This is a genomic window from Ruegeria sp. BG8, from assembly GCF_056538325.1.
In genome coordinates, this window is sequence record NZ_JBQFSZ010000006.1 from 56,593 (window position 1) to 167,013 (window position 110,421).

Genomic DNA, 110,421 nt, shown 5'->3' on the forward strand with positions numbered 1-110,421 from the left:
CGCCACCACCGGCGAGACGCGTGAGGCTATCGAAGACACGCTGAATGCGCTGGACAGCGGTTCCCTGCGTGTTGCGGAAAAGCTGGAGAGCGGTGACTGGCATGTAAACCAATGGGCTAAAAAGGCGGTTCTGCTGGGATTCCGTATCAAGGATATGGAGATTCAGGATGGCGGCCCGCAAGCTGGTGGCTGGTGGGACAAGGTCGACAGCAAATTCGCCGGTTGGGGTGAAAACCAATGGCGCGCTGCAGGCTTCCGTGCGGTGCCGAATTGTGTTGTCCGCAAGTCTGCCTATGTCGCGCCGGGCGTTGTTCTGATGCCGTCGTTTGTAAACCTTGGTGCCTATGTCGACGAAGGCACCATGGTCGATACCTGGGCGACCGTCGGCTCGTGCGCGCAGATTGGCAAGAACGTTCACTTGTCCGGTGGCGTTGGTATCGGGGGTGTGCTTGAGCCGATGCAGGCAGGCCCGACCATCATCGAAGACAACTGCTTTATCGGTGCCCGGTCCGAAGTGGTCGAAGGCTGCATCGTTCGCGAAGGGTCAGTTCTTGGAATGGGTGTGTTCATCGGCAAATCCACCAAGATCGTCGATCGGGAAACCGGTGAAGTCATGTATGGCGAAGTCCCACCTTACTCGGTCGTTGTGGCTGGCTCGATGCCGTCCAAGAACAATGTCAGCTTGTATTGCGCGGTAATCGTGAAACGCGTTGATGAAAAAACCCGCTCGAAAACCGGGATCAACGAGCTGCTGCGCGACTAAGAGAATCCTGAATGAACAAAAGGGCTGCAGCAGGACGTTGCAGCCCTTTTTTGTTGCTACGTCAGCTTTTGACCGGATAGCGATCGGGTTCTTCGAACACGTCAATCACCCGGCTGCCTGCCTTGATCTTGCCGCCATGAATGACGCCGGACGGAATGGTATAACTGTCGCCGGGACGATACGTCTTGGTCTCGTCCCCAATCGTCAGTTCAATCTCGCCTTCAATCACAGTGCCCCATTGCGCTTTGTGTGAATGCGGGGGCAGCTCGAAATCCTTTAAGAAAGTAAAAAACGCGACGAGCCCTGCGTCTGATCGAACCACCGCGCTTTGAACCACATCCTCGGGGAAGGGGACGTCCAGGCTGGGAAAATCGGTAATGAAATCAGGATAAGTCATCGCGCCGCCTTTGCTTGCTGTTGGCAGAAAATCTACGGCCAATATGGCGCGCGTCGGTTAAGCTGGCAATTGTCGGTGCGGCTTGACCGGAACCGGGTGCACGGATATGGCCCCCGCATGGAAAAGCAAAAGAAACCCTCTCGTCAGCAGGTTTATACCCTGCTTGTGCAAATCGGCCGGAAAGAGGGCGACGGCTTGCCCGAAGGCGCGACAGGCGCTGCTTTGATGTGCTTTGCCAGCGGTGTGGACGAAGCCGAGGCCGTGCGCGAAACCGTAGCGATCCTGAAACAGGCAGACACTGCGCCATTGGATGTGACAGGATATGGAACACTGGCCGAGCGCGAGGCCCAAGGCCATGACATTGATCCCGATGAACGCGCCCTGATGCAGCGCGCGCTGGACGAAAACGCGGTTATTGTCGCGCAGATGACACCGTTTTTCGGGGACGAGGGGCAGGGTTAGTTCCGAACCCCGAACCACTTGCGGTAAATTTCTTCATAGGTGCCGTCTTCACGCAGTGACAGCAGGGCCTGATTGACATCTTCAACCAGTGGTGAACCAGTCGGAAACGCGATGCCGTAATTCTCGCGCAGGAAAATCCCGCCGGTCATCGACGCAAAGCGGCGCCCGTCATGGGCGGCATAATAGGACAGGATCGGAGCATCGAATACGACAGCATCCAGGTCTTCGGCTTCGAACGCGGCCAGCATCGGCTCCAACCCGTCAAACCCCGTAAACTCGATTTCACGCCGGTTCAGAAAATTCGCCGCGGTCGAGTTAGAGATCGTGCCGACCTGCTTGCCATAGAGGTCATTAACTGAATTCACGTTGCCGCTGATGGCATCCACCGTCATGACCGAGGTTATCCGGGCGGTGAACACGGAAACGATGAATAGCGACGACACGACCAGCACAACACCCAGTATCCGTCCGAACGGGGTACGGGGCATACGTTCCTCGAAGCCGCCATTCACAACCAGGTTGAGCGCCCACCAGAAGGATGGAAACCAAGCCTCGTCCAGCTTGCGGTCGAAATAGGGTTGGGAACGGCGCTCGAATATCCACATCAGCATGCCGCCACCCAAAAGGATGGCAAAGGCAAGCCCGATTGCGATGAAGAGCTCAACTGACAGCAGCGCCTGCAGCAAAGACGGCCGCCGCACGGCGTCCGACGGAACCATGATCTGCAGGCCCGCTTCGAAAATCGGCTGGCTAAAATCCATCTGGGTTTCGCGCGATGCCGTGATTGAGATATTGGCAATGGCCAGATCGGCGGTTCCGTCCTGAACCGCAACCAGCATGTCGCCGAAGCCTTCGACGCGGTTGATGCGGTAGTCCCAGCTCAGAGACTCGGCCAATGCCGCCAGCAAGTCCATCGAAAAGCCGACATCTGCCCCGTCCTCGACATAAGAGAACGGAGGTCGCGTCACCGTGGTGACCGTCAGCGTTTGCGCCTGGCTTTGCTGTGCAAGAACGGCGAAAGTCAGGCAGATCCATACGATTAGAGCGCGTATCATCGGCGTTACCTGTTTCGCGGCCCTGTAACGCAGAAATGAACGTGGCGGCAAGGTGGCCCAAGGGTAAACCTTCATGTTTTATTGCCGTATCAGTTCGAGAGTTTGCTAAAAAAGCCGATTGAATTCGGTCTGCGGGGGTTGGCAATCCGGCCAATTCGTTGAATCTGTGCGCGAACATCCCGCGCGTAATGGAAAAGGGGCCAAAGATGACAGATCCGGTACAGTTAACGGCAGACCTGATCCGTTGCCCTTCGGTCACACCCGAAGAGGGGGGCGCTTTGGTTTTGCTCGTGCAGGTTTTGTCCGCTGCCGGGTTTGAATGCACCCGTGTCGATCGCGGTGGGATCAGTAATCTGTTTGCGCGATGGGGTGCCAAAGGCCATCCGCGTAGTTTTGGTTTCAACGGGCATACGGATGTTGTCCCCGTCGGGGATGAGGACGCATGGACAACAGCGCCCTTCGGGGCGGAAATCCGCGATGGCGTGATGTACGGCCGTGGCACGACCGATATGAAATCCGGCGTAGCGGCCTTTGCCGCGGCGGCTGTCGATTTCGTACGCGACACACCACCGGACGGCGCGGTGATCCTGACTATAACTGGTGATGAAGAGGGCGACGCGCTGGATGGCACCACAGCCCTGCTGGATTTTATGGATATATCCGGAGAGCGGATGTCTGTCTGTTTGGTGGGCGAGCCGACCTGCCCCAACACCATGGGCGAGATGATGAAGATCGGGCGCCGCGGTTCGATGAATATCTGGTTCACTGTGACAGGCGTGCAGGGGCATGCGGCCTATCCCCACCGGGCCAAGAACCCTATGCCCGCGATGGCGCGGCTAATGGATCGCTTGGCCAGCCACGACCTGGATCAGGGCACAGACCATTTTGACGCCTCGACATTGGCCGTGGTGACGATCGACACCGGCAATCCCGCAACGAATGTTATCCCGGCGCAATGCACTGGGGCGGTGAATATCCGATTCAACGACCTGCATTCCGGCGCCAGCCTAAGTGATTGGCTGCGGGCCGAGGCGGCTGCCGTGGCAGATGAGTTCGGGGTTGAGATCGACGTTCGCATCAAAATCTCTGGCGAAAGCTTTCTGACCCCGCCGGGACCCCTGTCCGCGCTGGTTGCCAAGGCGGTTGAGGCGGAAACCGGTGTGGTACCCGAGATGTCGACAACGGGCGGTACATCGGACGCGCGTTTCGTGAAAGACCACTGCCCCGTAGTCGAATTCGGGTTGGTGGGCCGCACGATGCATCAGGTGGACGAATGTGTTGAGGTGGCGCAGATCGAACAGCTCAAGGCGATCTATACGCGCATCTTGCGGGACTATTTCGCCTGATATGCGACGAACACTGGTCATCATGGTGAAAGAGCCGCGACCGGGTCGGGTGAAAACCCGACTGGGCCGGGATATCGGCATGGTGGGCGCGGCGTGGTGGTTTCGCCATCAGACCCGCAACCTGATCCGGCGGTTACGCGATCCTCGGTGGCAGATCATTTTGGCGGTATCGCCTGATCGCGAAGGGCTGACCAGTCGTATCTGGCCCGCCGATCTGCCCCGCGCGCCGCAAGGGCGCGGCGATCTTGGTGATCGGATGGGGCGTATGTTGCGGGGCATGCCTACGGGCCCGGTTTGCCTTATTGGTGCAGATATTCCGGGAATAACTCGGGGCCATATCGCTCACGCGTTCAAGGCGTTGGGTCATGCGCAGATGACGTTTGGTCCTGCGCCTGACGGCGGGTATTGGCTGGTCGGCGCGCAACGATACGGTTCTTTGCCACTAAGTCTTTTTCGTGATGTCCGCTGGTCGACCGAGCATGCGCTGGCTGACACTTTGGCCTCGGTCCCCGGTATGCGCGTTGCGATGTTGGAGCAGTTGCGCGATGTGGATACGGTGGCCGATCTGAAACCCTGATCCGTTTTTGGTCATGACGCGGTCGCACACCCGTGATAGGCCGAACTTATGAGTCGCATTCCCACCAAGCAGGAGGTCCTCGACTGGATCTCGGCGAACCCCACCCTGACCTCGAAACGCGATATCGCCAAAGCCTTTGGGATCAAAGGTGCGGCGCGGATTGATCTCAAGCGCATCCTGCGTGAGCTTGAGGCCGAGGGCCATCTGGAAAAGCGCAAGCGCAGCTATCGTGACCCGGATCGGCTGCCGCCAGTTAGCGTGTTGCAGGTGAAGGCTCCGAATTCCGATGGCGATTTATTTGCCCGCCCATTGGAATGGCATGGGGAAGGGGTCGAACCCATCGTGTTGCTGATCACCCGCGCCAGCGATCCGGCGCTGGGCGAAGGCGACCGGATTTTGGCCCGTCTGACCGTGGTGCAGGAAGCGGACCACAACTATGAGGCCCGCCTGATCCGCCGGATCGGCACCAACCCCCGCAAGATCGTCGGCATCTTCCGCAAAGGGGCCGAGGGCGGGCGGATTGTGCCCATCGACAAGACTGGCCAAAACGAATGGCTGGTGCCCGAGGGCGCGCTGCTGGGTGCCAAGGATGGGGAGTTGGTCGAGGCCGAACAAGCGGGGCCGAAAAGCCGCATGGGCCTGCCCCGCGCGCGCATCGTCGAACGGTTGGGTGATCCGACCGCGCCCAAAGCCGTCTCGCTGATCGCGATTCATCAGCACGGCATCCCCGACGACTTTCCGGACAAGGTGATTGATGAGGCCGACAAGGCCAAACCCGTCGGCCTGAAAGGTCGCGAAGATCTTCGGGACATGCCGCTGCTGACCATCGACCCTTCGGACGCGCGCGACCATGACGACGCGTGCTATGCGCATGCCGATGACGATCCCAAGAACCCCGGCGGGCATGTGATCTGGGTCGCGATTGCCGATGTGGCCGCCTATGTGCAGCCCGGAACAGCGCTGGACCGCGAGGCGCGCAAGCGCGGCAACTCCAGCTATTTCCCGGACCGCGTTGTGCCGATGTTGCCTGACCGTCTGTCGGGCGATTTGTGTTCGCTGCACGAAGGCGTCCCACGTGCCTGTATCGCAGTGCGGATGCAGATCGACGCGGACGGCAACAAGATCGGCCATCGCTTTGTGCGCGGCCTGATGCGCTCGGCCGCATCACTGCATTATGCGGAGGTGCAGGAGGCCATCGACGGCACCCCCAACGACCGCACCGGGCCGCTCTTGGAAACGGTGCTGAAACCGCTCTACGCCGCCTATGCCGCTCTGAAAAAGGCGCGGTCGGAACGGCAACCGCTTGAACTGGACCTGCCGGAACGCAAAATCGTGCTCAGCGATACTGGCGAAGTGACCAGCGTGGCCTTTCGCGACCGTTTGGACGCGCACAAGCTGATCGAAGAATTCATGATCCTCGCTAATGTAGCTGCCGCCGAAACGCTGATCGCCAAACGCCGCCCGCTGCTGTTCCGCGTTCACGAGGAACCCGCCCCTGAAAAACTGGAAAGCCTGCGCGAGACGGCTCAGGCGGCGGGCTTGAATCTGGCCAAAGGGCAGGTGCTGCAAACCCGCCACCTGAACGCGCTGTTGAACGCCGCTGCCGGGACGGAAGATGCGGAACTGATCAACCTGACCACCCTGCGGTCGATGGCGCAGGCCTATTACAACCCCGAGAACTTCGGCCATTTCGGTCTGGCGCTGCGCAACTATGCGCATTTTACCTCTCCCATCCGGCGTTATGCCGACTTGATTGTACATAGGTCACTGATTTCGGCCCATGGCTGGGGCAAGGATGGGCTGACCGAGGATGAAATTGCGCGACTTGAAGAGACGGCAACCCATATCTCGGATACCGAGCGACGCTCGATGATGGCCGAGCGCGACACAACCGATCGCTACCTTGCAGCCTATCTCAGCGAACGTGTGGGCAACGAATTCACGGGTCGTATTAGTGGAATTGCGCGTTTTGGTGCGTTTGTGAAGATGGACGAAACCGGCGCGGACGGGCTGGTGCCTGTGCGTTCACTGGGCCGCGAATTCTTCCATTTTGATCGTGAGGCGGGGACACTGATGGGATCAGACACCGGGCTGATCATCGCCATTGGTCAGCGTGTTACGGTTCGGCTAACCGAAGCGACGCCCGTGACCGGCGGGCTTGAGTTGGAGCTGCTGTCCATCGACGATCAGGCTTTGCCACGCGGGCGTGGGCCGTCCAAGCGAAGCACGCGTCGCAAAGCGGTCAGTACCAAACGCAAAAAGGATAAGATCAAGCGCAAGGTCGAGCGTAAGCGTCGTCAGAAATGATCCACTCTCATTAAAGCTTTTTCGAAACGTGATAAGTCAGGGCCCGAGCGATCAACCAACCGTGGCGGGTCGCGTCAATCTGAGATGGGTTATCAAACAAGACCGCACGGTTCCCGTCGAGCCGGTCTTCACCGAGAAAGGTCGAGGTGAAATCCCCTATCAACCGGCTTTGACAATGTACGAACAGCGCAAAGGGCGCCGCTTTGTGAGCACCCAACCGGATTGTGGATCCTTTCGGTGCCAGATAAGCGGGTTGCCCCCAGCGCAATGCCTCGTCCAGTGGGTTTGCCTGAGGTAAGGTCGCAGCTGTTTCAAAAATCAGCTCACGCAGGGCCAATGCACCGGCACGTGTCTCATCAGGTAGTGCGTCATAGGCTGCGGCGACTTTGGGATCTTTGAAGGGTGTCATCTTGGGGTCGCTTGCTGCCATTGTTCCTTGAGATTTGGACTCAGCCTATCTGGTTTTCGCCCGCAGAAAAATCGGGGTTTGTCCGGTCACAGCATTCCGCTGGCAATAGCGTTGCAGGTCACGTTAACCGCACGCTTATACAGTCGAGTTCAGTGACGACGTCGACGCGACTGGCGTAGGACCCCGGCAAATGGTCTGAATCATTTCACTGCGACATTGAAACGATGCATGGCCTTGGTGCGGAAACCGACGGTGAAGCCGGGACGCGCCCATATCGCATTCTGACGGCACTGATGATCAATGGGAAGCAAAAGACCGCGAGTCCACAACCTGAGCGCTTTGTGAAATTCCGTTTTTGAGTTATCCTGAGGTTGAGCAGTAATCAGGAAATTCGGAATGCGTAAATGCTTAAGCGGCGTCATGACCGCTGCATTATGGGCATCCATAGTGCAGGCGGAATCCATCAATTCACCCAATGGGGCGGAGACGATACAACTCGCCTCTGCCGATGTTTCGGTGTCCATTCGGCCAGTCGTCCGACCAACGGTCAAGGAGTACCGAGTGTCAACCGAAGGTAACGCGCGGTTTCAGGCGTGGTTAGGGGCGTTTCGAAGTCGGGCGCTGGAGCAAGGTATTTCGGCTACGACATTGGACCGGTCACTTGCTGGTTTGACCTACGATAAAGATGTCATCAAACGCGATCGCAACCAGGCAGAGTTTTCTAAACCGATATGGGAATATCTGGATGCCGCAGTTTCCGACCGGCGTATTGCCAACGGGCGCGAAGGGCTGCAGCGGTACAAAACCACACTGACCCGGATCGAGGCTCAGTACGGCGTCGAGAAAGAGGTTGTGACTGCGATCTGGGGGCTGGAAACCTCGTTTGGCTCATTTCGCGGCAGCGACCAGACGCTGCGATCTCTTGCGACGCTCGCCTTTGACGCGAGACGAGCGCAGTTTTTCGAAGCCCAGTTAATTGCAGCATTGCGTATCATTCAGGCTGGGGACGTTGACCCCAATGAAATGGTGGGCAGTTGGGCGGGTGCTATGGGGCATACGCAGTTCATGCCAACCTCGTACCTGGAACACGCGGTTGATTTCGACGGCGATGGACGGCGCGATATCTGGTCCGAGGATCCAACGGACGCGCTGGCATCTGCCGCGTCCTATTTGGCGCGGCACGGTTGGACCAAGGGTCAGCCCTGGGGTGTCGAAGTGCGGTTACCGGAAGGTTTCGACTACGCCTCGGCGCAGCGGGGTTATACCTTGCTGCCGTCGGAGTGGGCGGCACGTGGCGTTCTATCCCGCGATGGTAAGTCGGTGCCGGACCATGGACAGGCCGCGATCCTGTTGCCCGCTGGAGGGCAGGGCGTTGCGTTGATGATCTTTGATAATTTCCGTGTGATCGAAAAGTATAATGGAGCCGACGCCTATGTGATCGGAATAGGCCACTTATCCGACCGATTGCGCGGTCGTGGTTCATTTGAGGCCGAATGGCCACGCGCGGATCGCGTGCTGAGCTTTACCGAGAAAAAAGAACTGCAAAGCCTACTGACCGAAGCCGGGTTTGATACGCAAGGCATTGATGGGCGGACGGGCCCGAATACGACCAAAGCTGTGCGGGCCTACCAGATGGCGCAGGGATTGCTTCCGGATGGTTATGCATCCCTGCGATTGTTAGAACGGCTGCGGTAGGGGAAGGGGGCTCTGCCCCCGTCGCCTGATGGCGACTCCCCCGGGATATTTTTAGCCAGATGAAGCTGCGCGGATCAGCTTGCAGCTTTCATCAGGCCCTTTTCGATTATGTCGGTCTGTGCCTCATCCAGCGACTTGTGTATGCGCACGAACATTTCGTCGATATCGTCCGGCGTCAGGATCAGAGGCGGCGAGATGATCATTCGGTCGCCAACATGGCGCATGATCAGGTTATTGCCAAAGCAGCGGTCACGGCATACGTAGCCGACGGTTCCGGGGGCAGAGGCAAATTTGGCCCGGCTTGCCTTGTCGGGTGTCAACGCGATCGACGCCATCATCCCGACGATTTTTGCTTCGCCGACCAATGGGTGATCTGCCAGAGCCTCCCACTTTTCCTTCAGGTAGGGCGCCGCAACATTGCGCACGTGGTCGACGATGTTTTCTTCTTCCAGGATGCGCAGGTTTTCCAAGGCAACGGCTGCTGCAACCGGGTGGCCGGAATAGGTGTAGCCGTGATTGAATTCGGTTCCCCCAATCACCTCAGCAATCTCATCGTTGACGATTGAGCCACCAATCGGGGCGTAGCCTGAGCTGAGACCCTTTGCGATTGTCATGATGTGAGGTTTGATACCGACTGTCTGCGATCCGAACCAGTTACCGGTACGGCCAAATCCACAGATCACCTCATCAGCGATGAGCAGGATATCGTATTTGTCGCAGATACGCTGAATTTCCGGCCAGTACGTATCGGGGGCGACGATGACACCACCGGCCCCTTGTACAGGCTCTGCGATGAACGCAGCGACGCGGTCTTCGCCCAGTTCCTGGATTGCCTCTTCCAACTCGCGTGCGCGGGCCAATCCGAATTCTTCGGGGGTCATATCACCGCCTTCGGCCCACCAGTTCGGTTGGTTGATGTGGTGAATGTTCGGGATTGGAATGCCGCCCTGCGCATGCATACCGGCCATACCGCCGAGGGAAGCCGAACCGACGGATGACCCGTGATAGGCGTTCTTGCGAGAGATGATGATGTTTTTGTCTGGCTGGCCCTTCTCGGCCCAGTAGGTGCGCACCAGGCGGATGTTGGTATCGTTCGCTTCGGATCCGCCTGCGGCAAAGAAAACATGGTTAAGATCGCCGGGGGCCAATTCCGCCAGTTTCTTGGCCAGTGCAATAGCCGGCACATGGGTCGTTTTGAAAAACGTGTTGTAGTATGGCAGCTCTCGCATCTGGCGCGCCGCTGCGTCGGCCAGTTCGTCGCGTCCGTAACCGATGTTGACGCACCACAGACCAGCCATCGCGTCCAGAATTTGCTCGCCTTCGCTGTCGGTCAGATACACGCCACTTGCGCGGGTGATCACGCGTGCGCCTTCTTTCCCCAACGACCCGTTGGCGGAAAACGGATGCATATGGTGGGCGGCGTCCAGCGCCTGCAATTCGGCGGTGGGCATGTGATTGGTGATGATGGACATCGGAGAATCTCCTGCAAGAGCGGTTGCGAGTTACAATATGATCAAATTTTTTTCTGTCAATCGAATCGCCGTGATCTAGGCGTTGACCAAAGCCTCAGCCATCAGTTCCATGCCTTGCTCAATGTCTTGCGCTGTCGCTTTCGCGGCTTGTTCCGCGTCTTTCCGACGAAGCGCGGACAGAATGTCTTTGTGGCGATCCGGAAGGCTTTGGGTACCAAAGCGGCCGCATACCACACGTAATGACGGTCCGAACCGCAGCCACAGCCGTTCGGTCAGATCGTTGAGAATCGGGGCGTTTGCATGCGCATAAAGAGTTTCATGGAACTGATGGTTAAGGCGCAGATACCCGCCGACGTCTCCATCAACGATGGTACGGTCCAGCCGCTGGTCTATATGATCAAGCTTGTCGATGTCTGCCGGGGTGATATTCGCGGTCGCACGGCGGGAAAGCTCTGATTCTATTGACTTTCGTGCGAAAATCATCTGTTGAACATCGGTATTGCTCAGTAGAGGAACGCTGACCCGCCGATTACCTTGAAACACCAGTGCGCCATCCGAGATCAGGCGCCGAATTGCTTCACGGACAGGGGTCATTCCGACGCCGAGCGAATCGGTCAAACCCTGGATGGTCACGGGCTGCCCCGGCACCAAGTCCCCGTACATGATCTGAGACCTGAGGGTTCTATAGACCTGCTCATGCGCGGGTTGTTTCTGATCTGTCGAGTCCGCCCGAGATGCCTTATTTTTGATCAAATCCAATTGGTTTGCCCTGTTTCCCACTGTGTTTACTTGCCAGGTTCCCAGCCTCGTGAAACCATACGCCGGATCGGGGGAAAACGCAAAACTTGATCAAATCCAAAAAAACGGGAAAATACCCGCACACTTGCAGGGAGACTAAAATGACACTCAAAACGCTGACACTAACAGCGGTCGTCGCACTGGGGACTTCGGCAGCCTTTGCCGAAGAAGTGCGCGTCTACAACTGGTCCGATTACATTGATGAGGACCTTTTGACCAAATTCGAAGAAGAAACGGGCCTGACGCTCATCTATGACGTGTTCGATAGCAACGAGTTGCTGGAGACCAAGATGCTGGCTGGCGGGTCAGGCTATGATGTGGTGGTGCCGTCCGGTACGTTCCTTCAACGCCAGATTCAAGCCGGGGCATTTCAACCGCTGGATACCTCGCAGCTGTCCAACACGGGCAATCTTTGGGAAGTCATTCAGGAACGCACCGCCGGTTACGATCCTGACAATGCCTATTCCATCAATTACATGTGGGGCACCACCGGGATCGGCGTGAATGTCGGCAAGGTCAAAGAAGCGCTGGGCGATGATGTGGCGCTCAACAGCATGGAGCTGGTGCTGAATCCTGAAAACATGGAAAAGCTGGCCGGGTGCGGTGTGCATTTCCTGGATGCGCCAGCTGAAATGATCCCGATGACATTGCAGTACCTGGGCGAAGACCCGGACAGCCATGACCCGGACGTCATCAAGAAGGTCGAAGAAGTTCTGACGAGCGTTCGTCCGCATATCCAGAAGTTCCACAGCTCGGAATACATCAACGCGTTGGCAAACGGCGATATCTGCGTGGCTGTGGGTTGGTCGGGTGACATCCTGCAAGCCCGTGACCGCGCGTCAGAGGCGGATAACGGGATTGAAATCGAATACCACCCGTTCGCCGAAGGCTCGCTGATGTGGTTTGACCAGATGGCCATTCCGGCGGACGCTCCGAACCCGGAAGGCGCGCATAAGTTCTTGAACTTCATTCTGGACGCCAACAACATGGCAGCCGCGTCAAACTATGTTTACTACGCAAACGGCAACAAGGCCTCGCAAGAGTTCCTTGAGGAAGACGTGATCGGCGATCCGGCGATTTACCCGGACGAAGCAACGATGCAGAACCTCTACATCACAACGCCTTACCCGGCGAAGACTCAGCGGGTTGTGACCCGTCTGTGGACCAAGATCAAATCGGGCACCTGATCCGGTTTATCTCGGCAGGGCGGGGTTCCCGCCTTGCCCTTTTTTCCAGAATGTCGAACGGGGGCCATAGTGAACTCAGACGTCTTTGCGCCGTGGGATGACCCGCAGGCGAAACCCTTGATCCAATTCCGGAATGTCACCAAGCGGTTTGGCGACTTTACGGCCATCGACACCCTTTCTCTGGATATTTTTGAGCGCGAGTTCTTTGCCCTTCTGGGGCCGTCGGGCTGCGGTAAGACAACCATGATGCGGATGTTGGCCGGGTTCGAAACCCCGACCGAAGGCCATATCATGCTGGGCGGTCAGGATATCGCCCCGATCCCACCAAACAAACGGGCTGTGAACATGATGTTCCAGTCCTACGCGCTGTTCCCGCATCTCAGCATTTGGGACAATATCGCGTTCGGTTTGCGCCGGGACAACATGCCCAAACATGATCTGCAGGACCGTGTCGAAGAGATGTTGCGCCTCACGCGGCTGGAACAATTCGCACGTCGCAAGCCACATCAGATTTCGGGCGGTCAGCGCCAGCGCGTGGCGCTTGCCCGGTCTTTGGCAAAGGCCCCCAAACTGTTGTTGCTGGATGAGCCGTTGGGCGCGTTGGACAAGAAACTGCGGCAGGACACGCAGTTTGAACTGATGGATATTCAGGAAAAGACAGGCACCACTTTTGTAATCGTAACACACGATCAGGAAGAGGCGATGACCGTCGCCAGCCGTGTCGCTGTGATGGATCAGGGCAAACTGATGCAGGTTGCGACGCCGGACCGGATTTATGAAAGCCCGAATTCAGTCTACGTGGCTGATTTCATTGGCGACGTGAACATTATCGAAGGCCGCGCAACCAAAAACGGAGACGATACCTATCAGATCGACTGGGCCGAGGGGCAAGCGCCACTGACTGCAACGTCGAGCAACGGTTTTTCACACGGGCAAGCCTGCCACATCGCCATTCGGCCCGAAAAGGTGACGATCTCGGCAGACCGCCCTACTGATGCGATCAACGCGGTGCAGGGCAAAGTGCACGACATTGCTTATCTGGGCAACTTGTCCACTTATCATGTCGAGTTGCCTAACGGCACGATCATCAAGGCGCAGACGGCCAACACTCGCCGCATATCGCGCCGGTCGTTTACATGGGAAGACCCGGTCTGGCTGTCCTGGACAGCCACCGCCGCGGTTTTGCTGGCAAACTGATGCGCCGCGCGTTTCTGATCGCTGTTCCTTATGTCTGGCTGCTGGCGCTGTTTCTGGTGCCGTTCTTTATCGTTCTGAAGATTTCACTGTCAGATACGGCCCTGGCAATTCCGCCATACACTCCGACGCTGGATTTTTCTGCGGGCTGGGCCGGGATCAAGGAATTCTTCGGCCAGCTCGATCTCGAGAACTATGTTTGGCTGACCGAGGATGACCTTTACTGGAAGGCCTATCTGTCCAGTGTCAAAATCGCGCTTATTTCCACGTTTCTGACTCTGCTGGTGGGCTATCCCATCGCCTATGGTATGGCGCGCGCGCCGATCGAGTGGCGGCCGACGCTGATGATGTTGGTGATCCTGCCCTTTTGGACGTCGTTCCTGATCCGCGTTTACGCGTGGATTGGTATTCTTGGGACCGAAGGCTACCTCAACCAGCTTTTGTTATGGACTGGTATTATTTCAACTCCGCTCACCATTCTGAACACGCAAACGGCGGTCTATATCGGTATTGTCTATACCTATCTGCCCTTCATGATCCTACCGATTTATTCAGCCTTGGAACGGATGGACGAGTCCCTGATCGAAGCCGCCGAAGACCTTGGCTGTTCCCGCATTCAGGCGTTTTGGCTGGTGACAATCCCCTTGTCCCGCCCCGGCATCATTGCGGGCTGTTTCCTTGTCATGATCCCGGTGATAGGTGAGTTTGTGATCCCCTCGCTCCTTGGTGGCTCGGGAACTTTGATGATCGGCAAAGTGCTTTGGGAGGAGTTCTTCTCGAACCGCGATTGGCCCGTGGCCAGTGCGGTCGCCGTGGTGCTGTTGCTGATCCTCGTGATCCCGATCGTGTTGTTCCAGCGCAACCAGCAAAAACAGACGGAGGCCGAGCAATGAGCAGGCTGAGTTGGTTTAACACGGTTTCGCTGACGCTGGGATTTGCGTTCCTCTACATCCCGATGATCATCCTGATCGTCTATTCGTTCAACGAAAGTAAGCTGGTTACAGTCTGGGCCGGGTTCTCAACCAAATGGTACGGTGAGCTGGCCCAGAACGAGGCGTTCTTGGACGCTGCGTGGGTCACGATCCGGGTGGCTGTGTTTTCATCAACACTCGCCACTATTCTGGGGACAGCGGCGGCATATGTCCTGGTGCGCGGGGGGCGTTTCTTTGGGCGCACGCTGTTCTCCGGGATGATCTATGCGCCGTTGGTAATGCCCGAAGTGATCACTGGCTTGTCGCTGCTGTTGTTGTTCATCGGCATTGGGCTGGATCGGGGTATTTTGACAATCGTTCTGGCGCATACAACCTTTTCGATGTGTTTCGTATCCGTCGTTGTGTCCTCGCGCCTTGTGACCTTTGACCAGTCTCTGGAAGAGGCCGCGTTGGATCTGGGATGTTCGGCCGCGCAAGCCTTCCGCCTTGTGACCCTGCCGATTATTGCGCCCGCGGTGATCTCGGGCTGGTTGCTGGCCTTCACCTTGTCGCTGGATGATCTGGTTATTGCGTCCTTTACCTCGGGCCCTTCTGCCACAACTTTGCCGATCAAGATATTCTCAGCCGTCAGGCTGGGGGTTAGCCCCGAGATCAACGCCTTGTCCACAATCATGATCGCCGTTGTCACGCTGGGGGTCATAACGGCGTCGCTGGTGACAAAACGTGCCATGGTGCGGCAAAAGCAGGATGAAATGGCTGCGGCGCGTGCCGAATGAAACGCGTATTTCCCGCCTACACCTACGGCCCGGGCCCAAGAGAGGGCTGTTGGTGGGACGAAACAATACCCAGCCCGGATTGGCCAACGCACCAAGGCGATGATGCGGCAGATATTGCCATCGTAGGTGGCGGATTCACAGGTCTTTCCGCGGCGCTGCACCTTGCGGAAGCTGGTGCATCCGTCGCCGTGTTTGAAGCTGAAACGCCGGGATGGGGGGCCTCCGGTCGCAATGGCGGTTTTTGTTGTCTTGGCGGCGCGAAACTAGGCCAGAAGGCGATGGAACGAACTTACGGAACGCAAGCGGCCCTTGATTATGAACGGGCTGAGGAGGAGGCCGTTCAATTGGTCGCCGACCTATTGCGCACACATGACATAGACGCGGATACCCATTCGAACGGGGAAACCCAACTGGCCCATAACGACCGTGCGATGGAAAAGCTGAGGCGAGGTGCAAGTGAAATCGGCACCTTGCATGAGGCGCAGGACCTGACGGATCTGGGTTTTGGCGATGGTTTTCACGGGGGTTACACAATTCCTGTGGGCTTTGGTTTGAATCCCAGGAAGTACCTGTTTGGACTGGCCAAAGCAGCACAGCAACATGGAGCCAAGCTGTTTCAAAACAGCGCTGTTTTGAGTGTTGAGAAATCAGCGAATGGTTTCAGTTTGCGAACGGTTTCGGGCCATGTCCGCGCCGAAAATGTTCTGATTTGTACTAACGGGTACTCCAGCGAAGATGTTCCGATGTGGCTGTCGGGTCGCTACATGCCCGCCCAATCCACGGTTTTGGTAACGCGCCCCATGTCAAAGGCTGAGTTGGAATCGCAAGGATGGACAACTGATCAGATGTCGTATGACACACGTCATCTGCTGCACTACTTTCGCCTGATGCCGGACCAAAGGTTCCTGTTCGGTATGCGCGGCGGCCTCAGGTCATCGCCGGGGGTTGAGGCTGCTATTCGTCAAAAGGTCCAGCGAGATTTCGTGCGCATGTTCCCTGCATGGAAGGCGGTGGATGTGACCCATATGTGGTCCGGGATGGTATGCATGTCGCGTGACCTGGTACCGTTCGCGGGACCCGTTCCCGATCAGCCCGGCCTTTTCGCCGGTTTCGCCTTTCACGGAAATGGAGTGGCGATGGGGACGTATTGTGGGCGGGCTTTGGCGCGACTTGTGTTGGGCGAGCAGACCGGGCTTCCGGCGCCTATCTCGCAACCACCACGTCGTTTTCCTTTGGGATCATGGCGTCGCGCCTTGATGCCCCCTGCCTATGCCATGATGGATTTAGCTGATTTGTAACGGTGCTAAAGAAGACTCGCCTCAAGCCGAAGTCCTACAGCATAGTCTTCGGCGCCATTCTCAACGCGCCATAGGCAATAAGCAGCCATTCTCCATGCGTACCACGGGCGCAGTGTTATAAAGCGTTCGACTGTTTCGGCATCGCCGTAGGCCGTTAAAAACTGGTGCTCTTCCTCAGACGACAAGGGTTGACCGCGGTATAGGTATTGCATGGCGGGCGACAGGAACATGGCGATATCCTCGCACGGATCGCCATGCGCAGGACATTGCCAGTCAATCAAAGTAAGGCCGGACGGAGCGACCAGAATGTTTCCCGCTACTGGATCCCCGTGGATCAGACAGGTTCGGGCGTTGGGCGCGACCTGTAGATTTGGGCGCAACTGCTCTAGCTGCGCCTTGGTTTTCGAAACGCACCCGGCCAAAATTTGCGCGGTATGAGCGTCCAACGCTGAACTGCCGTTACAACCTGCCGGCGCAAGTACCGATGCGCTGTGGGTATGCAATCTGTACAAAAGGTCGGCGACATTCTGAGGTTGCGACTGCCAAGGCGATCCCGGTGCATGATCATAAAAAACCCAGTGACCGTTTTCGTGCGTTCCAGTCGCGCGCAGACGCGGAACGAAACCTGTGTCTTGAAGGGCGCGCAGGCACTGGGCCTCCAGTTCTGCATCATTCCTGAAAAGCGGGTTTCTCAGGTTGGCCCGATACAGTTTCAGCACCTTGTCGCCGTCACCACCCAATACTTTCCAAACCTGATTTGTGCGACCGCCATAAAGGTTCTGAAACCGCGCACGGCTTTCCATGAGACAGGCGTTCCGCAAGTCTTGGACAAGGTCTTCAGGTGGGGCGGTTAGGTCAGGCAGCGGGTTCACCAATTGAGTACGCGAGTCGCAGGTTGCAAACCTTTCGCCCGTCTTGCCCCCCAGATCAAGCGCCAGCTCTGACGCCTGTCACAATTCCTGCCGGGACAACTTGCCCGCTTTTCAGTGTTAGAAAGACAGAACCATCTAGCACCTGGGCTTCAACGACTTTGTTGTAGGCCGAGGCTAACTGTTCCGACAGAAGTTCGTCTCCGTCATAGCTTTCGAGTGTTGCCGAATAACTGCCGGGGGGAAGAGGGTTGCCAGTGCCATCTGTGCCTGCCCAGACGAATTCGGCCTGGTCTGAGGGGACGCTTATCCGTTCGATGACGGTTCCACTCTCGTCGCGGATCGCCATCTTGGCCACAGTGGCCGCCGGATCGACCTCGACCTGTAACGTTAGGGGCTCACCGTCGAAATAAAACGAAGAGGCTGAGCGCACTTCCATTCCAACCCAGGCAGCAAGTTCTCCCATATCGACGTTACCCATGTTCACGGACAATGACGACAAAAGCTCGTTGGTCTGGACTTGCTGCTCAACCATTGAGAATTGGGCCAACTGCGACGCGTATTCGGACGAGTCCAACGGCTCCAGCGGATCCTGGTTTTTAGCCTGCGCCGTCAGCATCAACAGAAAGGTTTCAAAATCAGAGGTAAGCCCTGAACTGCCTGATTGCGCAGATGATTGTGTCTGGCTTGGGCTTTGTGTGGCAGGTTGGGTGGAAGTGATCATTGTCATAACCTCAGGTCGATGCGGCCGGTAGCACCCAAACGTTGTGCAGGCAGCGCGTTTAATGGTGTTGGATCGTTTTGGTCGTCCTCAACCTCTGATCCAGTTTCGGCATTGGCGGCGTCTTGCTGCGCGTGAGCGGACGAGCCCAGGTCAAAAGACAAATCCCCGAACCCGAGGTTTTTGAATTCTGTTTCCAGCACGGAAATGTGACGCCGCATCATATCCAATGTCTCCGGACGTTCGGTCGCAATTGTCAGGTGCATGCCGTCGTCACGGTTGTTTAGTACGATGGAAACGCGGCCCAGTTCTTCTGGGTTTAATGCGATTTCGATGATGCCACCCTGTGGTCTTGCATTTATTACGGCGGCCATCTGGCCTGCGATCGCACGGGTTGTTTCCGTGCGCGCAGCGGTGGTCAAAGCATGTGCTGAGCCTGCCGTTTCGCGTGTCTGTGACAGAGTGGATATGTCCCTTAACGGAAGCGCTTCATCCGATTCCGTAACGGTTAAGCCGTCGATGCTATCTTGGGGGTTTGGCATCATAAGTTGCATTTGAACGACAGTCGGCGCTTTGTCTGGCGAAGTAGGTTTTTTTGCAGGAACATTTTCTGAGAAAGCGGAAACCGGATCACGCCCCGCATTTGTAAATCCACCAGTCAATTCTTGAGCAGGTCGAGCATGATCGTGCGACTTATCGAGCTTGGGTGTCACAGGGGCCACTTTAGCAGCTAGTGGAAGTTCCCCGGCGTTTGGCAAAGCCGCGGTTTGGGTTGTCATGTCCACAACAGGACGGAATGCCTTGTCTGACACCGCTTTCTGATCAAACGGAGGGGCCGCTGCAGTAAATAACGACGGTGGATCAATGGGACTGGCAGTGTCAGCAAGGTCTGTCTCCACAGACTGCGGGCCAGTGACCTCCGCTAGGGGCTCGTCATTGGCCGGTGCATCCTGATCGTTCTCCGCAACGTGATCCAAGGGAAATGCGGCTTGGTCCACGTGAGTATCCGAAGTTGCCAAAGTGGGAGTTTCGACCTCATCCGTCGCCGGCTGCGCCTGTTCCTCCAGAACGGATTGAAAAGAGTCATCCGTTCTGGGCTCGGCGGTGTCTTTGGCGTTCGCGCCGGTCTTGGCGCTGGCTGCAGGTGCCGATGTCGTCACTGAAAGAGGGTTGGGCATTTTGCTCCGGCTCCGATTGTGTGACCAGAAACCTGCCCGCAGGAAGTTACGTTTATTTTAACCGCTATCGTCTTTGTTCGAGAAAGTTCTAAGCAAATTTCGGAGAATACGATGAAGATTTCCACGACGACGCCAACCTCTCAACCACCAGCGGTGCATGACAAGTTGCGATCTGCGGCCATTGAGTTGGAAGCAGCCTTTCTGACCGAGATGCTGAAATCCGCCGGGCTTGGTCAATCGCGCGAATCCTTCGGGGGCGGCACCGGCGAAGACCAGTTCACGTCATTTCTGGTGCAACAACAAGCGCGCCAAATGGCCGAAGCCGGAGGCGTTGGGCTTTCTGAAATCTTGTTCCGGTCTTTGATGGAGAGCGCTCATGCCGACAAAGCCTGAAATCAATCTGGTCAAATCTCTGGAAGAGCTACTGGATTCAGAGCGTGCAGCTTTGGTTCAGGGAGATCTGGACCAGCTCAATCACATGGCACCTGAAAAAGAAAAACTGATAGGTGCGATAAATGACCTCGAAGTCTTTGACACCGCTGCGCTGACCCGTCTGCACAAGAAGGTCGAAAGAAATCAGGCGCTTCTGAACAGTGCGGCGGACGGCATTCGCGCTGTCGCTGAACGGATGGCTGAACTTCGCCGGGTTCGGCAGGAATTCACTACATATGATGCGGGGGGGCAGCGCAGCGGTTTTGCTGTGCGCAGCCACGCCAAGCTTGAGAAACGCGCCTAATCGCAGGTTTGATTCAAATCTGAATTTTCAAACCACCGAGCTTTAGCACTCCGTTAGGGGATCAGAGGCAAAGGTAGTCGGGCACCTGGGAACAGCAGGTGGCGCGAACAGCCGGACGGCGGATCGCAGTGATCAGAAAGACGTTAAAGCCCGCAGATGGTGCGGGGTTAGCACGGGCGCAAAGGGCCCATACGAAAAAAGGAAGAAGCTATGTCCAGCATTCTGACCAACAATGGCGCAATGGTTGCGCTGCAGACTCTGAAGTCGGTCAACAAGAACCTGGCGATGACCCAGAACGCGATCTCGACTGGTAAGGACGTTGCAACCGCCAAGGACAACTCGGCGGTCTGGGCGATCTCGAAAGTGATGGAATCCGACGTCAAGGGATTCAACGCGATCAAAGACAGCCTGGCGCTGGGCGAGTCGACTGTCGCGGTGGCGCGGAACGCATCGGAAACCGTGACCGATCTGCTGAACCAGATGAAAGGCAAGATCGTCGCGGCGCAGGAAGACAACGTGGACCGCGACAAGATCAACACGGACGTGAGCGCCCTGAAGGATCAGATCGAATCTGTTGTGGGTGCCGCGCAGTTCAACGGCCTGAATCTGGTCAACGGTGGCGCAGGAGCGTCAATCCTGTCCTCTCTGGACCGTGATGCGGGGGGTGATGTGACTGCGTCGTCCATCAGCGTTGCTGCGCAAGATCTTTCGGTGGGCGGCTACACGGCCAAGGGTGTCCTTGCGGGATCGGATAACGTGACCACCGACAACGACACCGCTGGCTTCACCATGGATAAGACCGGTGGCAGTGGTGACATCGTAATCGACAGTTCGACCGACAACTTCGAAGCGGGCGACAAGGTCTCGATTGCCGTGGGTGATCAGGTTGCGACCTACACCATCCAGGACTCTGACCTGGATCCGTCGGGCACCTATGACGCAGCTTATACCGATGCCATTGTTGCTGTGGGTCTGAAAAACAAGATCGACGCGCTGGGTATCACGGGTGTCGCGATTGACTACGACTCGGGCAACCCCGGAACGCTGAGCTTCGTGACCGGTACTGCAACGGCTGGTGCGGATGCGGATCGTGACGTGACCGTTGCGGCCCAGTTCACCAACGCTGGTGCAGGCGGTCTTGGCGCTCTGGATTCGATCGACGTTTCCACGGATGCGGGCGCACTGGCCGCTCTGGGTACCATCGAAGGTCTGATCGACACGGCGATCGACGCCTCGGCGGCTTTCGGTTCGGCGCAAGGCCGGATTGAGACCCAGAAAGAGTTTATCTCGAATCTGGCGGACTCATTCAAATCCGGTATCGGTTCGCTGGTTGATGCCGACATGGAAGAGACCTCGGCCCGTTTGCAGGCGCTGCAGGTTCAGCAGCAGTTGGCGACCCAGTCGTTGTCGATTGCCAACCAGGCGCCGCAGTCGATCCTGTCACTGTTCCGTTAACCTCAGGAACCAGATCGGGGCGCGGAAACGCGCCCCGACATTGATCGGCAAAAGACGGCCAATTGGAAGGATTTCAAGTGACACCGCACTCTCTTGCACAGCGCGCCTATGCGCAGACCGCCGCGCCCACCCGCACCCCGCGCGACACCGAATACGAGGCAATCTCAAAGATCACGCATCGGCTTAAGGCCGCCGCCGCCCGGCAAAAAACGGATTTTGGCGGATTCGTTCAAGCCCTACACGAAAACCGTCGCCTTTGGAGTGTGCTGGCAAGCGGCGTAACCGATGCCGATAATGCCCTGCCCAATGATTTGCGTGCGCGGATTTTTTATCTGGCCGAGTTTACAGAGCAGCACAGCAGTCACGTCTTAGGTCAGAAAGCGTCGGTTGAACCTCTTTTGGAAATCAATATGGCCGTCTTGCGTGGGCTACGGCAGATGAGTGCTGCCTGATGGGGGGGCTTGTCTTGAAACTGGCCCCGAAAGAACGGGTGCTGATCAACGGAGTTGTTTTGGAAAACGGCGACAGACGCAGCCGTTTTTCCATCATGACCCCAGATGCCAATGTACTGCGTTTGCGGGATGCTATTCACCCCGATGAAGTCAACACGCCGGTTCGACGTGTCTGCTATGCCGCGCAACTCGTTCTTTCAGGGGACATGGAGGCGGATCATGGCCGCCAACAACTTTTGCGCCGGGTAGAAGAGTTGAGCCAGGTCTTCACAGATGCGGACAGCCGCAAGGTGTTGGCCGAGGCGACAGAGGCGCTATTGGCAAAGCAATATTACAAGTGTCTGAAATCCTTGCGCGCATTACTACCGCGCGAAGAGCGCCTGATGGCATACCGACAATGACGTTTCAGCCGGTCGTCCCTTCTGGTGGTCTTGTCGGATGGCGTTTCTTACAGCGGACATATGATACGCAGATCGATAGTTTCGCGTCATCTGCCGTCAATGAACGTGAAACCCGCTATTTCCTTGAGAATATCAGTAAGGTGGAAACCGCAGAAGATTTGGTTTCGGATCGTCGATTGCTGCAGGTCGCCTTGGGTGCCTTTGGCTTAGAGGGCGATATCAATAATCGCTACTTTATTCAAAAGGTGCTGTCGGACGGAACCAGCGCAGATGATGCGTTGTCCAATCGGTTGTCCGACAAAAGATACCGCGAGTTTTCCGAGGCTTTTGGGCTTGGGCCCGGTGAAATTCGCAGGACGAGCCTGATCACATTCATGGAAGATATTGCGCGCGACAATGTCGTCTCACGTTTTGAGGTCGCTGTCGGAGAGCGGGATGAAACAATGCGCATTTCTCTTTATGCGCAACATGCGCTGGCCGATCTTGCCAGGCAGGAGGGCAGCGGCGATACAAAGTGGTTCGACTTGATGAGCTTACCTCCGCTGCGGAATATGATGGAAACAGCACTCGGCCTGCCATCCAGTTTCGCGCAGCTTGATATCGACAGGCAACTCGAGGTGTTCAAAGATCGGTTGTCTCGCGCAACCGGATCTGACGACCTTAGCCAATTCACAGAAGAGGCTGCCATCGAGCAGCTTACAGACAGGTATCTGGCGCGAAGTCAGATTGCGCAGTTACAAAACACAATTTCACCGGCGCAGACGGCTCTGATCCTGCTGGGGGGTTAAGCACAGGATCGGTTGCCTGTCTGGACATTTAGCTTGCTCTCAAGCGGAAATTTGCGTCTGGCGGGACAGGGATACGCGATTCACCCATCCAATATTGCATCCGCTGCGGTTTTAAGGGCGAAGGAGGCCACCGGTTTTGAGACATTGTGAAGTTTGACATCACCAAGCGGCACCGCGTTCGAACAGGCAGGCAGAATGTCAGCGGAAACGACGATCCGGTGATTGACTGTTTTGCCAAATTCCCCCAACCGAGCGGCAATGTTTGCAGCTTGGCCGATGACCGTAAAATCCAGCCGTTCGCGCGATCCGACATTGCCATAGGTCACACGCCCATAGGCCACACCGATCGAGCAATCGCAGTGGATTTCTGACCCCAGTGTGCGTAGCTCTCCCAGTTTTTCGACAATTTCAATAGCTGTGCGCTGTGCATTACCACGTGCGGTGATCGAGTCATCTCCGGCCGGGAATACAGCCAGGACCGCGTCGCCGATGAATTTGAGAACCTCGCCGCTGTTTTCATGAACGACACCTGACACGGTTTCGAAGAAATCGTTCAGGTGGCTTATGTAAGCTTCCCGGCCCAGTTGTTCTTCCAGAAGGGTAGAATTGCGCAGATCGCAGAACATGATTGCAGCGTCGATCTCATCCCCATCGCCCCGCCGAATTTCACCGCCCAGCACACGGGCGCCGGATCGCTTGCCAACATAGGTTTCCAGCAGAACCTGTGCGTTTTCGCGTTGCATGAAGACTTCGTAAAACCGCGCGATCACGGTCGAGCATTCGAAAACCAAACCGAGGTTTTCCGTGGTGAACCCGTCAGGATGATCGCAGGTCAGTGTCAGAACATTCGTCCGTCCATCGGAAAAGGGCAGGGGCATGGCGACATAGTCAGTCGCCCCTTTGGCCCGTAAGTCTTCCATGATTGGAAAGCTGTTATGCGGGTTTTCGTCGTTCAGGCGCTGACGTACGCCGCCCAGCCCATTCGACACATGTCGCAAGGGGCTGTTGATATAGGCCGGGTGATCGTGGATCTCGTAGGTCGGCACGTTGGTCGATATTTTGTCGACGCCCTTTTCCCAGATGTAGTGCTTCCCCGCGATGAGCGGATGAAGGGACCAGACCAGAATGCTGAGACGTTGAATGGCAATGCCATGTTCCAGCATTTTTTCAGAAAGCGCCTTGGTAAAGTCTTCTGAGGATGAGATCTCGGACGCCCCTCGCATTAGCCAGTCAATCAGCGGACCGCTGATATTACCGTCATTTGGGTCGCGGAGCGCATTCTCGCCCAAATCGATCCGATCATAGGCCGCCGACGCGAATCCAATATGCCCTTGAATGATCTTGCTTTCAGGCAAGGCGTCTTCGTACGCCCAAACAGAGTTGGCCAGCCTTTGATCCGGAAGGATGACGTCATGATACGTTGCGGTGCCTTTGAACGGACAAAACGTCTGAAGATCGGTCTCATCGCTCAGATCAACGCGGACATCCGCGCGTGGAATGTAGATCATGGGCGGCAGCCGTGTCTCGTACATCACCTTTGCATTGGTGCTTTGGGCCAACAAGGTTTTGCCCCGGTAGATAGAGACCGGCCCCTTAAGCTCTTCTACGGTGATGTCATAGCCTGTGGCTTTTGGTGCGACGTGGACGTTCACGGTTAACCTCCTAGCGCGGGTCCTACTAGGATGGGCGCTTTGCGAAGGCATTCCAAGGGGTGTGCCACTTTTTTCCGCTTTAACGGTTTGTTAGGCGGGCAGGTCAGACCATTTGGATGACGTCTTTTTCGATTGAAAGCATGTAGCCCTTTTTGGCGATGTTCTTGACCAGCAGTTCACTGACCATCTGGTTGCCCAAAGCGTCCCGCAGCCGTTTGATCCGGGTGGCACCAGCGGCTTCGTCGCAATCGGCAGCATTTCTGCCCGAGATCATCGCCTCGATTTGGGCGCCAGACAGAACCTCGTCGTCCAACCGGGACTCAGCCAAAACCGAAAGGGTCTCCATCGCGGCAGGCGTCAGCTTGAAATCCATGTTGTTGAGGTAAACGGTGTTTTCCTCGCGGCTGATCAGCAGGGATGTAACCTGAATACCCGTACGTTCGATCTGGGCCATGCGGCGGTTCAACAGCACCAGCATCACCAGAAAGACCAGCGCCGTGACCAGCATTGCGCTTGCGAAAACCAGTAGAACGAAAATGACCATGCGATAGCTGGACAGCGTGTCGGCAAACGCCGTTCCGGATTGTGCCAGGATTTCCAGCAGACGGATTTCGGCCTGCGTTGTGAGGTCACTTTCGACGAATAACCGTTCGACACGAGCGTTAAAGGCATTGGCGTCCGGCAAGGTCCAGAACAGGAAAACGGCTGCAGTCACCAGAATCAGAACAATCGCCGCGATACCCGCGCCGACCAGCCGCACACCTGATCGCCGCGCCTCAGTAACGGAGATAGAATTTTCCGGCATTGCCCTTCCTTTTGCCCAACCCTTCCGGCCCGAAAACTGACATGACATTCAGCAGGGTCCAGCCCGATCCACGCAGACGTTGCGAGACCTCTTTTTTCGCCTTTCCCTTGTCACAGGCAGACACTTTCATGACGCCGTAATGCAGCCGCAGCGGGTTGTCCTGCTTGGCCTTGTAATCGGCATAACAATCCGCAGCCGAAGCGCCAGTGCCGACCGATATCAGGGCAATGATAGCCAGAGAAGATAGGATCTGTTTCATAGGCTGCATCCTGCGCACGCCTTCGCCTGATATTCAATATCCTAAGGGGTTTCGGGGTCCTGATATCCGATAACATTTACCCGTTATTGCTTGTCTGAGGGGCAAGCGACCAGTGTTGGTGCAAGAAATTCGCGGTCCGCTTGGGATCGCATCAGCACGAAAAAGGACAAACAACATGCACCGCAAATTCATCGCTCTGATCGTTGCAACGGCAATCACAATCACAGGCGTTTCAGTGTCACAGGCGCGGGCCGCAGACGCCAAGGACATTCTCGGTGGTCTCGCTGCAATCGCGATCATTGGTGCGGGCGTGCACTACTACAACAAAGAAAAGGACAAAGAGCGTGCCAGCCGCCACAAGCAACATGTCTACAAACCAAAACCCGTAAAGCCGCATCATCCGGTACGGCCCTTGCCCCATCGGGTCGCCAGATATGATCTGCCCAGACGGTGCCTGCGGACATTCAAAAACTACTCGCACAAGCGCCCGCTCTATGGCCCGGGTTGCCTGCACGATCATTACAAATACGCAAATAGCCTGCCGCGAGAGTGCCTTGTCGGTTTCTGGAATGGCAAAAAGGTCAAGCGGGCATACGAACCCGCATGCCTGCGCCATCACGGATACCGCACGGTTTACAAGTAACCGTATCCGAGCAGGAGCGGCGCCAAAGAAGCGCTGCGGAAGAAGAGGGTGGCGAAAGCTGCTCTCTTTTTTTCTTGCGAAGGGCCCGGAAACAGGATTTCCCGGTTCTATGACGATACCGAGTTACGACATTGAAACATCATTGGCCGAAGACGGTTATCTGCGGATCGCCGGTGTGGACGAAGTTGGCAGGGGTCCGCTTGCCGGACCTGTAGTTGCCGCGGCCGTTATCCTGAACCCGCAAGACATCCCCCAAGGTCTGAATGATTCCAAAAAACTGACAGCCAAGCGCCGCGCCGCTTTGGACAGTGTTCTGCGTGAATGCGCCGAGATTACACTTGCCGAAGCCTCGGTTGCCGAGATTGACGAACACAATATCTTGCGTGCCTCGCATTTGGCGATGGAGCGGGCAGTGGCGGCGCTGGACCCGCCACCGGATTTTGTTCTGATCGATGGAAACATGATTCCGCGCGGGCTGGAAATTCCATCGCGGGCTGTCATCAAGGGCGATGCACATTCGGTGTCGATTGCGGCTGCTTCGATCATCGCCAAAAACTGGCGGGATCAGCTGATGGTGGATTTGGCGCAACAGCATCCCGGATATGGATGGGAGACAAACGCGGGTTATCCGTCAAAACAACACAGGGAAGCCTTGCGAAATCTTGGTGTCACCCCACACCATAGACGTTCGTTCAAACCGGTCCACAATATCTTGTATCAAGAGAAAAACGTAAGTCGCTGATTCAAAAAAGAAATTGACGGCGAATCGTCTTTGACTCATCCTTGTCTCAACCAAATGAGCGCAAAAGCGCCGTGGACACTTGAGGCAGTGATATGACTACGACCACCAAAAAGGGCGCAAAAGCGCTCCCTTTAAACACGATTCTATCCGGGGACTGCATCGACGTGATGAACAGTCTGCCGGAGGCGTCGGTTGATCTGATTTTCGCAGATCCGCCTTATAATCTGCAGCTGAAAGGTCAGTTGCACCGCCCGGACAACTCTCAGGTGGATGCGGTTGATGATCACTGGGATCAGTTCTCGAGCTTTGGTGCCTATGATCACTTCACGCGAGAGTGGCTGAAGGCAGCGCATCGTCTGCTCAAGCCCAATGGCGCGATTTGGGTGATCGGCTCGTATCACAATATCTTCCGCGTGGGTTCGGCCCTGCAGGATGCGGGCTATTGGATTCTGAACGACGTAGTATGGCGCAAATCGAACCCGATGCCGAACTTCCGCGGAAAACGCTTTACCAACGCGCATGAAACGATGATCTGGGCGTCGAAACGCGAAGGTGCGAAATACACGTTCAATTACGAGGCGCTGAAGGCCCTGAACGAAGGCGTACAAATGCGCAGCGACTGGGTTTTGCCGATCTGTACGGGGCATGAGCGGCTCAAGGATGAAAACGGTGACAAGGCCCATCCAACACAAAAACCGGAATCGCTGCTGCATCGTGTCCTGATCGGTTCGACCAATCCGGGCGATGTTGTGCTGGACCCGTTCTTTGGCACAGGCACCACCGGCGCTGTCGCCAAGATGCTGGGGCGTGAGTTTATCGGGATTGAGCGCGAGGAAAGTTATCGCAAAGTAGCCGAAAAGCGCATCGCCAAGGTCCGCAAGTTTGACCGCGAAGCGCTGGAGGTCAGCGCAAGCAAACGCGCGGAGCCGCGCGTGCCCTTTGGCCAACTGGTTGAACGCGGCATGCTGCGCCCGGGCGAAGAGCTGTACTCGATGAACCAGCGCCACAAAGCCAAGGTCCGTGCCGATGGAACGCTGGTGGGCGACAATGTCAAAGGCTCGATCCATCAGGTTGGTGCGCATCTTGAGAATGCCCCTTCTTGCAATGGCTGGACCTATTGGTGCTTTAAGCGCGATGGCAAAACAGTACCGATCGACGTGCTGCGCCAGCAAATCCGCGCCGAGATGCACAACTGATTTCTTGAATACCGCCGGTGCCTGTGGCCTGACACATGGCACTTAAGCCTTGCCCCGCCGATTTCGGCGGGGTCTTTTGTTTTCGTCACATACTTAATTCGATAACGTCTGCGGTGCACCGAGGGAGGCTCTGCAATGTCCGAAACCACAGTCAGTGAGTCCCGGTTCAACCGACTTTTCCTAACGCGCCCAGATTCTTACGACCTGGACAACAAATACACCGAGGCTGCGCTGGAAAAACACAAGCGCGAGGGGTTAGAGCTGGCGGTTCGCGCCCGATGGATCGCGATGGCGCTGACCGGAGTATTGCTCATTTTCCTGAACCCGCATTGGGAAGTGCTGTGGTATCACTTCATCCTGTTACTGATCTGCGCGAATGGCTGGCTGATCCGGCGCGCGGGTCGTGTAGGGCAATCGCGTGTCGAGCTTCTTCTGATTTTCGCTGATCTTTTTCTTATGACTTTGGGAATGATTGTTCCCAACCCGTTCAGCGACGACGTGCGCCCTTTGGCCATGCAGTATCGGTTCGACAACTTCCAGTATTTCTTCATCATTCTGGCTGCGGGGACATTGGCATACTCATGGCGCACGGTCGTGGCAATTGGGTCGTGGACTGCGATGATGTGGACAGCGGGCTGGATCATCGCCTGGTGGGTGGCCACACCCATTCCCGGGATCAGCGAGCGCGTGGCCGAGGCATTGGCAGGCTACCCGGATGTGGCCGAGTTGCTGGACCCCAACAGCTTTATGCCATCGCAGCGCATCCAGCAGGTGGTCGTGTTCATGATGGTTGCCGTGACTTTGGGTATTTCCATGCGGAGGCTTAACCGTCTTTTGATGAGCAACGCAGGTCTGGAACGCGAACGCGCTAACCTGTCGCGTTACTTTTCACCGAATGTAGTCGAAGAGCTAAGCCAGAATGACGAGCCGTTGAAACAAGTGCGAAAAGAAAACATAGCCGTGTTGTTCATCGACATAGTCGGCTTTACCAAATACGCGGCTGGCCGGGATCCTTACGAAGTGATCGAGGTCTTGCGTGGTTTTCACGCCCGCATGGAGACTGAAGTATTTCGCCATCACGGCACGTTGGACAAATACCTTGGGGATGGTTTGATGGCCACCTTTGGTACACCGGTTACGACCCCACTGGACGCGAGCAACGCGGTGGCCTGTGCCCGGGCAATGGTTGAGGTGATGGACCGTTGGAATGTCGAAAGACGGCGTTCGGGAGAGCCCGAAATCCACGTTGGGATAGGCGTGCATTTTGGATCGGTTGTTCTGGGTGATATCGGGGCCAACCGGTTGGAGTTCGCCGTGATTGGGGACGCTGTGAATGTCTCGGCGAAGCTGGAGGCGATGACGCGTGATTTTGGGGCGCGAGTGGTTCTAAGCGACGCAGTGCGCAACCGGTTGGTCGAGGAAGGCACCAATCCGGCCGACCAGATGGCAGGGTTTGAGAAAGCCGAAAATCAAAACGTGAGGGGTGTGAAGGACCCACTGGATATCTGGGTAATGAAGCCGTAGTGCTCCCGCCGATCTGAATAGCATCAAAGATGCAATTCACCTCGTTGGGCCCAGCAGCGCGCGATTGCGCGCTGCGGTCACGTCCTTGGCAGCGGATTTTGCGATGTGTTGTAGGGCTTCCAATCCGTAATATCCGGGTAGTATTGCTGCCGCCACGCCCGGACCCGCGGGTTCATGACGCGCCGCCAAAGCGGTGGGATCATCGCTGCAACGGTCATCACCGGGTACCCATACGGAAGCTGCGGGGCAGCGTCTTCCGGGTGGTGCTGTAGAAGCGGAAAGCGTCGGTTCGGTTTGTAGTGGTGGTCCGAGTGGCGCTGCAGGTTAATCAACAACCAGTTGGATGCCTTTTGTGACGCATTCCAGGAATGGCGTGGCTGGACATGTTCGTATTTGCCGTCGCCCAGATGTTTGCGCGTCAGGCCGTAATGCTCGACATAGTTCACCAGTTCCAGTTGCCAGATCGCGACACCTGCCTGCAACAGGAACAGGCCCAAACCGGGCAGGCCGCCCAATAGAAAGGCCAACATCAGCATCCCGGCCTGCAGACCCCAATACCGCCAGAACGGGTTGGAACGGTCGGTCCAGAGACGGCCCTTGCGTGACAGCATGTTCTTTTCCGCCTCGAAAGCAGAAATCAGGCACTCTTTCAGAACACGGGGGTAAAAGCGGTGGAACCCTTCGTTGTAACGTGCGGTCACAGGGTCCCGCGGTGTGCCGACATAACGGTGATGTACCAGCAGATGCTCGGACCGGAAGTGAGAGTACAACACCATGGCAAGAAGGATATCGCCCAACAGACGCTCGGTTTTGCCTTTCTGGTGCATCAATTCATGACTGTAATTGATCCCGACGGTCCCCGAGATCACACCCATTCCAAAAAACAGCCCTATTGTGGCAGCCGTCGACAGGTGATCCGTGTGCGTTGCGTACCAGATCAGGCCGAACAGTGTCAGAAACTGAATTGGCGCCCAAATGTTGGTCAGCAGGATGTACCACTGCAACCCATTATCTGGCGTATCGGGGTCTGCGTTGTTCAACTCGAGCCCGGTCAGCTTGTCCAGCACGGCGAAAGCCCACCATGTGAAGATCGGAACCAGCAGAACCCACCAGCCGCCCAGGGATGCGGAAACCCAGATCAACGGTATCAGTAGAATTGAGACCCAGAACGGCATGGCCGATTGCCAGCGGGAAAGGGTGTCTGGTGAAAGCATGTGAGCGCTCCGAATTTTTGTTCCGAGGTCGACCTCAGACGGTGTTCGGAAAAACGTGTTATCGACCAAGCCAGAGGTCAAGCGCCTTGCGCATCACAGTTGGAAGAACGTTGGGTCGAAACGCGTGTTTGTCCATGATGACAAGCTCGCCCGGGTGCATGTCATCCGGGAGCGGGGCCGACCAGATACGAAGAATCAGGTGAAAATGGGTAAAGGTATGGCGCACTTCGCCCGGCAATAACTGCCACTCGGCCGCGAAGGGTGGGGCTTCTTGCGGTGCGTCGGACCAGTCCGAGCCCGGCCAGCCCAGCATCCCGCCCAATAGGCCCTTGTCCGGGCGGCGTTCCAGAAGAAGCGCATCATCGGCCCGCTGGGCGATATAGATGTGCCCATGCCGGGTGGGTTTGGGTTGCTTGGGGGTTTTGCGCGGCAAATCCGCTTGCGTTCCCGCCTGTCGCGCCGCGCAAGGGTTGCGCAGGGGGCAGATTCCGCAGGCAGGCGACTTGGGCGTGCAGATTGTGGCCCCAAGATCCATAACCGCCTGTGCGTAATCGCCGGGCCGTTTGGAAGGGGTCAGGACGCTGGCCTTTTCCTTGAGCAGAGGCTTTGATCCGGGAAGCGGGTCATGGATGTCATAAAGCCGCGCCATCACACGTTCGACATTGCCGTCCAGAACGGTTTCGGGGCGATCAAAGGCGATGGCGGAAATGGCGGCGGCCGTATAGGGCCCAATGCCGGGCAGGGTCAGCAAGGCATCATATGTGTTGGGGAATACTCCGCCATGCTCGTCCGTCACGACCCTGGCACATTTCAAAAGGTTTCGCGCACGCGCATAGTAACCCAGCCCGGCCCATTCCCCCATCACCTGATCATCCGGCGCAGAAGCCAGTGCCTGAACTGTGGGCCAACGAGACGTAAAACGTAGGAAATAGTCGCGCACTGCGGCCACTGTCGTCTGTTGCAGCATCACCTCGGACAGCCATACCCGGTACGGGTCAGGCGCGACGCCTGCCGCGCGATCTGCCGGACTTACACGCCAGGGCATTTTGCGCGCATGGCGGTCATACCAGGCCAACAATTCACCGCTCACGTCAAATTCACTGGTGTCACGCAAGTTTTATGTATCTCCATGTCGGGTTTCGCTGGCACCCGGTGTCCTGCCCTCTACAATAGGAGAGCAGGAGTTGGAATCCAGATGCAGCGCAGACGTTCTTCGACACGCGGTTTCAAACGTACCGCGACATTGCTGAACGACCAGATCAGGCGCGCCGGCGAAAGCCGGGGTTTCGCCGTGTCGCGCCTGTTGACCCATTGGGCTGAGATCGTTGGGCAGGATATGGCTGCTATCGCGCGTCCGGTGAATGTGGGCTATGGCAAGGGTGGCATGGGGGCGACTCTGACTGTGCTGACAACTGGTCCGCAGGCTCCGATGCTGGAAATGCAGAAAGAACAGCTACGCGGCAAGGTGAACGCCGTTTATGGCTATAATGCGATCAGTCGGGTTCGCATCACGCAGACCGCGCCAATGGGATTTGCCGAGGGGCAGGCCAGTTTCGATCACAAACCGAAACAGCCAAAACCTACAATTGAACCTGAAATCGTGGCCGAGGCAGGCCGGGCCGCGCAGGACGTCCATGATGGCGATTTGCGCGCAGCCCTTGAACGTCTGGGCCGTAACGTTCTATCCAAACAAAAACGCTGAGAAAGGGCTGATACATGAGCCGTATTGCAACCGGAATATGCGCGGCTGTCGCGATAGCCGCAGGCGGCTATTGGATGTCGCTGTCGAACTCTTCTTCCCCCTCGTTCCCGCTGATCAGCAGTGCTGAGGCGCAAGAAGCAGATTTGGATACGTCGACCATCGTCGAAATGACACTGGGTGCCGAGGATGCTCCGGTCGAAATCATCGAATACGCATCCTATACCTGCCCGCACTGCGCGAACTTCCACAAGGGCCCGTATAAACAGCTCAAGAAGGATTTCATCGACACCGGCAAGGTCAAGTTCATCTACCGCGAGGTGTACTTTGATCGCTACGGGCTTTGGGCGTCAATGGTCGCGCGCTGCGGTGGTCCCGAAAAGTTCTTTGGCATCTCTGACCTGATATATGAGGGCCAGTCCGAATGGACCCGCGCCGGTGGCCCTGCCGAGATCGTGGACGAGCTGCGCAAGATCGGACGTTTGGCCGGGATTGAAAGTGATCAACTCGAAGCCTGCCTGCAGGACGGCACACGCGCGCAGACGCTGGTTGCCTGGTATCAGGAAAACGCCGAGCGTGATGGCATCCAGGCGACTCCGTCCTTTATCGTGAACGGTAAAGCGGTGGACAACCAGTCCTATGAGGAATTCAAAAAGCTGATCGAAGCCGAATTGGGCAGCTGATCCACGGTAAGGCCGGTCTTTTGACCGGCCACGACTTAAGGAGAAGGTGCGACATTCAGCAACATCTGGCGCACCATCTCTGCCTCGTTGACATGAAGTCGAACCGGAAGAGTGATCACCTTGCTGCGAAACGCGGCAGGTAATCTTACGGCGTCTTTTTCCGTGGTGACCATCTGGGCACCGAGCAGACGAGCCTCGTTCTCCAATCGCGTCATCAAGGCGGGAGTGAGTGGTTGGTGGTCATCCAGCGCTTCGGCTCTGAGTAGTTTCGCCCCTTGCTGACGTATCGTTGCAAAGAACTTTTCCGGGTGGCCAATCCCGGCAAAAGCCAGAACCGGTGTGTCGTGCCAGTCCATGCCTGTTTGCAGGGGTTGAACAGCACCGGTCGCATGAAGGATGTCCACCGCATCACCCCATATCTCAGAAAACTTGGACTGGGATTCCGCATCGCCCAAAGACAGAACAAGGTCTGCGCGTTGCAATCCCACTTCAACCGGTTCTCGCAGTGGACCGGCTGGTAGGCAAAGACCATTACCAAACCCTCGTGCGGCATCGACAACGATGACCGACAAATCCTTGGCAACCGACGGGTTCTGAAATCCATCATCCAGAATGATCACGGTTGCCCCTGCGGCGGCTGCAGCACGTGCCCCCTCAGCGCGGTCTTTGGCGACCCAGACGTCTGCAAATGCAGCAATCAGCAGAGGCTCGTCCCCCACCTCATCAGCAGAATGCTTACCAGGATCGACGCGGACCGGCCCCTCGAGTGAGCCGCCGTGACCACGTGTTACGACATGTGCCTGATGCCAGGCGTCGCGCAACTGTTCGATCATCCAAATCACGGTTGGGGTTTTCCCGGTCCCGCCCGCGTTCAGGTTGCCGACACAAATGACGGGGACATCCGGTGCAAACCCTGGGCCTTCGGCGATACGCCTTGCCGTAGCAGCCGCATATAGCCGTCCCAAAGGCGACAATAGCCGAGCCCTGAGTGCAGGTTTGTCCGGGGTGGTGCTCCAGAAGTCAGGTGCTTGCATGATCTTCACCCCGCTGATCCAGGTAATCCTGCACAATGTCGATCAGGTGATCCGTTTGCGGGGCACCCTCTGACACGATTTCCCACCCGGCCAATGCCATGTTTGCAGCCTGATCCGGTGCCAGCAGTTCGACCACGGTGTCGCCAAGCTCGGTCGCTGTTCTAACTGAACGTGCTGCGTTGGCCCGGTTCAGCTGATCGTATAGCTGCTGATGGCGATGCACAAACGGGCCATGTATGATCGCCGACCCAAGCGCTGTTGCCACAAGCGGATCGTGGCCCCCCGCACCGCGTTCCAGCGAACTGCCCATGAAGGTCACGGGCGAGATACGATACCAAAGGCCAAGATCTTCGGTGGTGGCAGAGAGAATGACCTGTGTTGTATCTTCGATCGTTCCACTTTCATCCCAGTTGGAGCAGCGCAAATCCATCGACTCGAGCCTGCGGTGCAGCGGACCGGCTTCGGCGGTGTCGGCGACATGCAGAACAAGCGCCAGACGCGGCAGCATGCGCATTGCCTGACGGTGGGCGCTGAGCACTGAGATGAACTCTTTGTCCTGCACATAAGCCGCCAACCAGATGGGACGCCCCGACAGGGCATGGTTCATTTCGATCAGTTCATCTTCGGGCCAAGGGCGAGGGTTGGGGCTGACATGCAGTGGCGGTGCTGTATCCACTTTCGATGAGGAAATTCCCAACCGTCGGATATGGCGCACAGTGTCCGGCGAGGCTGCCAGAATCTTGCGGAAGCAATCAAGCGTATACCGTGTGATGTCCGGCAACCATCGACCACCCCGGGCGACGTTGATGTCAACCTCGGCTTCGATCAGGATCAAGGGGATCCGACGCTCTTCGGCGCGGGTGATGATGTTGGGCATCAGCCCACCACCGACCCAGATTGCGAGATCGGGCTCCCAGTGATCCAGAAACGCCCGCGCTGCACCAGTCTGTTCCGATGGCAGGTTGACCAATGGGTATTCACATTTGTCCCACCTGTTTAAATCGGCCTCGGGCGGCGCGGTCAAAACGATCGAAAGGTTCGGGCGGGCCTGTAGCAAACGTTGGCAGAAATCCACGACCGCGCGCTGCCGGCTGTCCGATGCTATGTGCAGCCAGATCAACTCGCCCTTGGGACGTTGAGCGTATAGCTGATCGGCCCCATTGGGTACGCCCCATGACAGGACACGGTAAGCTGCTAAGCTTAATGAGCGCGGTTTGCTCATGGTTGTATTCCGGGGCCTTTCGGTGCCAGTTTTCGCGACAGTTGATCGTGTATATCACGACCACCTGCAATGACCCCATTCAGACGCGGATGTGCGTTGTTGAAACGCAACGGTTCCCCCATTCGGTCCGAGCACACTCCGCCTGCCTCACGTATGATCAGATCCCCGGCGGCAATGTCCCATTCCCAACTTGGGCGTAGCGTCAGCATAGCATCGAACCGCCCCTGTCCGACCAAAGCCAACCGATAGGCCAGCGAAGGACGGTAGTTTCGCCCAAAGGTCGGAACGTCGTGATCTCGCCAGTGGTGGGGCGCGAGATTGGGTTTCGCGGCTAGTACCTCGGCCAATTTCAGGTCAGTGATATCAGACACCTTGATCGGAGCGTCGTTCAAAGTTGCACCCTGCCCAACGGCTGCTGCGTACATGAGGTCACGCATCGGCAGATAGATCACCGCCGCTGTTACGATGCCATGCTCGGCCACCGCCAACGAGTGTGCCCATGTCCGCGACCCTTCGGCGAAACTGCGGGTTCCGTCGATCGGGTCGATGATGAAGACCTTGTCCTTGGACAGCCGATGTGCGGAGTCCTCGGTCTCTTCGCTAAGCCAGCCGTAGTCCGGCCGCGCCGATGGCAGCCTTTGTTCCAACATTGCGTTTACGGCAAGGTCGGCTTCGGTGACAGGGCCGGCACCGTCTGGTTTGTCCCAGCGCTGGGCTGTTGATCCTGAATAGCGCGTGGCGATCTTTCCTGCCTCTAACGCAGCGTCGATCAGCAAAGGCAGGTCAGTTGCCGGCAAGTGTCATCCCTTCGACCAGCAAAGACGGAACGACACGCGACAGATAACTACGCGCGTCATTGGCAGGGATGATCCGTTTCAGCATATCCCGCAGATTTCCGGCGATCGTGCATTCATTGACCGGATACGTGATCTCTCCGTTTTCGACCCAGAACCCTGATGCACCACGAGAATAATCGCCTGTATTCGGGTTGATCGTCGATCCGATCATCGAAGTCACCAAAAGGCCAGTACCCATGTCGTGCAGTAAGTCGTCGCGGCTTTGCGCGCCCTGCGTCAGCGCAAGGTTCCAGTTGCTGGGCGATGGCGGGCCCGAAACACCGCGCACCGCGTTTGCGGTCGATGTCATCTCAAGCTTACGCGCGCTGGCCAGATCCAGCGTCCAACCGGTCAGGATACCGTTTTCTACAATCGCGCGGCGCTGCGTCGGCAAGCCTTCGGCATCGAACGGGCGTGATCCACCAATGCGCGGCCGATGCGGGTCCTCGATCAAAGACAAATGTTCCGGCAGAACCTGCTGCCCTAGGCAATCCGACAGCCACGATGCACCACGGGCGACAGATGCTCCGTTGCTGGCACCCAACAGATGACCAATCAGCGAGGATGAGATGCGCTCGTCGAACAGAACCGGAAACGTCCCAGTTGCAGGCTGGCGTGCGCCTACCTGTTGCACGGCCCGTTCCCCGGCGTTTTGGCCGATTTCCTTGGGGCTGCGCAGATCGGCCTGAAAGGTTCGGCTGTCACCGTCATAGTCGCGCTCCATCCCCGTACCTTCGCCTGAGATCGCAACGCACGAGGTCGACCGACTGCTGCGTTCGTATCCGCCGGAAAAGCCATTGGTCGCGGCCAGATGGACCCGGTGAACACCATAGGATGCTGCCGCGTCAGAAACCTGTGTGACCCCTTTTACTGCGAGTGCTGCGGCCTCGGCGGCCAAGGCATCTTGCAGCAGGGCTTCGGCGCTGGGCTCGGGCGTGGGGTCAAATAGCTCCAGCGCTTCCATATCCCAACTCGTCGCCAACTGATCACTGTCGGCCAGTCCGGTGAAGGGATCTTCGGTTGCTTCTTTAGCCATTGCGACGGCGCGCTCGGCCATGGCCGTGATGGTGTCAGGGTTGCTGTCCGAACTTGAGACAATCGCCTGCTTTTTTCCAAGAAAAACCCGCAGCCCCAAATCGGCACCTTCAGACCGCTCGGCATGTTCCAGCGCACCAACGCGGACTTCGACCGAAACCGAGGACCCGTCCAAGACAATAGCGTCAGCCGCTTCAGCCCCGGCCTTTCGGGCTGCGTCCAGCAGGTTCTGGCTGATTTCTTCAATTGTACGGGTCATGAAGCCTCCGGTCTGATTGTACTGGACCTAGCCTTGGATCGATTGTGCTGCAAGGGCTGGCGCCGCTAGAAGCCTGTCGCACTTCAATGGATGAGCTAAAAACTTTGCGATGTCAGATGAAAGAGACTTACTGGAGTGGCGTCGCTACAGGTTTGAGCTGCTTTCACTTCTGCATTTTCATTTAGTATAAATCGGTGCCAAACACACACATCAGAGAGGCCGGTTCACTAATCGGTCGCTACTAAGATGGGAAGGCAGCGCTGCTACCTTCCTCAATGCGGTTACTTGATCCGCTGTCCGTTAGCCAGAATCTGACCGTTTTCCTTGAATTCGATCTGCGAATTCAGCGTGTCGGGCTCTTCCCCTGGTACTGCCATCAGGCCCATCATCATTCGCGCGCCAAGGGCGTCGCTGTCCGACATCAGGCCCATACCGATCAGCTTGTCGATCAAACCGTTCGCTCCGATCAGTTGCAGGTTTGCTGTTCCTTTTGGTGAGGGAAGGCCACCCAGCTCTTCGGTGTTTGTGTTGTCAAAGTCGAAATCCGCGTCGCCGGTCAGCTTGGCCCCGACCAGTGACACCAGCAATTCGTTGATCTTGAGCGAATGCAACTCGCCCGGGGCGCTCTCGGAGAATTCCAGCGACTCGATCGCTTCGGGGTCAAAGAAATTGGTCAGCACTTTGGCGGTACCCGTTGCATCCAGCGCGATTGTCGCCGGGTCGCGCGGCAATGCGCCCGCCGGGTCAAAAATACCCCAAAGCACATCCGACATTGTGAAGTCGGTCAGGTTCATCGCAAAACCGAAAGGCTGAATCTCTTCAGATTGCTGAACGGGAAACTCAAAGCTCAGCCCCGCATTGGCCATCGCAAGTTCGATCGGAAATGGCAGGTCCGCCGTCGTCACGGCCACTTTCGCGCTGTTCTGCTCGATGTCATAGGCCAGGCGCTGGGCGTCAAAGCTTGCTGCAAAACGGCCGCCCTCGGATTCGCTGCCGAGTGAGAACGCTTCACCTTCGCTGGTGCCTTCTAGGGCGGAATTGCCTGCGCCGTAGGTGAACGCGCCTGCGAACTCGAACCCTGCATCATAGAACGCCTGCGTGTCCGAGAAATCGAATTCGGATGGAATCACGCTGGTGCCTTCAAATGTGAGGTCCCTGAGCGATCCGTCGACCTTCGCGTTGCCTTCGCCCTCGGGATCGTCAAACACCAGACCATAGCTGAGGCCTGCGGCAGTGAATGTCTGATCAACATCGCGGTTTTCGCCGATCTTCATCCGGGAACTACCGGTCAGGTCGGTCATCTCCATGTTGGCCGCAAGCGCATCTGCTGGCATGGGTTCACCATTGACAGATACACCATCCAGTTTGATCCCAAGCGCATCTGCCGAGTAGTCATAGGTCATATCGTCAGGCGAGCCGGATACAACCATCGTCAAACCGCTATGCGTGTAGAGGATATCGGTCGAGAACGTCTCGCCATCACCTTCGCCAGATACGGTCATAGGAAAGCTTTCCGGAAAGCCAATGCTGACCGTACCGTCACCGTTTTCCGTCAACGACATCTGCGGAACTGTCATCTGAAAGCTACCGTCTTCTTCGGGCAACGACATGGTCAGGTTCATATCGGTGATGTTCAGGACATTGCCATCGGCGGATTGTTCACCCTCAACGGTGTACCCCATCTGGGTCAGGTAGGTCTGCCAGTCATTCCAGACATCCTGTGCGGTGACATCGGCCAGCGCCCCCTGAGAGATTGCGGCATAGGCCAAAGCTGCACCGCAACTGCGGCGTAGGAAAACGGACATAATAGAATCCTTCTTGATCAATTTTGCGGGCATCGTCGTGTCTGTTTCGTCGGGCGTCAAGGGGCAAGGACTGGACCCTTTCCCCATTCGCGCGGTAGACGTTCACACAATCTAAAAACAACGGAGGTACTGGGTCCAAATGCAAGGAAAAACCGTACTGATAACAGGAGCAAGCCGCGGTATCGGTGCCGAGGCGGGGCGCGTTTTTGCCGCAGCGGGGGCGAATGTTGCACTGGTTGCACGCAACAAGGATCAGATCGCGGCACTGGCTGATGCATTGGGCGATAACGCGATTGCGTTGCAATGTGACGTCAGCGATTTCGCGCAGGTCGAACAATCTGTTGCCGATTGCGTTGATCGTTTTGGTGGTCTGGACGTCTTGATCGGCAATGCAGGTGTGATCGACCCGATCTTTCACCTCTCGAATGCCGATGTTGGCGCATGGGGCAAAGCCATCGACATTAACCTCAAGGGGGTCTTTCACGGTATGCGCGCGGTGCTGCCGGTGATGCGCGCTGCAGGGGGCGGTACCGTCATCACGGTTTCATCTGGTGCGGCCTCGAACGCGATTGAAGCCTGGAGCCATTATTGCGCCTCGAAAGCGGGGGCCAAGATGTTAACCGAGTGTTTGCATCTTGAAGAATCCATCCATGGTATTCGCGCTATGGGCCTTTCCCCGGGGACCGTTGCAACGGATATGCAGCGCGTGATCAAGGCCAGTGGGATAAACGCCGTCAGTCAGCTGGACTGGAGCGATCACATCCCGGCCGACTGGCCTGCCCGCGCGCTGTTATGGATGTGTTCGCAAGATGCGGATGAATTCCTGGGGGCAGAGATTTCATTGCGTCGGGAAGATATACGGAAAAGGGTAGGGCTTACGTGATCGATTTGAACAAGGCCGACGGTTTGTGGACGGTCACGCTAAATAACCCAGACAAGGCAAATGCGCTGACCGGATCCATGTTGACCGAACTGTGCGAAATTGCCGAAGCCGCGACAGCGGCGCGCGCGCTTATCCTGACAGGGGCGGGAAACGTATTTAGCGCCGGTGCCGATCTGGATGAGGCTCGTGCGGGGCTGGCAACTTCGGATTTGTGGGAACGATTGTCAGGTGCAATCGCGGCCTTGCCATGTCTGACAGTCGCCGCGCTGAACGGAACATTGGCGGGTGGGGCAAACGGAATGGTGCTGGCCTGCGATATCCGTATTGCGGTGCCATCTGCCAAGTTCTTTTATCCGGTCATGAAGCTAGGGTTTCTGCCTCAGCCCTCTGACCCGGTCCGGATGGCAGCCCTGATCGGACCGGCACGGACCAAGATGATTCTGATGGCAGGCCAAAAGATCACAGCGGAGGAGGCTTATACTTTTGGCCTTGTAGACCGTGTGGTCGATCCCGAGGAGCTGATGCCCACAGCCCAGCAGTTGGTGGCCGACAGTGTGGCGGCAGATCCAATGATTGCTGCCGGAATCGCGAGGCTCTGCTCATGAGGTTGTCGGGGTTACGCCTGCGGGTTGCTGATCCCGACAGGCTTGCTGCATTTTATCAGAACATACTTGGCATGTCGGTTCGACCGCAGGGCGCAAGTCTTCGTGTGGGATACGCAGGGCAAGACGCCGACATACTGCTCATGCCGGGCGGCGGGGGCTATGTCCACGATCGCGGGCAGCGGTACTGGAAAATCGGCCTGACCGTTCCTGACGTGGATCTTGCAGCCTCGTACCTAAGGGCCAACGGGGTCGCGGTATCGGACCCGCAGCAGTTTCTGGACATCGGGTACATGTGCCATCTTCAGGACCCCGAAGGTTTTGTCATCGAGCTGTTGCAGCACCGTTTCGAGGGCAACCGCCCTGATAACGCCGCAGACCCAAACGCTCCTTTTTCAAATGCCTGTATTGGTCAAATCACCCTGAGGACAGGCGACATTGCGGCTGAAGATGCATTTTGTCGGGGGCAAGGCATGCGTTTGTTGTCGATGCAGGACGTGGCTCAATACGGCTTTGACCTCCACTTTTACGCCTTTACAGACGAGACGCCGCCAGAACCGGATTTGTGGGCTGTCGAAAACCGGGAATGGTTATGGCAACGCCCCTATACGACGTTGGAGTTTCAGCACTTGTCAGGCGGACAGTTTGCGCCGGTTCCAGACTATCGCGGACTTGAGTTCGAGGGCCTGACAGAACCGCTGAAGGATGCGTTTGGCGATACTGTCCGTCCTGGATGATCAACGCCTGCGCCGTTTGCCGGGTACTTTGGATCGAAACCCCGGCGGGCGTTTGCGGACCCACGCCAGGAACTTTTCCAGCCGGGGGTGCCCGCGAAGGGCCTCGACCGTGTAGAATTCCCGGGCAAGTTCGGCTTCGGTCAGGGTTGCGTGGACCTCTTTGTGGCAGATGATATGCAGTAATACGGTGGGTCCACCCTTGCCCCCTTTGAGTTTTGGGATCAGATGGTGCAGGCTGCCGCCCCCGTCAGGGATTGGACGGTCGCAAAGCGGACATGTCGGATCAATTTTCGTCATGGCTTGGGTAAAGATGCGCCAGACGGCGTGAAAAGCAAGGGGGCGTCGATGGCGCAGGCAGTGGTAATCGGGGCTGGACCCGCTGGCCTGATGGCCGCGGAGCAGCTGTCTGACGCTGGCCACGACGTACTGGTGGCCGAGTCCAAACCTTCGGTTGCACGCAAGTTCCTGATGGCCGGAAAGTCGGGCCTTAACCTTACAAAAGATGAGCCGTTCGAGGTGTTTTTGGATTCCTACTGTAAGGCTTCAGACTGGTTGCGCCCCATTTTGACCGAATTTGATGCCGCCGCCGTTCAGGACTGGGCGCGAGGTTTGGGGCAGGACATTTTTACCGGCTCGACCGGGCGGGTGTTTCCCACGGCGATGAAAGCCTCTCCTCTGCTGCGTGCGTGGTTAAGCCGGCTGGACAGCGGGGGTGTTCAGATCAAGACCCGCTGGCGTTGGACGGGCTGGGATGGTCAGGCCCTGGTTTTTGAAACCACAGAGGGCAGGCAAACGATTGTTCCGGATGTCGTGGCGCTTGCGCTGGGCGGGGCAAGTTGGGCGCGGTTAGGATCGGATGGGGCCTGGGCGCAAACCCTGATTGAAAAGGGCGTTGATCTTGCGCCGTTCGCGCCTGCAAATTCCGCGCTGTCTGTGGGGTGGAGCACTCATATGCAGCCCTATTTTGGTGCAGCGCTAAAGACTGTTCGATGGATCGCCGGGGAATTGGAAAGCCGGGGTGAGGCCGCGATTTCAGCCACCGGGTTGGAGGGCGGCGGCCTGTATTCCCTGACGCCAGCATTGCGCGACGGGGCGGACCTGTACGTCGATTTGCTACCTGATCTGGACGAGGTCAGTTTGCAAAAACGCTGGGCTGCCAAGAAACCAAAAGTGACGTTTTCCCAGTGGATGAAAAAGTCACTCCATCTGCCACCGCAAAAGGTCGCCTTGTTTCATGAGATGGCAAAACGGTGTTCTCTTCCCAAATCGCATGAGGTCGCCGCGCTCAAAAAGCTACCCGTTCTGTTCGAAGGGCTGCGCCCGATGGACGAAGCAATCTCAACCGCGGGTGGCGTTAAGCAAGCTGCACTGGACAAAGGGCTTATGCTTAAGGCACGGCCCGGTGTTTTCTGCGCAGGGGAAATGCTGGACTGGGAAGCACCTACCGGAGGGTATTTGCTGACGGCTTGCCTTGCGACCGGGAAATGGGCCGGGCAGTCCGCAGCACGTTGGGCGCAAGAATCAGCGTGACCGCGCCAACATAGCGAGGCGGATCAAGGCACGCTCGACCAAGGCCATTGCGGGTGCGGTCTGCCCCGCTGATCGTAGTGATAGGTCGGTATCTGTCAAAACAGTCAGGGCTGTTTCCAATTTCGGTGCACCCCAACCCTGCGCTTGTCGCAAAATGCGGTCGCGGCGTTTACCGTAAACAGGTGGGCGTAGTTTTCCGATCCCCTGAGCTGCCCCTCCGGGGTCAGAGGCACAAGCATACAACGTCCGAAAATGTCTGGTCGCACCAATGCACAACGAAACCGCGTTTGTGCCTTGCGATTGCAAACGGCGGATCAGAGGGCCAATTTCTCCGGCGCGACCTTCGGCCACGACATTAAGGACGTCGTCCAACGCCGCTTCTGTCGAGCGTGGCGCGCAGGCTTCGATATCTTCGATTGACAGTTCCGCCGTATCCTGACGCTTGAAAAGAGACAGCTTTTCAACGGTTTGTGCAAAGTCACCGGGGCTGATTGCTGCTGCGAGTTCGGTCAAGGCTGACATTGAATCACGCGGGATGTTCTGTAGCCCGGCCGTGGCGAGCACCCGCTCGATCTCGGCCCGGGATGGAGGATCATCGTAGATGCCCACGGCATAGGCTGCAGGATGCGCCTCAAACGCTTTGCGGATTTTCGAACTTGGTTTGAGCTGTCCGGCCGTTACGATGATCTGGGCATCGCCGGGGGCCCAATCTTCGAATGCGGCGATGATTGCCGGGGCAGCGACATCGGTTGTGTCCTCGACAAATACAGCGCGGGGTCCGGGAAAGAAGCCAACGGCTTTGACTGCATCCAGCAACAAAGCTGGATCGCTGCGCAAGTCCGCGCCGGGCATCCGGGTGAGCCGCATCTCTTCTTCGGCGGCGTCGCCAAGCAGTGCCGCCAGAACCTGTTGACGTTTCAGCGCAACACGCATCGCGTCGGACCCGTAGATCAGTAATCCCGCCTTATCCGCGTCGGGTTTGGCGAAATATCCTTCAGCCTCGCGCGGGCTAAGCTTCATTTGGTCAGGTCCGGGGTCGCGTAAAGGCGAGTAACGATCTGGTCCGAAAGGATTACCATGAGCCTTTCTACCGCGTCCCGTTCGTCTGCCAGCTCTGAAACTGTAGAACCAGCGGCTGAATAGCCTACAAAATCCGCTACCGTTCCGGACGTCAGAACCTGACCAGTGGCATTTGACCTTAGGGCGAAATTCGCGCGACCTTCGATCGTGTATCGGTCTGTTTCGTTTGTCTGCGTGATGGCAGCGCGGCGACGAACTGTCGAAACGTTGACGTTCAGCCCATAGTCCTTGCCGGAACTTGCACTGCGACCCAGACGTTGTTCCAGGTTTTCAACCAGAAGAAAGCTTTCCACGGTGTTCGGTGCGGAAACTGCCACCCTGCCGTTCAAGACAGCGCCCGAACCACCGGGGGCGTAAACCGGCTCAAAGCCACAAGCGGCCAAAGCCAGTGGCAGCATCAAAAGGGTTCTGCGGTCAAACAACAACATTCACGATCCGGCCGGGAACAACGATCACTTTCTTTGGCGTAGCGCCATCCAGCGCCCTTTGCACAGCTTCGGTGCTGAGCGCGATATTTTCAACCTCTGCTTTGTCCATATCCTTGGGGACACTGATTTCTGCGCGGCGCTTGCCGTTGACTTGGATCGGCAGTGTGACGGTGTCGTCGATCAACATCGCCTCGTCCGCGACAGGCCACGCGGTTGTGGCGACAAGCCCTTCACCGCCCAGCAGCTGCCAGAGTTCTTCAGACAGGTGAGGGGTCATCGGCGACATCAGTTGCGCCAGCGTTTTACCCGCCGCGCGCTTGGCCTCGGTCCCGGCTTTAGATTTCGCAAGCGTATTGGTGAAAGCATAGAGCTTGGCGATCGAGGCGTTGAAGCCAAAGGATTCGACCCCGCCCGACACATCATGGATGGCCTTATGCATCTCGCGCAGCAGTGTTTCGTCTTCGGCATTAGCAGGAATGTCCGACTCGGTGATTTCCGAGGCGATGCGATGCACGCGGCTCAGGTGCTTGAACGCGGCTTCGGCACCGGATGCGGTCCATTCCACATCGCGTTCAGGTGGCGAATCGGACAGCACGAACCAACGTGCGGTATCGGCACCAAAGGCCGAGATGATGCTGACGGGGTCCACCACGTTTTTCTTGGATTTCGACATTTTGGCCGAGGGGATGATCTCAACCTCGGTGCCGTCAGCCAGTTTGCCGTCGGTCACGTCCTCGGGCAGGTGATAGACCGGGCGGCCATTGGCGTCGCGGGTCTGGTAGATTTCGTGAGTCACCATGCCCTGCGTGAACAGCGCGTCGAATGGCTCGATGGCTTTTTGGGGCAGGTGGCCGGTGATCTGCATGGCCCGCGCAAAGAAGCGCGAATAAAGCAGGTGCAGAATCGCATGTTCGATGCCGCCGATATACTGGTCGACATTCATCCAGTATTCGGCCTCGGCCAGATCGGTGGGCGTTTCGGCACGGGGCGCGGTGAAACGGGCAAAGTACCACGACGAATCGACGAACGTGTCCATCGTATCGGTTTCACGCTTTGCGGCCGCCCCGCAAGACGGGCATTCGCAGTCGCGCCAGGTTGGGTGACGATCCAGCGGGTTGCCGGGTTTATCAAAGGTGACATCGTCGGGCAGGCGAACCGGCAGATTCTCTTTCTTCTCGGGCACCACGCCGCAAGTGTCGCAATGCACAACGGGAATCGGGCAGCCCCAATAGCGCTGGCGGCTCAGGCCCCAATCGCGCAGGCGGTATTTGGTGACGCCTTCGCCCCATCCGGCCTTTTCGGCGAAATCGACGGTTGCGTTGATGGCTTCTTCACCTGTGGCTTCGGTCAGGCCAGCAAAATGGTTCACCCAGCGGACTTTCTCGGTCTTCGGTGGGACGAAGGCGATCTTGTCGACCGGAGTGTCGTCGTCCAGCGCAAAGAACGTATCGACGACGGGCAAGCCGTATTTGCGGCAGAAATCCAAATCGCGCTGGTCATGCGCCGGGCAGGCAAAGATTGCGCCGGTGCCGTAATCCATCAGGATGAAGTTGGCGATCCAGACCGGTAGCTCCCAATTCGGGTCCAACGGGTGTTTGACGGTGATGCCGGTGTCATAACCCAGCTTTTCAGCCGTTTCGATCGCCTCTTCCGTGGTGCCACCCTTGCGGCATTCGGCAACGAATTCAGCGACTTTAGGGTTCTCGGCTTCCAGCGCTTTGGCAATGGGGTGATCGGGCGAAATGCCTACGAAAGAAGCGCCCAGCAGCGTGTCGGGGCGCGTCGTGTAGACAGTAATCGGCTCTCCGCCATCGGTACGGTCAAACGAGAACTGCAACCCGCGCGATTTGCCAATCCAGTTCTCCTGCATCAGCCGCACCTTGGCCGGCCAGTTCTCCAGAGTGTCCAAAGCGTCGAGCAATTCCTCGGAATAGTCGGATATCTTGAAGAACCATTGTGTCAGCTCGCGCCGTTCCACCAAGGCCCCTGAGCGCCAGCCACGGCCGTTCTCTACCTGTTCGTTGGCCAGAACGGTCATATCGACCGGATCCCAGTTCACCACGGCGTTCTTGCGATAGACCAGCCCGGCCTCAAGCATATCGAGGAACAGTGCCTGCTGCTGGCCGTAATATTCCGGATCACAGGTGGCGAATTCACGCGACCAGTCGATGGATAGGCCCAGAGGCTTCATCTGCCCGCGCATGTCGGCGATATTGCCATAGGTCCAGTCTTTCGGGTGGCCACCGATGGCCATAGCGGCGTTTTCCGCTGGCATCCCAAAGGCATCCCATCCCATCGGGTGCAGCACGTTATGTCCCGTCGCCAGTTTATGACGGGCAATCACGTCGCCCATCGTATAGTTGCGCACATGCCCCATATGGATTCGGCCAGACGGGTAGGGGAACATCTCAAGCACATAGTATTTCGGCTTGTCCGCCTTGTGATTGGCGGCAAAGATACCGGCCTTGTCCCAGGCCTCTTGCCATTTTGCTTCGATTTCGTTGGCCAAGTAGCGCGACATGGTGCGGTCCTTCGTGAATGAAAACGCCGGGTAAGAACCCGGCGTGGTATTAGTGCGATTTTCAGCGGGTTGCTAGAACTTGTTGTCCGCAATGCGCAGCTGCCGTGCACGAGATAGAATCGCATCCTCAACCGCGCGCGTTGTTGCGGCGCTGACAGGTGAGCCGCCACTAGTCTGCAGTGATACGGATAAGGAACGCGCCGCCAGTGCAGGATCACTGATATGGACTGTAGCGCGGTACTGACGTCCGCCGCCCGGAGGTGTGCCGTAACCCGTTACAATTACACCAGTAAACGGGTCTACTTCCTCAACAGGTAAAAAGTTGAGAATATCCAGCGACGCTGTCCACAGGTACCTGTTCACACTGGCGACCTGCTCTGCGTTTCCGGTATTGAAGACATCCCAGATTGTGGTGCGATTGGGATCGTTCAACGCGCGCTCTTCCGAATTGCTGCCATCAGACGTCAATTGCAGGTTTGGATTCGGTGGCGCGTTGCGATTCTCCCCGCAAGCCGACACTGCGACGGTCACTATGATCAAACCGAAAATCGTCTGCAGGCGCATTGTCGAGGTGTCCTGTTTTACTGGGTCTCACTTGCTGAGTGATACTCCTAAACAACGTTATGTTTGGCAACAACCCTATTCTTGTCACATGCCAGTGGGATCAGGGGCGAACTACGCCCTCAAAATGACTGTGGCATCCTTGCACCAATCTGTGGCCAAAGCGATGGTCACATTTAAGCCATGCTTGCGTGAAGGGGGCAAAACAAGCGAAACGGTTCCCGTGCTGAGACACGTGCAATGACATGTGTCGAGTAGAAAACTTTGAAACCGAGGGAAACAAGATGAAAAAAGTTCTCTTCGCATCGACCGCTCTGCTGGCAACAGCAAGCATGGCGTCGGCCGACATTAATTTCAGCGGCTTTGGTCGCTTTGGTATTGGTTACCTGGAAGACCGTGACGTAACAACCGGTGACCCAGAAGCCAGCGATACCATCCTGATCTCGCGCTTCCGTCTGAACATCGACGGTACCGCGGAAACTGACGGTGGTGTTGAATTCTCCGCTCGTGTTCGTTTGGAAGCAAACGAAGACCAAGACACCGGCGAAGCAAATGCAGCTGCTCTGAGCGGCGCGCGCTTCTCGGTAATCTTCGGTGGTCTGCGTGTTGACGCGGGCAACGTATCGGGTGCCTTCGACAACCTCGCAAACTACTACGGTTTCGAGCCTGGTCTGGAAAACTTCATTGGTCAGTACTCGGGTGTTGACTATGACTTCATCACCTTCCAGTCGACCGGCGCAGGCGACAACGCTGTATTCTTCCAGTATGCAGTTGGCGACTTCGCGTTTGGCGCATCTTACGACCAAAACACCACGCTGAACGGCAACGGTGGTCTGGCCTCGCTGTCCGGTGAGGACATCTGGGACGTAAGCGTTACCTACACCTTCAGCAACATCACTGCTGCTCTGGCATACGGTCAAACCGGCTCGCAAACCGGTGGCGACGACCCAAGCCTGTTGGTCTTCACCCTGGGTGCCGAATTTGGTGACTTCTCGGGTACTCTGTTCGTCGCTGACGAAGAAGACACACCTGTTAACGACGCTGGTGAAGAAACCGACGGCACAGCATGGGGTGTTTCGGCAGCCTATAATGTTGGTTCGGCTCTGACCCTGACCGCTGCTTATGGTGACGGTTCGGCAGACGGCGACACCCAGCAGTACGGTATCGGCGCGATCTACGACCTGGGTGGCGGTACTTCGCTGCAAGGTGGTATCGGCAACACCGAAACCGGTGACGCAGACAGCCAAGTCCGCGCAGACTTCGGTGCGGTATTCAACTTCTAAGTTGAGCTGAACCTTAAGGTTTTAGGGCAGGTCTTCGGACCTGCCCTTTTCTTTTGCGCTGACATGGTGTTTTCCTGCGCTCAGATCAGAATGAGGAAGCCCATGTCACTGCAAGATATCACCGCCCGTATCAGGAAAGCCGAAGGTGCTGCGGGTCGGGCCGAAGGGTCCGTGCAGTTGATCGCGGTGTCCAAAGTCCAAGCGAATGAACGGGTACAGGCAGTGTTGGAGCTGGGACATCGGTGTTTTGGTGAAAACCGGGTTCAGGAAGCCGCTGGAAAGTGGCCTGAATTCGCAAAGCAGTTTTCAGATATCGACCTGCATTTGATCGGCCCACTGCAGACAAACAAGGGGCGACAAGCCATCGAGCTTTTCACCGCCATACATTCTGTGGATCGACCGAAGCTTGCGAACACACTGGCGCGGTTGGCCCAAGAAACGGGATCCTGTCCGGATTTGTTCATTCAGGTCAATACAGGTGAAGAAGATCAGAAAGCCGGGGTTTTGCCGGCTGATGCGGATGCGTTCATCTCTGATTGTCGGAATCTTGACTTGCCGGTCGTCGGCCTGATGTGCATCCCACCGGTGGACGAGGAACCCTCGCTGCACTTCGCGCTGCTTGCCAAAATTGCCGAGCGTAATGGTCTTACCGGATTATCCATGGGCATGAGCGGGGATTTCGAGCAAGCCATTGCGTTGGGTGCAACGCATGTACGCGTCGGGTCAGCTATTTTTGGGGATCGGGTCACGCCCGAGGGATAATCAGGCGCGTTCCAATATCAACGCGCCCAGCGATCCAATGCAAATGAGCACGGCTGAACGCGACGCAGCCTTCGGTCGGATAGCCAGGGCGTCTCCATTGATGCAAAAATATCGCCGAACCCTGACCCGGGACTGCGTTGGGCCAGTTCCAGTCAGTCAGCAAGACAAGATCGTAGAATGGATCTGCCCGACGCAGCTTTTCGTGACTGAATGCATAAGGGGCGCGAACCATCTGGTTGTATGCACCATCACGGCTGTCATCTGACCACAGATCCCGTGGCCCAATCGGAATAGCCCATTCCGCCGGGCGTGCAATCCGGTCAGGGCGATACAGCATCCCGACGATGTGATGTATTCCCGTGGGGGTCGCGCCGTCCCCTTCGTGCTTTGTGTCGCTCAACCCGTTTCTGCCAAGCGAACATGGGAAAACTCGTCCCGCAAACCGAACGCCACGGGGGGTCAGGACAAGGTCGTCAGGGCTCACAGCAAATGGCCCGATTTGGCCGCCTTGGTCGCCAGATAACCCCGGTTATGAGCAGTTTCCCCAACTTTTAGTGGAACCCGTTCGGTCACTGCGATGCCCGTTTTTTCCATCATCGCAATCTTGGCCGGATTGTTGGTCAGCAGCCGGACCGAATTGAAACCCAACGATTTCAGGATATCAGAGCCCAGCCGGAAATCGCGCTCGTCATCTTCAAAGCCGAGGCGATGGTTGGCTTCGACGGTATCAAATCCCTGATCTTGCAGGAAATAGGCGCGCATCTTGTTGGCCAGTCCGATCCCGCGGCCCTCTTGGTTGAGGTACAGCAGAACGCCTGCCCCCTCAGATCCCATTTGGGCAAGAGCCCCCCGTAGTTGCGGACCACAGTCACATTTCAAGCTGCCCATGAGGTCGCCGGTGAAACAGGCTGAATGCAGTCGGGCTAGAACAGGCTTGCTGCGATCTGGACGACCGATTTCGATTGCATAGTGTTCTTCGCCGCCATCCTCGGGCCGGAAAACATGCAGACGACCCGCTTCGGAAACTTCCATTGGAAGGCGCGCTGCCACGATAGGGCTCAGGGCGCTGCGATCCGCCATATGGGGCGCGGCGCGTGTGTGATCTATGCTGGTCAACCCATGAGCCGCCGCAAAACCACGGCCATCCTCAACCGGAACAACGACCGCTGCCGGTAACAGTCGTGCGGATTTAGTCAGGGCAATTGCAATCCGGTGCAGATTGGCGCTGCCCTGCCTTTCCGTCATCAACGGTCCCTTCATCGGCGCGCTCAGATCATCCGAGGGATCGGCCACGGCCTGAACCCATCCGATATCCGCGTCTGCGGGGATGACGACTCGGGCCAGATCGCCGTCATAAGCCCGCGCTTTGAGCGTTTCGGCACGCCGCACGGTGATCGCCACCACCGGTTCGCCCCCCAGACTGCGCAAATCGGCCAACCGCTGCGCGCTCAACGTTTCAGACGCAATGGCCAGAACACTGAATCCGCTGTCATCGGTCAGAACGACGGGCACTCCCATGCGCAGGTCCGCGCGGGCCCTGGCCAGCAATTCCGTAGTATCGGGGATCAAACTCATCTCTGTTACCCTGTAACGAACAGACCCTCGTGTAGCCTGATCCGAGGGAAATGTGAAACAATTCCTACTCATCAGACACGAGGACGTGAGACCCTTGCAGCAAACCTTGTTGATTGCGTCTGAGACGCGCAAGTGGTGGAAAAGGCTTAGGAGGACCGGAGATGGCACAGCTTAAGAAAATCCTGCTGGTGGATGATGACGAGGATTTGCGCGAGGCGCTGAGTGAGCAACTCGTGATGACTGAAGACTTTGACGTGTTCGAAGCGTCAGATGGCACATCCGCCATGGAACGTGCCCGTGAAGCGATTTACGACCTGGTTATTCTGGACGTGGGCCTGCCCGACACGGACGGTCGTGAGCTGTGCCGCCTGATGCGTAAGCAAGGTGTCAAAAGCCCGATCCTGATGCTGACCGGTCATGACAGCGACGCCGACACGATCCTGGGCCTGGATGCCGGCGCCAACGACTATGTTCCGAAGCCGTTCAAGTTCCCTGTGCTTCTGGCGCGCATCCGCGCTCAGCTGCGGCAACATGAGCAGTCTGAAGACGCCGTATTCGTTTTGGGGCCGTATACGTTCAAACCGGCGATGAAAATGCTGATCACCGAAGAGGATCGCAAAATTCGTCTGACCGAGAAGGAAACGAATATCCTCAAATTCCTGTATCGCTCGGCAGATGGCGTCGTTGCGCGCGATGTGCTGCTGCACGAGGTTTGGGGCTATAACGCTGGCGTCACGACCCATACGCTGGAAACCCACATCTATCGTTTGCGCCAGAAAATCGAACCCGATCCGTCAAATGCGCGCCTTTTGGTCACAGAATCGGGTGGATATCGCTTGGTCTCTTAACAGTCGGTGGATTGACTCAGATCAAAGTGATACTCTGGAAGCATATTTAGGTTACTCCCAACCCGTGCATGTCCGGGTTATGACATGTACCTCCCTGTTGGACTGCCGGGCCGTATGGCCCGGCCTTTTTTTGTTTTGGGCGCGTTTACAGCCGGATATGGGTTTGCCTTTCGTGAACCGGCACGGGTTGACTTAGCCAACGGAACACGTGCCAATTCGGCCCATCGAATGAGGAGGGGGAAGTTTGATGCGCGATATCCGGGACCTGTTGAGTATTGAAAAACCAATCCTCTCGGCGCCAATGGGTGGGGCAGCGGGGCCCGATCTTGTGGCCGAGGTCTGTAACGCAGGTGGCTACGGCGTTATCCCGCTTTGGGGCAGTCCAGCAGATCAGGTCGAGGACGGTATCAATAAGGTGCGCGCCCTGACCGATCGAAATTTTGCGGTCAATTTGAACCTCGCCTTCCCATACGAAGATCAGCTGCAGGTTTGTATCGACAAACATGTTCATGCGGTTTCGCTGTTTTGGGGTATGGAGCCGTCTGCAATTGCAACGGCAAAAGACGCGGGCTTAGTCGTTATGGCCAGTGTCGGTGATGCAAGTGAAGCCCGCGCTGCGCAAGACGCGGGCGCAGATATCATCGTTGCCCAAGGCTGGGAGGCTGGCGGTCATGTCTGGGGGCAGGTGTCGACCATGGCGCTGATTCCGGCTGTCGTTGATGCCGTGACCATTCCTGTGATTGCAGCGGGTGGTATTGCTGACGGGCGCGGAATGGCTGCGGCCTTGATGTTGGGTGCCTCGGCCGTTTGGATTGGAACGCGGTTTCTGGCCAGTACCGAAGCGACAATACACGATGATTACCGCACGCGCGTTCTGAACGCGACTGAGGCACATACTGAATGGTACAACGACTTGTATGATGTGAAATGGCCGCAAGCGCCGCATCGGGCGCTTAAGAATTCTACTGCCGAGAGATGGAAAGAAGCGGGCTCTGCCGGTCCGGGTGGCCGACCGAACGAACAAGAAATCATTGGCCACCGCCCGAATGGAGAGGCTGTCGTTCGCTATCAAAGCTATACGCCTTTACGGGGTACTGACGGCGATATCGAAGCTATGTCGCTTTGGTCCGGGCAAGGTGTTGCATTGGTGCGAAACGTACAGCCCGCGGCCGAGATCGTTGACGAGATTTTCAACGACGCCAAGGCGTTGCTGAATGCGGGTGTTTCGCGGCTCTGACCAGTCAAAACTCTGATTTTCCGATGGTACCCTGTGAGGCACCAAGTTAACTTGCGGCAACCGCTAAAAAGGAATACCCGTTCATGTCGTTTACGCTTGCTACCTGGAACATCAATTCAGTTCGCCTTCGCGAACCTATCGTGTTGAAATTGTTGCAGGAAGAAGCGCCGGATGTTCTGTGTTTACAGGAATGCAAATCTCCGGTCGAAAAGATCCCCACCGAAGGGTTCGCGGCACTGGGCTATACCCATATGATTGCCCGTGGGCAGAAGGGATATAACGGCGTTGCGATCCTGTCCCGTTTGCCGATGGAAGAGGTGGGCGACAAGGATTTCGCAGGGCTGGGCCACGCCCGCCATATTGCCGGGCGTTTGGAAAACGGTGTGACAATACACAATTTCTATGTGCCAGCCGGAGGGGATGTGCCAGACCGTGAAGTCAACGAAAAGTTCGGTCAAAAGCTGGACTACCTGACAGACATGCGTGATTGGTTTAACGCGGAAAAACCGGAAAAATCCATTCTTGTGGGCGATCTGAACATCGCGCCGCGCGAAGATGATGTGTGGTCGCACAAACAGCTTCTCAAGGTCGTGTCACACACCCCGATCGAAGTGGAAACGCTTGCCGAAACACAGGATGCAGGCGGCTGGGTTGATGTGACACGGCAGGATATTCCCGAAGGGCACTTGTACAGCTGGTGGTCCTACCGGGCGCGCGATTGGGATGCAGCAGACAAGGGGCGACGCTTGGATCATGTCTGGGCCACAGGGGATATTGCAAACGCAGGTCACTCCAGCCGGGTGCTGCGTGACGCGCGGGGGTGGGAAAAACCCAGCGATCACGCGCCGGTCTTTGCGACATTCGATCTGTAATTGCGCAACTCTGCCCTTGGTTTCTGCCGATAGCGGTTGCATATAGGGCCAAAGTTCGAACGAAAGAGTGATTGCCATGGACCTTCTGAACGCCACCGCCGGAGCTGATGCAGCAGACCTTATCATTGACGGGTCCGAAGCCACTTTTATGGCTGATGTGGTTGAGGCTTCTCAGGAGACTCCGATCATCGTGGATTTCTGGGCGCCTTGGTGTGGTCCGTGCAAGACGCTTGGTCCGATGTTGGAAGAGGCTGTGACTGCCGCCAAGGGTGCGGTGAAGATGGTCAAGATCAACGTGGACGAAGCACAGATGATCGCATCCCAGATGCGTATTCAGTCGATCCCGACGGTCTATGCCTTTTACAAGGGGCAACCGGTCGACGGGTTTCAGGGCGCATTGCCGGGATCCGAGATCAAAGCGTTTGTGGATCGCGTCATCGAAGCTGCCGGTGGTGAAAGCCCGGGTGGTCAACTGGACGAAGCGGTTCAGGCTGCCGAGGAAATGCTGGCCGAAGGTGCGGCAGTAGACGCGGCACAGACATTCTCGGCCATTTTGGGTGAGGATCCAAACCATGCCGCGGCCTACGGAGGATTGGTCCGCGCGCATATCGCGACCGGTGATCTGGAGCAGGCCGAAGCAATCCTGAACGGCGCACCCGCAGACATTTCGACCTCGCCCGAGGTTGAGGCGGCGCATGCGCAGTTGGAGCTGGCCAAGCAGGCCGCAGATGCCGGCCCCGTGGCTGAACTGACAGCGGCTGTCGAGGCGGACGCGGAAAACCACCAGGCGCGGTTTGATCTTGCACAGGCCCTGCACGCAAACGGTGACGTTGAAGAAGCCGTTGCTCAGTTGCTTGAGCTGTTTCGCCGCGACCGGGAATGGAACGATGGCGCAGCCAAGGCGCAGCTGTTTACGATCTTTGACGCGCTCAAGCCAAACGACCCGATTGTTTTGAATGGCCGTCGCAAGCTCAGCTCGATGATATTTGCCTAATTCTCGATCAGAGCTACACTCGAATACATGATGCATCCCGCTGATCTGCCGGAAACGGTTTCCGTTTTCCCTTTGCCGGGGGCGCTGTTGTTGCCCCGGTCGCGCCTGCCGCTGCATATATTCGAGCCGCGGTATCTGCAGATGCTGGACGATGCCCTGAAAACGCCCGAGCGTTTGATTGGCATGGTGCAGCCAAACCCGTGCAAGAGTAACGAAAGCAAGCTGCACCAGATCGGGTGCGCTGGTCGTGTTACGCAGTTCTCGGAAACCGAGGATGGGCGTTACCTGATCACATTGACCGGGATTTCCCGTTTTCGCGTCAAATCCGAGCTGGATGCGTTTACGCCATACCGTCGGTGTACTGTGTCTTGGGACGGGTTTGACCGGGATCTGGGCAAGACCGAACAGGATGACGGTTTCGACCGCCCGCGTTTTCTAAACCTGCTTGAAAGGTTCTTTTCGTCCCGGCAACTTTCGACAGATTGGGATACCTTGAAGGATGCAGATGATGAGCTTTTGGTGAACTCATTGTCGATGCTTCTGGATTTCGACCCGGAAGAAAAGCAAGCCCTTCTCGAAGCGCCCTGCCTGCGCACTCGCCGGGAAACACTTGTAACACTGATTGAATTCGCCATGCGTGGCGGATCGAATGAGGAAAAATTGCAGTGAGCGCACCGGAACACACCTTTGATCGCCATATGCTTGAGGCCCTGATCTGCCCGCAGACGCAGACAACGCTGCATTACGATGCCGAAAAGCAGGAATTGGTGTCGAAAGCGGCGGGTTTGGCCTTTCCCATTCGCAACGGTATTCCCGTCATGCTGGTCGATGAGGCACGCGAGCTGGACTAAATCGCGCGTCCCTGTAACAGCTTGGGCAAATCTCCGGTCAGGCCAGCGGCCTCGCGCACAAAGCCGCGTCGAAGGCCCGGCAGCGAGCCAACGATCCCCATGCCGATATCACGCCCCATGCGCAACAGCGGATTGTCGTTCGAAAACAGTTTGTTGAACATGTCGGTCGCCATTGCCAGTGACGCGGTATCGAACCTGCGCCATTCCTGATACCGCTCAAGAACAAGGGTCGAGCCGATGTCTTCACCGCGTCTTTCGGCAAGTGTCAGAACCTCGGCCAAGGCGCCGACATCGCGCAATCCGGCGTTCAGCCCCTGACCCGCAATGGGGTGCATCCCGTGCGCGGCATCCCCAACTAAGGCCATCCGGTCGCTGATAAAGGAATTGGCGATGGTCAGGTTCAATGGATAGGTAAAGCGATCCCCTGCCAGACGGATGTCGCCCAGAAAATCGCCGAAACGGGGGCGTAAGACCTGCAGGTAGTCGGCTTCTGGCATCGCGTTAATACGGTGCGCCATTTCCGTCCGCTCGCTCCACACGATCGAGCTGCGGTTGCCGGTCAGGGGCAAAATCGCCAGCGGCCCTGGTGGCATGAAAAACTGATGCGCAATGCCGTTATGGGGCAAATCATGTTCGATGGCGCAGACAAGCGCCGTTTGCCCATAGTCCCACCCGCTGCGCTTGATGCCGGCACGCGCAGCGGTTCCGCTGCGTCGGCCATCGCATCCGACAAGCAGTCCACCTGTCAGAACAGAACCATCGTCCAATGTCAGCGACACGTTTGCTGCGTGCGGTGCTTGCGCGACAACTGTGCGCCCATTGATTTGGGTAATGTGTGGATGTTCGTCCATCGCGTCCAGAAACGCGCGGCGAAGATGGCGATCTTCGACCATGAAACCCATCGGGCCTTCTTCGATTTCGGCATGATCGAAATGCAGAAAGAAAGGGGAAGGTCCTGCGCCCGCGTGGCCATCGGTGACCTTGATCTCAAGCATGGGTTGGGCGTTATCAGCAACTTTGCCCCAAACGCCAATCGCCTCTAACAGCCGCTGAGACGCAAGGGCCAGCGCATACCCCCTCCCGTCAAACGCGGCATCCTTGCGCGCAGCCTCGGCCAACGCGTCGATCACCGTGATGGAATGCCCGGTTTGTGCAAGGGCGAGGGCCAAGGCCGGGCCGTTCAGGCCGCCGCCTACGATCAGGATATCCGAGGTCTTTTCCATAGGTCGCAATATGCGTGCCCTTTCGGGATTGTCCATGTGCGGTCCTGTCGCTACCGTCCATTCACGGCAAAATTTTCAAGGGGGTAGCGATGCACGACTGGTTGACCATGACGGCATGTGATCTGGGTCGGGGGATTGGCATGGGTCAGATCGACCCGGTTGAGTTGACCGAAGTTTACCTGTCCGCAATCGACGCGCACCCGCACCGCGACCGCATCTATGCTCGGGTCACCCATGATCGTGCCCGGGCTGAGGCCTCTGCCGCGCAGCAACGCGCTAAGTTGGGATTACGCAGATCGCTGTTGGATGGTGTTCCCATCAGCTGGAAAGACTTGTTCGATACGGCCGGAACAGCGACTGAGGCTGGATCGGCCCTGTTGAAGGGCCGCGTGCCTGACACCGATGGTGTTGTTGTTCGCAACGCCACCGCAATGGGCACAGTGTGTCTGGGCAAAACGCACATGAGCGAGCTTGCCTTTTCGGGGCTCGGCCTGAACCCGATCACTGGAACGCCGCCCTGTATCGACGACGAAGATGCCGTTCCGGGTGGGTCCTCGTCAGGGGCTGCGGCGTCTGTTGCATGGGGTCTGGCTGCTTGCGGTATCGGGTCGGACACGGGCGGTTCGGTTCGAATTCCGTCGGCTTGGAATAACCTTGTCGGTCTCAAAACCACGGCTGGCCGTATTAGCCTGGAAGGTACCGTGCCACTGTGTCTTCGTTTTGATACAATCGGTCCATTAGCCCGATCAGTCGAGGATGCGGCCCATATGCTGGCCCTGCTTGAGGGTGGCACTCCTGCGGACCTTAGGGGGGCTAGCCTGCAGGGCAGGCGGTTTGCCAATCTTCAAAACGTCGCGCAAGACGATCTGCGCGACGCACCACGCAGCGCGCACGAGACAGCATTGGCAAGGCTGCGGGATGCCGGCGCAGAAGTGGTGCCGCTTGAAGTACCCGAACTGAACGAAGCGATGTCGCTGTCGGGGGTTTTGTATACAACCGAAGCCTATGGCCTGTGGCGCGACGTGATCGAGGCGAACCCCGATGCGATGTATCCCGAGATATTGGAACGGTTCCGAGCGGGTAAGAATGTCTCGGGGCCGGATTACATCGCGGCGTGGTCGCGTTTGAAAGCGTGTCGGGCTGCGTGGGATGCCGCCACTGCAGGCTTTGATGCCGTCTTGGCACCTACCGCGCCAATACTGCCCCCCAATCTGGACCGATTGTTGAATGACCATGACTATTATGTCACCGAAAATCTGCTGGCCCTGCGCAACACGCGTATCGGCAACCTGATGGGGCTTGCTGCCCTGACGGTGCCGACCGGAACACCGGGCTGTGGGCTAATGATGATGGGCTATCCGGGCTCGGAAGAGGTGCTATTGCGGCATGGATCAGCGGTCGAGGCCGCGTTGGCCTGAATGCCACAATCCCCTGATTCGCGGCCACTTTGTCTGGACGTAGCCGAGCGTGGCCTGTAACCTGCCAGCAAACGGGGCGAAATGATCCCGATATTGAGGCTGTAGTTATGAATTTCCCCGAGCGGTTTTCGAACCTTCCGGAATACGCGTTCCCGCGTCTGCGCACCCTGTTGGACCACCATAAACCGGGCGGCGATGTCGTTCACATGACCATCGGTGCCCCCATGCATGACTTTCCGGCTTGGGTGACAGATGTTATCACGGAAAATGCCGCTGGTTTTCAAGGTTATCCGCCGAATGAAGGCTCGCCAGAACTGCGCGGTGCGATCTCGGGCTGGATCAAGCGGCGCTATGGCGTCCAGATGGATCCAGACACTGATGTGATGGCTTTGAACGGCACGCGAGAGGGGCTGTACAACGCCGCGATGGCGCTGTGCCCCGAACAGAAAAACGGTCAGAAACCGGTCATTCTGTGCCCGAACCCGTTTTACCAGGTTTACATGGTCGCCTCACTTTCGGTTGCGGCTGAACCGGTGTTCGTGCCTGCGACCGCAGCCACAGGCCACTTGCCCGACTACGCCGGTTTGCCAGAGGATATCCTGAACCGAACCGCTGCAGCCTACATCTGTTCGCCCGCTAACCCGCAGGGCGCTGTGGCATCGCGCGATTATTGGGCCGAGTTGATCCGTCTGGCAGAAAAATACGATTTCCGCATTTTTGCCGACGAATGCTATTCCGAAATCTACCGTGACGCCCCGCCCACGGGTGTTCTGACGGTCGCGCAGGACGTGGGCGCTGACCCAGAGCGGATTACCTTGTTCAACTCGCTTTCCAAGCGATCCAATCTGGCCGGATTACGGTCGGGCCTGATCGCCGGGGGTCCGGAAACGATCAAACGGGTCAAACAGTTGCGCAACTACGCAGGCTCACCATTGCCGCTGCCGCTGCAAGCGGCGGCTGCCAAGCTGTGGGCGGACGAAGACCATGTCGTAGAGAACCGCGCGCTTTACCAGGAAAAATACGTCATCGCGGACGAAGTCTTTGCGGGTGTGCAGGGATATATGCCACCCGAAGCGGGATTTTTCCTGTGGCTGCCGGTCGATAATGGCGAAGAAACCACATTGAGGCTTTGGAAGGAAACCGGGGTTAGGGTCCTTCCGGGTGCATATCTTTCTCAGGGTGATCCGGGGCAAAACCCGGGCGAACATTTTATTCGGGCTGCATTGGTGGCCCCAAAAGAAGAATTGCAGCAGGGGCTGATCACGCTCCGTGACTGCATCTATTCGTGAGGTACGAGGGCAAAATGGCATCATTGAACGCGCGCAATCGCGATCCATTGCTGGACAGCACGACACAGGCAGCCATCGAGCGGCGCAGTAAAGAGCTGATCGGGCTTGTCCTGATCCTGCTGGGCTTGGCTGCGGCTGCGATGATCTGGTCCTATACGCCGGATGATCCGAACTGGATGGTGTCCACCGACGCACCGGTGCAGAACTGGATGGGGCGGATCGGGGCCTCGATTGCCGCGCCTTTGTTCATGATTGTTGGCTGGGGCAGTTGGAGCATCGCGCTGGTCCTGATCGGCTGGGGCGTACGCTTTGCTGGCCATTTTGGCGAAGACCGCGCCATCGGCAGGCTGATTTTCGCGCCGATCTGGATCGCGATCGTGGCGGTTTATGCTGCTACTCTGGTTCCGGGTGAGGCTTGGCGTTCCACGCACAGCTTTGGTCTGGGCGGACTGTTCGGCGATACCGTTATGGGCGCTTTGCTGACTTTGCTGCCGATAGCATCGCATTTCATGGTCAAAATGATGTCGTTCGTCATGGCGATGGGGATGTTGGCGCTGGGTGTATTTGTGTTGGGCTTCACCAAACAGGATGTCCGCCAAGGGATCCGTGCCTTCCTGCTGGGTCTTGTTGTGTCTTACGACGGTTTGATGAACCTGCTGGGACGCGGGGCTGCAGCGACGGCGCAAGCCGCTCGTGACCGCAGGTCAGCTTGGGACGAACGCAAAGCTGCGCGCGCCGAGGCGGCCGAGGCCGTTTTTGACGATGAATATGTTTACGACGATCCGATCTATGATGAGCCTCCGCTGGAGTCGCCCGAACCGGCAAAAGCCGGGCTGCTGTCTCGTTTGCCGGATCTGATCCGCAGGCCCGAACCAATGCCCGAGCCAGAGTTGATCGACCCAGAACCGTTGGCCGATTTTGAAGACATGCCTGGCGAAGATCGCATCCGCTCGAAAATCTCTGCCGCTGTTCGTAACCGCAAGGTCGCTGCAGGTGAGATGGCACCTGAACATGATCCAAATCTGCCGCTTACGAAAGGGCGGGGCCGTGGGCCCGATCCGTTGATCTTGAACCCTGCGGGTGCTGGTGGCCTGCCACCCGAGCCTCCGATGACTTCTGTCGGATTGCCACCCGAACCAGTTCTATCGGCACAAGCTGAGCCAGCGTGGCAGGAACCCTTGCATCAGGACTTTGCCCCCGCACTTGAGTCTGAAGACGATGCAGTCTTTGAGGAAACGGTCGAGCCTGTGCCACAGGCCCGTCCTGCGATGAAAATCCCAGTGGCCGAGCCGCGCAAGCCGGTCGTCGCCCAACCCGTGCGGCGCACACCGCAACCCTCTCGTCGCGCTCAGGCCGAGGCGCAACCTGCGCTCTCATTCGAGGATAAGCATTCCGATTTCGAATTGCCTCCGCTGGGACTGCTGTCGAACCCGGCCACCATCCAGCGTCACCATTTGAGTGATGAGGCGTTGGAAGAAAACGCACGTATGCTTGAAAACGTGCTGGACGACTATGGCGTCAAAGGCGAAATCGTCAGTGTCCGACCCGGTCCGGTTGTCACCATGTACGAGCTGGAGCCTGCACCGGGCCTGAAAGCCAGCCGTGTGATTGGTTTGGCGGACGATATCGCGCGATCCATGTCTGCATTGTCCGCGCGGGTATCGACCCTGCCGGGCCGCTCGGTGATCGGGATCGAACTGCCCAACGAAAACCGCGAGATGGTGGTGCTGCGCGAAATTTTGGCCAGCCGCGACTTTGGCGATGGCAATCACGCGCTGCCGCTGGCGCTGGGTAAAGATATCGGCGGTGAGTCCGTCGTGGCGAACCTAGCCAAGATGCCTCACCTGCTGATCGCGGGTACGACCGGTTCGGGTAAGTCGGTGGCGATCAACACTATGATCCTGTCGCTGCTTTATAAGCTGACACCGGAAGAGTGTCGCCTGATCATGATCGACCCCAAGATGTTGGAGCTGTCCGTTTACGACGGCATTCCGCATTTGCTCTCGCCCGTTGTGACCGACCCGAAAAAGGCGGTTGTCGCCCTGAAATGGGTCGTAGGTGAGATGGAGGACCGCTATCGCAAGATGTCCAAAATGGGCGTGCGTAACATCGCGGGCTACAATGGCCGGGTGAAAGATGCGCTGGCCAAGGGCGAGATGTTCAGCCGCACAGTCCAGACGGGCTTTGACGACGAAACAGGTGAACCGACGTTCGAGACCGAAGAATTCGCGCCCGAAGCAATGCCCTATATCGTCGTTATCGTCGACGAGATGGCCGACCTGATGATGGTCGCAGGGAAAGAGATTGAGGCCTGCATTCAGCGTTTGGCGCAGATGGCGCGGGCCTCGGGTATCCACCTGATCATGGCAACGCAGCGCCCCTCGGTTGATGTGATCACTGGTACGATCAAGGCCAACTTCCCCACCCGGATTTCATTCCAGGTAACCTCGAAAGTCGACAGCCGCACTATCTTGGGCGAGATGGGCGCCGAGCAGCTGCTGGGGCAGGGCGATATGCTGTACATGGCAGGCGGGGCCAAGATCACCCGTTGCCACGGCCCGTTCGTGTCGGACGAAGAGGTCGAAGAAATCGTCAACCACCTGAAACAGTTCGGCCCGCCCGATTACATGAGCGGCGTTGTCGATGGCCCGGCCGAGGAAAAGGCGGACAATATCGACGCCGTTCTGGGCCTGAATACCGGTGGCAACACCAACGGCGAGGATGCTCTGTACGATCAGGCGGTGGCGATTGTGATCAAGGATCGCAAATGCTCGACCTCGTATATCCAGCGGAAACTTGCCATTGGGTACAACAAGGCCGCCCGGCTTGTTGAGCAAATGGAAGACGAAGGCGTTGTTTCCTCGGCAAATCATGTCGGGAAGCGCGAAATTCTGGTCCCCGAGCAATAGGATATTTAATAACAAGGGCAGAACGCATATCTGGTAATCATGAAACAGATTGCTTTTGCCCTTGCTCTGACTTTGGCCGCCCCCGCCGCGTGGGCGGCTGAAAAGCTGCCACTGTCACAGATCTCGAACTATCTGAACGATCTAAAGACCGTTCAGACGACCTTCACCCAAGTCAACGATGATGGCACGCTCAGCACAGGCCAGTTGTGGATGGAGCGACCGGGAAAGATACGGTTTGAATATGATCCGCCCAACAGTGCCGTGGTTCTGGCGCGTGCGGGAACCGTTCAGATTTTCGATCCCAAGTCCAACCAGCCACCTGAACAATACCCGCTACGGCGCACACCGCTTTCTCTGGTGTTGGCGCGAAACGTGAATCTGGATCAGGCAAATATGGTTGTGGGGCACGATTTTGACGGGACGGCCACAGTTGTAACGGCGCAAGATCCCAAGAACCCAGACTCTGGCCGAATTGAGCTGATGTTCACCGACGACCCGGTCGAGCTGCGTAAATGGGTGATCCATGACAACGCAGGCAGCCAGACAACGGTGTTGCTGGGCCAGCTTCAAACCGGTGGAAATTTGGATAACGACTTGTTCTCAAGCCGGAACAGAAGCGGGTCAGGCAATCGCTGACCCGCTGAACTGTTAGTAGCGACAGCTCGCCAGTTGCGCCTGATAAAGCTTGGCGCGCGCATCTACGTTACTGGCGACATTCAGCAACCATGCTTTGTTGTTGTGGCTGCCACGTGCAAAGCCGGTGTGACCTTCGTGATAGGCCAGATATTGGTTGCGCGTGTCGGTGGGATGAATGCCGTTACGTTCGTAGCTTTTGTTCATGTACCAGCCGATAAAGTCGGACGCATCGCGAATACGGTCCCGCTTGGCGCGGCGTTTTCCTGTTTCGCGCTGGTATTCCTTCCACGTTCCGTCCAACGCCTGAGAAAACCCATATGCGCTGCTTTGGCGTCCCATTGGAATAACGCCCAGAACATATTGATGCGGTGTCCGTGCGTCATGTTTATAGCGGCTTTCCTGATAGATCGTCGCCATCTGAACGTGAACAGGGACGCCCCATTTCCGTTCGGTGCTTTGGAAGGCCTTGATAAAATCGGGCCGTTCGCGCGCAATGCTGCACGCGTCATTTAGTTTGCTGGGTGGTTGCTTGGAGCCACCACTACAGGATGCCAGAAGCAGCACCCCGAAGAGTACGAAAAGAATTCTGCTCATGTGCCTCGTGCCTTTTTTCTTTATTCTAACGCAAATTGAGCTTTGAGGAAATCACAATCGTTACAGGACAATAGCTAGAATTATAGGCATTGCGCCCACAGATAACACGGTTGAGACCATGACCATGCCGGCAACGGCGTCTGCGTCCGCCTCGAACCGCTCGGCCAGTAGATATGACGTCACGGCGACGGGTGCGCACATTTGGATGACAAGGACACCAAATGCGATGGGCTCCAGATCAAGCCACCCGCCGATAATCCATCCAAGCCCAAAGCAAACGGCCAATTTGAGCGCTGACAACCAGATAGCCTGACCCAGTTTTCGGGTCGTCAGCCTTGCAATCGCGACCCCGACCGTAATCAGCATCATCGGGATGGCCATCTGACCCAATAAGTCCAGCGTATTGGTCAGAAAAACAGGCGTTTGCCAGCCACGCCACAGGAACAGCGCGCCCAGCAAAGTGGCCCACACCATCGGCTCGCGCGCCACTTTTCCAAACGCGCCTTTTCCCGCGACCAGATAGATGCCGTATGTAAAAGACAACAATGCGGTCACTGCCAGAAAGATAACAGCAAATCCCAATCCGGCTTGTCCAAAGGCGAAAATGCACAAAGGCAAACCAAGATTTCCAGTGTTCCCAAAGATCAAAGGTGCCAGATATGTCCTGCGATCAAGCTTGCCGATGCGCACGAACAGCCCGAACGCAACCGCCAGGACTACATGTCCGGCTATAGCCGCCAAAGTAAAACGCGTCAGCTCTCCTGTTGGGATTTCGGTTTGCATAAGCGCCACGAAAATCAGGCTGGGAACAGCCAGCGTAACGGCAAGGCGCGTCACAAACTGCAGCCGGTATTCGAACCCCAGTTTAACCCAAACGAACCCGATTCCCGACAAAAGGAACACCGGGGCCACGATTTCAAACACTGTTAGCAGGAGGTTCACAGACTGTTTCCCTTAAATTCAGATCATTGATTGGCATTTTTGACGGGAAAAGAGTAGTAAGACTTCCGGGGGCTGAAGAAATGCTGAAAACAAACGCCAAGTATCGACTGGGTCAGGTGGTCCGCCACAAGAAACATCCCTTCCGAGGGGTGATTTTTGACGTGGATCCAGAGTTTGCGAACACCGAAGAATGGTATCAGGCCATCCCGGAAGACAGTCGACCAATTAAGGATCAGCCGTTCTACCATTTGTTGGCTGAGAACGATCAATCCTTCTATGTTGCTTATGTTTCTGAACAAAATCTGGTTGCAGACCAATCGGGTGAACCTGTGGAACATCCTGATATTCCTGACATGTTCGGCCCGTTCGAAAACGGTGCCTATCCGCTGCATTTTCACCTGAACTGATCAGACCCGCGTTAGTATCCAAGGGCGCAGCCGTCTTTTCTGGGGTCACTTCCGCCTTCAAGAACGCCGTCTTCACGGATTCGGATTGCTTGAGCACCGCCAAGCGGTGTTTCCGGAATCTCAACTCTGTGTCCCAAGTCTGACAATTGTTGAGCAGTCTTGGGCGGGATTCCGCGTTCAAGTTTCAGGACGTCACCATCGGCGAAGGCGCGCGGGGCGTCGATGCTGGCCTGAAGGCTCAGCCCATAATCTGTCAGGTTGGACAGCAGGCACGCATGACCGATGGGCTGAAAGGACCCCCCCATCACTCCAAACGGCATTGTTATGCGGCCGTCCTGCACCAGCATACCGGGAATGATCGTATGCATCGGGCGCTTGCCCCCGCCCAGTTCATTGGGGTGCCCATCCTGCAAGGTGAAACCAGCGCCCCGGTTTTGCAAAAGGATGCCGTATTTTTCCGAGGCTATCCCCGATCCAAAGCTATGAAAGATCGAATAGATCAGGGAAACAGCCATACGATCGCGGTCGACGACCGTGATATAAACCGTGTCTTTGTGAATAGCTTCGGTAAGCGGTGCGGCGGCGGGGATGACGCGTTTAGGGTCGATGAGAGCCGACAACTTATCCGCCAGAGCCTGATCCGTGAATTTTGCGGCCTGAGTCGTGTGGTCGGGGTCGGCAATAAAGCGGTTGCGGGCGTCATAGGCCAGTTTCGCAGCTTCTGCCTCGATATGAATACGCTCTGGCCCTAGTGGGTCCATGTTGCCGAGGTCAAAATTCTTCAGCATGTTAAGCAACAATATTGCCGTCGCCCCTTGCCCGTTCGGCGGGTGTTCGAAAAGGTCGGTGCCCTTGTAGTGCCCGGTGACAGGCTGCGTTTCCGTGCATTTGGTATTTAGAAAATCCGAACCGGAGTGCGCCCCGCCCAACTGCGTCAGGGCGTTTAGCATGTCCTCGGCGATTTCACCGGAATAAAAGGCGTCGCGGCCGGATTCTGCAATTTTGCGCAAGACTTTGGCTTGCCCCGGTGCACGGAATACTTGCCCTGTTTTCGGTACATTTCCGTTCAGCAAATAATGATCTCGCGCAGCCCCTTGCAGGGTGGGTGCACCGATTTGCCAGTCCATGGCAACACGGGGTGCGACTGGTACGCCGGTTTCGGCATAGTGGATTGCCGGCTGTAAGATAGCATCGAGCCCCAATTTGCCCTCGGTTTCGGCCAAGTGGCTGAACGCATCGATCGCGCCGGGAATTGTTACGGCATCTGGTGTGTTCAGGGGAACTGCCGTCAAACCTCTTGTCCGCAGTTCTGCAGCATTGGCTGCTGCAGGTGCCCGGCCTGATCCGTTCAGCGCTCGTACCGTGTTTTCACCCGCCCGATTGAACAGAACAAAGCAATCGCCGCCAATTCCGGTCATTTGAGGTTCGCAAATACCAAGCAGCACCGCCCCTGCAATGGCAGCATCCATCGCGTTGCCGCCCTGCTTGAGAACATCCAATGCAACTTGCGCGGCCAACGGGTGAGAGGTGGCACACATACCTTCGGTCGCCAAAACCTCGGACCTGCCCGGTGCGTGAAAATCTCTCATAGCGATGCTTCCTTGATTGAACGCGCAGAACGTATCGCGCGGTCAGGTATTGTCCAGTCAATTCAAGGAGAAGTTCCTCGGCGCCGTTCACTGGGTGGGGGCTGTGACACATGGCGCCGAGGGAAGCTATCTGAGCTACAAGGACATTAATGCCGGCGGTTTGCGGCGCGACAATGGTCTGATCTGGGCCTTATTGTGACCATTTTCGGTCAAGCGGCCCCCGAAAACTCAAAGCGCAGGGACAATCGGTTGCATCCGGCCGTGCGCTCATACCGAATTGCGCTGGTCAATTCGTGGATGAGGAACCACCCAAACCCGCCTTCGGGAAGTTCTTCTATGGATGATCCCAAGGGGGCTGGCTCTCCGTCGGGGACACGGAAGCCGGGCAGCGGGTTGCCGGTATCGGATATCAAAATCTCAAGCCAGTTCTTATGCAATCGGCATCTGACTTTGACCTTGGCGGGGGTTATGCCAGCGTAAGCATGTTCGACGACGTTGTTGATCGCCTCGGCAAGCGCAATCTTTACGTCGGCAGCCTTATGTTGCGGTAGTCCCTGACGTTTTAGGCAGGTGCTGAGCTTGTGGATCCCCGCGCTGGCCTCAGTCTCTGTCGCCGCGAAACTCAAATCCAGACAATTTGCGTCACACATGGGCAAGGTGCCTATTCACGATCCGGTCTGATCAGCGGGCCGAGGCCGATAAGGCGTCATCCAGCGTGGGATACAGCTTGAAAACGGTATCCATTCGCGTCAGCCGAAAAACCTTTTCTACAAAGGGGTGCAGACCAGCAAGGTCAAGTCGCCGTTCGCCTCCCAGTTGCTTCATGGAGGCTACGATTGCACCTAAGCCACTGGAATCAATGAACTCCACGCCTGTGAGATCCAGGACGACCCGCGTGGCACCGCCGTCTGCCTCATTGCGCATGTCTTCCTTGAATTGGATGGCCATCGCCGCGTCGATCCGGTCGGAATGCACCGTTATCACCTGCGTCTCGTCCGTCGTCTTGCTGCTAAGGCTCATACGTACCGATCCTTTAAACTGAAAATCACTGGTAGAAATACGCTAGACGACAATTCTTACCATTCGGTATCCATCAATGGACCAGGAAAGGGGAGCATCTGAATGAAACAAGTCGTAATTGCAGGGGCTGCACGTACCCCGATGGGCGGGTTCCAGGGGATGTTTGACGGTGTGGCGGCCGCCGATCTGGGCGGGACAGCAATCCGCGCCGCGCTGGATGGGGCCGGTGCGCAAACCGTGGATGAGGTTTTGATGGGGTGCGTCTTACCGGCAGGTCAGGGGCAGGCACCGGCACGGCAGGCAGGCTTTGCGGCAGGACTGGGCGAAGAAGTGCCGGCCACGACCCTGAACAAAATGTGCGGCTCGGGGATGAAGGCGGCAATGATGGCTTTCGACCAGATCGCGCTGGGTCACGCCCAGACTATGATTGCGGGCGGGATGGAGAGTATGACGAATGCCCCCTATCTTTTGCCAAAGATGCGTAGTGGTGCGCGGATCGGGCACGGTCAGGTCGTGGATCACATGTTCCTCGATGGGCTTGAAGACGCCTATGACAAAGGCCGTCTTATGGGAACCTTCGCCGAAGACTGCGCCGAGGCGTACCAGTTCACCCGCGAAGATCAGGATGAATATGCGTTGAAATCCCTGTCGAACGCTTTGACGGCGCAAGAGACCGGGGCTTTCACAGACGAGATCGCGCCGGTTCTGACCCGGTCGCGTAAAGGCGAAGTCACTCATGCCGCTGATGAACAACCGCAATCGGCGCGCCCGGAAAAGATCCCTACGCTAAAACCTGCTTTTCGCGACGGTGGTACGGTGACGGCAGCCAATTCTTCGTCGATCTCGGATGGGGCCGCTGCGCTGGTGCTGGCATCAACTGAGGCCGCCGAAGCGCAGGGTTTGACCGTTAGAGCACGCATTCTGGGCCATGCCAGCCACGCGCAGGCTCCGGGTTTGTTTACGACGGCACCGGTTCCGGCGGCGCAGAAATTGCTAGAGCAGATTGGGTGGTCAAAAGACGAAGTGGACTTGTGGGAGGTCAACGAGGCTTTCGCAGTTGTGCCCATGGCCTTTATGCGTGAAATGGGATTATCCCGCGATATCGTCAACGTGAACGGTGGGGCCTGTGCTTTGGGTCATCCGATTGGCGCTTCGGGTGCTCGGATAATGGTGACATTGCTCAATGCACTGCAAAAACGGGGCCTGAAACGCGGGGTTGCCGCTATTTGTATTGGCGGCGGCGAAGGTACGGCCATTGCAATCGAACGGGTTTGACGCCCCGTTTGTTTCGGCATAATTCGCCCTGAGAAACGACCAACTTTCGGAGCGGTGGTGATGACTGTCGACTATCAACAGCTTGGCAAAGCGATCTCTGCCTTGACCGAAGGCGAAACAGATGATGTCGCCCTGATGGCGACCGTCACGTGCGAGGTTCATCACAGTGATGAGCGCTTTGACTGGACAGGCTTTTACCGGGTGACGCAACCGGGAGTGTTGAAGATTGGCCCCTACCAAGGTGGTCACGGCTGCCTTGTGATCCCATTCGACCGTGGCGTTTGTGGCGCGGCGGCGCGGAGCGGCGAGGTTCAGCGGGTCGCGGATGTGGATGCGTTCCCCGGGCATATTGCTTGTGCGTCTTCAACGCGCTCTGAACTGGTCTTGCCTGTGCGAAACGCATCCGGTGAAATCATCGCGGTCTTTGATATAGACAGCGATCAGCCCGATGCGTTCACACAGACGGATGCAGATAAGTTAGATGCAATATTGCGAAACGTTTTCAGCAAGACGTGATGGCCGGGCGGTTTACCGGCCATCAGCAGCGTCGCGTGTCAGGTCGCAAGAACCTTGGCTTTTTGCGTCGTGAATTCTTCATCAGTCAACAGACCTTTTTCTTTCAGCGCGGCAAGACGTTCCAACTCATCTGCGGCTGAGACGGTCGCAACAGAACGGATATAGTCTTTTTGCGCTTGTTCGATCTGTTCCATGGCTTCGGCATTGTGCTGATGCATCTTGTCCCCACGCACGAGCAAATAGGACAGAACGCCTAACCACGGGATAAGGATGACGAAGGCGATCCAGACAGCCTTACCGCCGCCGCTCAGGTCTTTTGAGCGAAAGACATCAGCAACCACTGAAATCATCACCCAGAACCAGGCGACCATCAGGAACAACCAGAAAATTGACCAGACGATGTCGAAGAAACCGATGCCGTTTTCCATATGCACTTAACCCTTTGCTAAATTAAGATCATTTCTGACATTCATAGATCTTATTATTGTAACAATATGTGGTCGCTTTGGCTTCTGAATTATCTGAGTGACATAGGCACCTAGGGCATTGCGGGCAGGATTTGCGTGAAAAACAGGTACAGCAATCCGGCTTGCGCTGCGAAAATACAAAATAGAAAGCCCGAGAACGAATGTTTTCGGGTTTTGTGTCCAAATATCAAACGTCCCAGTATCGCGCCTGGGCTGCCGCCAAGTGCAGCCAACCACAGGAGCCGTTTTTCCGGAACACGGCGTTTTCGGCGCTTGGCCCGCAATTTGTCCCAGCCAAATACCAATAAGGTCAGGCCGTTAAAGGCCCAAAGATAAAGTACCGCGATCCACATATCTGACGGATAGCCAAAGCTGCCACATCACCCAAGTGAAAAAATGCTTGGAATTTTCACCGACTCGGGTCATCGTGAAATTTGCGTTGAGAATTTCACGACAATCCGGAGAGGCCAGTGAACACCCAAGCCCCGAACCGAGCGACCATCGGTGCTGATATCCGGGCCCTGCGCAAAGCGCGCGGGTTGACGCTGACCGAGATTGCAGCCCGGTTGGAGCGTTCCGTCGGCTGGCTCAGCCAGGTTGAGCGTGACATGTCTGACCCCTCGATTTCGGACCTGCGACTCATTGCGAAATGTCTGGGTGTTCCAATGTCGATGCTGTTTGCACATTCTGCCGCGCCTGCCGATGAACAGGGATATGTGGTGCGCGCAGGCTCGCGCCGTCCGATGGGGTCGGGTGACGAAGGGTTGATCGAAGAACTGCTTTCCCCTGACCTGACCGATGACTTCGAAATGGTGCACTCCACGTTCGAGCCTCGTTCGCAAATGCAAACGCCAGCGGATCGCCCGACGCAAGAGGTTGGGTATATCGTATCGGGGCGACTGGACCTGACAATCGGTGATCGCCAATTCTCGGTCGGGCCGGGCGACAGTTTCCGTATCAAGCATGAGCCCTACCAATGGGCGAACCCTTATGATGAGCCCGCCGTGGCCGTCTGGGTCATCGCCCCACCGGTGTATTGAATGAGCTTTGAGGCGTGGACCATATTCGCGCTGTTCTGGGTGGTGTTCGTCACCACGCCGGGGCCGAATGCGGTCAATTGCATCTCGAACGGGATGAGCCTGCCCTTTCCCAAAGCAATGCTGGGCGTGCTGGCGATCCTGACGCAAGCCAGCGCGTTTTTGGTCCTGTCGGCGCTGGGAGTGACAGCGTTGATCGCGGCTTCACCCACCGGGTTTTTCATCGCCAAACTGATCGGTGCAGGGTTCCTGATCTGGATGGGAATCCGCGGTTGGATCAACGCCAGCAGACCTGCGCCCGCGTCCGAGCGACCCGCGCGCCACGTCTATCTGCATGCACTGGCAGTTGCCACGATCAACCCCAAAAGCGTGGCCGGGTATCTGGCGGCGTTTTCCCAATTCGTGCAGCCCGACGTGCCGGTCTGGCAGCAGATGGGGGTGATCATGCCCACTGCGCTGGTCATCACAACGCTCAGCTACACCGGGTTTACTCTGCTGGGCGCGCTGATGGGCAAAGCCGCGCTGGGGGCTGTGTTCAACATCTGGGTTCGTCGCGTGATGGCGACCTGTTTCATCATCTACGGCGTGTTGCTGGGCACCAGCACATCGCCCACAGCAAGGGGGTAAAGACATGCACACCGGTTCCTGCCTCTGCGGCAAGGTTGCCTTCACCATTGACGGAGATCTCAGCCCGCCCAATGCCTGTCATTGCGGTCAATGCCGCAGGCAGTCGGGACATCTTTGGGCCTCATGCGAGACGCATCAGGACAACCTCAGATTTACCTCGGACGAGACGCTGGGATGGTACCACGCCTCGGACATCGCCAAGCGCGGCTTTTGCAGCGCCTGCGGCTCGTTCCTGTTCTGGCAGCACAATGACGAGGACACGATTGCAGTTTCGGTGGGATCGTTGGACGAACCCACCGGGCTGAAACTCGCCCAGCACATCTTTGTGGCGGACAAGGGCGACTACTACGACATCACAGACGACCTGCCCCAACGGGCACACTAACAGGGAAGCAAGACCATGAGTGATTTTCCAACCAAGGCCCGTGTGGTCATCATCGGCGGCGGCGTTGTCGGCTGTTCGTCGCTTTATCATCTGGCCAAGAAGGGCTGGACCGATTGCGTTCTGCTGGAAAAGAACGAACTGACGGCCGGCTCCACCTGGCACGCGGCGGGCAACGTTCCGACCTTTTCGAATTCCTGGGCGATCATGAACATGCAGCGCTATTCGACCGAGCTGTATTCGCGTCTGGCCGATGAGGTCGATTACCCGATGAACTACCACGTTTCGGGTTCGATCCGTCTGGCGCATAGCAAAGAGCGGATGCAGGAATTCGAACACGCCATGTCGATGGGCCGCTATCAGGGCATCCCGATGGAGATGTGGACCCCCGAGCAGGCGAAAGAGCGCTATCCGTTCCTTGAGACCCATGACCTTGAGGGCGTTCTGTACGACCCGACCGATGGCGATATCGACCCGGCCCAGCTGACACAGGCGCTGGCCAAAGGCGCGCGGGACATGGGCCAGAAGATCATTCGGTTCTGCCCGGCGACCAACGTGACCCAGCATGACAATGGCACCTGGACCGTACACACCGATCAGGGCGACATTGCCTGTGACTACGTGGTCAACGCTGCCGGATACTATGCGCAGCGCGTGGGTGAGATGTTCAAACCCTTCGGCGGTCGTACTGTTCCGGCAATGGTCATGAGCCACCAGTACCTGCTGACCGACGAAGTGCCCGAGGTTGAGGCATGGTCAAAGGAAAACGGTGGCAAACTGCCCCTGCTGCGCGACGTGGATATCTCGTACTATCTGCGGCAGGAAAAGAACGGGTTCAACCTCGGCCCGTACGAGCCCAACTGTAAGGGCCATTGGATGACCGAAGACGATCCGATGCCCGATGATTTCAGCTTCCAGCTTTGGAACGACGATCTGGACCGGATCGAAGACATCGTTACCGACGCGATGGAACGTGTGCCGCTGATGGCGACCTCGGGCGTGGGGCGTGTGATCAACGGACCGATCCCTTATGCGCCGGACGGTCTGCCGCTGATTGGCCCAATGCCCGGTGTGAAAAACGCGTTTGAGGCGCACAGCTTTACCTTTGGCATCGCGCAGGGCGGTGGTGCAGGCAAAGTGCTGGCCGAATGGATCGTCGATGGTCATACCGAGTGGGATATGTGGGCCGTCGATCCGCGTCGTTATACCGATTACACCGATCAGGATTACTGCAACCAGAAGGGCATGGAAGTTTATGGCAACGAATACGCCATGCACTTTCCTCATCATGAATGGCCTGCGGCGCGCGACAAGAAAGTCTCGCCCGTTCACGCCAAGGTCAAGGAGTTGGGCGGCGTTATGGGCGCTTATAACGGCTGGGAACGCGCCAACTGGTTCGCCAAGCCGGGCGACGATACCTCGCTTGAAGCCACGCATACCTGGGGCCGGTCTGGCCCGTGGGAGCAGCGGATCAAGGAAGAATGCGAGGCGGTGCGCGATCATTGCGGCGTGCTCGACCTGCCGGGCTTTTCGCGATTCTGGATTCAGGGCGAAGGCGCAGACGACTGGCTGCGTGGTTTCTGCGCGGGCGGTATTCCCAAGGCGGGGCGTATGAACCTAATCTATGTGTCGGATGAGCGAGGCCGTATCCTGACGGAAATGTCCTGTATCCGCCTGGCAGAGAACAACTTTGTCCTCATTACTGCCGCCACTGCGCAGTGGCACGATGGCGAGTTGATCCGCAATTCGGTGCCGTCGACCGTCACGGTTCGCGAAACCACGACCGAGCGCGATACGCTGATCGTCACCGGCCCCAAGTCGCGTGAAATTCTGTCGGGGATCACCGATGCTGACCTTCAGCAAGGCTGGCTGACGCATCAATTTGCCAAGGTTGCCGGACAGGATGCCTTCCTGATCCGCGTGTCCTTTGCCGGTGAATTGGGCTGGGAAATCCACGCTGAAAACGAGGTTATGCCCGCGATCTACGACGCTGTGTTGGGGGCAGGGGCCAAGCCGTTCGGCATGTACGCCCTGAATTCGCTGCGTATCGAAAAAGGCTATCGCGCTTGGAAGGGCGATCTGTCCACTGACTACTCGCTGCTGGAAGGCGGATTGGAACGCTTTGTCAAACTGGACAAACCGCAGGACTTCACCGGTAAGGCCGCGATCCTCAGCGAAAAGCAACAGGGTGTGAAGAAGTCCTTTGTCACTCTGACGGTTGAGGCGGGCGACTGCGATGCGCCCTATATGTCCTGCATCTGGCAAGGGGATCAGATCGTTGGCGAAACGACGTCAGGGGCATGGGGATACCGTGTCGGAAAATCCATCGCGCTGGGTATGATCAAAGCCGAACTGGCAAACCCCGGCACCGCGTTAGAGGTTGAAATCTACGGTCAGAAATACCCTGCTGTAGTGCAGGAAAATCAACCGCTCTGGGATCCGGAAAACGAAAGACTGCGGGCCTGATCCATGGCTGAACCAAGCATCATGCAAGGTGTTTATCTGACCCGCCACGGCGGGCCAGATGCACTGGAATGGCGCACGGATATTCCAGTGCCGCAACCCGGCCTCGGGCAAGTTCTGGTTCGGGTTGCGGCGGCGGGGGTAAACAACACCGATATCAACACGCGCGTCGGCTGGTATTCTTCGGACGTCACCGGCGCGACGGACGCGGTGGATCAGGATGTCGACGCAGGCGGCTGGGGCGGCGCGCTACAGTTTCCACGGATTCAGGGCGGCGATCTGTGCGGCATTGTCGAGCGGGCTGGCCCGGAGACCGGGATTAAACCCGGTCAGCGAGTAACCTGCCCGATCAATCTGCCGCGCCTTCTGCCGGGTAACCCGACGGGGTTTATTGCCTTGGGATCCGAAATAGACGGGGCATTTGCGCAATATTGCGTGGTCGATGCATCGGATCTTTATGATGTAACGGATTCGCCCCTGTCAGATGTCGAGATTGCAGCGATCCCCTGTGCCTTTGGAACGGCGGAAAATCTGCTGACACGGGCAGGGGTGACAGCCGGGCACAAAGTTCTGATCACCGGTGCGTCCGGTGGCGTTGGTCTGGCAGCGGTACAACTGGCTGCGTTGCGCGGTGCGACTGTTTGGGGCGTCACCAGTGCCGCCAAAGCGGATGTTGTGAAAGGACAAGGCGCGGTTGCAACCTTTGACCGAGATGCCGCCCTGCCGCCTGACACTTTCGACGTGGTGATTGATGTGGTCGGTGGTCCAGCTTGGGCGAACCTGATCCTCGCCCTCAAGCCCGGCGGGCACTATGCGGTTTCAGGTGCCATCGCGGGCCCCATCGTAGAGGCTGATCTTCGCGATATCTATTTGCGAGACATTACTATTCACGGCTGCACACATCAGACCTTTGAGGTTTTTGGCAGACTGGTTGGTCTGATGAATGCTGGTCGCATCAAACCTTTGATTTCAAAAACTTACCCTTTAAAAGACATCGCCAAAGCGCAGGAAGACTTTCAGTCCAAGGCGTTCCCGGGAAAACTGGTTCTCATACCCTGAGGAGGCGACACAATGAACGACATCACTCTTTTGGACGGTTCGATCGGGCAGGAACTGGTCAAACGCAGTCAGGACAAACCTACGCCGCTTTGGTCAACGCGGGTGATGATGGATCATCCGGATTTGGTTGGTGATGTGCACGTCGAGTATTTTCGGCGTGGTGCCACCATCGCGACGACCAATACCTACGCAATCCACCGGTCCCGGTTGGAGCGTGTGGGCCTTGAAAACCAATTGAGTGATCTTGTCGACCAAGCCCTGTCGCAAGCCGAATGTGCCCGCGACGCGTTTGGCGGTCGTATCGCCGGTGCTTTGGGGCCTTTGTTGGCCACCTATCGCCCGGATCTCAAGCCCGACATAGAAGACGCGGCCCAGAAGTTTGGAGAGCTGGTCGGTTTGATGACGGATCGGGTAGATTTGTTCGTGATCGAAACCGTCTCATCCCTGCAAGAGGCCGAAGGCGCGCTGCGCGGCACACAGAAAACCAGTAAGCCAGTTTGGCTGGCGTTGTCGGTTATGGATGATGACGGAACGCGCCTGCGTTCGGGTGAACCTTTGGCGGATATCGCGCCGGTCGTCGCACGCTATGATCCTGAGGCCGTGCTGATCAACTGCACCCGCCCCGAATCCGTTGAGCCCGCTTTGAATATCCTCAAAGATATGGGGCGGCCTTTCGGGGCCTATGCGAACGGTTTCACAGGGATTACCAAAGGGTTTCTCGAAGACGCGCCAACCGTTGATGCCTTGCAGCAGCGCGAGGATCTGGGCCCCGAGGAATACGCCCGATTTGCCATGACCTGGGTCGAACAGGGGGCCACGATTGTAGGCGGGTGTTGCGAAGTTGGCCCGGACCACATCGAAACCCTTGCGAATGCCCTGCGCGCGGCTGGGCACAAAATAGTCTGAGGTGCCGTGATGGGGGCGCAGCAACACTTCGATATACTGGTCGCCCCTGGCTATGTACTGCTGGAACTGGCATCACTGGTCGAGGTATTGCGGTTGGCCAATCGGGTGTGCCCGCATCCTCCGTTCACCTATACCTATCGTTCCCTCAAAGGAGGTCCGGTTCTCAGCAGCAGCGATGCGATGATCCAGACCGAACGCGTTCCTGCGCAACCCAAGGCGGACTATCTTTTTGTCATTGGCAACTCTGACCCCGATCAGCCTGACCTGTCGCTGGGTCGTGTTGTAACCGACTACACCTATCGCGGTGCTCAGGTGTTTTTGCTGGCGGAAGCTGCCAGTCGCTATATCGACGAAAACGGCACCGCGGACATGGCGACCCATTGGGAAAACGCGTCTTTCTTGCGCGAACGAGGGGCCAGGTTCGAAGCAAAACTGTCGATTGCCACCGAAGCGGGATCGGTCGTGACCTGCGCAGGTATGGAGGCCACGACTGACATCGCTCTGGCGGTGATCGGGCGGCATATTTCCGGGCCCGCAAAGATGACAGTTGCGGATATCATGCTGCACGAAAACATTCGCGACTTTGCGTCCATGCAGCCGTTTTCCGGAACCCGTACAACGGCCACCGGGGATGCCAAGCTGGATCAGTGCATCAAGTTGATGCAAGCGAACATCGAAGATCCTTTGCCGATCCACGAAATCGTCGAGGCGCTGGATATATCCAACCGGTCGCTCGAGCGTAAGTTCCGGACATTCTTTGGCACCACGCCCAATGGGTTTTACCGGGAAATGCGCTTAGCGAAAGCCAACAACCTGCTGCTGAACACCACAATGAGTGTTCGCGAAATCGGGATGGCCTGCGGTTTTCCAAATGGATTTTCGTCGGTCTACAAAAGCTTTTTCGGGATCACGCCATTTGTTTTGCGGCGCGAAAAACGCGCTGCGTCACATCGGTGATTTTCGTCAGATTCGTGACGCTTTTGATGCATTTTGTGTCGATCTTTCGTGGCAATTTGACCCAAACCTGACACAGCGGAGATTTCAGGATGGTTGATCTTCCCAGCAAGGCCCGAGTGGTCATCATCGGTGGCGGCGTCATTGGATGTTCGGTCGCGTATCATCTGACCAAGAAGGGTTGGAATGACGTTGTGCTGCTGGAACGCAAGCAATTGACCAGCGGCACCACATGGCACGCGGCAGGCCTGATCGCGCAGCTGCGGGCCACCGCGAACATGACGAAACTGGCCAAGTACAGCCAAGAGCTCTACGGCTCTCTCGAAGAGGAAACGGGTGTCGCCACAGGTTTCAAGCGTTGCGGCTCGATCACGGTTGCTCTGACGGAAGAGCGTAAGGAAGAGATCTATCGCCAGGCGGCAATGGCCCGTGCCTTTGGCGTCGAAGTTGAAGAAATCTCGAACGAGCGCGTCAAAGAGATGTATCCGCATCTGAATGTCGACGACGTCAAAGGCGCCGTTTATCTGCCACTGGACGGGCAGGGCGACCCGGCGAATATCGCGTTGGCCTTGGCCAAGGGTGCAAGGCAGCGCGGGGGTATCGTCAAAGAACGCGTCAAGGTCACAGATATCGTCAGGCAGGGCCGCACTGTAACGGGTGTGGACTGGGTTGCAGATGACGGCAGTGCTTCGGGTCATATTGAATGCGACATGGTCGTAAACTGTGCCGGTATGTGGGGGCACGAGGTGGGCCGGATGGCCGGTGTGAACGTTCCGCTTCACGCCTGCGAGCATTTCTACATCGTGACCGAGGGGATCGACGGCCTGACCCAGCTGCCGGTGCTGCGTGTTCCGGATGAATGCGCATATTACAAAGAAGACGCAGGTAAAATTCTACTGGGCGCGTTCGAACCTAATGCCAAACCCTGGGCCATGGACGGCATCCCCGACAGTTTCGAGTTCGACCAGTTGCCCGAAGACTTCGACCACTTTGAGCCTATCCTCGAGGCTGCGGTAAACCGCATGCCGATGTTGGCCGAAGCGGGCATTCATACATTCTTCAATGGCCCCGAGAGCTTTACGCCGGATGACGCCTATCACCTGGGCCTGGCGCCCGAGATGGATAACGTCTGGGTGGCCGCCGGGTTCAATTCGATTGGCATCCAATCCGCGGGTGGGGCGGGTATGGCCCTGGCCGAGTGGATGGATTCTGGCGAGAAACCCTTTGACCTGGGCGACGTCGACATCAGCCGGATGCAGCCCTTTCAAGGGAATAAACAATATCTCTTTGAACGTTCGAAAGAGACGCTGGGCCTGCTTTATGCTGATCACTACCCGTATCGGCAAAAGGCCACTGCGCGCGGTGTACGGCGAACACCGTTCCATCACCATCTGAAGGAAGAGGGTGCAGTCTTCGGTGAATTGGCCGGGTGGGAGCGCGCCAACTGGTTTGCAAACGAAGGTCAGGAACGGGAATACCAATATAGCTGGAAGCGCCAGAACTGGTTCGAAAACTCGGCCGCCGAACACCGCGCCGTGCGCGAGAATGTGGGCATGTATGACATGTCTTCTTTCGGCAAAATCCGTGTGGAAGGCCCGGATGCCGAAGCGTTCATGAATTATGTCGGCGGTGGCGACTATGCGGTTCCGACAGGAAAGATCGTCTATACGCAATTTCTGAACCGGACGGGTGGCATCGAAGCGGATGTGACCGTAACCCGACTGTCAGAAACCGCATATCTGGTTGTAACCCCAGCGGCCACGCGTCTGGCCGATCAAACCTGGATGCAGCGCCATGTCGGCGAGCATCGCGTTGTCATCACAGATGTGACCGCGGGCGAAGGCGTTTTGGCTGTCATGGGGCCAAACGCGCGTGCGTTGTTGGAAAAGGTCTCACCCGCTGATTTTTCGAATGCGGTAAATCCGTTTGGCACCGCACAGGAGATAGAGATTGGCATGGGTCTCGCCCGTGCGCATCGCGTGACTTACGTGGGTGAACTTGGGTGGGAGATCTATGTCTCCTCAGACATGGCAGGCCACGTGTTTGAGACGCTGCATGAGGCCGGACAGAACATGGGTCTGAAACTGTGCGGGATGCACATGATGGACAGCTGCCGGATCGAAAAGGGGTTCCGCCATTTCGGTCATGACATCACCTGCGAAGATCACGTGGTTGATGCCGGGCTTGGTTTTGCGGTCAAAGTCGACAAGGGCTGCGACTTTATCGGACGCGAAGCGGTCATAGCACGCAAAGAGAGTGGGCCCAAGAGCCGCCTGGTGCAGTTCCGACTGTCCGAGCCCGAGCCGCTTTTGTTCCATAACGAGCCGATCGTACGCGACGGTGAATATATCGGTTACCTGAGTTCGGGGAACTACGGTCACACGCTGGGGGGTGCAATCGGTATGGGCTATGTCCCTTGCGAGGGCGAGAAGGCGGCGGATGTCCTTGCCTCCAGCTATGAGATCGACGTCTGCGGGGTAAAAGTGAAAGCCGAAGCGTCGCTAAAACCAATGTACGACCCGAAATCCGAGCGCGTTAAAGTTTAACCAAAAGGTCGGGGCGCGAATGCGCCCCGGCTCGATTTTTGGAAGGCGACGTATCAATAAATCTGATGTGTCGCATCACAGTTTCCGCAGTTCCCAAGCGAACCCGATTTGCCGTAAACACAGCCGGTGCAACCCTGGGAACCTGGTATGGCGAACGCATCTATCCTTTCGCAAAACGTGGATACGTCAAAGGGTCTGGCATTGGCTCTGGCCGCCTATGTCATGTGGGGGTTCCTGCCGCTTTACATGAAAGCGATGGCGCATATCGGCCCTGTTGAGGTCGTAGCCCATCGGATCATTTGGTCCGTTCCTGTTGCAGGTTTGCTGCTGATCGCATTGGGCCGAACACAAGACCTGAAGGCTGCTTTGAAAAACCCAAAGATGCTGGCTATGGCGTGCCTGACGGCGGGGCTGATCTCGGTCAATTGGGCGATATACGTCTGGGCCATCGCCAGTGGTAACACGCTGGATGCGGCGCTTGGGTATTACATAAACCCACTTTTCAGCATTGCCTTGGGTGCGCTGTTACTGCGCGAGCCATTGAGCAGAACACAGATGATTGCCGTCGGTCTGGCGGCCGTCGGCGTGCTGGTTCTGATCATACAGGCCGGTAGCCTACCTTGGGCGGCGCTTGGTTTGACGATCAGTTGGGGCTTTTATGCGTTTTTCAAAAGGTCGCTGCCGATCGGCCCCAATCAGGGCTTTCTGCTGGAGGTTTTGATACTTTTGATTCCGGCGCTGGCCTATGTGACATGGCAGGGGGCGACGGGGACCGGGCATTTCGGTTGGGCGGTCGAGGACACGGCGCTGCTGGCCGGTGCGGGGTTGGTGACGGCAATTCCGCTGCTGGTTTATGCCAACGGGGCCAAGCTGGTGCGACTGTCGACCATGGGCATTCTGCAATACATCGCACCAACGATGATCTTCATTACCGCGATTGCCGTTTTTGGCGAACAGATTGACCAAGGGCGCATGATCGCCTTTCCTCTGATCTGGTCGGCGTTGGTGGTGTACTCAATCCCAATGATCCGCCAGATTCGAACTCAGTCCTGACGTAACACTCGGGCGGCTTCTTTCGCCCATATCGCATATGTTCTGGGGCTGGGATGGTATCCGTCTGGCGCAGCTAACGCCGGGTCGTCGGGTAGGTTCAGGGTCAAGTGACGAGCCTGAGGATACTGTTCGACAACCTGTTTCAGGCCCTTGTCCAGCCGTGCGGCCTGCTGCCCGAGGACCCACGCGAGCGGTTGGGGTAAAGCTGGAAAGCGGTCCATCTGGGGAACGGCCGTTACGACCACCCTGCGCACTTTCATCCTGTCAACCAAGTGCTCCAGCAGCCGTGTTTGCCGTTCGATGAACTGTTTGCATGTGACGCCCCGCGTGACGTCATTTACCCCCAGCGCGGTTACTGCCACGTCAAACTCTTCGTCTGTCAGCTTTAAACGCTCAATCGTGTCATGGGTCGTGTGCCCGGTCGTCGCTTTTAGCTGCCATTCGACGGTGTAATGTCGTGACAGCTCTCTTACCAAACACCCGGATAAGGCCTGAGCCTGTGTTCCAGCCCCAACACCCGCTGCCGAACTGTCGCCCGCGATCAACAAACGCAGCCGCGGCCCGCGACCGGCGCGTCCTGTACGAGGGCCAGAGGGTTCCGGTAGCAATTGCGCGCTGCGCCGTACCGTCAGCCCCTGAATCGCCAAGACGGGCAACAAGGGCACGCGCAGCAACTGATCGGGGGCCAGCGGCATAGTCAGCTCAATGCGTTTTTGTATTCAAGAAACCTGGGGTCGGTCATCACACGGGCCATCATCGCCTCGCGCAAGGCTCCGATGGTTTTGTAGGGGCGCATGACGACCTCGAAATCCTGAATCAACCCGTCATCGTTCAGGGTGATCAGGTCAACGCCAACCGCGTCCAGATCGCCGACCTTGCACTGAAATTCCAACGCCCAATCTTTTCCCTCGCCCATGATCCGGCGATATCGAAACTCTGAAAACACTTGCCCCACATGGCCCAGAACTGCGGCCACGGGCGCGCGGCCGGTCCATGTGCTGTAATAGGTTGGCGGAGAAAACCGCACGTCCTCTGCCAGTAACGCGTGGATCAGGCTTTCATCGCCCTTGGCGACGACCTCTTGCATGCGTTCGATTGTGGGATGCACTTTTTCCTCCTCCGACCTGTTTCGTCAGAGTTGCGGAAGCAATCCGTTCAGGCAAGGCCGACGTTGCGGGAGGTTGCCCCTTGCGTTAGGCAGTGCCGCATGACTGAGACTTACGCCCCTCCGACCACGCCACTGGAATTGTTGCATGAAGATGCGCAACTGATCGTGGTCAACAAGCCCTCGGGGTTGTTGTCTGTGCCTGGGCGTGGGGAGCATCTGGCGGATTGCCTGCAATCGCGGGTTCAGGTCGCTTTTCCTCAGGCCTTGCTGGTGCACCGGCTGGATCGGGATACCTCGGGCGTTATGATCTTTGCCCAAACGCCTCATGCGCAGCGACATCTGAGTATGCAGTTCGAGAAGCGACAGACCCGCAAGACCTATGTCGCGCGCGTCTGGGGTCACATCGCGGCCAAGACAGGGACGGTTGATCTGCCCCTCATTGTGGACTGGCCCAACCGACCGCGCCAGATGGTTTGCCACGAAACAGGCAAGCCTGCCATGACGGACTGGCGCGTGGTCAAACACGAGGGCGCAACGACCCGTGTGCGGCTGTTCCCACAAACCGGGCGGTCACATCAGCTGCGTGTGCATATGTTGGCGTTGGGCCACCCGATTTTGGGTGACCCTTTTTATGCCGAAGGTGATGCGCGCGACTACCCGCGTCTGATGTTGCATTCCGAAGAGCTGCGGTTGAAACACCCTGATGGCGGCGCATCCATGAAATTTCGCGCAAAGGCTGATTTCTGATCCTATGCAGTTCGGGTCCAGAAAACCTTGAGGTTTCCCAGAGAAAACCGTCTGGCGCGGTTACGAGGCTCACAAGGTTGGCGGGCCGCCATGATCTCTCGCTCAATCTCGAATGCACGCAGACGATGGTCCTGAGACCAGCGCCCCAACTGAAGGGTCATCATGACGTGATTATCCAGATTTGGCATGGTTAAACTCCTGTTGAAAGATCCAAATCTGGCGCATCACTGCTGACACCACCTTGTCAGTGGGCTGTGCTAAGGTGTCAGCAGATCAACCGGAGACTGCCATGCGCCGTTCGACCCGCCTGTTTGAAATCATTCAGATTTTGCGCGCTGCAGATGCGCCTGTGACGGCTGAAACCCTTGCTGAAAAGCTCGAAGTCTCGGTGCGTACGGTTTACCGCGACATCGCCGCCTTGCAGGCGCAGCGAACCCCGATCGAAGGTGAGGCCGGTGTAGGATACCTGATGCGTCGTGGCTATGATCTGCCGCCGCTCAATTTCGACGCGGAAGAGGTCGAAGCCTTGTGGGTTGGCCTGTCTATGCTGGCGCGCACGGGCGACAGTACGCTGCAACAGGCTGCAAATCGGGTGTGCCGCAAGATAGACGCCCTGCGTGACCCGGCAGACTGGCTACAGGTTGCCCCTTGGGGCGCGCCTTTGGATGATCCGAACAAAGGCTGTGTTCCCGTCGTGAACTACCGTGAAGCGATCCGAACGGAACGCAAGATACGCATCACCTACGTCGATGCCGATGAGCTGCGCACAGAACGTATCGTACGCCCGGTTGCTCTGATCTATCATATTGAATGCACGATGCTGGTTGCGTGGTGCGAGCTCAGGAATGGGTTTCGGCATTTCCGCACGGATCGAATTTGGGACTGTGAATTGATCGACGCCCATTTCTGCGGTCAGGGAGAGCCGCTGCGCGCCATCTGGCAAGAGCAGAACCAATGGGACGCGCCTGCAAAGACGCATTGAACGGCGGGTAACTGCCTATATCACCGTATTGTTGCTTGAGCCTACCGTGGTAGAGCGCGATATACTGGCCTAAACAACGTGGCTCCGTCAAACGGAGCCAGAGCAGAAGGTGAATTCATGACGATTTCCAAGTTTTTTGTAACTGCCGGGCTGTGCTCGGCCATGTTTCTGGGGGCCTGCACAGACCCTGGTACTTTGAACCTTCCGGCTGATCCCAACCAAAACGCCAAACAGGGCGCCATTCTGGGCGGGTTGATCGGTGCTGGCGTCGGTGCGATTGCGAACGACTCAGATCCTTTGCTGGGTGCTTTGGCCGGTGGTGCCATCGGTGCCGCAGGCGGCGGCGTGATCGGCAATCAGTTGGACCGGCAAGCCGCTGAGCTGCGTCAGCAACTGGCCAATGATGGGATTATCATCACCAATGCAGGTGATCGTCTGATCGTAACGGTTCCGAACGATATCACTTTTGACACCGACAGCTCGACCGTTCGCCCGGCGCTGCGGGCGGATCTTGTGCGTGTTGGTCAGAACCTCGTCAACTATCCCAACTCGAATGTCCAGGTCATAGGCCATACCGACAGTGATGGCGCGGCGTCCTACAACCAGGGACTGTCCGAGCGTCGTGCGCGTTCGGTTGCCGATATCCTGCAGGCCAATGGTGTGAACAGTTCAAGGATTACGACGATCGGTCTGGGTGAAAGCCGTCCGGCGGCATCGAACCTTACGCCTGAAGGCAAGGCTCGGAACCGTCGGGTCGATATCGAAATCATCCCGAACGGTCGCACGTAAAGCGAAGGGGCGTCATGGGCGCCCCTTTTTTGCACATTGACTGCGCGTCACAAGGGCTTTGGCCCGCGCGTTTATCGGGCTAACTAAGGGGAAACACCCTAACGGAGTTTCCCCATGTCCGAACCGATCCTTCTGAGCCTGTCGGGTTCTTTGCGTCAAACCGCAACCAACCGCAAACTGCTGCGCGAAGCGGCGCGGTTGTTTTCTCCGGGCACTCATATCGAAGCGGATCTGAACCTGCCGTTGTATGACGGAGATATTGAGAATGGCGAGGGTATCCCCGCCGCGGTTCAAACCCTTTCCGATCAAATTGCGCAGGCCGACGCTGTGATCATTTCGACCCCGGAATACAACAAGGGGCCGTCAGGTGTGCTGAAAAACGCATTGGATTGGGTGAGCCGGACACAGGGCAACCCTTGGGCGAACAAACCCGTGGCGGTTATGTCCGCCGCCGCAGGCCGTGCAGGCGGTGAGCGCGCGCAGATGATCTTGCGCAGCTTTATGGTCCCGTTTCAGACGCGTATCCTGCAGGGCCCGGAAATCCACCTGGCCGACAGTTCCAACGAGTTTGACGAGCAAGGTCGACTGGTCAGCGAGCGCTATGAAAAAGCGCTTGAGACTTTGATGCTGAAACTGCGTTCAGAAGCCGGTTTCTGAACGCCCTCAATAGCTTGCCCCTTTGGGGGCGGCAATCTAGCTTGAGGCAATGTCACAAGAAACCCAATCAGACCTGATCGATCCAGCCCGGGCCACTGCTTTGCAGGTGGCGCTAGGGCTTCCGATTTCTGTCGGGGCGGGTGTGGCTTTGCCGCCGTTTTTTCATCACCTTTATTTCTGGTCCCCGCAACCACCCGAGGGGTTAGGGCGCGATGGGCATCCCAAGGTCGGGGGCCTGATCCCTGACATGGGTTTGCCGCGCAGAATGTGGGCCGGGGGTCGGTTGCAATTCACCGCCCCCCTGGTTGCGGGCACTCCGGCTGAACGGCGTTCATCTTGCGAAATCTCGACAACGAAACCCGGGCGCAGCGGGCCATTAGGCTTTGTTACTCTGCGCCATGAAATCTGGCAGGAAGGCGTGCTGTGTCTGACCGAATGGCAGGATTTGGTGTACCGCAACGACCCCGCACCGGATGAGGTTAAGCCAATTGCACCGACGGCGCGCACGGATGCCTCGGATGTACGGGTTGTATCTTTCGACACGACGCAGCTGTTTCGGTATTCGGCACTTACCTTCAACGGCCATCGCATTCACTACGACCTCGACTACGCCAGAGATGTTGAGGGATACGCGGGATTGGTCGTGCATGGCCCGCTGTTGGCGCAGCATCTGATGCTGTTTGCACAAGACCTGATGGGGCCATTGGCGCAATTTTCGTTCCGCGCATCTTCGCCTTTGATGCATTTTGAATCGGCCACATTATGCCGTTCGGGAAGTGATCTGTGGGTGCGCGGCCCGGACGGGCGACAATGCATGAGCGCCAAAGCTGTTCCCAGCTCAGAGTGATGCCTCGGGGCGGAAGTCGGCGGGAATACCGTCAACTCCGTCCAGAATAAGATCGGCCATAACTTCGGCCACCTTGGGTGCCATGCCGAACCCGATTTTAAACCCACCATTGGCGATGAAGTGGTCGGGGTATAGTGGGTGTGCGCCCAGCATTGGCGCGCGGCTTTTGCTGCGCGGACGCACACCGGCCCAGCGTTCAATCACCTCGGCCCCGTGCAGCAGTGGCAAGGCGCGGGTGGCGCGATCAATGACGTCGTCCAAGGCAGCGTCAGTGCTGGTGGGGTTGTCATACTCGCGTTCCGATGTTGATCCGATCGCCAACGTGCCGTCCGCGTGGGGTACGATATGCACAGCGTCTGCAAATAGCTGCGGAACCTCACCAGCATCGAACCGCAAAAGCGCCGCCTGACCTTTCACGCCATTGCCGACTGTCTTACCAAAAGCGTCGCTCAGTTCCTGCAACCCGGCGAGGCCAGTGGCTTGGACGACGCGCCCGCCATCGGGGGCCTCTTGCACCACCTGCACGCCTAAAACCGCCAGCGCCGCCGTAAGGGCGGCACAGGCTTTGCGCGGGTGCATTCGTGCACTCAGGGTGTCATGAATTACATACCCGGTCGGGCTGGGGGGACACCACGCACCGATGTCGTTGGTGCTGAGGACGGTCCATTCCGCCTTGCCCTGCCACAAGGTGGCGGCGGTTTTCGCCCGCGCATGCGCAAGTTCAAGCGTGCGGGCGTCTGCAATGGGCTGCAACCGACCCAAGCGCGCATATCCGGACGAAACTCCACCAGTCGCCTCAACATGTTTCCAGAATGGCTCAGCCATGATCAGGCTGTCGAACTGAAACGCTTTCTTGGCATTCCAATTCTCGGGTACATGCGGGGCCAATGCACCAACAAGCCCGCCGCTGGACCCGGCTCCGGGGCCGTACGGGTCGATGACCTGAACCTTTGCACCGCGCTTTGCGCAGACCCAGGCAATGGATAGGCCAAAGATGCCCGCACCGCGGACCGTCACATCGACCATTGCCAATCCCCTTTTCATTCTTCAGTGTCGCGCCGCTTAGCTACAGGATTCCCGGATGGCAGACCAGCATGCCGAACTGACGTGGAGAGAGGGCCAGGTCCCAGTCTCGGATCGCTTTGACGATCCCTATTTCTCGTTACAGAATGGGCTTGAGGAAACGCGCCATGTGTTTTTGGCGGGCAATGACCTGCCAGCGCGGTTCGCGCCGGGATTTCGCATAGCCGAGCTTGGGTTTGGAACTGGCTTGAATATGCTGACAGCTTGGTCTGAATGGGAAAAGTCGGGGCAGACCTCGCCTTTGACATTTACCAGTTTCGAAGCGTTTCCGATGCAACAGGCCGATATGGCGCGCGCGCTCAGCGCTTTTCCGGAACTTTCTGACTGGGCTGAACGGTTTCTTGCAGTTTGGAAGGGTGGACACTGCGAATTGGAAACCCTGCGTCTGGAGGTCATTGAGGGCGACGCCCGCCAGACCCTGTCGGATTGGTCCGGTCAGGCCGACGCATGGTTTTTGGACGGGTTTTCCCCCGCCAAAAACCCCGAACTGTGGGGCGCAGATCTGATGCAGCATGTCGCCGACCATACGGTGAGTGGTGGTACAGCGGCCACGTACACAGCGGCTGGTTTCGTCAGGCGGGGGCTTTCAGATGCTGGATTTTCGGTTACGCGCACGTCAGGATTCGGTCGCAAACGCCATATGACGCGGGCCACCAAGGCATGACGCAGCAGAACAATACCCGTGCCGGAATTGCGCTGATGATCGCAGCTACGGTGGTGTTTGCGTTACAGGACGGAATCTCGCGCCATCTCGCGGGGACGTATAACACCTACATGGTCGTAATGATCCGCTACTGGTTCTTTGGGGCGTTCGTCGTCGTATTGGCACTGCGAGCGCCCGGCGGGCTTCAGTCGACAGCCCGCACCAGCCAGTTGGGCCTGCAAATACTGCGCGGCGTTCTGTTGGCCGGCGAGGTCTGCGTCGCCGTCTACGCCTTTACCATTCTGGGACTGATCGAAAGCCAGGCGGTTTTCATCTGCTACCCACTGTTGATTGCCGCCCTCAGTGGCCCGGTCTTGGGGGAAAAGGTCGGATGGCGGCGATGGGCTGCAATCGGTGTCGGCTGTGTCGGAGTGCTGGTCATTCTGCAGCCAGGTATGGGCGTGTTTAACCCGTGGGCTGTGATTCCGCTGATCTCGGCCTTCATGTTTGCCATTTACGGCCTTCTGACCCGCTATGCCGCCCGGCGTGACAGCACGGCAACCAGCTTTTTTTGGACCGGTGTCGCAGGGGCGGCCGCGATGACATGCATTGGATTGTGGTTTTGGGAGCCGATGGAAAGCGGTGACTGGGTCTGGATGGGTCTCTTGTGCCTCAGCGGTGCGTTGGGCCATTGGTTATTGATCAAGTGCTACGAGATGGCCGAGGCCAGCGCAGTGCAGCCTTTCGCCTATTTCCACCTGATGTGGAGCGCGATCCTTGGCATTTCGATCTTTGGAGAGGCACTGCGCCCCGCAGTGGTGATCGGGGCCACACTTGTGATTGCTGCAGGTCTGTTCACCCTATGGCGCGAACGACGCCAGAGTTGAGCCGATCAGCTCTTGCGAAAACGGAATCGGCAATGGCGGCTGCCCCAAACGGGCACGGTAAACCGGCAGGCTTTCGGCCACGCGCATGACGTAATTTCGCGTTTCGCTAAAGGGAATGGTTTCGATCCAGTCCACCATGTCGATCTCGCCCGCGCGCGGGTCACCGTACCGTTCCATCCACGAGATCGGACGGCGCGGGCCAGCATTGTAGCCCGCAGCCATCATGACGACGTTCCCATTGAAGTTCGCAGATAGGGTGGACAGGTAATTCGCGCCCAGCTTGGCGTTGTATTGCCAATCGGACGTAAGCTTGCCGGTTTTATGCCCGCTGAGAATCCCCATATTTTTGGCCACCAACTGCGCTGTTGCAGGCATCACTTGCATCAAGCCACGTGCACCGGCCCCGCTGATCACCACCGGGTCAAACTCACTTTCGCGCCGTGCAATCGCCAATGTCATCTCTTTCGCCATCGGCAATCCCAGATCAGCCACGGGATGAACGGGGTAATAGGCCGCTGGCAGCACGACCCCTGTCTTCGCCGCGCGTTTTGCGATCATGACGGCCAGGTGAGGCTCTTTCAGTTCAATGACCAGATCACCCAGCTGGTTGGCTTGCGTGGTGTCCAGATCCTCCACTAAATGGGTCAGAAACCTTTCCGAGAGGTTGTCTTCCCCCGCACGCAGCAGCAGAAGCCCAGCTTCCAAGACGCTGGAGTCCGCAAAATCGGCTTGCTTCCAATGTGGCGCCCGCCGGGGATTGGCCAGTTCGCTGTCAAAGGGACGCCCGATCCGTTCAGCCGCCAGCAGCCCATAGAATGATGTTTGGTAATCTGCGCCCATTGCATATGCTTCATAGGCTTTGTCTGCATCTCCTTGCGCCGCATAGGCGCGACCCAGCCAATACCCGCCACGCCCTTTGGAAATCGGCGACTGCACCGCATCCGAGAAATTCTGAAAATGGCGAACGGCAGTTGCCGGGTCGTTCAGCTTACGCAGGGCGAGAAACCCGGCCAACCATTCCAGATCGGCGTAGCCATATCCCATTTCAGGGGTCATGTGGTGATTGGCGGCGATCTGATAGGCCCGTGTCGCGCTGCCGTTGCGCATCTCCAGCCGGGCAAGACGACGGCGGCCCTCAGCCCATTTGTCAGGCTCACCCAACGCGTCTGGCCCGGTCGAACGTTCCAGCATCAAATCGATGGCGCTGTCATCCAGTTCTTTCTGATCCCGCCAGACAAACCGGTCAAACGCAAGGCCGGGCGCATTGGCCAGGGACTTTGGAACAGCTGCAACCTTGGCGTCTACACCAGGTTGGCGTTTTTGCAGGGCGATGCGCGCCTCGGCCAGTTTGCGTTCATCCGAACTGACCAGTGGCAACATCTGCCCGGCGCTGACAAGGTTCCCATCCCATAACATTCTGTCCAAACGAGCTGAATGGTGGGGTTTCAACAAAGTTGCAAAGTTTTCCAGATAGTTCTTTTGCTGACCGGCCCCCATCGCCATCGTGTGCCACGCGGTCACAAGATCAGCCTCGGCATCCCCCTGACGCCCTTTTGCCTTGAGGGCGACGGCATAGTTCAACGCACCTTCCGCAGTTTGCGGGGGCACGTCCGCGTAGAACTTTATGGCCCGGTCGGGGTCAGCACCGGTAAAAGCGGGTTCGCTTTTGCGGCGCAACCAGGCCAACCCGGGCCAATCCGGTCTGCGTTCCAGGAAAACCAGCACATCGCCAGAGCTGCCGAATCCCTCGCGCAGCCAATGCCAGACTATGATGTCACGCGAGACCGACCCGCGTTCGCCCGACTCGCGAAGCGCGGCATTCCAGTCACCTTTGCGCATTTCGGACAATCCAGCCCGCAGATCATCGACTGCGTCCGCCCGGGCAGCGCCGGTTGTTGCCAGAATCACTACTACCAAAAGCGTCAGAACGCGTGTCATGCCTTGCATTTCCCAACCAACCAAGGATAGAGCCATTCAGGATAAACCTTGTGCCGCGGGGATCAACTCACATCGCAAAGATTGTGATGACCTGTGACGCAAAATTTGCCAACCGCGCACAGAAGGAGCGTGTCATGTTCAAAGGCTCAATGCCAGCCCTCGTCACCCCGTTCAGCAACGGCGAGTTGGACCTGAAGACGCTCAAACATTTGGTGGAATGGCACATTCAGGAGGGCTCTACGGGGCTGGTGCCCGTTGGCACCACAGGTGAAAGCCCAACGCTGAGCCATGATGAGCATGAAACCGTCGTCGAGCAGGTCGTTCAGGCCTCTGCTGGTCGCGTGCCGGTGATTGCCGGGGCCGGATCGAACAACACGGTTGAGGCGATCCGCTTTGTACAATTTGCGCAGAAAGTTGGAGCAGACGCCGCGCTGGTGGTGACACCCTATTACAACAAGCCCACACAAAAGGGCCTGATCGCGCATTTCCGGGCACTGCACGACTGCGCGGATATTCCAATCATCATCTACAATATTCCCGGACGCTCTGTCATCGATATGACACCCGAAACGATGGGCGAACTGTCTGAATTGCCACGCATCATAGGGGTCAAAGACGCGACCGGCGATCTGGCCCGCGTCAGCCAACAACGCGCGTCTTGTGGCCCGGATTTTTGCCAGTTGTCAGGCGAAGACGCGACTGCGCTCGGCTTCAACGCACACGGTGGCGTCGGCTGCATATCGGTCACGGCAAACGTCGCGCCCAAACTATGCGCCGAGTTTCAACAGGCCACACTGGACGGCGACTATGCCAAAGCGCTGGAATACCAAGATCGTCTGATGCCGCTGCATGAGGCCATCTTTATCGAGCCCGGTTTGGTCGGCGCGAAATATGCGTTGAACAAGCTTGGACTTTGCAGCGCCGAGGTCCGTTCGCCACTGACTGAGCTGGATGACAGCACCAAAGAAGCTATCGATTCCGCGCTGCGCCACGCCGGGTCGCTGTAACGCCGTCTTTGCAGGCGCGATCCGAGCTTCATCTGGCCAAAAATATCCCGGGGGATGAATTGGTCTGAAAGACCAAGAAGGGGGCTGGCCCCCTTCTTTAGCGTTTGCCGTAGTACAACCCTACGACATGTTCAGCCTGTGCGAAAAACAGCCATCTGGAAACCGCAACCCCGGCGATATGCGACAGCACGGCCAGTGCAGCAAAGAAATGCCCGAACGGCAAAAGCAACAAGACAACCGGGATCATGAAGGCAAGTACAAACGAGATAACACGCAGCTTTTCCGCATGCTTTCGGCCTACAATATGGACGAATTCATTCAAGAGATAGTTTGTACCCGTATGGGGTGGTTCAAAGGCACGCACCGTTCCAATATTGCCCAAGCCGGTTGCCGTCTGTAAATTCGTCCCAGAATTCCCGAAAGCTTTGTCGCCTGCCCACCATGTCAACGCCTGAATGGTCGCCGCAATAACAAGCAATGGGATCGCAAGCGTCACTTGACCTGCAAGCAATGACCCACCGGCGATACTGTAACCAAGGAACATTGCAGGCGTGAACTGAGAATTCCAGCGTGGGATAGTCTTGAGCTGTGTGTAGATCATAGATGTTGTAAAGACTGTCGCGACCGAAAACACAGCGCCAATTAACCCCAGAAACGCCCACCGCTGCCCCAGAAAAATCGGACCGAGCGCATAGAGCCCCATGACAATCAGCGCGATCACCGCGCACCAGCCCTCGCGACTCAGCCAGCTGGACCGCCATTGCGTGAATGCCTTAAGGGCGCGTTCGGGGTGCCCGAGGTGGAAGGTCGAGGCCATCAACCCACCAACTGACAAGCCAAAGGCGATTAGGTAAAATACAAACGCTACCCATCCTGTAACGTCCGGCAATCCCAGACCCAGAAAAAACAGCAGACCAAAGCCCAGACCAGACAGTGTCGTAAAGATAATAACAGAAGGGGCTGGATGCATCAGAGCTTCTCCAGTGCTTTGTCCAGCCAGCCCAGGAACCCTTTCGGCTCCTCGGCGACGGGGGCCAGCAGGGGGGCCAGAATGTCGATCTGGTCCTCGATCTGATCCTTGGGTCGCGGTGGCAGGTATTTGTTGACGGGTTTGGTGCCCATTTCAGGCATCAGGTCCATGCCCTCGCGTTCGGCTACCAGTTTGCTGACATCGCTGTCAGGGTCGCCGAGATCACCGAAATGACGTGCGCCCGCCGGGCAGGTGCGTACGCAGGACGGGACGCGATCTACCTCGGGCAGGTTTTCGTTATAGATACGGTCAACACAAAGCGTGCATTTCTTCATCACGCCTTCGGCCAAGTCCATTTCGCGCGCGCCATAGGGACAGGACCACGCGCACAACCCGCACCCGATGCAATCGCTTTCGTTGACGAGGACAATGCCATCTTCGACACGTTTGTAGCTTGCTCCGGTTGGGCAAACCGTCACGCAGGGGGCATCCTCGCAATGCAGGCAGGATTTTGGGAAGTGGATCAGCTGTGCGGGCCCTTGTTCGGGCTGCACTTCGTAGGAATGCACGCGGTTCAGGAAAGTGCCTGACGGGTTGCCGCCATAGGCATCCTGATCGGAAAGAGGCGCACCGTAGTTTTCAGTGTTCCAGCCTTTGCAGGAGATCACGCAGGCATGGCACCCAACACAAGTATCCAGGTCGATGACCAGACCCATTTTGCGTTCAGTGGATTCGGGTAGCTGGGTCATGTCAACGAAGCTCCGCTTTGGCAGTTGGGCAGGGGGCCAGCCCCCTCTTGAGCCTGCGCCTCAATTCACCCCCGGGATATTTTTGGCCAGATGAAGTGCGGATATTTTTCATTTTCCCACCTTCCATGCCAGATCCTTGGGGCCGGTGCCAACGGGGGATTGGATCGGGGCAAATTCGGGCTGGCTTTGTGCGTCCGTCGGTGGGTCGGCTTTTTCGAGTTTGACCTTGAGGTCGAACCACGCGGCCTGACCTGTGATCGGGTCTGAATTGGCCCAACGCATGCCGTCGCCTTTAGGTGGCAGTAGTTCGTGGATCAGGTGGTTCAGCAAGAATCCCTTGGTGGCCTCTGGCGCGTTTTCCTGCAATGCCCATGCGCCTTTGCGTTTGCCGATGGCGTTCCACGTCCAGACGGTGTTTTCATTAAGTGCGGCCATTTCCATGACCGGGACGGTGATTTCACCATGAGGTGAGGTGACTTTGGCCCAGTCGCCGTCTTGCAGTTTGTGTTCGCGCATCAGTTTGGTGGGTACGTAAAGAGGGTTGCGCCCATGCAACTGCCTTAGCCATGCGTTCTGCGTTCCCCAGCTGTGGTACATGGCCATCGGGCGCTGGGTCAGGGCGTTGACGGTGAAGCCTTCGTTGCCCTGCTGATCGGTTTCATACCAGATCGGAAGCGGGTCCATTGCGTCATTGATACGCTGGCGCAGGTGCTCGGGGGGTTGGTGATCTCCGTGTCCTTCGGCGGCCAGCTGGAATTTACGCATCGGCTCGGAATAGAGCTGGAACAGATAAGGTTGTGGGCTGTCATAAAGGCCGATTCCAACGGCCCAGTCCTGATAGGCCGTGTTCCAGGGTTTGTAGTAATCCGCGCCTTCGGGGATATGTGCGACGTAGAAGCCCCCGTTTTCGATATAGCGGTTCAGCTGGTCCGGGTTGACCGCGCCGCGGCCTTCTTTGTCGCCATCCTCGCCCCGGAACCCGGCCAGCGGGCCGATGCCGGGTTTGCGTTCGTGGTTGACGATATAGTCGGCGTAATCCTTCCATTTGGGCGAGCCGTCTTCGTTGGTGAAGCCGGGCAGGCTCATGCGGTTGGCGAGTTGGATCAGAACCGATTGGAACCCGCGCACGTCGCGGTCGGGCTCGACCACCGGCCAGCGGATTGCATCGGCGGCGGCGTCGGCTTCGCAGATCGGGCGGTCCAGCAGCGAGATGCAGTCGTGCCGTTCCAGGTAGGTGGTATCGGGCAGGATCAGGTCGGCATAGGCGACCATTTCCGAGGAGTAAGCATCCGAGTAGATGATCTTTGGGATGACGTATTTGCCGTCTTCGGTCTTGGCCGACAGCATCTCCATCACGCCTTTGGTGTTCATGGAGGAGTTCCACGACATGTTCGCCATGTACATGAACAGCGTGTCGATCTTGTAGGGATCACCGGCGGCCGCGTTCGAGATCACCATATGCATCAACCCGTGGGCCGACATCGGGTTTTCCCATGTGAACGCTTTGTCGATGCGCTGGGCGGTGCCGTCTTCGTTCAGCAGCAGGTCCTCGGGGCCGCGTGGGAAGCCAAGGTGAGGGCCTTCCAACGGACGGCCCGGGCGGCGGTCGCCGTGCGGGGTGGGGTGCGCCTCGACGGGTTTCGGGTAGGGCGGTTTGAAGCGGAAACCGCCGGGCACCTCAACCGTGCCCAGCAGGATTTGCAGCACATGCAGGGCGCGACAGGTCTGGAAGCCGTTTGCGTGGGCCGAGATGCCGCGCATCGCGTGGAAGCTGACGGGGCGGCCGGTCATTTTGCTGTGTTTTTCGCCCCGGAAGTCGGTCCACTCGTGGTCCAGCTCGATAGCCTCGTCAAAGGCGACACGGGCGATCTCAGCCGCGATGGCGCGGATGCGTTTGGCGGGGATGCCACATCGCTCGGCGACGTTTTCGGGGGCGTGTTCGTCAGACAGGTATTTCTCGGCCATCAGGTGGAAGACAGGGCGGTGAGTGACGCCGTTTTTGTCATAGGTGGCCGACAGGTCCGGGCGCACGCCGGGTTTGTCAAAGGCCGTGGGTTCGCCTGTTGCGCGGTCGATCACCAGCGGTTTGCCGTCCGCGTCGCGCAGGAACAGACCTTTTTCCGGACCCTCGGCGGCGTTCACCAAGACCGGCGCGTTGGTGTAACGGGCAAGGTAGTCGAGGTCGATCTTGCCAGCTTTCATCAGCACATTGATCAGCGACAGGATGAACAGCCCGTCGGTGCCCGGCGTGATGCCGACCCAATCGTCAGCCACCGCGTTATAGCCCGAGCGGATCGGGTTCACCCCGATCACCCGCGCGCCGCGCGCCTTGATCTTGCCGATGCCCATCTTGATCGGGTTGCTGTCGTGATCCTCGGCCACGCCGAACAGCATGAACAGCTTGGTGTGGTCCCAATCAGGCTGGCCAAATTCCCAAAACGCCCCGCCCATGGTGTAGATGCCACCCGCCGCCATGTTGACCGAGCAGAACCCGCCATGTGCGGCATAGTTCGGCGTTCCAAAATTCTGCGCCCAAAAGCTGGTGAAACTCTGGCTTTGGTCGCGCCCGGTGAAGAAGGCCAGTTTGTGCGGGGCCGTCTCGTGTAATTCGTTCAGCCAGCCCACGGCTGTGCTGATCGCTTCGTCCCACTCAATCTCGCGGAACTCGCCCGAGCCGCGCGGCCCAACTCGGCGTAGCGGTTTACGCAGGCGTGAAGGGGCGTTGACCTGCATGATCCCAGCCGACCCTTTGGCGCAAAGAACACCTTTGTTGACGGGGTGGTCACGGTTGCCCTCGATATACGCGACCTTGCCATCCTTGATGTGAACGTTAATGCCGCACCGGCAAGCGCACATATAGCAGGTGGTCTTTCGGACCTCGTCCGAGACCTTGGGCGAGGTATCTATGACTGGCTGGTTCAAAAGCGCCCCCTGTAGCTTGTGATCCGATCATTCCCATAAATGGCATGAAAGCGGAATAAATTTTTCGTTTTTGCGTGCTGGGGTGATTTATGTTCCAGCATCATTGTGTTGCGCCTGAACGGCGGTGACGGCGATCATGTGCAGAATGTCCTCGGACGAGCAGCCACGCGACAAGTCATTGGCCGGCTTCGCCAACCCCTGCAGCACCGGACCGATCGCCTCGACCCCTCCGATGCGCTGAGCGATTTTGTAGCCAAGGTTTCCCGCATTCAAACTGGGAAAGACAAAGACGTTCGCTTCGCCTCTAAGCGGGGAGTCAGTTGCCTTTGTCGCTGCGACTTCCGGTACGAAAGCGGCGTCAAACTGAAGCTCTCCGTCAATCAAAAGCGCGGGGTCCTTTTCGCGTGCGATCTGCGTTGCCTCGACCACCTTTGACACCTTCGGGTGTTCCGCGCTGCCTGACGTCGAAAAGGACAGCATCGCCACCCTCGCCGTGTCGCCGGTCAGTGTAGTGTATGAGTCTGCCGAAGCGCGGGCGATTTCAGCCATCTCTTGCGCATCCGGGTCCACGACCAGACCGCAATCGGCAAAGATGCGGGCGCCTTTGACCTCGTGATGGTCCTGGCAGAACAGCATCAGGAAAAAGCTGGAAACCATGGCGGCTTCGGGTGCAGTGCCGATGATCTGCAAAGCGGTGCGCACAGTGTCGGATGTGGTTTCGACCGCGCCTCCCACGGTGCCATCGGCGATGCCCTGCTGCACAAGCATGGCGGCATAGGTCAGCCGGTTGCTGATCTGCCGGTTCGCATCCTCAAGGGTCATGCCTTTGTGCTTGCGACGTTCATACAACGCCTGCGCCAAGTTGGGCGTCAGGTCCGAGGCTGAAGGATCGTGGATTTCGATCCAATCAGGGTCGAAACCCTTGTGGGTGCCGAGAAGGGCCGAAACTTCGGCCCTGTCTCCGATCAGGATAATCCGCGCGACCTTCTCTTTGACGGCCTTGACGGCCCCTTCGACAACGCGGGGATCATCGCCCTCGGACAGGGCGATGATTTTGTCCGACGCGCTTGCCGTCCCGAGAATGGCGCGCAGAGGCTTCACCCGAGTTACGCCCCGGCCTGCGGGGTCATGTCGTCCGCGCTGATCCCGGCAACCGCAACTGGTTTCTTCATCGCGTCGCGGCGGAAGGGCTCACCCAGTTCCTGGTTGATCATGGCTTCGATCAGGGTGGTGACACCGCTCTTTTGATCTTCGATGGCTTGGTTCAGTGCTGCAGTCAGCTCATCCATGGTGCGGGCCACGACACCCTTCAGGCCGCAGGCTTGCGCGATCCCGGCATAGGACACTTTGGTGTCCAGCTCAGTGCCAACAAAGTTGTCATCAAACCAAAGGGTCGAGTTCCGCTTTTCGGCGCCCCACTGATAGTTGCGGAAGACGATCTGGGTGATCGCTGGCCATTCCTCGCGTCCGATGGCTGTCAGTTCGTTCACTGCAATGCCAAAGGCACCGTCACCCGAGAATCCGACGACGGGTACATCCGGGTTACCGATCTTGGCGCCGACGACCGACGGCAGACCGTAACCGCAGGGACCAAACAGGCCCGGTGCCAGATATTTGCGGCCATCCTCAAAGGATGGATACGCGTTGCCGATAGCGCAGTTGTTGCCGATATCGGACGAGATGATCGCCTCTTTCGGCAGGGCGGACTGGATCGCGCGCCACGCCATACGCGGGCTCATCCAGTCGGGTTTGGCCGCGCGTGCGCGCTGGTTCCATGTGGTGCCCGGATCGTCATCCTCGTGGTCCATGCTGGACAACTGCTGCGCCCAGGCGGATTTCTTTTGTGCGATATTGGCCTTGCGTTCCGCACGGTCTGTGTCGCCTGCCGTATCGCTCAGCTGCGCCAGAATACCTTTGGCTACCTTGGCGGCATCGCCGATGACGCCAACGGTGACCTTCTTGGTCAGGCCAATCCGGTCGGGGTTGATGTCGACCTGAATGATCTTGGCGTCGGCGGGCCAGTACTCCATGCCATAGCCTGGCAGGGTCGAGAACGGGTTCAGACGGGTGCCGAGGCACAGGACCACATCGGCCTCGCTGATCAGCTCCATCCCGGCCTTCGAGCCGTTGTAGCCCAGCGGGCCAGCAAACAGCGGGTGCGAGCCCGGGAAAGCATCATTGTGCTGGTAGCCGACGCAGACCGGCGCATCCAGACGTTCGGCCAGATCCTTCGACGCCTCGATGCCGCCCTCGGACAGAACCACACCGGCGCCGTTCAGGATTACAGGGTTTTTGGCATTGGACAGCAGCTCGGCCGCCTGCGCCACAGCGCTTTCGCCGCCCGAGGGGCGCTCGAACTCGACGACTGCTGGCAGGTCAACGTCGATGACCTGAGTCCACATGTCGCGAGGGATGTTCAGCTGAGCCGGTGCGCTTGCGCGTTTGGCTTGCATGATCACGCGGTTTAGAACTTCGCAAACGCGGGATGGGTCCCGGACCTCTTCCTGATAAGCGACCATGTCTTCGAACAGTTTCATCTGCTCGACTTCCTGGAAACCGCCCTGACCAATGGTTTTGTTCGCCGCCTGTGGCGTCACCAGCAACAGTGGCGTGTGGTTCCAGTAGGCCGTCTTTACAGCGGTGACAAAGTTGGTGATACCGGGGCCGTTTTGCGCGATCATCATCGACATCTTGCCGGTGGCGCGGGTATAGCCGTCGGCCATCATGCCAGCGCTGCCCTCATGCGCACAGTCCCAGAACATGATGCCCGCCTTTGGGAACAGGTCCGAGATCGGCATCATGGCCGAGCCGATGATCCCGAACGCATGTTCGATCCCGTGCATTTGCAGAACCTTAACAAAGGCCTCTTCCGTGGTCATTTTCATCTGGGTGATCTCCGCGCATGGATAGGTGAAGCCGGGCCATTGGCCCCGCCTTTGAATATGGTTGTGGCGCAAGGTGCAGGGCCACGTTAGGGCCAGAATCTGCGGCGGGATAGGTCCAGACTGGATTCAGCTGTTCCGAATGGCGTCAGCGACCCTTTTTACGCCCGGCGCGATCCGCTCCTGCGGGATTGAGGAGTAGCCGAGGCGATAGAAATTCCGCGGTCGATCCGGCCCTGAAAAGAACGGTGCACCAGGTTCTATGTGAACGCTCTGACTTTGAAGCCTGTGCGCCAATTGGGTGGTGTCGACATGTTCGGGCGCCGACATCCACAAAGAAGACCCTCCCATGATCCCGCGCCCGGCTACGGATAGGCCGTGTTCTTCAACGGCGGCATCAAGGGTCTCGCGCCGTTGTGCCAGAACCTTCGACATGCGCCGGATTTGCGCATCGTAATGGCCCAAGGACAGGAAATAGGCCGCCGTGCGTTGGATATGCCCGGGCGGGTGGCGCAGGACCAGCGATCGCAAGGCCCGTGCCTCGCGGATAAAGGGCTCGGACCCGACCATGTAGCCCAGCCGCAGCCCTGGAAAAAGCGATTTTGAGAAGCTGCCCACATAGATTACGCGCCCGTCCCGATCCATTGACTTCAACGCAGGTGAAGGGGCACCCAGAAAGGCCATCTCAAATTCATAGTCATCCTCAACGACCATGGCATCCAGTTCTCTCGCGCGCTCCAGCAGGTGATGACGGCGGTTAACCGGCATGGTGGCAGTTGTCGGGCTTTGGTGGCTGGGCGTCGTGAAGATGACATCCGTATTCTCGGGCAACGCATCCGGGGGCAACCCATCCCTGTCCACGGGAATTGGGGTGACATCGCAATCCCAATGCAGCAATAGGCTGCGCAGGGCGTAATAGCATGGGTCCTCAATCACTGCCGTTCGATTGTGGGTCAGCAATATGCGCGATGCCAGCCACAACGCATTTTGGGCACCCATCGTGATCAGTATTTCTTCGGGTCTGGCGGCGATGCCTCTGCGGGGCAGGGTGTGACGCGCGATAAACTCAACCAACAACGGATCGTCTTGATCCACATAGTCGCCGGTCAATGATGCAAAGTCTTTGTGCCCCAGCGCCCGCACCGCGCAAAGCCGCCAATTGGCGTGGTCGAAAAGGGACCGATCGGCCTGACCATAGATGAAGGGGTACCGGTAATCTCGCCAATCGCTGGGTTTGGAAAGAACATCCCCGTCCGAAAACCGTCGCGCCAGTGCGGTGTCCCAATCCACGGTCTCAGCACTGCGCTGAACAGGTGTGTATTTCGGCGGAACCGGAGCATTTTGCGAAACGTAGTAGCCAGATCGCCCCTTTGCCGTCAGATAGTCATTGGCCAATAGCTCGGTATAGGCCAACGTGACGGTGATCCGGCTGACACCCAGATGCGCGGCAAGTTTGCGGGACGATGGCAGCTTTTCCCCAACGTGGAACCGGCCTGACAGAATCCCTTCGGCGATCATCTGTTGAATCTGGGCCTGCAGCGTACCCTGTCCGTTCAGTTCCAAAAAGAAAGTGTCTACCGAAATTGCCATAGACCCTTATAGGTTGGACTTATTCTACCGGCAATCTGGACTTACGCTCGAACACAAAGAATTTCCCACCCGAGGTTGACGTTGAAAGATTAGATCTCTAAATAACTATAAATCTAGTTTAATAGAGGTGATGCTATGTGGGAAGCCGCAGCAGCAGGTTTTTCGGCCATGGGCTCCGAGGCCCGACTGAAAGTATTGAAGACTCTGGTCCGTGCTGGTGAATCCGGATTGACGGTCGGAGAGATTCAGGAACGAACCGGTATTGCACCTTCAACCTTGGCGCATCACCTGCGGTTTCTGTCCGCCGGTGGGGTTGTCGAACAGGAAAAGATCGGGCGCACAACGATCAACCGCGCTTGCTATGCCGAGCTGAGAAACCTTGCGCAATTCATCTTGTCCGAATGTTGTGCCGACGAAGTTGGAAAGGCGGCTAACGATGGCTGACTTGACTCAAAACCCAAAGCTGCCGGTCAAAGCTGCGCTGGACCTGCTGAAGACGCCTTGGGCCGTGATCCTGGCCATCCTTGCAGCGGTCGCTGTACTGGATCCTGGCAATTGGAGCGAGGTTGTCACCTTCGCGGTTAAGGCGCTGACCCATACCGGACAGTACATTCTGTTTGCCGTTCTTCTGTTGTCCTACCTCAAAGCCACCGGCGCAGAGGTTATGGTCGCGCGAGCATTCGAAGGGCGCGAAACCCGCATGATCTTCCTTGCGGCCCTGTTTGGCGGTCTTGCGCCGTTCTGTTCGTGTGAGGTTATTCCGTTCATCGCAGGTTTGCTGGCACTTGGGGCGCCCCTGTCAGCGGTTATGGCGTTTTGGCTCAGTTCCCCTTTGATCGACCCGCCCACCTTGCTGATCACGGCGGCGGCTTTGGGGTGGCCCTTTGCAATTGGCAAGGCGATTGCTGCCGTGGCACTGGGCCTGTTCGGCGGGTTTGTTGTTCGTGGCTTATTGCGGCGCGGTGCATTTGCCGAGCCATTGCGGGTCTATAAGCCTGCCGGGTGCTGTGGCTGTGGGCCAAAACAAGACGCCAAACCGGTGTGGAAGTTCTGGAGAGAACCTGAACGCCGGGCGCGCTTTCGGTCTGAATTTGTTCAAAACGGGTTATTCTTGTTGAAATGGCTGGCGCTTGCCTATGTGTTGGAAGCACTTCTGGTCAGCTATGTTCCAGCCGACATGATCGCGCGCGTTGTCGGAGGTGACGGGGTCGTTCCCATCGTGATCGCCGCATTGGTCGGGATGCCTGCATACCTGAACTCTTACGTCGCGCCGCCGCTTTTGGCTGGCCTCACGGAACAGGGAATGAGCGCAGGTGCTGCAATGTCCTTTATGATCGCCGGCGCAGTCAGTTCAATCCCGGCGATGGCAGCCGTTTGGTCGCTGGTCAAGCCAAACGTGTTTGCAACTTATCTGGGTTTGGGCGTTGGCGGGGCAATCATTGCCGGGATCATCTTTCAGATGATCTGAATGAAAAACCGCCCGGTGTAGTCACCGGGCGGTTTTGCTTTTTCAACTTGCTTCGCAATAGCGCGGTAGTTTGAAGCGATACCTTGGTTCCCCGCTATCCACAAACACCCGCTTTTCGATACAGGCCGTTTCGCCAACGGTCCGGGAAATCGGGGCCTCTGTCGAGGTAACCGAAGCCGCTGACCCATCTGGCAGACGCACCGAGGCGATGACCCCATTCCGCAAGTCCCCATTAATCGGGGTCGCCGACAATACCGGAACGGTCATGAACGCCTCATGCTCGTGTCCACCGTCGTCGTTCAGCAGCAAAAGCGCCGAAGCAACACCGATCAATCCGACAACACCCACACCCGCAAGCCCCCATGTTTTCACGAAGGCATAAATCGACACGGCACGGTGTGGGCCAAATATCGAAGACAACAGGTTCAGCATTGATACCTCGTCGAAAAAGCCCCAGCCGAGTCAGGCCGGGGCTGATTGGATATCAGAAGCGTGGATCGCTTTCGTCCTCGTCTTCGCCACCACCTTTGGGCAGATTGAAGAAGCTGTCGGCGTCGATGACCGGTTCTTCCTCTTTCTCCTCAGCCGGCTCTTCCGACAGCGAGAAAGTTTCGAGGCCCTCAATGGCGGTTGGAATCTTGGGCACTGCATCCATTTCCAGCGATTGCTCGGTCGAAACCAGCTTGCGGCGTTCGTCGTCGGACATCACGCCACCTTCGGCCGCCTTCTTCGCAGCGGCCTTTTGCACGATGGCGTCCAACTCGGACTGTTTACACAAGCCCAGTGCGACGGGGTCGATTGGCTGCATGTTTGAGATGTTCCAGTGGGTCCGTTCGCGGATCGATTGGATCGTGGGCTTGGTTGTGCCCACCAGTTTGGCGATCTGACCATCGCTAAGTTCGGGATGGAACTTGACCAGCCACAGGATCGAGTTCGGACGGTCCTGACGTTTGGACAGCGGGGTATAGCGCGGGCCACGGCGCTTTTCCTCGCCTGCGGCGGCCGCGTTGAACTTGAGCTTGAGCTTGTGCAGCGGGTTGTTCTGGGCCGCGTTGATCTCGTCCTGGGTCAGCTGGTTGTTGGCAATCGGGTCAAAGCCTTTGACGCCCGCCGCCACATCGCCATCCGCGATACCCTGCACTTCCAACTCGTGCATACCTACGAAATCCGCGATCTGCTTGAAGCTGATCGTGGTGTTGTCCACCAGCCATACGGCGGTTGCCTTGGCCATCAGGGGTTTTGCCATCAGCCTGCCTCCTTATGAATACATCTGTCCCGTCGCCGGAATTCGGCGGCCCCGAGGTCTTGGGGCAGGTTTCCGTTGTCGGGGAACTTCGGGCTTATATAGTCGTGACAAGGCAAGAAGGAAAGAGGCGAATGCGCTGGGTCGTTTTATGGGTGTTTAGTGCGATGGCCGTGGCTGCAGACGGCGAAAAGCCGGGCGAGTTTGACTACTACGTTCTATCGCTCAGCTGGTCACCCAATTGGTGCGCGCGCGAGGGCGATGCCCGTGGATCGGATCAATGCGATACACGTCATGACCATGGGTGGATCCTGCATGGGCTTTGGCCGCAATACCATCAAGGCTGGCCAGCCTATTGTCGCACCGTCGAGCCACCACCAACGCGGCGAATGACGCGCGAGATGGAAGATATTCAGGGAAGCTCTGGCCTTGCGTGGCATCAATGGAAGAAACACGGCACCTGTTCCGGCTTGAGCGCATCGGATTATTTCGACCTGTCACGACAGGCTTATGAAAGCGTTCAGCGCCCCGACGTGTTCCGCAAGCTGGATGCGCCAGTCAAACTGCCTGCCTCGGTTGTCGAAGACGCCTTTGTGGAAGCCAATCCCAGTTTGGAACGCGATATGATTACGGTGACCTGCAAGCAGGGATACATCGAAGAGGTCCGTCTTTGTCTGTCCCGCGATCTTGACCCGGTGCCATGTGGTCGGGATGTGGTTCAGGACTGCAGGTCAAAAGACGCGCTCTTTGACCCGATTCGTTAGAGTTTTTTGTTCTGACAATCCCGGGCGTAGTCCAATGCCTTGGCCGTTCCCTTGAGGTCAATCGCCATGACAACCTCTCCTGCTGGATTGTAGACGGTCATAGTTCTGTTCTGCGCAATCGCGTTTACAAAGTTCCGGTCAGTGAAAAACACTGTCGCACCGGGTACATCGCGTTGGTTGAACCCAATGGCAGTGGCGTCGTAACTCTTACCATCCAATTCGAACCGGATCGGATAGCTCTGGCCTTGTTCGATATCGCCCCACGCCTTGTTGTAGACTGCAAAATAGCCACGATTTTCCAACGCATCATATCCGATGCGCACCACCGAGAGGTCCTGATACACCGTCTGGATCAGGCACCCGTTCCCGAGCGCGGGGTCCATCATGATGTTCCAACCTTCGACATAGCCCTTATCGACGAGGTCTTGGGCGAGGGCGATGGTTGCGGTGAAGGTTGCGAGGATTGCAGCGATCCGACTAAGCATTCAACACTCCTAATTGTACACCTCAATCAAGAAAGTAGCCGATAGTCGGTTGAGGCGACAGTGTTTGGTATCCATATCCCGGCTAGTCATAGATAACCAGTTGGGCATTTGAGAAAGCTTAAAGTACGAATTCACTAAGTGCCCCTGTCGGGGCGAAATTGGGTTCCTTTTGCGCCGCGCCAGCGACTATTTAATCATTTAGCACAGAGTCCCGATAGTGTTTCGAAAACCGATAAAACCCTGCGGCCTCTAGAAATCCGCTAGCAGCGCCATCAACGTGCACGTTTTCTCTTTTGGCTTGATTTTCCGGTATGTAGGTTGAAGTCTTTTCTCCAATTGCGCCGGCCAATCCCGTTTGAATATCTGCAATCACGCGCCGTCTTTGTTCAGATAGTTTGACTGGTGCAAACGGAGCCGTTCGTGGTCCATCTGACCGTTCGATCATTTGACCGTTCTGCATATCCTCGAAACAGAAAAAAGGACCAAAGTTTATTAAAGCCCTGCTATGTTTCATTAATGATGTAACATTGAAGCTCATCAGAAAACCCTTGAACCGCGCAACTTCGGGCATACTCCTCCAGAGCTCGGTGTACGGAGTAGGCTTCGTTTTCGCCAGTTCAAAACGGTATAGTGATTCCAACTGCGTGACGGGGTCACGAACAATATTGATTACATGAACATTGTATTCTGAAATCTTGCGTAAAATGTTGATGTCCCCAATGTGTCCCACGCAAAACTCACCAGGAACCATCGCAGCTGCGATGTGGTCCGCTCTGCAATCGATTTGTCTTGTGCGCGGATCGTGATGAATTTCGTGATCCGGAACATCACGATTGTCATGATAGAATCTGTCAGCAAGATGCAACCTAACAGGGGTGTAACCCACTTTTTCAAGTGCAAGCGCTGCAAGGTAGGTGCCAGCTTTGGGGGTTGTGTTGATCAGGACTTTGGGCTGCGTATTTGCTTTGGGAGCAGACAAGTTAACAATCCGCCTTTGCAGGCGGTTTGCCGGGGTCATTGGTCCGAAGCGCTGGTGATCCATCGTTTTCGACGCTTAAACTAGCTTACTGAATTACGCGCGACCAAGTGCGCAGTATGGATTGCTGGCTGATATAAAGCCGTCGTCGACATAATCAGATGTCCTTCCGCGCCCGCAACGCTGCCGTAATCGTTCCGTCATCCAGATAATCCAGCTCACCGCCAATCGGCACGCCCTGCGCCAGTGAGGTCAGGCGAACCTGACCCTCTAGCTGATCCGCGATGTAATGGGCGGTGGTCTGGCCATCGACCGTGGCGTTCAGGGCAAGGATGACCTCTGTGATGCCCTCTGCCACGACCCGGTCCTTGAGGCGTGGAATGCGCAGCTCGTCCGGTCCGACGCCGTCCAATGCCGAAAGCGTTCCGCCCAGCACGTGATAGCGGCCTTTGAACACGCCTGCGCGCTCCATCGCCCAGAGGTCGGCCACGTCTTCGACAACGCAGAGCTCTCCGGTCGCGCGGGCCTCGGCGTTGCAGATGTCGCAGATGTCGGTGGTGCCCACGTTGCCGCAGTTCAGGCATTCGCGGGCGGTGACGGCGACCTGCTGCATGGCGTCCGAGAGGGGCGTCAGCAGCAGGGCGCGTTTGCGGATCAGGTGCAACACCGCGCGGCGGGCCGAGCGGGGGCCGAGGCCGGGCAGTTTGGCCATCAGGTCGATCAGATTGTCGATGTCGCTGTTCGAGCTCACGGCCTGTCCTGTTTGGGGCCGGATGGTGTCTCCGGCGGGAGTATTTGGGAAAAGATGAAGGTCAGAACGGCAGCTTGATGTCCGCGGGCAGACCCATGCTTTCGGTCAGCTTGGCCATTTCCGCCTGAGAACGCTCGGCCGCCTTGGCCTGGGCGTCCTTGATGGCAGCGAGGATCAGGTCTTCGACCACTTCCTTGTCGTCGCCGTTAAAGATCGAGGGGTCGATGTCCAGACCTTTGAGCTCGCCCTTGGCGGTGGCGGTGGCTTTGACCAGACCGGCACCGGATTCGCCCACAACCATCAGATTGTTCAGCTCTTCCTGCATTTCGGTCATCTTGGTCTGCAGGTCCTGTGCGGATTTCATCATCTTGGCCATGTCGCCCAGACCGCCTAGTCCTTTGAGCATCGTGTTTTCTCCTAATTGCGGGGGCGCAGAGCGCCGTGAATGAGTGTGGCACATATTGCAATTGCAAGCCCGACGAACAAGAGGGGCGAACCAATACAACCTTCACTAATGGCTTCCCACCGGACATCGTCAAGAATTACGCCATAGTAATTTGCAGTAGCCACAATCGCAGTTAGCAACCAAAGAGCGGCAGATGACCACAGTAAGACGTGCTTCTTCCTGACAAAGGCTAAAATGCTGAGCATGAATAACGCAATCGGTGCCGGTGTTAGTAGGAGCGCGATCAATTCGTCAAACATTGACGCAGACCCTGCAGCAGCGTTCCAGTAGGGTCTCTCTTTGTCGCAGACTTCGGCCAACGCACTAGAGCCGACAAGAGTGAGGATCAGTCCTCCTCGAACGGGTCCCATTCGTCCTCGACCTCGGGCAGTGCTTCGGTTTCGACTTTGGCGGCGCGTTGTTCGGGGGTTTCTACGCTTTTGATCCGGGCTTTCGGGAAATGCGTCAGAACCGCCTGAACCAAAGGGTGCTGCTCGGCCTCGGCCTTGACTGCCAGATCTGCGGCATCGCGCAGTTCAGCGATGGTTGCAGCCTCTCCGTTGGCCACGATCGTGACGGCCCAACGGTTTCCGGTCCAGCGTTGCAGCGCCGTGCCGATCCGTGCAGCAAGATCGGTGGGTGCAGAATCCGTGGGTGTAAACTCAATCCGTCCCGGTTGGTAGGACACCAGGCGGACTCCGTTTTCTACCTCGACCAGCAGTTTCACATCCCGGTTCGTGCGGATGAGTTCGACCACGTGTTCAAAGCTGGGATACCGCGCCAGAGCCGTCTGCACATCCTGCGCCAGTGCTGCTGTCGGGGCACAGGCCCCGCCGCGCGCGGGCGCTGCATAGGCGGTGGCCACCGGGGCCTGTGCGGCGTGCGTTGGGGCGGGCATTCCGCCGCCGGGTCCGCCATTTGGCGGCGGGGGCGGCGCGTCCTGCAACCGTTTGATCAGTTCTTCCGGGCTGGGCAGGTCGGCCACATGGGTCAGGCGGATCACGGCCATTTCGGCGGCCATCATGGCGTTGGGGGCGGCCGAGACCTCCTCAAGCGCTTTCAGAAGCATCTGCCACATGCGGGTCAGAACACGCATTGGCAGGGCCTCGGCCATTTGCTGCCCGCGGGCGCGTTCATCGGGGGACACCGTGGGGTCTTCTGCGGCATCAGGGGTGATTTTGACGACCGAGACCCAGTGGGTGATCTCGGCCAGATCGCGCAGTACAGCCAGCGGGTCGGCCCCTTCGGCGTATTGGCTGCTGAGTTCCGCCAGCGCGCCTGAGGCATCACCACGCAGGATCATGTCTATCAGGTCCAGTACCCGGCCACGATCCGCCAGACCCAGCATCGCGCGCACCTGTTCGGCGCTGGTTTCTCCGGCACCATGTGAGATCGCCTGATCCAGCAGTGAGGTTGCATCCCGTGCCGAGCCCTCGGCCGCCCTTGTGATCAGCGCCAGCGCGTCTTCGGCGATCTGCGCATTCTCGGCTGAGGCGATTTTGTTGAGAAGACCGATCATGTCCTCGGGTTCGATCCGCCGCAGGTCAAAGCGCTGACAGCGCGACAGGACGGTCACCGGCACTTTGCGAATCTCGGTGGTGGCAAAGATGAACTTTACATGCTCGGGCGGTTCCTCAAGTGTCTTGAGCAGCGCGTTGAACGCACTGGTCGACAGCATGTGAACCTCATCGATGATGTAGATCTTGTAACGGGCGGACGCAGCGCGGTACCGCACACTGTCTATGATCTCGCGGATGTCATTCACACCGGTGCGACTGGCGGCGTCCATCTCCATCACATCGACGTGGCGGCCCTCCATTATCGCCACGCAATGCTCACATTGCCCGCAGGGTTCGGTGGTTGGCTTGCCTTGGCCGTCAGGTCCAACGCAGTTCATGCCCTTGGCAATGATCCGCGCCGTGGTGGTTTTGCCGGTGCCGCGAATACCCGTCATGATAAAAGCTTGCGCGATGCGGTCCGCTTCGAACGCGTTTTTCAGCGTCCGCACCATCGCGTCCTGACCCACAAGGTCGGCAAAGGTTTCCGGGCGGTATTTGCGGGCAAGCACCTGATAGGCGGGGCTGGGGCTGTCGGTCATGTCTGCTCTGTCGGATTCGTATCAGATTGCAGCGTAGAGAGCCGTGCCGCCCGCGTCCACCACAGCAGGAAAGGAAATTCGCTTTGGCAGCCGGTCTATTGGCGGATACACCGGCCCTGTGCTGTGGTTCAGCGTAAGGCACAGGCGAAGGGAGAGAACATGGAGCGGTTCGCTATATATCCCGTCAACGTGGGTGAAGGCATGGTTGCGTTCAGCCCGTTGCCCGGTCGTGACGGGAATTACGCGCAGGATTTTCAGACGATCCTGTCCTGGCACCCCGATATGGTATTGTCGATGACAACCGAGGCTGAGCTGCAGCACGGCGGTGCCGGTTCGCTGAGTTCAGATTTGGCGCTGAGCAAAATCAAATGGGTACACCTGCCCATTGTTGATTTCGGCGCACCATCACCTGCCACTGAGGCCCAGTGGCAGGACGTG

116 protein-coding genes (2 of these 116 cut by a window edge) are annotated in these 110,421 nt (G+C 57.5%); 64 read left to right on the forward strand and 52 right to left on the reverse strand.

Features of this window, described 5'->3' with window-relative positions:
* Positions 1–763 carry the 3' portion of a 2,3,4,5-tetrahydropyridine-2,6-dicarboxylate N-succinyltransferase gene (gene dapD / locus ACR0DG_RS13380; protein ID WP_480698043.1) on the forward strand. 65 nt of this gene lie to the left of the window's left edge, so 763 of the gene's 828 nt are visible here — the last part of the coding sequence; its start codon lies beyond the left edge, outside the window; it ends in the stop codon at positions 761–763.
* 61 nt (positions 764–824) lie between these two features.
* Here the strand turns inward: dapD and ACR0DG_RS13385 are convergent, their stop codons facing one another.
* Entirely contained in the window at positions 825–1,160 is a 336-nt protein-coding gene (locus ACR0DG_RS13385; RefSeq protein ID WP_480698042.1) for a cupin domain-containing protein, read from the reverse strand.
* A 117-nt stretch (positions 1,161–1,277) separates the two neighbouring features.
* Between ACR0DG_RS13385 and ACR0DG_RS13390 the strand changes: the two genes are divergently transcribed.
* Positions 1,278–1,622 carry a hypothetical protein gene (locus ACR0DG_RS13390; protein ID WP_480698041.1) on the forward strand — a complete coding sequence of 115 codons (345 nt, stop codon included), beginning with the start codon at positions 1,278–1,280 and terminating at the stop codon, positions 1,620–1,622.
* Here the strand turns inward: ACR0DG_RS13390 and ACR0DG_RS13395 are convergent.
* Positions 1,619–2,677: a transporter substrate-binding domain-containing protein gene (locus ACR0DG_RS13395; RefSeq protein ID WP_480698040.1), complete on the reverse strand. Its 1,059-nt coding sequence runs from the start codon at positions 2,675–2,677 to the stop codon at positions 1,619–1,621. The genes ACR0DG_RS13390 and ACR0DG_RS13395 overlap by 4 nt on opposite strands.
* 206 nt (positions 2,678–2,883) lie before the next feature.
* On the opposite strand from ACR0DG_RS13395, the gene dapE reads away from it, so the two are divergent.
* The 3 genes from dapE to rnr are packed head-to-tail and all read left to right on the forward strand — an operon-like array spanning position 2,884 to position 6,907.
* The gene (gene dapE, locus ACR0DG_RS13400; protein ID WP_480698039.1) at positions 2,884–4,023 is read left to right on the forward strand and encodes a succinyl-diaminopimelate desuccinylase; all 1,140 of its coding nucleotides are present in this window, start codon (positions 2,884–2,886) and stop codon (positions 4,021–4,023) included.
* Position 4,024: 1 nt separating this feature from the next.
* The gene (locus tag ACR0DG_RS13405; RefSeq protein WP_480698038.1) at positions 4,025–4,600 is read left to right on the forward strand and encodes a TIGR04282 family arsenosugar biosynthesis glycosyltransferase; all 576 of its coding nucleotides are present in this window, start codon (positions 4,025–4,027) and stop codon (positions 4,598–4,600) included.
* A 48-nt stretch (positions 4,601–4,648) separates the two neighbouring features.
* The gene (rnr, locus tag ACR0DG_RS13410) at positions 4,649–6,907 is read left to right on the forward strand and encodes a ribonuclease R (protein WP_480698037.1); all 2,259 of its coding nucleotides are present in this window, start codon (positions 4,649–4,651) and stop codon (positions 6,905–6,907) included.
* A gap of 10 nt (positions 6,908–6,917) precedes the next feature.
* On the opposite strand, the gene ACR0DG_RS13415 is transcribed toward rnr, so the two are convergent.
* A complete protein-coding gene (locus tag ACR0DG_RS13415; RefSeq protein WP_480698036.1) occupies positions 6,918–7,316 on the reverse strand; it encodes a DUF1801 domain-containing protein in 399 nt (132 codons plus the stop codon).
* A 200-nt stretch (positions 7,317–7,516) separates the two neighbouring features.
* Positions 7,517–7,840 (reverse strand): hypothetical protein, encoded by a 324-nt coding sequence (locus tag ACR0DG_RS13420; protein ID WP_480698144.1) that lies wholly within the window; start codon positions 7,838–7,840, stop codon positions 7,517–7,519.
* Between ACR0DG_RS13420 and ACR0DG_RS13425 the strand changes: the two genes are divergently transcribed.
* Positions 7,737–9,011 (forward strand): lytic murein transglycosylase, encoded by a 1,275-nt coding sequence (locus tag ACR0DG_RS13425; protein ID WP_480698137.1) that lies wholly within the window; start codon positions 7,737–7,739, stop codon positions 9,009–9,011. The two genes, ACR0DG_RS13420 and ACR0DG_RS13425, sit on opposite strands and share 104 nt — an antisense overlap.
* 74 nt (positions 9,012–9,085) lie before the next feature.
* Here ACR0DG_RS13425 and ACR0DG_RS13430 read toward each other — a convergent pair whose 3' ends face one another.
* Positions 9,086–10,483 (reverse strand): aspartate aminotransferase family protein, encoded by a 1,398-nt coding sequence (locus ACR0DG_RS13430; protein ID WP_480698035.1) that lies wholly within the window; start codon positions 10,481–10,483, stop codon positions 9,086–9,088.
* A 75-nt stretch (positions 10,484–10,558) separates the two neighbouring features.
* Positions 10,559–11,242, reverse strand: a complete 684-nt coding sequence (locus ACR0DG_RS13435) for a GntR family transcriptional regulator (protein ID WP_480698034.1) — start codon at positions 11,240–11,242, stop codon at positions 10,559–10,561.
* A gap of 140 nt (positions 11,243–11,382) precedes the next feature.
* On the opposite strand from ACR0DG_RS13435, the gene ACR0DG_RS13440 reads away from it, so the two are divergent.
* The 5 genes from ACR0DG_RS13440 to ACR0DG_RS13460 all read left to right on the forward strand — a co-directional run bounded on the left by ACR0DG_RS13440 (position 11,383) and on the right by ACR0DG_RS13460 (position 16,668).
* Positions 11,383–12,468, forward strand: coding sequence for a polyamine ABC transporter substrate-binding protein (locus tag ACR0DG_RS13440; RefSeq protein ID WP_480698033.1), 1,086 nt, complete (start codon positions 11,383–11,385; stop codon positions 12,466–12,468).
* A 69-nt stretch (positions 12,469–12,537) separates the two neighbouring features.
* Positions 12,538–13,665: an ABC transporter ATP-binding protein gene (locus ACR0DG_RS13445; protein WP_480698032.1), complete on the forward strand. Its 1,128-nt coding sequence runs from the start codon at positions 12,538–12,540 to the stop codon at positions 13,663–13,665.
* Positions 13,665–14,555 carry an ABC transporter permease subunit gene (locus ACR0DG_RS13450; RefSeq protein WP_480698135.1) on the forward strand — a complete coding sequence of 297 codons (891 nt, stop codon included), beginning with the start codon at positions 13,665–13,667 and terminating at the stop codon, positions 14,553–14,555. The genes ACR0DG_RS13445 and ACR0DG_RS13450 overlap by 1 nt, the downstream gene beginning before the upstream one ends.
* A complete protein-coding gene (locus ACR0DG_RS13455; RefSeq protein ID WP_480698031.1) occupies positions 14,552–15,370 on the forward strand; it encodes an ABC transporter permease in 819 nt (272 codons plus the stop codon). The genes ACR0DG_RS13450 and ACR0DG_RS13455 overlap by 4 nt, the downstream gene beginning before the upstream one ends.
* Positions 15,367–16,668, forward strand: coding sequence for an NAD(P)/FAD-dependent oxidoreductase (locus tag ACR0DG_RS13460; RefSeq protein ID WP_480698030.1), 1,302 nt, complete (start codon positions 15,367–15,369; stop codon positions 16,666–16,668). Before ACR0DG_RS13455 ends, ACR0DG_RS13460 begins: the two co-directional genes overlap by 4 nt.
* A gap of 5 nt (positions 16,669–16,673) precedes the next feature.
* Here ACR0DG_RS13460 and ACR0DG_RS13465 read toward each other — a convergent pair whose 3' ends face one another.
* From ACR0DG_RS13465 to ACR0DG_RS13475, 3 genes are read right to left on the reverse strand one after another with little or no spacing between them, the layout of a single operon-like run.
* Positions 16,674–17,540 carry a phosphotransferase gene (locus ACR0DG_RS13465; RefSeq protein WP_480707182.1) on the reverse strand — a complete coding sequence of 289 codons (867 nt, stop codon included), beginning with the start codon at positions 17,538–17,540 and terminating at the stop codon, positions 16,674–16,676.
* Positions 17,541–17,595: 55 nt separating this feature from the next.
* Positions 17,596–18,261, reverse strand: a complete 666-nt coding sequence (locus ACR0DG_RS13470) for a flagellar hook capping FlgD N-terminal domain-containing protein (RefSeq protein WP_480698028.1) — start codon at positions 18,259–18,261, stop codon at positions 17,596–17,598.
* A gap of 2 nt (positions 18,262–18,263) precedes the next feature.
* Entirely contained in the window at positions 18,264–19,436 is a 1,173-nt protein-coding gene (locus ACR0DG_RS13475; RefSeq protein ID WP_480698027.1) for a flagellar hook-length control protein FliK, read from the reverse strand.
* Positions 19,437–19,547: 111 nt separating this feature from the next.
* On the opposite strand from ACR0DG_RS13475, the gene ACR0DG_RS13480 reads away from it, so the two are divergent.
* The 6 genes from ACR0DG_RS13480 (at position 19,548) to ACR0DG_RS13505 (ending at position 23,268) form a co-directional block, all read left to right on the forward strand.
* A complete protein-coding gene (locus ACR0DG_RS13480) occupies positions 19,548–19,829 on the forward strand; it encodes a rod-binding protein (RefSeq protein WP_480698026.1) in 282 nt (93 codons plus the stop codon).
* Positions 19,813–20,172: a flagellar biosynthesis protein FlgN gene (locus ACR0DG_RS13485; protein WP_480698025.1), complete on the forward strand. Its 360-nt coding sequence runs from the start codon at positions 19,813–19,815 to the stop codon at positions 20,170–20,172. Before ACR0DG_RS13480 ends, ACR0DG_RS13485 begins: the two co-directional genes overlap by 17 nt.
* Before the next feature lie 210 nt (positions 20,173–20,382).
* Positions 20,383–21,627, forward strand: coding sequence for a flagellin N-terminal helical domain-containing protein (locus ACR0DG_RS13490; protein ID WP_480698024.1), 1,245 nt, complete (start codon positions 20,383–20,385; stop codon positions 21,625–21,627).
* 77 nt (positions 21,628–21,704) lie between these two features.
* The gene (gene flaF, locus ACR0DG_RS13495; protein WP_480698023.1) at positions 21,705–22,079 is read left to right on the forward strand and encodes a flagellar biosynthesis regulator FlaF; all 375 of its coding nucleotides are present in this window, start codon (positions 21,705–21,707) and stop codon (positions 22,077–22,079) included.
* Positions 22,079–22,480, forward strand: coding sequence for a flagellar biosynthesis repressor FlbT (flbT, locus tag ACR0DG_RS13500; RefSeq protein ID WP_480698022.1), 402 nt, complete (start codon positions 22,079–22,081; stop codon positions 22,478–22,480). Before flaF ends, flbT begins: the two co-directional genes overlap by 1 nt.
* Positions 22,477–23,268: a DUF1217 domain-containing protein gene (locus tag ACR0DG_RS13505; protein ID WP_480698021.1), complete on the forward strand. Its 792-nt coding sequence runs from the start codon at positions 22,477–22,479 to the stop codon at positions 23,266–23,268. The genes flbT and ACR0DG_RS13505 overlap by 4 nt, the downstream gene beginning before the upstream one ends.
* A gap of 80 nt (positions 23,269–23,348) precedes the next feature.
* On the opposite strand, the gene ACR0DG_RS13510 is transcribed toward ACR0DG_RS13505, so the two are convergent.
* The 3 genes from ACR0DG_RS13510 to ACR0DG_RS13520 form a co-directional block, all read right to left on the reverse strand.
* On the reverse strand, positions 23,349–24,920 hold the full coding sequence (locus tag ACR0DG_RS13510; protein ID WP_480698020.1) for a DUF427 domain-containing protein: 1,572 nt from the start codon (positions 24,918–24,920) through the stop codon (positions 23,349–23,351).
* A 103-nt stretch (positions 24,921–25,023) separates the two neighbouring features.
* Complete coding sequence (locus ACR0DG_RS13515; RefSeq protein ID WP_480698019.1) at positions 25,024–25,725, reverse strand: winged helix-turn-helix domain-containing protein; 702 nt, start codon at positions 25,723–25,725, stop codon at positions 25,024–25,026.
* Positions 25,697–25,984: a hypothetical protein gene (locus tag ACR0DG_RS13520; RefSeq protein WP_480698018.1), complete on the reverse strand. Its 288-nt coding sequence runs from the start codon at positions 25,982–25,984 to the stop codon at positions 25,697–25,699. The genes ACR0DG_RS13515 and ACR0DG_RS13520 overlap by 29 nt, the downstream gene beginning before the upstream one ends.
* A gap of 175 nt (positions 25,985–26,159) precedes the next feature.
* Between ACR0DG_RS13520 and ACR0DG_RS13525 the strand changes: the two genes are divergently transcribed.
* The 4 genes from ACR0DG_RS13525 to ACR0DG_RS13540 all read left to right on the forward strand — a co-directional run bounded on the left by ACR0DG_RS13525 (position 26,160) and on the right by ACR0DG_RS13540 (position 30,089).
* Positions 26,160–26,627 carry a hypothetical protein gene (locus tag ACR0DG_RS13525; protein ID WP_480698017.1) on the forward strand — a complete coding sequence of 156 codons (468 nt, stop codon included), beginning with the start codon at positions 26,160–26,162 and terminating at the stop codon, positions 26,625–26,627.
* Between the two features lie 109 nt (positions 26,628–26,736).
* Positions 26,737–27,369 carry a ribonuclease HII gene (locus ACR0DG_RS13530; protein WP_480698016.1) on the forward strand — a complete coding sequence of 211 codons (633 nt, stop codon included), beginning with the start codon at positions 26,737–26,739 and terminating at the stop codon, positions 27,367–27,369.
* Positions 27,370–27,461: 92 nt separating this feature from the next.
* The gene (locus tag ACR0DG_RS13535; protein ID WP_480698015.1) at positions 27,462–28,565 is read left to right on the forward strand and encodes a DNA methyltransferase; all 1,104 of its coding nucleotides are present in this window, start codon (positions 27,462–27,464) and stop codon (positions 28,563–28,565) included.
* Between the two features lie 135 nt (positions 28,566–28,700).
* The gene (locus tag ACR0DG_RS13540) at positions 28,701–30,089 is read left to right on the forward strand and encodes an adenylate/guanylate cyclase domain-containing protein (RefSeq protein WP_480698014.1); all 1,389 of its coding nucleotides are present in this window, start codon (positions 28,701–28,703) and stop codon (positions 30,087–30,089) included.
* A gap of 77 nt (positions 30,090–30,166) precedes the next feature.
* On the opposite strand, the gene ACR0DG_RS13545 is transcribed toward ACR0DG_RS13540, so the two are convergent.
* Together ACR0DG_RS13545 and mutY are read right to left on the reverse strand one after the other, a co-directional pair.
* On the reverse strand, positions 30,167–31,303 hold the full coding sequence (locus ACR0DG_RS13545) for an alkane 1-monooxygenase (RefSeq protein WP_480698013.1): 1,137 nt from the start codon (positions 31,301–31,303) through the stop codon (positions 30,167–30,169).
* Between the two features lie 58 nt (positions 31,304–31,361).
* A complete protein-coding gene (gene mutY, locus ACR0DG_RS13550; protein ID WP_480698012.1) occupies positions 31,362–32,417 on the reverse strand; it encodes an A/G-specific adenine glycosylase in 1,056 nt (351 codons plus the stop codon).
* Positions 32,418–32,498: 81 nt separating this feature from the next.
* On the opposite strand from mutY, the gene ACR0DG_RS13555 reads away from it, so the two are divergent.
* Both ACR0DG_RS13555 and ACR0DG_RS13560 read left to right on the forward strand, forming a co-directional pair.
* On the forward strand, positions 32,499–33,005 hold the full coding sequence (locus ACR0DG_RS13555; protein ID WP_480698011.1) for a DUF721 domain-containing protein: 507 nt from the start codon (positions 32,499–32,501) through the stop codon (positions 33,003–33,005).
* A gap of 14 nt (positions 33,006–33,019) precedes the next feature.
* Positions 33,020–33,685, forward strand: coding sequence for a DsbA family protein (locus tag ACR0DG_RS13560; protein WP_480698010.1), 666 nt, complete (start codon positions 33,020–33,022; stop codon positions 33,683–33,685).
* Positions 33,686–33,720: 35 nt separating this feature from the next.
* Here the strand turns inward: ACR0DG_RS13560 and lpxK are convergent, their stop codons facing one another.
* The 5 genes from lpxK to ACR0DG_RS13585 all read right to left on the reverse strand — a co-directional run bounded on the left by lpxK (position 33,721) and on the right by ACR0DG_RS13585 (position 39,876).
* Positions 33,721–34,719, reverse strand: coding sequence for a tetraacyldisaccharide 4'-kinase (lpxK, locus tag ACR0DG_RS13565; protein ID WP_480698009.1), 999 nt, complete (start codon positions 34,717–34,719; stop codon positions 33,721–33,723).
* Positions 34,706–35,941, reverse strand: a complete 1,236-nt coding sequence (locus tag ACR0DG_RS13570) for a 3-deoxy-D-manno-octulosonic acid transferase (protein ID WP_480698008.1) — start codon at positions 35,939–35,941, stop codon at positions 34,706–34,708. The genes lpxK and ACR0DG_RS13570 overlap by 14 nt, the downstream gene beginning before the upstream one ends.
* On the reverse strand, positions 35,938–36,738 hold the full coding sequence (locus ACR0DG_RS13575) for a 3'(2'),5'-bisphosphate nucleotidase CysQ (RefSeq protein WP_480698007.1): 801 nt from the start codon (positions 36,736–36,738) through the stop codon (positions 35,938–35,940). Before ACR0DG_RS13575 ends, ACR0DG_RS13570 begins: the two co-directional genes overlap by 4 nt.
* Positions 36,725–38,071, reverse strand: a complete 1,347-nt coding sequence (locus ACR0DG_RS13580; RefSeq protein ID WP_480698006.1) for a TldD/PmbA family protein — start codon at positions 38,069–38,071, stop codon at positions 36,725–36,727. The genes ACR0DG_RS13575 and ACR0DG_RS13580 overlap by 14 nt, the downstream gene beginning before the upstream one ends.
* A 281-nt stretch (positions 38,072–38,352) precedes the next feature.
* Positions 38,353–39,876, reverse strand: coding sequence for a DUF2125 domain-containing protein (locus tag ACR0DG_RS13585; protein ID WP_480698005.1), 1,524 nt, complete (start codon positions 39,874–39,876; stop codon positions 38,353–38,355).
* A 139-nt stretch (positions 39,877–40,015) separates the two neighbouring features.
* Between ACR0DG_RS13585 and ACR0DG_RS13590 the strand changes: the two genes are divergently transcribed.
* From ACR0DG_RS13590 to ACR0DG_RS13600, 3 genes are read left to right on the forward strand one after another with little or no spacing between them, the layout of a single operon-like run.
* Positions 40,016–40,759, forward strand: a complete 744-nt coding sequence (locus ACR0DG_RS13590) for an SDR family oxidoreductase (RefSeq protein ID WP_480698004.1) — start codon at positions 40,016–40,018, stop codon at positions 40,757–40,759.
* Complete coding sequence (locus ACR0DG_RS13595) at positions 40,756–41,364, forward strand: enoyl-CoA hydratase/isomerase family protein (RefSeq protein WP_480698003.1); 609 nt, start codon at positions 40,756–40,758, stop codon at positions 41,362–41,364. The genes ACR0DG_RS13590 and ACR0DG_RS13595 overlap by 4 nt, the downstream gene beginning before the upstream one ends.
* Positions 41,361–42,098 (forward strand): VOC family protein, encoded by a 738-nt coding sequence (locus tag ACR0DG_RS13600; protein WP_480698002.1) that lies wholly within the window; start codon positions 41,361–41,363, stop codon positions 42,096–42,098. The genes ACR0DG_RS13595 and ACR0DG_RS13600 overlap by 4 nt, the downstream gene beginning before the upstream one ends.
* Here ACR0DG_RS13600 and ACR0DG_RS13605 read toward each other — a convergent pair whose 3' ends face one another.
* A complete protein-coding gene (locus tag ACR0DG_RS13605; RefSeq protein WP_480698001.1) occupies positions 42,099–42,395 on the reverse strand; it encodes an HNH endonuclease in 297 nt (98 codons plus the stop codon).
* Between the two features lie 48 nt (positions 42,396–42,443).
* On the opposite strand from ACR0DG_RS13605, the gene ACR0DG_RS13610 reads away from it, so the two are divergent.
* Entirely contained in the window at positions 42,444–43,628 is a 1,185-nt protein-coding gene (locus ACR0DG_RS13610; protein ID WP_480698000.1) for a TIGR03862 family flavoprotein, read from the forward strand.
* On the opposite strand, the gene holA is transcribed toward ACR0DG_RS13610, so the two are convergent.
* The 4 genes from holA to ACR0DG_RS13630 form a co-directional block, all read right to left on the reverse strand.
* Entirely contained in the window at positions 43,620–44,648 is a 1,029-nt protein-coding gene (gene holA, locus ACR0DG_RS13615) for a DNA polymerase III subunit delta (protein WP_480697999.1), read from the reverse strand. The genes ACR0DG_RS13610 and holA overlap by 9 nt on opposite strands.
* Entirely contained in the window at positions 44,645–45,136 is a 492-nt protein-coding gene (gene lptE / locus ACR0DG_RS13620) for an LPS assembly lipoprotein LptE (protein WP_480697998.1), read from the reverse strand. The genes holA and lptE overlap by 4 nt, the downstream gene beginning before the upstream one ends.
* A complete protein-coding gene (gene leuS, locus ACR0DG_RS13625) occupies positions 45,123–47,657 on the reverse strand; it encodes a leucine--tRNA ligase (RefSeq protein ID WP_480697997.1) in 2,535 nt (844 codons plus the stop codon). The genes lptE and leuS overlap by 14 nt, the downstream gene beginning before the upstream one ends.
* A gap of 72 nt (positions 47,658–47,729) precedes the next feature.
* Positions 47,730–48,221, reverse strand: a complete 492-nt coding sequence (locus tag ACR0DG_RS13630; RefSeq protein ID WP_480697996.1) for a DUF3576 domain-containing protein — start codon at positions 48,219–48,221, stop codon at positions 47,730–47,732.
* 281 nt (positions 48,222–48,502) lie between these two features.
* On the opposite strand from ACR0DG_RS13630, the gene ACR0DG_RS13635 reads away from it, so the two are divergent.
* Both ACR0DG_RS13635 and ACR0DG_RS13640 read left to right on the forward strand, forming a co-directional pair.
* Entirely contained in the window at positions 48,503–49,501 is a 999-nt protein-coding gene (locus ACR0DG_RS13635) for a porin (RefSeq protein ID WP_480697995.1), read from the forward strand.
* Between the two features lie 102 nt (positions 49,502–49,603).
* The gene (locus ACR0DG_RS13640) at positions 49,604–50,263 is read left to right on the forward strand and encodes a YggS family pyridoxal phosphate-dependent enzyme (protein WP_480697994.1); all 660 of its coding nucleotides are present in this window, start codon (positions 49,604–49,606) and stop codon (positions 50,261–50,263) included.
* Here the strand turns inward: ACR0DG_RS13640 and ACR0DG_RS13645 are convergent.
* Complete coding sequence (locus ACR0DG_RS13645) at positions 50,247–50,747, reverse strand: L,D-transpeptidase family protein (RefSeq protein ID WP_480697993.1); 501 nt, start codon at positions 50,745–50,747, stop codon at positions 50,247–50,249. The genes ACR0DG_RS13640 and ACR0DG_RS13645 overlap by 17 nt on opposite strands.
* Positions 50,744–51,838, reverse strand: coding sequence for a GTP cyclohydrolase II (gene ribA, locus ACR0DG_RS13650; protein WP_480697992.1), 1,095 nt, complete (start codon positions 51,836–51,838; stop codon positions 50,744–50,746). Before ribA ends, ACR0DG_RS13645 begins: the two co-directional genes overlap by 4 nt.
* A 161-nt stretch (positions 51,839–51,999) precedes the next feature.
* Between ribA and ACR0DG_RS13655 the strand changes: the two genes are divergently transcribed.
* From ACR0DG_RS13655 to ACR0DG_RS13680, 6 genes are all read left to right on the forward strand, one after another.
* The gene (locus ACR0DG_RS13655) at positions 52,000–52,686 is read left to right on the forward strand and encodes a response regulator transcription factor (protein WP_480697991.1); all 687 of its coding nucleotides are present in this window, start codon (positions 52,000–52,002) and stop codon (positions 52,684–52,686) included.
* Between the two features lie 247 nt (positions 52,687–52,933).
* Positions 52,934–53,923 (forward strand): NAD(P)H-dependent flavin oxidoreductase, encoded by a 990-nt coding sequence (locus tag ACR0DG_RS13660; RefSeq protein WP_480697990.1) that lies wholly within the window; start codon positions 52,934–52,936, stop codon positions 53,921–53,923.
* 83 nt (positions 53,924–54,006) lie between these two features.
* The gene (locus ACR0DG_RS13665; protein WP_480697989.1) at positions 54,007–54,795 is read left to right on the forward strand and encodes an exodeoxyribonuclease III; all 789 of its coding nucleotides are present in this window, start codon (positions 54,007–54,009) and stop codon (positions 54,793–54,795) included.
* 76 nt (positions 54,796–54,871) lie between these two features.
* Complete coding sequence (trxA, locus tag ACR0DG_RS13670; protein ID WP_480697988.1) at positions 54,872–55,789, forward strand: thioredoxin; 918 nt, start codon at positions 54,872–54,874, stop codon at positions 55,787–55,789.
* 27 nt (positions 55,790–55,816) lie between these two features.
* Positions 55,817–56,458 (forward strand): LON peptidase substrate-binding domain-containing protein, encoded by a 642-nt coding sequence (locus ACR0DG_RS13675; protein WP_480697987.1) that lies wholly within the window; start codon positions 55,817–55,819, stop codon positions 56,456–56,458.
* 29 nt (positions 56,459–56,487) lie between these two features.
* Positions 56,488–56,640: a Trm112 family protein gene (locus ACR0DG_RS13680; protein ID WP_480698134.1), complete on the forward strand. Its 153-nt coding sequence runs from the start codon at positions 56,488–56,490 to the stop codon at positions 56,638–56,640.
* Here the strand turns inward: ACR0DG_RS13680 and ACR0DG_RS13685 are convergent.
* A complete protein-coding gene (locus ACR0DG_RS13685) occupies positions 56,637–57,863 on the reverse strand; it encodes an FAD-dependent monooxygenase (RefSeq protein ID WP_480707184.1) in 1,227 nt (408 codons plus the stop codon). The genes ACR0DG_RS13680 and ACR0DG_RS13685 overlap by 4 nt on opposite strands.
* Positions 57,864–57,952: 89 nt before the next feature.
* On the opposite strand from ACR0DG_RS13685, the gene ACR0DG_RS13690 reads away from it, so the two are divergent.
* From ACR0DG_RS13690 to ACR0DG_RS13705, 4 genes are all read left to right on the forward strand, one after another.
* A complete protein-coding gene (locus ACR0DG_RS13690) occupies positions 57,953–59,281 on the forward strand; it encodes an amidase (RefSeq protein WP_480697985.1) in 1,329 nt (442 codons plus the stop codon).
* A 107-nt stretch (positions 59,282–59,388) separates the two neighbouring features.
* Positions 59,389–60,570: an aminotransferase class I/II-fold pyridoxal phosphate-dependent enzyme gene (locus ACR0DG_RS13695; RefSeq protein WP_480697984.1), complete on the forward strand. Its 1,182-nt coding sequence runs from the start codon at positions 59,389–59,391 to the stop codon at positions 60,568–60,570.
* 14 nt (positions 60,571–60,584) lie between these two features.
* On the forward strand, positions 60,585–63,479 hold the full coding sequence (locus tag ACR0DG_RS13700; protein WP_480697983.1) for a DNA translocase FtsK: 2,895 nt from the start codon (positions 60,585–60,587) through the stop codon (positions 63,477–63,479).
* Positions 63,480–63,518: 39 nt separating this feature from the next.
* The gene (locus tag ACR0DG_RS13705) at positions 63,519–64,115 is read left to right on the forward strand and encodes a LolA family protein (protein WP_480697982.1); all 597 of its coding nucleotides are present in this window, start codon (positions 63,519–63,521) and stop codon (positions 64,113–64,115) included.
* A gap of 12 nt (positions 64,116–64,127) precedes the next feature.
* Here ACR0DG_RS13705 and ACR0DG_RS13710 read toward each other — a convergent pair whose 3' ends face one another.
* Together ACR0DG_RS13710 and ACR0DG_RS13715 are read right to left on the reverse strand one after the other, a co-directional pair.
* The gene (locus ACR0DG_RS13710) at positions 64,128–64,709 is read right to left on the reverse strand and encodes a transglycosylase SLT domain-containing protein (RefSeq protein WP_480697981.1); all 582 of its coding nucleotides are present in this window, start codon (positions 64,707–64,709) and stop codon (positions 64,128–64,130) included.
* 60 nt (positions 64,710–64,769) lie between these two features.
* Entirely contained in the window at positions 64,770–65,651 is an 882-nt protein-coding gene (locus ACR0DG_RS13715) for an AEC family transporter (protein WP_480697980.1), read from the reverse strand.
* 80 nt (positions 65,652–65,731) lie between these two features.
* Here ACR0DG_RS13715 and hspQ point away from each other — a divergent pair, with 80 nt between their 5' ends.
* Entirely contained in the window at positions 65,732–66,058 is a 327-nt protein-coding gene (gene hspQ / locus ACR0DG_RS13720) for a heat shock protein HspQ (RefSeq protein WP_480697979.1), read from the forward strand.
* An 11-nt stretch (positions 66,059–66,069) separates the two neighbouring features.
* On the opposite strand, the gene ACR0DG_RS13725 is transcribed toward hspQ, so the two are convergent.
* Positions 66,070–67,647, reverse strand: coding sequence for a gamma-glutamyltransferase family protein (locus tag ACR0DG_RS13725; RefSeq protein WP_480697978.1), 1,578 nt, complete (start codon positions 67,645–67,647; stop codon positions 66,070–66,072).
* 16 nt (positions 67,648–67,663) lie between these two features.
* Between ACR0DG_RS13725 and ACR0DG_RS13730 the strand changes: the two genes are divergently transcribed.
* The gene (locus ACR0DG_RS13730; protein WP_480697977.1) at positions 67,664–67,846 is read left to right on the forward strand and encodes a hypothetical protein; all 183 of its coding nucleotides are present in this window, start codon (positions 67,664–67,666) and stop codon (positions 67,844–67,846) included.
* 10 nt (positions 67,847–67,856) lie between these two features.
* On the opposite strand, the gene ACR0DG_RS13735 is transcribed toward ACR0DG_RS13730, so the two are convergent.
* Together ACR0DG_RS13735 and ACR0DG_RS13740 are read right to left on the reverse strand one after the other, a co-directional pair.
* Positions 67,857–68,297 carry an ATP-binding protein gene (locus tag ACR0DG_RS13735; protein WP_480697976.1) on the reverse strand — a complete coding sequence of 147 codons (441 nt, stop codon included), beginning with the start codon at positions 68,295–68,297 and terminating at the stop codon, positions 67,857–67,859.
* Between the two features lie 31 nt (positions 68,298–68,328).
* Positions 68,329–68,667, reverse strand: coding sequence for an STAS domain-containing protein (locus tag ACR0DG_RS13740; RefSeq protein ID WP_480697975.1), 339 nt, complete (start codon positions 68,665–68,667; stop codon positions 68,329–68,331).
* A 102-nt stretch (positions 68,668–68,769) separates the two neighbouring features.
* Between ACR0DG_RS13740 and ACR0DG_RS13745 the strand changes: the two genes are divergently transcribed.
* Both ACR0DG_RS13745 and ACR0DG_RS13750 read left to right on the forward strand, forming a co-directional pair.
* Positions 68,770–69,942: a thiolase family protein gene (locus ACR0DG_RS13745; RefSeq protein WP_480697974.1), complete on the forward strand. Its 1,173-nt coding sequence runs from the start codon at positions 68,770–68,772 to the stop codon at positions 69,940–69,942.
* A 60-nt stretch (positions 69,943–70,002) separates the two neighbouring features.
* Positions 70,003–70,458: a GAF domain-containing protein gene (locus ACR0DG_RS13750; RefSeq protein WP_480697973.1), complete on the forward strand. Its 456-nt coding sequence runs from the start codon at positions 70,003–70,005 to the stop codon at positions 70,456–70,458.
* A 38-nt stretch (positions 70,459–70,496) separates the two neighbouring features.
* On the opposite strand, the gene ACR0DG_RS13755 is transcribed toward ACR0DG_RS13750, so the two are convergent.
* Positions 70,497–70,886 carry an SHOCT domain-containing protein gene (locus tag ACR0DG_RS13755; protein ID WP_480697972.1) on the reverse strand — a complete coding sequence of 130 codons (390 nt, stop codon included), beginning with the start codon at positions 70,884–70,886 and terminating at the stop codon, positions 70,497–70,499.
* Positions 70,887–70,996: 110 nt separating this feature from the next.
* Positions 70,997–71,278, reverse strand: a complete 282-nt coding sequence (locus ACR0DG_RS13760; RefSeq protein ID WP_480697971.1) for a DUF1294 domain-containing protein — start codon at positions 71,276–71,278, stop codon at positions 70,997–70,999.
* Positions 71,279–71,395: 117 nt separating this feature from the next.
* Between ACR0DG_RS13760 and ACR0DG_RS13765 the strand changes: the two genes are divergently transcribed.
* From ACR0DG_RS13765 to rarD, 9 genes are all read left to right on the forward strand, one after another.
* Positions 71,396–71,965, forward strand: coding sequence for a helix-turn-helix domain-containing protein (locus ACR0DG_RS13765; protein WP_480697970.1), 570 nt, complete (start codon positions 71,396–71,398; stop codon positions 71,963–71,965).
* Positions 71,966–72,589, forward strand: coding sequence for a LysE family translocator (locus ACR0DG_RS13770; RefSeq protein ID WP_480697969.1), 624 nt, complete (start codon positions 71,966–71,968; stop codon positions 72,587–72,589). It abuts the gene before it with no gap.
* A 4-nt stretch (positions 72,590–72,593) separates the two neighbouring features.
* Positions 72,594–72,974 carry a GFA family protein gene (locus ACR0DG_RS13775; protein ID WP_480697968.1) on the forward strand — a complete coding sequence of 127 codons (381 nt, stop codon included), beginning with the start codon at positions 72,594–72,596 and terminating at the stop codon, positions 72,972–72,974.
* A 15-nt stretch (positions 72,975–72,989) separates the two neighbouring features.
* A complete protein-coding gene (locus tag ACR0DG_RS13780) occupies positions 72,990–75,437 on the forward strand; it encodes a GcvT family protein (RefSeq protein ID WP_480697967.1) in 2,448 nt (815 codons plus the stop codon).
* A 3-nt stretch (positions 75,438–75,440) separates the two neighbouring features.
* Positions 75,441–76,493, forward strand: coding sequence for an alcohol dehydrogenase family protein (locus tag ACR0DG_RS13785; protein WP_480697966.1), 1,053 nt, complete (start codon positions 75,441–75,443; stop codon positions 76,491–76,493).
* A 12-nt stretch (positions 76,494–76,505) separates the two neighbouring features.
* Positions 76,506–77,399: a homocysteine S-methyltransferase family protein gene (locus tag ACR0DG_RS13790; RefSeq protein ID WP_480697965.1), complete on the forward strand. Its 894-nt coding sequence runs from the start codon at positions 76,506–76,508 to the stop codon at positions 77,397–77,399.
* 9 nt (positions 77,400–77,408) lie between these two features.
* The gene (locus ACR0DG_RS13795; RefSeq protein WP_480697964.1) at positions 77,409–78,356 is read left to right on the forward strand and encodes a GlxA family transcriptional regulator; all 948 of its coding nucleotides are present in this window, start codon (positions 77,409–77,411) and stop codon (positions 78,354–78,356) included.
* 89 nt (positions 78,357–78,445) lie between these two features.
* Positions 78,446–80,899: a GcvT family protein gene (locus ACR0DG_RS13800; RefSeq protein ID WP_480697963.1), complete on the forward strand. Its 2,454-nt coding sequence runs from the start codon at positions 78,446–78,448 to the stop codon at positions 80,897–80,899.
* A gap of 147 nt (positions 80,900–81,046) precedes the next feature.
* Positions 81,047–81,952 carry an EamA family transporter RarD gene (rarD, locus tag ACR0DG_RS13805; RefSeq protein WP_480697962.1) on the forward strand — a complete coding sequence of 302 codons (906 nt, stop codon included), beginning with the start codon at positions 81,047–81,049 and terminating at the stop codon, positions 81,950–81,952.
* Here the strand turns inward: rarD and ACR0DG_RS13810 are convergent.
* Positions 81,943–82,647 carry an SGNH/GDSL hydrolase family protein gene (locus tag ACR0DG_RS13810; RefSeq protein ID WP_480697961.1) on the reverse strand — a complete coding sequence of 235 codons (705 nt, stop codon included), beginning with the start codon at positions 82,645–82,647 and terminating at the stop codon, positions 81,943–81,945. The two genes, rarD and ACR0DG_RS13810, sit on opposite strands and share 10 nt — an antisense overlap.
* Positions 82,648–82,649: 2 nt before the next feature.
* Complete coding sequence (locus ACR0DG_RS13815; RefSeq protein WP_480697960.1) at positions 82,650–83,060, reverse strand: nuclear transport factor 2 family protein; 411 nt, start codon at positions 83,058–83,060, stop codon at positions 82,650–82,652.
* Between the two features lie 99 nt (positions 83,061–83,159).
* On the opposite strand from ACR0DG_RS13815, the gene ACR0DG_RS13820 reads away from it, so the two are divergent.
* Positions 83,160–83,807: an RluA family pseudouridine synthase gene (locus tag ACR0DG_RS13820; protein ID WP_480697959.1), complete on the forward strand. Its 648-nt coding sequence runs from the start codon at positions 83,160–83,162 to the stop codon at positions 83,805–83,807.
* A gap of 2 nt (positions 83,808–83,809) precedes the next feature.
* Here the strand turns inward: ACR0DG_RS13820 and ACR0DG_RS13825 are convergent, their stop codons facing one another.
* Positions 83,810–83,995, reverse strand: a complete 186-nt coding sequence (locus ACR0DG_RS13825; RefSeq protein WP_480697958.1) for a hypothetical protein — start codon at positions 83,993–83,995, stop codon at positions 83,810–83,812.
* Between the two features lie 101 nt (positions 83,996–84,096).
* Between ACR0DG_RS13825 and ACR0DG_RS13830 the strand changes: the two genes are divergently transcribed.
* The 4 genes from ACR0DG_RS13830 to ACR0DG_RS13845 all read left to right on the forward strand — a co-directional run bounded on the left by ACR0DG_RS13830 (position 84,097) and on the right by ACR0DG_RS13845 (position 87,082).
* Positions 84,097–84,789, forward strand: a complete 693-nt coding sequence (locus ACR0DG_RS13830; RefSeq protein ID WP_480697957.1) for a helix-turn-helix transcriptional regulator — start codon at positions 84,097–84,099, stop codon at positions 84,787–84,789.
* Between the two features lie 117 nt (positions 84,790–84,906).
* The gene (locus ACR0DG_RS13835; protein WP_480697956.1) at positions 84,907–85,578 is read left to right on the forward strand and encodes a YiaD family glycine zipper/OmpA-like lipoprotein; all 672 of its coding nucleotides are present in this window, start codon (positions 84,907–84,909) and stop codon (positions 85,576–85,578) included.
* A 114-nt stretch (positions 85,579–85,692) separates the two neighbouring features.
* Positions 85,693–86,235 carry an NADPH-dependent FMN reductase gene (locus tag ACR0DG_RS13840; RefSeq protein ID WP_480697955.1) on the forward strand — a complete coding sequence of 181 codons (543 nt, stop codon included), beginning with the start codon at positions 85,693–85,695 and terminating at the stop codon, positions 86,233–86,235.
* 49 nt (positions 86,236–86,284) lie between these two features.
* Positions 86,285–87,082: an HTD2 family dehydratase gene (locus ACR0DG_RS13845; protein WP_480697954.1), complete on the forward strand. Its 798-nt coding sequence runs from the start codon at positions 86,285–86,287 to the stop codon at positions 87,080–87,082.
* Here the strand turns inward: ACR0DG_RS13845 and ACR0DG_RS13850 are convergent.
* Positions 87,074–88,108, reverse strand: a complete 1,035-nt coding sequence (locus tag ACR0DG_RS13850; protein ID WP_480697953.1) for an NAD(P)/FAD-dependent oxidoreductase — start codon at positions 88,106–88,108, stop codon at positions 87,074–87,076. The two genes, ACR0DG_RS13845 and ACR0DG_RS13850, sit on opposite strands and share 9 nt — an antisense overlap.
* 55 nt (positions 88,109–88,163) lie before the next feature.
* Between ACR0DG_RS13850 and mnmC2 the strand changes: the two genes are divergently transcribed.
* Together mnmC2 and ACR0DG_RS13860 are read left to right on the forward strand one after the other, a co-directional pair.
* On the forward strand, positions 88,164–88,829 hold the full coding sequence (mnmC2, locus tag ACR0DG_RS13855; protein WP_480697952.1) for a tRNA (5-methylaminomethyl-2-thiouridine)(34)-methyltransferase MnmC2: 666 nt from the start codon (positions 88,164–88,166) through the stop codon (positions 88,827–88,829).
* On the forward strand, positions 88,826–89,695 hold the full coding sequence (locus tag ACR0DG_RS13860; protein WP_480697951.1) for a DMT family transporter: 870 nt from the start codon (positions 88,826–88,828) through the stop codon (positions 89,693–89,695). Before mnmC2 ends, ACR0DG_RS13860 begins: the two co-directional genes overlap by 4 nt.
* Here the strand turns inward: ACR0DG_RS13860 and ACR0DG_RS13865 are convergent.
* Positions 89,669–91,633 (reverse strand): lytic transglycosylase domain-containing protein, encoded by a 1,965-nt coding sequence (locus ACR0DG_RS13865; RefSeq protein WP_480698132.1) that lies wholly within the window; start codon positions 91,631–91,633, stop codon positions 89,669–89,671. The two genes, ACR0DG_RS13860 and ACR0DG_RS13865, sit on opposite strands and share 27 nt — an antisense overlap.
* Before the next feature lie 134 nt (positions 91,634–91,767).
* On the opposite strand from ACR0DG_RS13865, the gene dapA reads away from it, so the two are divergent.
* Positions 91,768–92,640, forward strand: a complete 873-nt coding sequence (gene dapA, locus ACR0DG_RS13870) for a 4-hydroxy-tetrahydrodipicolinate synthase (RefSeq protein WP_480697950.1) — start codon at positions 91,768–91,770, stop codon at positions 92,638–92,640.
* Positions 92,641–92,737: 97 nt separating this feature from the next.
* On the opposite strand, the gene ACR0DG_RS13875 is transcribed toward dapA, so the two are convergent.
* The 6 genes from ACR0DG_RS13875 to pdxR all read right to left on the reverse strand — a co-directional run bounded on the left by ACR0DG_RS13875 (position 92,738) and on the right by pdxR (position 101,753).
* Positions 92,738–93,610: a dimethyl sulfoxide reductase anchor subunit family protein gene (locus ACR0DG_RS13875; protein WP_480697949.1), complete on the reverse strand. Its 873-nt coding sequence runs from the start codon at positions 93,608–93,610 to the stop codon at positions 92,738–92,740.
* Positions 93,610–94,359 (reverse strand): 4Fe-4S dicluster domain-containing protein, encoded by a 750-nt coding sequence (locus ACR0DG_RS13880; RefSeq protein ID WP_480697948.1) that lies wholly within the window; start codon positions 94,357–94,359, stop codon positions 93,610–93,612. The genes ACR0DG_RS13875 and ACR0DG_RS13880 overlap by 1 nt, the downstream gene beginning before the upstream one ends.
* A gap of 108 nt (positions 94,360–94,467) precedes the next feature.
* Positions 94,468–97,281 carry a molybdopterin oxidoreductase family protein gene (locus ACR0DG_RS13885; protein WP_480697947.1) on the reverse strand — a complete coding sequence of 938 codons (2,814 nt, stop codon included), beginning with the start codon at positions 97,279–97,281 and terminating at the stop codon, positions 94,468–94,470.
* An 87-nt stretch (positions 97,282–97,368) separates the two neighbouring features.
* On the reverse strand, positions 97,369–98,382 hold the full coding sequence (gene pta / locus ACR0DG_RS13890) for a phosphate acetyltransferase (RefSeq protein ID WP_480697946.1): 1,014 nt from the start codon (positions 98,380–98,382) through the stop codon (positions 97,369–97,371).
* 5 nt (positions 98,383–98,387) lie between these two features.
* Positions 98,388–100,166 (reverse strand): sulfoacetaldehyde acetyltransferase, encoded by a 1,779-nt coding sequence (gene xsc, locus ACR0DG_RS13895; protein ID WP_480697945.1) that lies wholly within the window; start codon positions 100,164–100,166, stop codon positions 98,388–98,390.
* 126 nt (positions 100,167–100,292) lie between these two features.
* Positions 100,293–101,753 carry a MocR-like pyridoxine biosynthesis transcription factor PdxR gene (gene pdxR / locus ACR0DG_RS13900; RefSeq protein WP_480697944.1) on the reverse strand — a complete coding sequence of 487 codons (1,461 nt, stop codon included), beginning with the start codon at positions 101,751–101,753 and terminating at the stop codon, positions 100,293–100,295.
* 135 nt (positions 101,754–101,888) lie between these two features.
* Here pdxR and ACR0DG_RS13905 point away from each other — a divergent pair, with 135 nt between their 5' ends.
* Together ACR0DG_RS13905 and ACR0DG_RS13910 are read left to right on the forward strand one after the other, a co-directional pair.
* Positions 101,889–102,197, forward strand: coding sequence for an ArsR/SmtB family transcription factor (locus ACR0DG_RS13905; RefSeq protein ID WP_480697943.1), 309 nt, complete (start codon positions 101,889–101,891; stop codon positions 102,195–102,197).
* A complete protein-coding gene (locus ACR0DG_RS13910; RefSeq protein WP_480697942.1) occupies positions 102,190–103,221 on the forward strand; it encodes a permease in 1,032 nt (343 codons plus the stop codon). Before ACR0DG_RS13905 ends, ACR0DG_RS13910 begins: the two co-directional genes overlap by 8 nt.
* A gap of 42 nt (positions 103,222–103,263) precedes the next feature.
* Here ACR0DG_RS13910 and ACR0DG_RS13915 read toward each other — a convergent pair whose 3' ends face one another.
* Positions 103,264–103,653, reverse strand: coding sequence for a hypothetical protein (locus ACR0DG_RS13915; RefSeq protein ID WP_480697941.1), 390 nt, complete (start codon positions 103,651–103,653; stop codon positions 103,264–103,266).
* Between the two features lie 52 nt (positions 103,654–103,705).
* Positions 103,706–104,467 carry a DUF1013 domain-containing protein gene (locus ACR0DG_RS13920; protein ID WP_480697940.1) on the reverse strand — a complete coding sequence of 254 codons (762 nt, stop codon included), beginning with the start codon at positions 104,465–104,467 and terminating at the stop codon, positions 103,706–103,708.
* A 131-nt stretch (positions 104,468–104,598) separates the two neighbouring features.
* On the opposite strand from ACR0DG_RS13920, the gene ACR0DG_RS13925 reads away from it, so the two are divergent.
* Positions 104,599–105,228: a ribonuclease T2 family protein gene (locus ACR0DG_RS13925; protein ID WP_480697939.1), complete on the forward strand. Its 630-nt coding sequence runs from the start codon at positions 104,599–104,601 to the stop codon at positions 105,226–105,228.
* Here the strand turns inward: ACR0DG_RS13925 and ACR0DG_RS13930 are convergent.
* The 5 genes from ACR0DG_RS13930 to ACR0DG_RS13950 all read right to left on the reverse strand — a co-directional run bounded on the left by ACR0DG_RS13930 (position 105,225) and on the right by ACR0DG_RS13950 (position 109,983).
* Positions 105,225–105,713, reverse strand: a complete 489-nt coding sequence (locus tag ACR0DG_RS13930; RefSeq protein ID WP_480697938.1) for a hypothetical protein — start codon at positions 105,711–105,713, stop codon at positions 105,225–105,227. The two genes, ACR0DG_RS13925 and ACR0DG_RS13930, sit on opposite strands and share 4 nt — an antisense overlap.
* Positions 105,714–105,903: 190 nt before the next feature.
* A complete protein-coding gene (locus ACR0DG_RS13935; protein WP_480707187.1) occupies positions 105,904–106,731 on the reverse strand; it encodes a hypothetical protein in 828 nt (275 codons plus the stop codon).
* 115 nt (positions 106,732–106,846) lie between these two features.
* On the reverse strand, positions 106,847–107,440 hold the full coding sequence (gene recR / locus ACR0DG_RS13940) for a recombination mediator RecR (RefSeq protein WP_480697936.1): 594 nt from the start codon (positions 107,438–107,440) through the stop codon (positions 106,847–106,849).
* Positions 107,441–107,501: 61 nt separating this feature from the next.
* Positions 107,502–107,846: a YbaB/EbfC family nucleoid-associated protein gene (locus ACR0DG_RS13945; RefSeq protein WP_480697935.1), complete on the reverse strand. Its 345-nt coding sequence runs from the start codon at positions 107,844–107,846 to the stop codon at positions 107,502–107,504.
* Positions 107,847–108,231: 385 nt separating this feature from the next.
* Positions 108,232–109,983 carry a DNA polymerase III subunit gamma/tau gene (locus ACR0DG_RS13950; RefSeq protein WP_480697934.1) on the reverse strand — a complete coding sequence of 584 codons (1,752 nt, stop codon included), beginning with the start codon at positions 109,981–109,983 and terminating at the stop codon, positions 108,232–108,234.
* A gap of 159 nt (positions 109,984–110,142) precedes the next feature.
* Here ACR0DG_RS13950 and ACR0DG_RS13955 point away from each other — a divergent pair, with 159 nt between their 5' ends.
* Positions 110,143–110,421, forward strand: the 5' portion of a protein-coding gene (locus tag ACR0DG_RS13955) for a protein-tyrosine phosphatase family protein (RefSeq protein ID WP_480697933.1). It continues 219 nt past the right edge of the window; 279 of the gene's 498 nt are visible here — the first part of the coding sequence; the start codon lies at positions 110,143–110,145; the stop codon falls past the right edge of the window.

Bases quoted from the DNA above. Each gene is read 5' to 3' on its own strand.
- ACR0DG_RS13385 (WP_480698042.1), bottom strand. From the start codon at position 1,160: ATGACTTATCCTGATTTCATTACCGATTTTCCCAGCCTGGACGTCCCC.
- ACR0DG_RS13390 (WP_480698041.1), top strand. From the start codon at position 1,278: ATGGAAAAGCAAAAGAAACCCTCTCGTCAGCAGGTTTATACCCTGCTT.
- ACR0DG_RS13395 (WP_480698040.1), bottom strand. From the start codon at position 2,677: ATGATACGCGCTCTAATCGTATGGATCTGCCTGACTTTCGCCGTTCTT.
- dapE (WP_480698039.1), top strand. From the start codon at position 2,884: ATGACAGATCCGGTACAGTTAACGGCAGACCTGATCCGTTGCCCTTCG.
- ACR0DG_RS13405 (WP_480698038.1), top strand. From the start codon at position 4,025: ATGCGACGAACACTGGTCATCATGGTGAAAGAGCCGCGACCGGGTCGG.
- rnr (WP_480698037.1), top strand. From the start codon at position 4,649: ATGAGTCGCATTCCCACCAAGCAGGAGGTCCTCGACTGGATCTCGGCG.
- ACR0DG_RS13415 (WP_480698036.1), bottom strand. From the start codon at position 7,316: ATGACACCCTTCAAAGATCCCAAAGTCGCCGCAGCCTATGACGCACTA.
- ACR0DG_RS13425 (WP_480698137.1), top strand. From the start codon at position 7,737: ATGACCGCTGCATTATGGGCATCCATAGTGCAGGCGGAATCCATCAAT.
- ACR0DG_RS13420 (WP_480698144.1), bottom strand. From the start codon at position 7,840: ATGGACACCGAAACATCGGCAGAGGCGAGTTGTATCGTCTCCGCCCCA.
- ACR0DG_RS13430 (WP_480698035.1), bottom strand. From the start codon at position 10,483: ATGTCCATCATCACCAATCACATGCCCACCGCCGAATTGCAGGCGCTG.
- ACR0DG_RS13440 (WP_480698033.1), top strand. From the start codon at position 11,383: ATGACACTCAAAACGCTGACACTAACAGCGGTCGTCGCACTGGGGACT.
- ACR0DG_RS13450 (WP_480698135.1), top strand. From the start codon at position 13,665: ATGCGCCGCGCGTTTCTGATCGCTGTTCCTTATGTCTGGCTGCTGGCG.
- ACR0DG_RS13455 (WP_480698031.1), top strand. From the start codon at position 14,552: ATGAGCAGGCTGAGTTGGTTTAACACGGTTTCGCTGACGCTGGGATTT.
- ACR0DG_RS13460 (WP_480698030.1), top strand. From the start codon at position 15,367: ATGAAACGCGTATTTCCCGCCTACACCTACGGCCCGGGCCCAAGAGAG.
- ACR0DG_RS13470 (WP_480698028.1), bottom strand. From the start codon at position 18,261: ATGATCACTTCCACCCAACCTGCCACACAAAGCCCAAGCCAGACACAA.
- ACR0DG_RS13475 (WP_480698027.1), bottom strand. From the start codon at position 19,436: ATGCCCAACCCTCTTTCAGTGACGACATCGGCACCTGCAGCCAGCGCC.
- ACR0DG_RS13480 (WP_480698026.1), top strand. From the start codon at position 19,548: ATGAAGATTTCCACGACGACGCCAACCTCTCAACCACCAGCGGTGCAT.
- ACR0DG_RS13485 (WP_480698025.1), top strand. From the start codon at position 19,813: ATGCCGACAAAGCCTGAAATCAATCTGGTCAAATCTCTGGAAGAGCTA.
- ACR0DG_RS13490 (WP_480698024.1), top strand. From the start codon at position 20,383: ATGTCCAGCATTCTGACCAACAATGGCGCAATGGTTGCGCTGCAGACT.
- flbT (WP_480698022.1), top strand. From the start codon at position 22,079: ATGGGGGGGCTTGTCTTGAAACTGGCCCCGAAAGAACGGGTGCTGATC.
- ACR0DG_RS13505 (WP_480698021.1), top strand. From the start codon at position 22,477: ATGACGTTTCAGCCGGTCGTCCCTTCTGGTGGTCTTGTCGGATGGCGT.
- ACR0DG_RS13515 (WP_480698019.1), bottom strand. From the start codon at position 25,725: ATGCCGGAAAATTCTATCTCCGTTACTGAGGCGCGGCGATCAGGTGTG.
- ACR0DG_RS13520 (WP_480698018.1), bottom strand. From the start codon at position 25,984: ATGAAACAGATCCTATCTTCTCTGGCTATCATTGCCCTGATATCGGTC.
- ACR0DG_RS13525 (WP_480698017.1), top strand. From the start codon at position 26,160: ATGCACCGCAAATTCATCGCTCTGATCGTTGCAACGGCAATCACAATC.
- ACR0DG_RS13530 (WP_480698016.1), top strand. From the start codon at position 26,737: ATGACGATACCGAGTTACGACATTGAAACATCATTGGCCGAAGACGGT.
- ACR0DG_RS13535 (WP_480698015.1), top strand. From the start codon at position 27,462: ATGACTACGACCACCAAAAAGGGCGCAAAAGCGCTCCCTTTAAACACG.
- ACR0DG_RS13540 (WP_480698014.1), top strand. From the start codon at position 28,701: ATGTCCGAAACCACAGTCAGTGAGTCCCGGTTCAACCGACTTTTCCTA.
- ACR0DG_RS13545 (WP_480698013.1), bottom strand. From the start codon at position 31,303: ATGCTTTCACCAGACACCCTTTCCCGCTGGCAATCGGCCATGCCGTTC.
- ACR0DG_RS13555 (WP_480698011.1), top strand. From the start codon at position 32,499: ATGCAGCGCAGACGTTCTTCGACACGCGGTTTCAAACGTACCGCGACA.
- ACR0DG_RS13560 (WP_480698010.1), top strand. From the start codon at position 33,020: ATGAGCCGTATTGCAACCGGAATATGCGCGGCTGTCGCGATAGCCGCA.
- lpxK (WP_480698009.1), bottom strand. From the start codon at position 34,719: ATGCAAGCACCTGACTTCTGGAGCACCACCCCGGACAAACCTGCACTC.
- ACR0DG_RS13570 (WP_480698008.1), bottom strand. From the start codon at position 35,941: ATGAGCAAACCGCGCTCATTAAGCTTAGCAGCTTACCGTGTCCTGTCA.
- ACR0DG_RS13580 (WP_480698006.1), bottom strand. From the start codon at position 38,071: ATGACCCGTACAATTGAAGAAATCAGCCAGAACCTGCTGGACGCAGCC.
- ACR0DG_RS13585 (WP_480698005.1), bottom strand. From the start codon at position 39,876: ATGTCCGTTTTCCTACGCCGCAGTTGCGGTGCAGCTTTGGCCTATGCC.
- ACR0DG_RS13590 (WP_480698004.1), top strand. From the start codon at position 40,016: ATGCAAGGAAAAACCGTACTGATAACAGGAGCAAGCCGCGGTATCGGT.
- ACR0DG_RS13600 (WP_480698002.1), top strand. From the start codon at position 41,361: ATGAGGTTGTCGGGGTTACGCCTGCGGGTTGCTGATCCCGACAGGCTT.
- ACR0DG_RS13605 (WP_480698001.1), bottom strand. From the start codon at position 42,395: ATGACGAAAATTGATCCGACATGTCCGCTTTGCGACCGTCCAATCCCT.
- ACR0DG_RS13610 (WP_480698000.1), top strand. From the start codon at position 42,444: ATGGCGCAGGCAGTGGTAATCGGGGCTGGACCCGCTGGCCTGATGGCC.
- holA (WP_480697999.1), bottom strand. From the start codon at position 44,648: ATGAAGCTTAGCCCGCGCGAGGCTGAAGGATATTTCGCCAAACCCGAC.
- lptE (WP_480697998.1), bottom strand. From the start codon at position 45,136: ATGTTGTTGTTTGACCGCAGAACCCTTTTGATGCTGCCACTGGCTTTG.
- leuS (WP_480697997.1), bottom strand. From the start codon at position 47,657: ATGTCGCGCTACTTGGCCAACGAAATCGAAGCAAAATGGCAAGAGGCC.
- ACR0DG_RS13630 (WP_480697996.1), bottom strand. From the start codon at position 48,221: ATGCGCCTGCAGACGATTTTCGGTTTGATCATAGTGACCGTCGCAGTG.
- ACR0DG_RS13635 (WP_480697995.1), top strand. From the start codon at position 48,503: ATGAAAAAAGTTCTCTTCGCATCGACCGCTCTGCTGGCAACAGCAAGC.
- ACR0DG_RS13640 (WP_480697994.1), top strand. From the start codon at position 49,604: ATGTCACTGCAAGATATCACCGCCCGTATCAGGAAAGCCGAAGGTGCT.
- ribA (WP_480697992.1), bottom strand. From the start codon at position 51,838: ATGAGTTTGATCCCCGATACTACGGAATTGCTGGCCAGGGCCCGCGCG.
- ACR0DG_RS13655 (WP_480697991.1), top strand. From the start codon at position 52,000: ATGGCACAGCTTAAGAAAATCCTGCTGGTGGATGATGACGAGGATTTG.
- ACR0DG_RS13660 (WP_480697990.1), top strand. From the start codon at position 52,934: ATGCGCGATATCCGGGACCTGTTGAGTATTGAAAAACCAATCCTCTCG.
- ACR0DG_RS13665 (WP_480697989.1), top strand. From the start codon at position 54,007: ATGTCGTTTACGCTTGCTACCTGGAACATCAATTCAGTTCGCCTTCGC.
- trxA (WP_480697988.1), top strand. From the start codon at position 54,872: ATGGACCTTCTGAACGCCACCGCCGGAGCTGATGCAGCAGACCTTATC.
- ACR0DG_RS13675 (WP_480697987.1), top strand. From the start codon at position 55,817: ATGATGCATCCCGCTGATCTGCCGGAAACGGTTTCCGTTTTCCCTTTG.
- ACR0DG_RS13680 (WP_480698134.1), top strand. From the start codon at position 56,488: ATGCTTGAGGCCCTGATCTGCCCGCAGACGCAGACAACGCTGCATTAC.
- ACR0DG_RS13685 (WP_480707184.1), bottom strand. From the start codon at position 57,863: ATGGAAAAGACCTCGGATATCCTGATCGTAGGCGGCGGCCTGAACGGC.
- ACR0DG_RS13690 (WP_480697985.1), top strand. From the start codon at position 57,953: ATGCACGACTGGTTGACCATGACGGCATGTGATCTGGGTCGGGGGATT.
- ACR0DG_RS13695 (WP_480697984.1), top strand. From the start codon at position 59,389: ATGAATTTCCCCGAGCGGTTTTCGAACCTTCCGGAATACGCGTTCCCG.
- ACR0DG_RS13700 (WP_480697983.1), top strand. From the start codon at position 60,585: ATGGCATCATTGAACGCGCGCAATCGCGATCCATTGCTGGACAGCACG.
- ACR0DG_RS13705 (WP_480697982.1), top strand. From the start codon at position 63,519: ATGAAACAGATTGCTTTTGCCCTTGCTCTGACTTTGGCCGCCCCCGCC.
- ACR0DG_RS13710 (WP_480697981.1), bottom strand. From the start codon at position 64,709: ATGAGCAGAATTCTTTTCGTACTCTTCGGGGTGCTGCTTCTGGCATCC.
- hspQ (WP_480697979.1), top strand. From the start codon at position 65,732: ATGCTGAAAACAAACGCCAAGTATCGACTGGGTCAGGTGGTCCGCCAC.
- ACR0DG_RS13725 (WP_480697978.1), bottom strand. From the start codon at position 67,647: ATGAGAGATTTTCACGCACCGGGCAGGTCCGAGGTTTTGGCGACCGAA.
- ACR0DG_RS13735 (WP_480697976.1), bottom strand. From the start codon at position 68,297: ATGTGTGACGCAAATTGTCTGGATTTGAGTTTCGCGGCGACAGAGACT.
- ACR0DG_RS13740 (WP_480697975.1), bottom strand. From the start codon at position 68,667: ATGAGCCTTAGCAGCAAGACGACGGACGAGACGCAGGTGATAACGGTG.
- ACR0DG_RS13745 (WP_480697974.1), top strand. From the start codon at position 68,770: ATGAAACAAGTCGTAATTGCAGGGGCTGCACGTACCCCGATGGGCGGG.
- ACR0DG_RS13750 (WP_480697973.1), top strand. From the start codon at position 70,003: ATGACTGTCGACTATCAACAGCTTGGCAAAGCGATCTCTGCCTTGACC.
- ACR0DG_RS13755 (WP_480697972.1), bottom strand. From the start codon at position 70,886: ATGGAAAACGGCATCGGTTTCTTCGACATCGTCTGGTCAATTTTCTGG.
- ACR0DG_RS13760 (WP_480697971.1), bottom strand. From the start codon at position 71,278: ATGTGGATCGCGGTACTTTATCTTTGGGCCTTTAACGGCCTGACCTTA.
- ACR0DG_RS13770 (WP_480697969.1), top strand. From the start codon at position 71,966: ATGAGCTTTGAGGCGTGGACCATATTCGCGCTGTTCTGGGTGGTGTTC.
- ACR0DG_RS13775 (WP_480697968.1), top strand. From the start codon at position 72,594: ATGCACACCGGTTCCTGCCTCTGCGGCAAGGTTGCCTTCACCATTGAC.
- ACR0DG_RS13780 (WP_480697967.1), top strand. From the start codon at position 72,990: ATGAGTGATTTTCCAACCAAGGCCCGTGTGGTCATCATCGGCGGCGGC.
- ACR0DG_RS13785 (WP_480697966.1), top strand. From the start codon at position 75,441: ATGGCTGAACCAAGCATCATGCAAGGTGTTTATCTGACCCGCCACGGC.
- ACR0DG_RS13790 (WP_480697965.1), top strand. From the start codon at position 76,506: ATGAACGACATCACTCTTTTGGACGGTTCGATCGGGCAGGAACTGGTC.
- ACR0DG_RS13795 (WP_480697964.1), top strand. From the start codon at position 77,409: ATGGGGGCGCAGCAACACTTCGATATACTGGTCGCCCCTGGCTATGTA.
- ACR0DG_RS13800 (WP_480697963.1), top strand. From the start codon at position 78,446: ATGGTTGATCTTCCCAGCAAGGCCCGAGTGGTCATCATCGGTGGCGGC.
- rarD (WP_480697962.1), top strand. From the start codon at position 81,047: ATGGCGAACGCATCTATCCTTTCGCAAAACGTGGATACGTCAAAGGGT.
- ACR0DG_RS13810 (WP_480697961.1), bottom strand. From the start codon at position 82,647: ATGCCGCTGGCCCCCGATCAGTTGCTGCGCGTGCCCTTGTTGCCCGTC.
- ACR0DG_RS13820 (WP_480697959.1), top strand. From the start codon at position 83,160: ATGACTGAGACTTACGCCCCTCCGACCACGCCACTGGAATTGTTGCAT.
- ACR0DG_RS13825 (WP_480697958.1), bottom strand. From the start codon at position 83,995: ATGCCAAATCTGGATAATCACGTCATGATGACCCTTCAGTTGGGGCGC.
- ACR0DG_RS13830 (WP_480697957.1), top strand. From the start codon at position 84,097: ATGCGCCGTTCGACCCGCCTGTTTGAAATCATTCAGATTTTGCGCGCT.
- ACR0DG_RS13835 (WP_480697956.1), top strand. From the start codon at position 84,907: ATGACGATTTCCAAGTTTTTTGTAACTGCCGGGCTGTGCTCGGCCATG.
- ACR0DG_RS13840 (WP_480697955.1), top strand. From the start codon at position 85,693: ATGTCCGAACCGATCCTTCTGAGCCTGTCGGGTTCTTTGCGTCAAACC.
- ACR0DG_RS13845 (WP_480697954.1), top strand. From the start codon at position 86,285: ATGTCACAAGAAACCCAATCAGACCTGATCGATCCAGCCCGGGCCACT.
- ACR0DG_RS13850 (WP_480697953.1), bottom strand. From the start codon at position 88,108: ATGGTCGATGTGACGGTCCGCGGTGCGGGCATCTTTGGCCTATCCATT.
- mnmC2 (WP_480697952.1), top strand. From the start codon at position 88,164: ATGGCAGACCAGCATGCCGAACTGACGTGGAGAGAGGGCCAGGTCCCA.
- ACR0DG_RS13860 (WP_480697951.1), top strand. From the start codon at position 88,826: ATGACGCAGCAGAACAATACCCGTGCCGGAATTGCGCTGATGATCGCA.
- ACR0DG_RS13865 (WP_480698132.1), bottom strand. From the start codon at position 91,633: ATGACACGCGTTCTGACGCTTTTGGTAGTAGTGATTCTGGCAACAACC.
- dapA (WP_480697950.1), top strand. From the start codon at position 91,768: ATGTTCAAAGGCTCAATGCCAGCCCTCGTCACCCCGTTCAGCAACGGC.
- ACR0DG_RS13875 (WP_480697949.1), bottom strand. From the start codon at position 93,610: ATGCATCCAGCCCCTTCTGTTATTATCTTTACGACACTGTCTGGTCTG.
- ACR0DG_RS13880 (WP_480697948.1), bottom strand. From the start codon at position 94,359: ATGACCCAGCTACCCGAATCCACTGAACGCAAAATGGGTCTGGTCATC.
- xsc (WP_480697945.1), bottom strand. From the start codon at position 100,166: ATGAAAATGACCACGGAAGAGGCCTTTGTTAAGGTTCTGCAAATGCAC.
- pdxR (WP_480697944.1), bottom strand. From the start codon at position 101,753: ATGGCAATTTCGGTAGACACTTTCTTTTTGGAACTGAACGGACAGGGT.
- ACR0DG_RS13905 (WP_480697943.1), top strand. From the start codon at position 101,889: ATGTGGGAAGCCGCAGCAGCAGGTTTTTCGGCCATGGGCTCCGAGGCC.
- ACR0DG_RS13910 (WP_480697942.1), top strand. From the start codon at position 102,190: ATGGCTGACTTGACTCAAAACCCAAAGCTGCCGGTCAAAGCTGCGCTG.
- ACR0DG_RS13915 (WP_480697941.1), bottom strand. From the start codon at position 103,653: ATGCTGAACCTGTTGTCTTCGATATTTGGCCCACACCGTGCCGTGTCG.
- ACR0DG_RS13920 (WP_480697940.1), bottom strand. From the start codon at position 104,467: ATGGCAAAACCCCTGATGGCCAAGGCAACCGCCGTATGGCTGGTGGAC.
- ACR0DG_RS13925 (WP_480697939.1), top strand. From the start codon at position 104,599: ATGCGCTGGGTCGTTTTATGGGTGTTTAGTGCGATGGCCGTGGCTGCA.
- ACR0DG_RS13930 (WP_480697938.1), bottom strand. From the start codon at position 105,713: ATGCTTAGTCGGATCGCTGCAATCCTCGCAACCTTCACCGCAACCATC.
- ACR0DG_RS13935 (WP_480707187.1), bottom strand. From the start codon at position 106,731: ATGACCCCGGCAAACCGCCTGCAAAGGCGGATTGTTAACTTGTCTGCT.
- ACR0DG_RS13945 (WP_480697935.1), bottom strand. From the start codon at position 107,846: ATGCTCAAAGGACTAGGCGGTCTGGGCGACATGGCCAAGATGATGAAA.
- ACR0DG_RS13950 (WP_480697934.1), bottom strand. From the start codon at position 109,983: ATGACCGACAGCCCCAGCCCCGCCTATCAGGTGCTTGCCCGCAAATAC.